Origin of the sequence: Lunatimonas lonarensis (genome assembly GCF_000390185.1) — a bacterium.
Taxonomy (GTDB): Bacteria; Bacteroidota; Bacteroidia; order Cytophagales; family Cyclobacteriaceae; genus Lunatimonas; species Lunatimonas lonarensis.
On the sequence record NZ_AQHR01000073.1, the window covers coordinates 1 to 115,343 of the forward strand.

The window sequence follows — 115,343 nt, forward strand, 5'->3', positions numbered from 1 at the left end:
TTAGTACCTGTAACTTTTGGTCCAACAAATGGGGAGTATTATAGATGGATTATACCAATTCTTTAACTCCAAAAGTCAATCAAAGAATAATTTGTAAAATAAACAGTTAAAATATCTGTTCCAAATTAAATCATTCCTATTGCAGGGTTCCATTGTAAAAATAGTAAAAGTAGGCGTCATACGGACGAAACAAATCGGTTACGCCTTATCTTCAAGGTGTACCACGTTCCACCCTCGCTATTTACCGCGAGATCGGCTTTGATACTCCTTGCCAATTTGCCGATCAAATCTATCCCAATGCCTTTTGCCATCACATTCCTATCCATGCCCACTCCATTGTCACCAATTTGAAGAAGTAAAAAGGGCCCTTCATAAGCTAGGGAAACGCTGATTCTAGGTTCGGGCACGTTTGTAAACGCGTATTTAATGGCATTGGTCACAATTTCTGCTACAATCATTCCGCAGTTAAGAAGCGTGTTTACGGGAAAAAAAGCGTCTTCTTTGATCCTGACCTCGTAGTTGACATGGGCGAAACCAGAAGTGTCGAAGGCCTCTTTCAGACGATTGATCAATTCCTCCAAATACTCTCCAAGGGATACTTCGTCCTCTTTCTCGACACCATAGGTAAATTGCTGCAGCGAGGCTGCCGATAAAACGGCGGATTCGATCTGTTGCAGTTTTTCCTTGGATGCCGGGTCGGGTATGCTCTTTGCTGTCATCCGAAGGAGCGACTGTATACGCATCAAGAGGTTGTAGGTCGTGTGCTTGAGTTCAAGCTTTTGCATTTGTATATGCTGATTACTCTCTGCCAAGCGGCGGTTCAAACGGGAAAAAAAGAGGGTAATAAGGATAGCCGCCAGCAGGCTCACACCGAGAAATACCAGGAGTTGGACATGTTTTCTGGACTGCGCCCGCACGAGGGCCGCATCCTGCGCAAGCCGTTGGGCCACAAGTTCCTTTTCCCTCAAGGCATAGGCAGACTCTACCCGCTGTACCTCTAGCTGCTCGGATTGGAATACCTCTTCGCGAAGGCTAGTGAGCTCCTTAAAGGCCGTCAAGGCCGCTGGAAAATCGCCTTTACGCTCAAGCAGATCAACCTTTTGGGTCAGGTACTCGATTTGTAGGTTTTTGACGGTAACTGACTGGAGCAATGCTTCTGCCTGAAGTAGGTATTTCTCTGCTTCTGACGGCAAGGATCTTGCGAGGTACAATCGCGCGAGACTACTGTAACAGCCGACCAGTCCTTTTTTGTCTTCCAAAGCCGAATACAACTCCTCTGCCTTGGCTAGGTAGTCACTGGCAAGCTGTAAACTGTCTAGATCCAAGTAACTATCGCCTATGTTTTGGTAGTTTTTTACATAAGCTGTAGAATCCAACATTAGGGTTTGCTTTATCCGCAAGGACTGCAGGTTATAGATTAAACTACTGTCGATCTTGCCTTTGCCTGCTTGGCTAATCGCGATATTGCTCATGAGATAGGAGGCCATAAGGGTATCGCCATGCTGGTAGGAACGGTTGAGTCCTTCCCGGTGAAAGTCGATCGCCTTGTCCCAGTCGGCCAAGTTCTGGTAGGTGATTCCCATGGCATTTAGAATATTCGCCTCACTTTCCCAGTCGCCTGTCTGCCGTGCCAACTGAAGTGCCTCCTGATTTGCCTCCAGGCACCTTCCATACAACCCCAATTGCCTATATGCCATAGCAAGGGAAATCTGGGAGGTTATCCACTTCGTTGTATCACGAAGTTCCTGCGCGAGGAAAACAGCCCTTTCGTAATTTTGCGCGCTTTCAGGGTAATTCTGGCTTAGGTAGTACGAGTAGCCAAGGTTATTGTAGGTTTTTCGGGCGTTAGCGGAATGCTCCATCCAGCTGATTCGTCCGGTGAGATCGGAAAGAACAGCTATCGCTTCGGGAAAATTTTCCCTGTCCATTAGGTCTCCCGCCTGTTTGAACAGCGTGTCTGCCGGGATCGCCCTGCCCGGTTGCTGCGCCGGAGCGTCCGGCAAGGCCAAAAGGACGACGCCTAAAAACTGAAGTATCCGTTTCATTTATCTGTAACTAAACGATTCCCTGTAAAAAGCCTGAACAATATAGGCACGCACCTCGATAATTGAAAAAAAAGTAGCAAAGCAGGTGTTTTTTATGCTGACTGGTGAAAAAGAAACCCTAGTTGGCCAAAAACAACAAAGGGCTCCAAGGCACTCAACATGCCTTAGAACCCTTTGAAGTTTATTTCGTGAATACTGACTAAATCTTGATCTATCATCTATTTATGATTGAATGGAGCGATGCCCAGGTAGGCGGTGCCTATCCTTCGGAAATTCCTGACCCTGTCGGTTGACAAGCGGATACTTGGCCATCGTCTCGCTATGTTCCGCTTCGTATGTTTGCGATTCCATAGTTTTCAATCCCTTCCAGGAGGCAGTTTATCCTCCGGATCCTTGCGCATCTCCTTAGGCTGAACGCTATCCATTTCGTCTTTTGCTTTCAAAAGATCGCAGGACGCCAGCAATAAGGCACCAAGCAACACCGTGATTAATCCCTTCGTTTTCATCTCGATATGGGTTAATGGGTCGCGTAATCTGCCAAAAGGCCAAAAGGGGGAAACCGGAGATGCGTTCGTGTGATACCCCAGACTTTTCACCTAGGCACCTCCGTATGGATCGATCTACTTGGACTATATTCTGTTCATTTATTACATAAATCATTCACCTGCTTCTCGTGTGACTGCTATTAGTTCCCACTATCTACATATTGAAATAACTTATATATATCATTTTATTTAAGTGCGTATCATCATGTACTAATAGAAAGATACGGCTTTGTTTATTGGGGGTTAGTTATTATAATTGCCTTCATATTCTTGTCATTCTTATCCATTCTTAGAATAATTAATACCCCATGGAAATCGATAACTTTGTATTCGTGAACTTTTCAAATGCCGTCCTAAACGAGCTGAGAAATGAAATCCAGGAGAAAAACCAGTCGCAGCAAGCCGATTTTACCTACGATTTCCATGTCTGGATGTACCCCAATGAAAGCGGCGATTTCTTTCGGGAAAGGTTCACCACCACACAAAACGGAAAATATTTTTATGAAAAAAAACTTAGAGCAGAAAAGAACAAGACTGTTTCCACCTTTATTAAAGAAGAAATTTTTATTGAATTCTCGGAGTTTATCAAGCTCAGCATTCCTGAAAGCATCAATGCCCGTCACCTTAAGGGGAACCCCCAGCTGAAGGCAAAAATATATCTACAAAACTTCATCAAAACCTTTATGCCCGACTATGACAGGGACATTGTGAATAAATACCAGGTGATAGATGAAGAAACCGGACAACTCATCAGCGAAATGACAAACGAAAAACAACCTGCATACAAGCCCATCGATGAATCCTTGGAAAAAGTGGAGGGAGCCATACAGCGGTTTTTTAACCTGATATCCAGTAGTCAGGTGGAGGAAGCATGGAATTACATCAGCAAATCCTACCAAGACCGGGGATGGAACGGTGACCTACACCGTTTCGTGAAAGGATATGTCCACACCATCAGCATCGACAACATACACGTGTTTGACTTCAAAAAGAGAGGTGGGCAGGTGTGTACCTGCAAGGTTTTCTATGAGGATACGGTCATTCTCTTTTCTTCACTGGAGCTTGGAAATCTGCCAAGAATCACCATCGAGCAACTCGATCTTTTTGTTGACCAGGTGAAGAAAATCGGCGACGACAGTGTCAAATTTGATTTCGAGGGATTTCTGAGACTTCCCATCCAAAAATTATTCGACCCCACTGTTTCTGAATACACCTGGTATCTATGTAAAAAAGAACCGGACGAGATCCGTAGCCTGTTCCCACTAAAGGAAAAAACGGTGATTCCAAAGCTACTGGAATTTACCTGTGAATTGGCCAACGACCGGGTTACTTTCAAATCCATTGACCCAGTGCGGGTTGGGATAATCCGGTAAAGGACCTGCGAGGCCAGTCCTTTTTCTGATCGATCCATACAGGGGTGGCGTCCCGGTCAATTGGAGCTAGGTGATTTTAAGGTGCGCTGTTTGAGATCGGTCAATACTATGAAACCGCATCCTCATCCCTTAAGCGGCCCAATTCGTGAAGTAAATTTATCGAAATTAGTTTCTTGGCGTTTCTTGCTGTCCAAACCTACCGAACACCTCAACTAGAAACGCGACATGGAACCTTCAGACCACCACCCAGAACAACCTATCGCAGCGGTAATCCAGGCCCTTCGCCTACTGGGAAACGCGATACCCGGCATCAAAATCATCCAAAGAAGTGTGCCCTTCCAGAATCTCTACCTTTGCCCCAGAGGGGTAAAACACCTCAACCTATCAGAATCCTTCTTTTACCACCTCCCGCAGGAAGAAAGCAAAAAGATGGTGTTTGACCCAGCAGACCCATATACCTGCCTATTGGGGGTTCAGGATCCAGGTGATCCGTCCAAAACTGCCAAAAGTTTTTACATCCGACACGAACGCTTGCAGCAAGATCATCAGGTGGAACTGATCATCGTTCAGAACCTTTTCCCCTCCGGCCCTGAAAAACGAAGCTACCTGCTGCTGCAGATTATCCCGCTGAGCTTTCAGCCTTGGGCTATTCCCAAAATCAAACGCATGGCAACAGAAATGCACTTCCGAAAGACGCATCAGGGAAAGTTTAACCTGCTTTCCGATCGGAACAAAGAAGTGCTGTCCTTGATGGTTCGGTGCTTGAAAGCGGAGGAGATCGCTGACCACCTGTGCATTGGGGTGGACACCGTTAACTCCCATAAGAAACGCATCAAGGAAATGCTGGAAACCAACCGGAACGAAGACCTCTTCCAGTACGGGATGGCGTTTGACTTGCTGGCCGATGAAAATGGAAAGCGTGAGATTGAGTCCCACGACCTCTCGTCATAAAATAGATTCTTCTACCCCCTGCAATCCATTCGTTTAGTCCTGATCTCTACAAAAAGTTGAGACTATGTGGTATTGTTTCCTGCAAATCAGCCCTAACACCGGCCAGTTGACCCCTTGGCATTGCTAATATCGATGCCGCGAAAGCCTACACAATGGGCAACGCGATGGCAACCCAAAGGCACAAAAAAGGGTCAGCCAATCCCATCCTCCAAAAACCGTTTTATTCCGATGGCCTTTTTCGCGCCCAGTCCCGGTACATCCTGCAAGGCGGCCTGATCGGCCAGCAAAACCCGGGATAGGCAACCAAAATGTTCCAGTAAACGCTCAGCAAGAACCGGTCCCACGTCCGGCAGGCCCTGTAAAAACTGCGCTTTCTGCCGTATAGGTCTGCGGGGCTTCCGACCCAGTCTGGCACTATAGGGTCTGGACGCCAACTGCTGTTTACCAATGATATAAAGCATAGCAACCGTGTGTGCAGGCCCATCGGTGCGGATCACGGGGATATGCCAGGCAGTGCAAACTGAAATAATTGCGCCCTGAATGGCCTCGGTGGAAAGCTTGCCCGGCAGTTGAAAGGGGTTCCCCTCCAAGATCATTACCGGCCGAAAGCGGGATTTGGCAAGAAGGGCACATTGGTTGAAAAGGCGGTGGGAAACCAAGGATTGGGTGAAATCCACTGCAGTTTTCCGCTCCACCAGCAGCAGCTGATTCACCAGATAATCGCCCGCAAACAAGCGTACCGTATCTACGACACACCCTTTTTCGCGAAGCAACTCCGGTATTCCCGAAGGCCGCTCACGGTAGTCACAGGTAATTTGGACAGCATTCTCCATACCGGAAAATAATGGTTTTGAACCAAAAACAGTAACTTTAAAGGAAAAAGGTTATCAAATCCTACTAGCAGTGAGAAATTTCGCCGCTACGATCCAGTAGATTTCACAGTAGGATCGGTAGGCATGGATACCACGAAAAAGGGAGAGCCCCAAACTGATCCTGAAAAAAACAAAGCCCCCATCTACTGCCAGTAGGTGGGGGCTTTGTAGCCTCGACAGGAATCGAACCTGTATCTAAAGTTTAGGAAACTTCCATTCTATCCATTGAACTACGAGGCCATCTGTAGATTATGAGAGATTAGATCCTAGATGCGAGACATTTGGTATCTACAAATCACCTATTATCTACAAAGGGCTGGTTTCCGAATCCACTTTAAACCAGCAGGTTCCGAAAAGTCCCTCAAATCAGGCCGCAAGTTAACGCTTTCTATCCAAATCACGCAAATAATTTCACACTCATTTGCGCATTCCGACTATAATACGCTATCTTTGCAGTCCAAAAAAACAGATGGACGGGATCCATCAATTCACTAAATACCAATAAAATATGGCAGTTAAAATCAGATTAGCGCGTAGAGGTCGTAAAAAGATGGCCATCTATGACGTAGTAGTAGCTGATGCAAGAGCTCCACGGGATGGACGCTTTATCGAAAAGATCGGATCTTACAACCCGAACACTGACCCTGCAACAATCCACATCAACAATGACCGTGCATTGAAATGGTTATTGAACGGCGCACAGCCTACCGACACGGTAAAAGCCATGCTGTCCTACCGCGGTGTGATGTTGAAAAAGCACCTTCAGATTGGTGTACAGAAAGGTGCTATCACCCAAGAACAAGCAGACGAGAAATTCCAGGCTTGGCTAGGTGCCAAGGAGCAAACCATCGCCAACAAGGTGGATCGTCTGACTCAGGTGAAAGATGCTGCGAAGCGCGAGGCATTGGCCGCTGAAGCTGCCAAAAACCAAGCAAGGCTCGACGCTATCAAGAAAAGAGAAGAGGAAGCCGCCGCTGCTGCTGCAGCCGCAGAAGTAGAGGCAAGCGCCCCAGCTGAAGCCCCCGCTGAGGACGGCGAAGCACAGGCATAAAGTACCGTTCTGCCATGAACAAAAACAATTGCTTTCTACTAGGCCATATTGCAAAAGTTCATGGACTCCACGGGGAGTTGGTGCTTGCCTTGGACGTGGACTACCCGGAAGACTATGAAGAGCTTGAACACCTTTTTGTAGAGAAAAACAACCGCCTGATACCCTTCTTTCTGGAGCACATGGTGCCCCAACCTAATAACCGGTATCTGGCAAAGTTTGAAGAGTACGACCACGTAGACAAGGTCAAGGATCTGATTGGATCTGCACTTTACCTCCCGCTAAAAGATTTGCCCGAATTGGCAGCTGATCAGTACTATTTTCACGAATTGGTCGGCTGTCGTATAGTAGACGAAAAAGAGGGTGAGTTGGGGATTGTAAAGGTCATATATGACCTGGAAACACAGGATTTGATCGGGATGGAGTACCAAGAAAAAGAAGTGTTGATACCCATCCAGGACGGAATCATCCAACGAGTAGACAAGGCAGAGAAAAAAGTTTTCTGCCGCTTGCCGGAAGGCCTGATTGACATATACCTGAACGAGTAAGATGCGCATAGACATCATCACCGTGGTACCCAACCTGCTGCGAGGACCCTTTGACCATTCGATCCTGAAAAGGGCAGAACAGAAAGGACTTGCGAAAGTAGAGGTACACGACCTGAGGCCCTACGGCATCGGCAACCAAAAAAGCATAGATGACTATGCCTTTGGAGGGGGTGCCGGTATGGTTATGATGATTGAACCCATCGCAAACTGCATCGAAACGCTTCGAAGTCAGCGAACCTACGATGAAGTGATCTACATGACGCCGGACGGAGAAACCTTTTGCCAACCCGTGGCAAATGCCCTGTCCCTGAAGGAAAACCTGATCATTCTCTGTGGTCACTACAAAGGGGTAGACGAGCGGGTTCGTCAGCACTTTATCACCAAAGAGATCAGCATAGGAGACTATGTGCTTTCCGGTGGGGAGTTGGCGGCGGCCGTGGTAGCAGATGCGGTGATCCGACTGATACCGGGGGTGCTAAACGATGAGACCTCTGCACTTACCGATTCCTTTCAGGACGGGCTTTTGGCCCCTCCGGTGTATACCCGCCCGGCAGAGTACCACGGGATGAAGGTTCCGGAAGTGTTGCTTTCAGGTCATGCAGCCAAGATTGAAAATTGGAGGTTTGAAGAGTCGGTACGCCGCACGCGCCAACGCAGGCCCGATCTGATGGGGTCAAGCGCAGGCAACGAGGGCGGCAAGATTGATTAAGCAAAGAAAAACAGGGTAAGCCAAGCGCACCCTTTGAGTAATTTAAACGCGATACGCAAAAATATCAAAGCAATGAGCGAACTATTAAAAATCGTTGAGCAGGAATACAAGGATGTCCGGTCCAAGTTTCCCTCTTTCAAAGCAGGCGATACGATCAATGTACACGTGAAAATCACGGAAGGCAATAAAGAACGTATTCAGCAGTTTCAGGGAACCGTCATCCAACGGAAAAACCCTAACACCAATGGCGAAACCTTCACGGTACGTAAAGTATCCAACGGTGTGGGTGTAGAACGTATTTTCCCTATCATTTCTCCTGCCATCGAACAAATCGAGCTGTTGAGAGAAGGTAAAGTTAGAAGGGCAAGGTTGTTCTATCTGAGAGGTAGACAAGGTAAATCTGCGAAGATTAAAGAAAAAATCAGAGTCAAAAAGGACTAGGATAGGAAAGAGGCCATTCGGCCTCTTTTTTTTCGCCCCAAAATTGGGTAGTTTAAGAGAGCGTTTTCCAACACCCTATTTCCCAGCTCCTCATGAATATCCCATTGCTGTTCTTTATTGCCGTATTTCTTACCGTAATCTTTGTTTACAACCAACTGATTCGGCTTCGTAACCTGGTGAAAGAAGGCTGGAGCGGCATTGACGTGCAATTGAAGCGGAGGGCGGATTTGGTACCAAACCTGGTATCGGTCGTCAAGGCCTATGCAGTGCATGAGAGGACCCTGTTCGAAGAAATCACCCGGATAAGGAGCGAAGCCTTGCAACCACATACCGTAGAGGAACAGGGGCAGTCCGAATCCGCACTGACACGATCTTTGCAAAAGCTACTGCTGTTAGCGGAGGCCTATCCGGGCTTGAAAGCAGACAGCCATTTTTTGGAGCTACAGCGGGAGCTCGCCGCCGTAGAAACCACCCTGCAAAAAGCAAGAAGATACTACAATGGAACCGTGCGGGAACTGAATACTAAAATCGAAACCTTTCCACAGAATTTGATAGCAGGACTGTTTTCTTTTAAACCAGCGCCATTTTTCAGCCTTTCCAGCGATGCAGAGCGCTCAACCCCGGAAATAGAGCTATGATTGGTATAAAACACGTGTTAGCAGGGATCTTATCGCTGGTATGCCATGCGCTCCCTGCACAGGATCGGGAAGAAATCCTGAACTACCAAAGTGCCATCGAGGTCCGCATCGACGGTACCCTTCAGGTAACCGAGACCATCACGGTTAAAAGTCTACAACAGGCTATTCAGAGAGGGATTTTTCGAACCTTCCCGACGATTTATAGAGATGCCTACGGCAATCGCGTCAAAGTGGGGTTTACCGTGCAGGAAATCCTAAAAGACGGGCAACCTGAACCCTACGAGGTAAGTGCCGAGGGGGATTACAAAATCGTACGAATCGGTGATCCGGAGGTATTTCTACCACGCGGCAACCACACCTACACTATCTACTATACCACCAATCGCCAGATTGGCTTTTTCGAGGACTTTGATGAGCTCTACTGGAACATCATCGGGCCCGACTGGTCCTTTCCCATCCTACAGGCAGAAGCACGTATTACCTTGCCTCCGCAGGCCAGCATCATTCAGTTTGCAGGGTACGCCGGTGCCGTAGGGAACGATTCCTGCGACTGCGAACTGGAAAAAATCGCCGATCATATAGTAAGCGTGAAACTTAATAAAGTGCTAAACCCCAATGAAGCACTGACAGTTGCAGTTGCGTGGCCCAAAGGGATTATTCAGGAACCTACTGCCAACGAACAACGGCTGCGCTTTTTGGGAGACAATTCCGGCATCCTACTTGCCCTTTTGGGTCTCATCCTCGTTGTTGCCTATTACTTCTTTGCTTGGAGGCGGGTCGGCGTGGATCCAAGAAGAGGCGGTATATATCCCATCTTTGAGGTTCCGCAGAATTTGGAAGCATCCGCTGTCCGCTATATCTACAAAATGGGCTTTGACCAAACTTCGTTTACCGTTGCATTGGTTCAGCTTGCAACCAAAGGAATAATCCGGATTGAAGAAGCGAAAAGGAAGTTTTATCTCCACCTGCTAACGAGCGGGCAGGAAGCAAATCTGAATGCCTTCGAAGAATCCATCATCAACGCCTTGTTTCCCGAGGGATCCACCGTCATTCACCTGAACCAAAAAGAACATAAGAAGATCGACGGAGCACTCAAAGTACTTCAAGCCCATCTAAAAGCCCATTACCGAGAGGGTTATTTTCGGCTAAACCAAATTTGGCTGGCTCCCGGTATTCTCCTTTCGGTGGCTACCGTGATTTTGGTTTTTGTCGTGACCTTCCCGCTGCGTTTCGAAGAAGAGAGGATCTTTTTGATATTGGGAACCCTTGTTGCCACATTCCTCGCTGGCATTATCACTACCTTAGCCACGCAGATCTACCACGTAGTTCAGGGAGCTTCATTCAAGATGACCACACTGCTGGGAAATGTACTATCCCTTCTTTTTGTTCTTGCCCTGCCGGGATTTCTGATCTATCAATTTGGCGTCACGTTCGAGTATGGTATTCTGCTACTGTTTTTGGTGTTGGCAGCTATCAATCACCTCTTTTTTTACCTGATCAAAGCTCCTACGCCAGAAGGAAGGCAAGTGATGGATGAAATCGAAGGGTTCCGTATGTACCTGAATGCCGCTGAGAAGCCGGTGATCCAGGCTATGAACCCTCCGGGACTCACTCCGGAGGTCTTCGAAAAATACCTTCCCTATGCGCTCGCACTCGGAGTGGGTGAAGCTTGGGGCAAGAGCTTTGAAAAAAGCCTGAAAACCTATGAGCAATCCCCAAACAGCAGAACCAGCTATAGACCAAGCTGGTATGCAGGGTCGGCATTGGCCACCGGCAGCTTTACAGGTCTTTCCAAAGGGTTGGGTTCCGCCTTTGGCAACGCCTTGTACAATTCATCTTCACCCCCTGGATCCAAATCGGGCAGCGGAGGAGGGGGACGATCCGGTGGCGGAGGAGGTGGCGGCGGAGGAGGTGGCTGGTAAATCCCGAACATTCCGGCGATTAATCACATCTGCCGAATGATTGAACCATCGTCCTGCACGTTACCTCACCCAAAGACTCTTGGTGTACTCCTTAGTTCTTCCCCGTATAACTACCTGCAGCAATCCTTTCGGGAGATCCTTCAACGCCAACTCCTTCGATAGGCTGTCCAGTGTAAGGCTCAAAACTTCCTGACCTAAACTATTGTAAATCCGAATCTCGCGAACATCGGTGATTCCTGTCAACCGCACCGTTACATCTCCTTGGGATGGATTAGGAAAAATCTCAACCTCTGACGTAAAGTACTTATCTTCCATCGAAGTGATGAAATTGACGTTGACATCGATGCGTTGGTTGGGACCATCTTCGCAGGCATTAAAGGGGGTCACCGTCAGCGAATGGTCTCCATCTTGATTCCACCGAACCCGTACGCGGTTGGTACCCTGACCACTCAGCAGGATCCCTCCACCACTGAGTTCCCATTGGTAGTTGATGTCCTGAACAGAGGGAACTTCATAGTCGACATCCTGAAAACCAACCTGAGTGGAACCGGAAATAGCTCCTGGCCGGTTAGGTACTGTCATAACGCGGATCGGTTTTTGGGATGTCGGGCCCTGCCCGCAGGGATTGGTGGTCGAAACACGCAAGGTGTGATTGCCGAGGGTAGTCCATTCCACCTCTATGTTTGACGTGCCCTGTCCCCCTCGAATGATACCGCCGGTCACCTGCCACACATATTGGGTTCCAGGTATGGAATCGACATAGAATTCGGTGATGCCTCCACGGCATACCACGCCCTCCCCTTCGATAGGAGGTGCTACGTTGGGTTGGCGGGAAACCACTACTTCGAGGGCTGAGGTAGCTCCGTTCCCGCAGGAATTTTGTCCCCTAACCATTACTGCATTCCTTCCCGCTACCTCCCAATTGACCACGATACGATTGGAACCTTGGCCCTCCACAATAGTGCCACCGTCTACTCGCCATTCATAGGTAGTACCTGGTTCCTCTCCTTGCTGAATGGTATAAATCTGCCTACTAAGGCAGATATTGTTCTCACCGAAAATCGCAGTTGGTTGTGCAGGAACCTGACAAGTATATTGAAACATGAGCCCGTTATGCCCCACCGCATACCCCACATTCAAATCTCCAAAACTTAAACCGGTAAGATCCTGGAAAGTACCGGTCTCCAAACGCTCCCAGGTCTCTCCTCCATCAAATGTCCGAATCATCAACCCATTTCTGCCTGTTATAAAACCGACCGATTCATCCAAAAACTCCACATCAGTGAGATCCGATGTATAGGCTGTGGTGATCCTTCGCCAGTTAAGCCCCCTATTCGCTGTTTTAAGAATCACACCCTGATCGCCCACTAGAATGGCCGACTGTTCATCCAATAGCGTGATGGCCCTAAGATTTGCGGTTGTGGAGGTGGATATGCTGGACCAATTCGTCCCGTTCTCCGTACGCAGTAAATGGCCCCTATCACCAATTGCAATTCCAATGGCCTCCTCAAAAAAAGTGACGGCATGCAGGTCCAGTGTACCCTCTCCCGCATTGAGTACCGTCCAATTAATCCCGCGATTTACCGTTGAGGCCATAAAACCCCGTGCGCCAACTACAAAACCACGGTCAATGTTGAAAAAATGTATTCCGTTTATACTTCGATTTGTTCCTAGATTTAATGTCGTCCAGTTGGCACCGGAATTGGTTGTACTGATCAAATTGCCGTTTTCGCCGGATACATAACCCGCCGCTGCGGTTACAAAGTGTAATGCCTTAAAACTAAGCGACAGGTTTCGGGATCTATCGGTAAATGTGTTGCCACCATTTCCAGTGAGCAGTACCATTCCCCGCTCCCCTGTAATAAAACCACGGACGTCGGACGTAAACTGCACCGCTGTGAAATTACTGGACCTGCCCGATAGGCGGATGACCCAGCTGTTGCCTGAATTTGTGGAAGAGACCAAAAATCCACTATTGGCCACAGCAAAGACGTTGTTGCTTTCTTGCCGGAAATCTATGGCGTTAATGTCCTGAACCGTGCGGCTTGCAACTTGGATAAAGGAAAGCCCCGCATTGATAGTACGTAGCATCGTACCCCCTTTGCCTATAATCACGCCGATGAGCGGATTCGTGCGGTTAAAAGTAATGGCTGTGAAGTCCGTATCTATCCCACTATTGATAAATTGCCACGAGGACGCCCCATCCGAGGTTTTTATAATTGTCCCAAGATTCCCGACCGCATAGCCTTCATCTTTTGATACAAAGTAGATACCATTAAGCGAAACCTCATAATCCGTGGGGAGGCTGCTCCAGGTATTTCCGCCATCGAGCGTTTTTAACACGGTAGCCCCTCCCGTCGCAATGTACGCCGTCTGAGCATCGGCAAACGAAATCGAATTGAAATCATGATTGGATCCGGTGGGTACCATTTCCCAATTTTGTCCACCATTGGTGGATTTTATCAGCGTACCGCTTGCCCCGATCACCCATATCTGCGAAGAAGTTAGGAAAACCACATTTTTCAATGCCTTTTGGGAGGGCAACGTACGTCGCTGCCAGGTTCGGCCACCATTGGATGTGAGGAAGATCTCGCCCGCGGGACCCAGCACAATGCCCCTGTTTTCATCGTAAAAATCCATAGCAACGGCCCGTTCAGGTGTAGGGGCAGCCAATTCAGTCCAACTCAACCCCCCATCGACAGATCTAAGAAAAATATTCTCCCCACAGATATACCCAACCTCATTGTTGATCCACTTGATATCCGAATAGTCATTGCCCCACGACCCCACTCGCCTCCAACTCTGGGAAAAAGTCTGGAACGCCAACATCAGCAATACTCCCAAAAATAAAAACCGCACCATACAAAACCCTTAAAACAAGTCCATTACCCTACAAAAATAGAACTATTATTCACAAATAATAGCAAAAAACGACCACCAAGGCCTACTTTTGGGAGCATAAATAAAAAAACCGTACCGGAGGGATCCGATACGGTTTGTAATAAGGGTATTCAATACCTCCTAATTATCTATCTCTGCCACCCACGGCAATCATGGCGCACCTAAATCCAATATGGTTGGTAGCCGAATCCTGGTGAAGGAATCTTCTTGCCCCGGGGGATAACCAATAAGCTACATCTCTCCATGATCCACCCTTATAGACTCTGAATTCATCACTGATCATCGTCGTATTGTAATTGCTTGCATCATCGAAGACGCCATCTTTACGAAGCGGATTTAGGTCATCGAAGTCCTGAAACGATAGGGGTCGGTATACATCCTGCACCCATTCGTTCATGTTACCAGCCATGTTATATAGACCAAAATCATTCGCAGGATAGTTGTACACGTTGGTTGGAATGATATCCCCGTCATTGGAAATGGATCCCGCTATACCTGCATAGTCACCCCTACCTCGCTTGAAGTTCGCAAGAAAATCTCCTTGTCTTGACTTCCGTTTGATATTGTATGGGTTCCTTGGGCCTCTGCCGTCCCATGGATAGATTCGTCCATTTTCTTGGTTTTCATCCATGTATTGGGTACCGATCATCGCCTTCGCCGCATATTCCCATTCCGCTTCGTTGGGAAGCCTATAGTCAGGAAATACCGCGCCCCGCTCTATCAACTGACTTTGCGACAAAGCGGAGTCAAGCTTGTTTTGTTCTCTACTCAACTCGTTTACGTAGATAGTCCTCCAACGGGCATATACATTGGCTTGAGTCCAACTCACGCCCGCCACCGGATAAAAGTTAAAGCCGGGATAATTGAAGTAGTAGGTGGCATATACGTCGTTGTAGGACAACAAGCCATCCCATACCCTGTCATTTGGCTGGAGCTTGAGGACAGAATCAGCACTCACACGGGATTTCATATTGAACAAAAATTCCTTGTAATCCACGTTGGTGACCTCTGTCTCATCCATGTAGAAGGAAGCAACGGTTACTGTTCTTTCTATGTTGTCTCGAAAGCCCATGATATCCTGTTCCTGAGATCCCAAAACCGCCCGGCCGCCCTGAATGAACTTTAGCCTGGGACCCACCACCTCTTTGGGCAGTTTAAACACCTGAAATTTAGTCGTGTCGTCATTATTGAAACTGTAGACCGCACCGGTTGACGCGCTCACCTTTCCTGGACTACTCGCTGTCCTCCTATTGGACTGACTGCTACAACCATAAAAAAATAGCACCGACAACGAAAGCCCAAGAGCCGCTGCCAATGAATAAAATCCTTCACCTAATTTCATACGAAAATAGTTTGTTTGCACCTACAATAAAACGCTAATATATGATCTATAATATATTTAAGCAATAAACTTTTACAATGGATAGGCCCACAAATTGGACTTGCTTCACTTTTGGAACGAGAACATTCAACAAAACCGTCATGAAACGCATTAAACTGCTGGGATAAATTTATGAGTCCTGCAACAAAATCAATGCCTCCTTGGCCTTTTCAACGGTCTTTATGTGGGCAATGATGAGAATCAAACGGTTTTTGTGCTCTTTTATTTTACCATTTTTCCCAAATGCCTGCACTTTTTTCAGAATATTCCCGAACAAAGGCGACCGATAGTAATCCTCTCGTTCTGAGGAAACAAAGTGGCACTTCATTTGTTCGTTTTTAAGCACAAGTTTCTCAAAACCTAGCCGTTCGGCTACCCACCTGAGCCGTACCGTTTCCATTAACGTTACCACGGTGGCAGGCAATGGCCCAAAACGATCATTCAGCTCGAACTCCAATTTGCCCAGCTCCTCTTCATTTTTCACATTGTCCAATTTCGAGTAAAGGCTCAATCTTTCGGAAATATTGCTCACGTAGCTGTCCGGAATCAGTAGCTCCAAATCCGTCTCGATCACACAATCCCGCACCAGTACCTGCACTTTTTCCTTTAAGTCCACCTCAAACAGTGCCGCAAATTCATTCTCCTTCAGCTCCTGTACAGCTTCTTCAAGGATTTTATGGTACATCTCAAAACCCAGATCACTGATAAATCCACTTTGCTCTGCACCCAACAAGTTCCCCGCTCCCCGAATGTCCAAATCCCGCATAGCTACTTTGAACCCATCTCCCAAGTCGGAAAATTCCTCCAACGCCGCCAGCCGCTTGCGGGATTCCGGCGTGAGAACTGCCGTGGGAGGCGTAAGCAGGTAGCAATAGGCCTTTTTATTGCTACGCCCCACCCGCCCGCGCATCTGATGCAAGTCGCTGACACCAAACATGTGGGCTCTATTGATGATGATGGTATTGGCATTGGGGATGTCCAGCCCGGATTCAATAATATTGGTTGAAATCAACACGTCGTACTCCCCCTCGATAAAAGCTACCATGATCTTTTCCAGCTGTTTGCCGTCCATCTGTCCATGGGCACCTACCACCCTAGCATCCGGGACCAATTTGAGGATTAGATTGGCGATGGAATCAATCTCGCCCACACGGTTGTGGACAAAGAAAACCTGGCCATTTCGCCGGAGCTCATTTACAATGGCATCCCGGATGATTTCCTCCTGAAAGGTATATATTTCCGTAGTTACCGGCTGTCTGTTGGGTGGCGGCGTGGCGATAACGGATAGATCCCTTGCACCCATCAACGAAAAATGAAGTGTTCTCGGAATAGGGGTCGCCGTGAGAGTGAGTACATCTACGTTGACCCTGAGTTGCTTAAGCTGGTCCTTGACCTTAACCCCAAACTTTTGCTCTTCGTCGATTACCAACAAGCCAAGATTCTTGAAATTGATGTCTTTGTTCACTATCCTGTGGGTTCCGATCAAAATGTCTATCTCCCCACTGTTCACTCTTTTTATAATCTCTTTGATTTCCTTTGCTGTCCTAAATCGATTGATATAGTCAACTTCTACCGGAAACTGCGCCAACCGTTCCTTAAACGTATGGTAATGCTGCATTGCCAATATGGTTGTTGGTACCAAGACCGCCACTTGTTTTCGGTCGTTGACGGCCTTAAATGCGGCCCGGATCGCTACCTCCGTTTTTCCAAACCCCACGTCGCCGCAGACCAGTCGATCCATTGGATAGCTCTTTTCCATATCGCGTTTCACGTCTGCGGTAGCTGTGGCCTGATCGGGGGTATCCTCATATATGAAAGAACTTTCCAGTTCAACTTGTAGCACACTATCCCCGCTAAACGAATGCCCCTTGGCATGCGTACGTTTGGCATACAAGGCTATCAAGTCCTTTGCAATATCTTTAACCTTGCTTTTTACACGCTTTTTCTTGTTTTCCCATTCCGGTGACCCCAATTTGGACATGGCAGGCTGCGTGCCCTCTTGACCTGAGTATTTTGAAATCTTGTGAAGGGAGTGGATATTTATGTAAAGCAGATCATCATCCCGAAACACCAAGCGAATGGCCTCTTGAAATTTCCCGTTCACGTCTACTCGTTCCAGTCCGGCAAACCTTCCGACGCCGTAGTCGACGTGGACAACAAAATCGCCTGGATGTAGGCTTTTGAGCTCTTTTAATGTCAGGGATTTCAATTTGCTGGACCGCTTCTTGCTTTTGTATCGGTGAAAGCGTTCAAATATCTCGTGATCTGTGTAGCAGGCAAGCTTAAGTGACTCATCTACAAACCCTCCACGCAAACTCAGCAACAGGGACTCCACCCGAAGTGTGGGATCCAACTCCCCAAAAATATTCTTTAGCCGCTCTATCTGCTTTTCACTATCCGAACAGATGATATTGACCAGACCCCGCCGTTCGTTCTCCTGAAGGTTGGCAACCAGCAGATCAAAATTTTTGTTGAACGCCGGTTGGGGCTTAGTATCAAACTGAAACCATTCCCCGGTGGCCTTCGTGCCAAGGCTGCCAAATTCCACCGTTTTGAGTGAAGCGATCCTACCCAAGAATGTCTGTCCATTCTCGAACAGCCTTTCGGGCGGCATCAAAAGGGATTTTCCGGAATCACCCTTGCCTGTGTCACCAAGGTACCTGTCTTCTGCTGCCTGGTACAGCCGGTCCATTTGGTCAAGGGTATGTGTGCTATCCTTACACCAAATTATCGTGTTGGAGGGAAAAAAGTCGACGACCGACTGACGGGTTTCCTCTGTGAAAACGGTCTGTATGTTTGGAACAATCGATATCTCGGTCAGCGAATCCTGGGAGAGTTGGCTGTCCGGGTCAAATGTACGGATGCTCTCTATTTCCCTTCCGAAAAATTCTAGGCGGTAAGGGAGGTCAAATGCAAAGGAAAAAACGTCGATAATCCCTCCACGAATGGCAAACTGGCCTGCCTCGTAGACAAAATCAGTCTTTTCAAATCCATAGGTATGGAGAAGCTCCTCCAAAAAGGGCACATCTACCGCTTCTCCAACCTGCACTGAAAAGGTACTTTCCTTGAGGCTTTTCTTGTTTACTACCTTTTCATAAAGCGCCTCCGGATAGGTCACCATCACGGCACTGGTTAGGTTGGCCGATAGCAGCGCGCTAAGCACCTCTGCTCTCATCAGTACATTGGCGTTATCTACCTCTTCGTGCTGATAGGGCTTTTTTGCCGTAGCCGGGAAATAAAGCAAACCCTGAACGGTATTGAGCACCTCCAGATCCCCGTGCAGATACGCCGCCTCCTCCTGATCGTGGGCGACAATAATATGGAATCCACCCAACAGCTCAGACAGGGAATAAATAGTCAACATATCCGCACTCCCAGACAGCCCTTTTAATCGGAAGGGGCCGTCGGTATGACGTGCTACCTTATCCGCCACACTTCGTAGGATAGGATCCTGACTATATAGCCTCAAAAACTCACTTCTCTCCAAGTTCAATCCGTTTTGATACGGTATTAAAATCGCCCGCAAGTTAGAAAATTACTGGCGAATACGGGAACCCATCTTTTGCGATCTCCTACTATGCCAAGTCACCGTGCAGAATTCCGGTAATTCCTAACTTCTGCCAAGCCTGTTGAACCATCGTCTTTCCAATTTGTTTATTCAAAAAAAAAGAATGAGCACCAAGGAAAAAGAACATTGGTTTACCCGCGTGGAAAACATGCACCCCTACCAGACACTGGTGTATTTGGGCATGTTTGGCTCGGGCATTATCTTTTTATTCTTACTGATAGCTTTTTTGGGTTCTCAGGCAACTTTCTCGTTTAACGGTCTCCTCAGCCTTCCCAAAACGTTTGTAGCGAGTTCTTTTCTTCTCATTTGGAGCGGCTATTCCGCCAACAAAATATTGCCCCATTTCAACGCCTCTGATCTGGAAAAACTGAAATCGGCTGTATCGGAAACGGTACTGCTCGGACTGGCATTTTCCGGGCTGCAATTAGTCGGCTGGCGGGAACTGACTGCCATGGGGCTTCCCTTTGTCGGTCTGCCCTCGGGAAGCTTTGTGTACGTACTCAGCGGTATTCACCTGGTTCATCTGGTGGGTGCGATGATTTATGCCCTGATTCTCCTAATGCAACTGAAGGCATGCGAAAAGGATGCAATCAAACATTTATTGCTATTCTCAAACCCCTACAACCGAATGAAATTTACCCTTTTTTCGGTTTACTGGAAATTCATGGATTTCGTTTGGATCATTCTTTTTATCACCTTAATCCTCGTAGTTTAGCCGCCTTTCATTCGAGTTTGCCTGCATCCCGTTCTATGTGCAGCGTGTAAATCAGGCTTTCAGGTTGAAATAGGCACTAGTCTTTGTAACTTTACCCACTAATCAAACGTCTCAGGAAAAAAAATATCCCATGTCACAAGAACAATACGAAATAAATATCAATCCCGATTGGATAAAAAAGTACCTCGTGAAAATCATAGGAGGTATTATCCTTTTGGTGATCCTCGCCACTTCTGTTAAAACAGTGGGGCCGGAGGAGGAGGGCGTTGTCATCCAACTTGGGCAGTATAATCGCACCGTTCAGCCGGGGCTAGCATTTATCATTCCGTTTATGGAACGCATGTACAAAATCCCTGTACAGCGCCAGTTGAAGCAGGAGTTTGGCTTTCGAACCTCTTCGGCAGCCCAGCGTTCAGAGTACTCCAAAACCGCCTATTCGGAAGAAAGCATGATGCTGACCGGGGATCTGAACCTCACCGATGTGGAATGGGTAATCCAGTACCGGATCGTTGACTCGTACAAGTTTTTGTTCCGAGTCAGAAATGCAGAGAAAACCCTGCGAGACATGTCCGAAGCGGCCATGCGCAAGATCGTCGGAGACCGTACTGTCAACGAAGTGCTCACTGTTGGGCGTCAAGAAATCGCATCGAGCGTAGAAGTCCTGCTGCAAAGCATGTGCGACGAATATGAAAACGGCATCCGAATAGACCAAGTGGTGCTCCAGGATGTAAATCCTCCGGAGACGGTGAAGCCATCGTTCAATGCAGTGAACGAAGCCCAGCAGGAGCGGGAAACTCTGATAAACCAAGCAGAAGCGGAATACAACCGCGTGATACCCCGGGCCAGAGGGGAGGCTACTGAAACCGTTCAGCTCGCCGAAGCCTATGCCTTGAACCGGGTCAACCGCGCCAGGGGGGAAGCCAACCGATTCAATTCAGTATACGAAGCCTACATCAAAGCTCCAGAGGTCACCAAACAACGTATTTACTTGGAGACAATAGAGCGTGTGCTGCCAAAATTACAAAACAAAATCATTACCGACGAGAAAGGCAGCAATGTCCTGCCCCTATTAAACCTCAATGGAGAACCTAAAAAACTGAACCCATGAACAATCGATTGATAACTTACTTGGTGGTCGGTGCCCTATTGCTGTTTTCCATTAATGACACCGTATTCATATTGGATGAAACCCAGCAGGCCATCGTAACGCAGTTTGGCAAGCCTGTTGGCGAACAGCGTACCAATCCTGGAATGAACTTCAAGGTTCCTTTCATTCAAAAAGTCCAGTTTTTTGACAAACGCTACCTTGAATGGGACGGAGACAAAAACCAAGTGCCCACAAAAGACAAAAAATTCATCTTTGTAGATACCTATGCGAGGTGGCAAATAACCAATCCATTGCAGTTTTTTATCCGATTACGCGATGAACGCTCTGCCCAATCCAGACTGGACGACATCTTGGATGGCGAAACCAGAAACGCAATAGCCAGCCACGATCTGTTGGATTTGGTACGATCTTCCAATCGGGATCCAGAGGTAACGGAAGACTTCATGGAAGACATCGAGATATTGGAGGATATTGAAGTTGGGAGAGCGGCCATTGAAAAAATCGTGTTGGAAAAAGCCAATCAACGGTGCCTTGATCTGGGCGTTCGCATCCTGGATTTTCGGTTCAAACGTATGAACTACGTAGATGAAGTTCGCGATCGTGTTTATGACCGAATGATTTCCGAACGTAACCGAATTGCAGATCAGTTCCGCTCTGAGGGACAAGGTGAGGCTCGCGTAATCGAAGGCAACAAAGAAAGAGACCTTGCGCAAATTCAATCGGAAGCCTTCCAAAAAGCCGAGGAGATCCGAGGTAGGGCCGATGCCGAGGCATCTGAAATCTATGCCGAGGTGTACAACCGCAACCGTCAATCCATCGATTTGTATCGATTCCTACGGAGCATGGAGGCTTTTGAAAAATCCCTGGATGAAAATACAAGCCTGATCATTTCATCAGACTCCGAATTGTTTCGCTACTTTAAGCGACTAAACTAAGTACCGCTTTTACTGGTTAATCACTTATGATGAAGTTTCGTATCTCCACCTTGGTTGACCAGTATTACTTAGATGTAAAAAAAGGGTTCAACGCCGACCTATTGTCTACGTTGAGCCCTCCATTTCCTCCTGTGAAACTACTCCGGTTTGATGGTTCAGAGGTCGGCGATCTGGTGACCCTTGAATTGAACTTGATTTTGTTCAGACAGATTTGGACGAGCAAAATTACAGAGGCAGGAACGACCGAAGATGAATACTTCTTCGTGGATGAAGGCATTAAGCTACCCTTTTTCCTTGGAAAGTGGAGACACCGCCACCGTATTGTCCGAATCGGCGAGGGACGGTCTGAAATTCTGGACGAAATCGCTTATTCCGGACGCTTTCGTGTACTGACCCCTCTTCTCTATCCGATCCTTTACCTTCAATTCCTTTTCCGTCGACCCATTTACCGGCGGGTGTTTTCGGCAACAAATGCCGCTGACAAATCAAATAGTAAGGTGTAGGTTCTCACAATCGGTGACCTTACAGTCACCATAAAGAACCAGGGAATGACTCGTAATGGCAGACTCGAACTCTATGCCAATCGCATCTTTTATCAGATTGATCCGCTCGTCGGAAAACTCCTTTATTTTACGGCATTGATTGCATACATAGTGGTCGTGGTGCTTGTAGGTAAGGGCTTGTTCGTACAGCGCCACCTTGTCCTTAAACTGGTGTTTTACCGCAAGACCACACTCCACCAGAAGGTCCAATGTGTTGTAAATGGTCGCCCGGCTGATGGTATATCCCTTGTTTCGCATCAGTAAGAAGAGCCCTTCCACATCGATGTGTTCGTCTTGGGGAAGCGCATACAACTCGTCAATGACGGAAAAACGCTCCGGGGTCTTCCTGCTTCCTTGTCGGAGCAAATAATTTTCGAATATTTTTTTTGCTTTTTCTATAAGTGACTTATCTGCCATGGTGTTTGATTCTGAAAAATAAATATGCGTCTTTTTTTAGATTTTATCAAATCCAAACCGAATCCTATGCATGCAGGCAGTTCAACCGGTCTATTCCATTATCGTCGTTTTTATGGCTGAGGCGAATGCTGTGGCAGGCCATTTATTTTGGTAATGGCTTCATAAAATCAACAATTTCACCAAATAACAGTTTATAAGCCAACATTTGATTAAAGATTATACCACAGGCTGCTGCAATCCAGAATTATTTTTTATCTTAACCAGTCATTTAAGAACATGCAATATTCTATGCTCTTTCGGAGAAATGTTTTACTCACCCTAATTTTTTGTGTTGCATCTTCCATCGTTTCGGGTCAGGTACCAGGGTTTTATATGAAAAAGGAGTCCAGGAGGATAAAAATTCCTTTCATAGATTCCAACAGCCTAGTCATCATGCCTGTTTCGGTAAACGGTGGAGAGGCAATCAATTTCCTGTTTGATACGGGGGTGAAGTCCAATATCTTTTTCAGTAAGACGATCGCCGACGAGCTTGGCATGGAGTACACGCGAAAACTAAACCTCGTAGGTGCCGATGGGCAGACTGTACTCAGTGCTTCCGTCTCTCCCAACAACCATTTCGATTTAGGGCAAATAGAAGGAATTTATCAGGCAGCGTTGGTATTGGACGAAGATTTTCTTGAGCTGGAAAAGGTGATAGGTATTCCCATTTATGGGGTAATCGGCCACGAATTCTTCAAAAACAACCCGGTGAAAATAGATTATGACAACGCCGAAGTCAGTTTCTACCGAACCAGCGCACTCAGGTGGAAACCATTGGGGTTTCGGTCTATGCCAATGGAACTCATTGGCAATAAGCCCTACATCAATACGACCATAAGGCAAATTGCAGGCCCTGAAATGACTGCCAAATTGCTGATAGATACGGGTGCGAACCATGGGCTTTTGCTGAATAGGGAAACAACCGAACAAATCGTACTCCCTCCCATGACCCTTGAAACAGACCTGGGCCGTTCCTTAGGAGGTGATCTCTTTGGTCTTGTAGGGCGAGTGAGAAGGATAGATATACAGGGACTCAAATTCCGGGGGGTGATAACTTCCTACCCGGACCAAACGGAATTTTCGGATGTCATCGTGGAAACAGGAAGGCAGGGCAGTTTGGGTGCTGAGCTGCTAAACCGGATCAAGATTATCTTCGACTATCCCAGGGAGCGGCTATTGTTGAAAAAGGGTGCCAAGTTCAGCGATGAATTTGACTACGACATGAGTGGACTCATGGTACGGGTTTCCTCTGCCGAAGACAAACGCTTTTATGTGAGCCAGGTCCGTGAGAATTCCCCTGCCGATCGGCAGGGGATCCAGCTGTTTGATGAAATCATTGCCATCAATAAAGTCCCTGCCTATTTTTGGGAACTGGCAGATATTACCAAGTTGTTTCGGTCAGAAGAAGGCCGGGTAATCACCTTGGATTTGCTCCGGGGTAGCGGAAATGAAGAAGAGCCACCGGAAAATCTCCGAATCACGTTTGTCCTGAAAAAACAACTGTAAGCTGTTGAGGGAGTGGGCGAAAAAATTCCTAAACCCATTTTTTGTAAAAAAATTCAAACAACGAATAATAGGATGTAAACGGCACTTGGATAAAATATTTTTCAGTTATCTTTGTAAAATTCGATGCTGTTCATCGAAAGTTTTTTCTTGCGGGCTATATTTTCGGCAAAAAATCCATGGAAGGATCAGTTTCGGTTGATTTTATAAGTGCATTGTTAACCATCAAAAAAGAGGCTGGGAAGTCCGCCCAATGCGTCTATATTTCAGAAAAGCTAAAGGGTATCTTCCAAGACGAAACCTCCTCACCGTTGGAGGAGTGTCTGGAGAAGCTATTTCCGTTGGCACCAAAACCCCTAATGGATACGCTGGTTGAAGCGATCGAAAAAGGTGAGAAGCGGGTTATCCCCTATCAAAGCAAGGAGAAACTATTGTCTGTGCAGGTAGAGGGAAGCGTAATCCGAACGGATGCCGGGCCAAGCTATTACAATTTACTGTTTTCTTTGGTCGAAAGCAGGCCTGTTTTACACCATGCCCTCCATCAGCAGGCTTTGTTCGAAAGCAGGCAACTTTATCGACGTATTGCCGAGAATTTTCCAAGGGGTACGATCGATGTGTTAGACAGTAAGTTTGACTATATCTATACCGAAGGCACCGAGTACTTAGAACTGTTAATTGAGCCTTCTTCCCTTATTGGCAGTTCTCATCTGGATCTTATTCCTGCGGAAAGTCGTGAAATAGCCCGCGAAAACCTGGAAAGGGTATTGAAAGGTGAAATGGTCACGTACGAAACCGTTCTTTGGAACAATCATTACCTAAGCAACGCGGTGCCCTTGCGAAACGAGCAGGAGGAAATAGATCATATTTTACTGGTGCATCAGAACATCTCCAATGCTAAAAAACTTGAAGCAGAAAGGGAGATCCTGATAAAAGACCTGGAGTCCCACAACGAAGAACTGTTAAGGTTTGCCTACATTGTCTCCCATAACCTAAGAGCACCCATTGTCAATATCTCGCTACTATTGGATCTCTACAACGAAAAAGATCCTTCTGATCCTGAAAACCCCGAAGTGATCGAAAACCTCAAGGTCTCCACCAGTCTGTTAAACGCCACGCTTCAGGACTTGATTGAAGTAGTGTCTATCAAAAAACAAAAAATCCCCAAGGTAGAACCCATTAACTTCCACTTACTACTGAACAACATCGAGAAAAGTCTATTTAACCAGCTCAAAGAATCGGGCATCAAGATCCACAAAGATTTTTCGAGGCTGGGCGAGATGAATTACGTGTATGCCCATCTGGAAAACTTTTTTATGAATTTTTTGACCAATTCGGTCAAGTACAAACACCCTACCAGAATCCCGGAAGTCTGGATAAGTACCTATAAAGAAGGCGACTACTGTGTCATCCACTACAAAGACAATGGAATAGGCCTAGATTTAGATCGGTATGGAGACAGACTTTTTGGCTTGTACCAACGCTTTCACAACCATGTAGAAGGCAAAGGGATGGGGCTTTATCTCGTCCGGGAACAGATAAGAGCCAACGATGGGAAGATCGAAATTGCCAGCAAAGTAGGGGAAGGATTGGCCTTTACCATCTATCTGAGAAACCTAATCGGATAGTATCGCCAATCCTTTCCCTTGGCCGCCTCAGGATGAAAGTAGGGATGCTGCCTCTCGATCCAAAAACACATACACAGACGGATGCCGCTGTAAAACTGAGGCCGGCAGCGCAGTAGTAACAGGCCCTTCGATCATTTCCTTTATCGCTTTTGCTTTGCTTTTTCCAAAAGCCACCATATATACGGTATGGGCATTCATAATGGATTGGATACCCATAGAAACTGCCCGCAGCGGTATATCATCTGGAGATGGAAAGTACTTAGCGTTGGAGTCGATCGTTGCCTGGCTCAACTCAGCCACGTGCGTAAGGCTATCAAAGGGGGTACCCGGTTCATTAAAGGCGATATGGCCATTGGTACCAATGCCTATCAACTGAATGGAGATACCTCCTGCTGCTTGGATCTTTTGCTCATACTCCCTGCAATTCTCCTCTAAGTCCCCTATTCCGGAAGGCACATGGGTTTTTGCCTTGTCGATATCCAGGTGATCAAACAACTGTTCATTCATAAAATACCGGTAGCTCTGTGGGCTTTCTCCATCCAAACCTGCATACTCATCGAGATTAAAGGTCGTGACCTGCCCGTAAGGAGTCCCATTTTGTTGATGGTCGGCAATCAGGTTTTTATACACTCCTACAGGTGAGTTGCCAGTAGATAGGCCCAATACCACACTGGGGTTTTCTTTAACTGCCCCGATGATTAACCTCGCAACTTCTTTGTCTAGTTCTTCTATTGAATCAAAAATCCTTACGTCCATATCAAATTGTTTTGTTGTGTATATGTGATTAAGCTAGATACTCCGCAACGTTTATTTAGACCACTTTCTTCTTTACGAAAGGCAAATGTCTTGGCAAGCCATTACCTACTGCCCCAAACGGGCAGACTTAGCTTATATTTGACAGCAACTAGCCGAATGACAATGATGGCGGTGATGGATAAAAGCAAGTTGATATCCCTCGATAGTCCATAATGGGAACACACCAAATACAACACCGCACCTGCCAAACAAGCGGATGCATAGACTTCCTTACGAAACAGAATGGGAATCTCGTTGGTCAAGGTGTCACGGATCACGCCTCCCATTACCGCAGAAAACATCCCCATAATCGCTGCGACTTCTAAGCTAAATCCCAAACTTAGGGTTTTCTCCACTCCCAAAATGGTAAAGAATCCTATTCCTAATGTATCAAACAAAAACAGGGTCTTCCTAAGCTTTGCCAAAAAACGGTAAAAAAGGAAAGTAAACAAAATGCCGGCAAAGATGGCATATAAAAATGCAACGTTGCCAATCCAAACCAACGGATAAGCTCCCAAGAGCATATCCCGAAGGCTACCCCCGCCGATCGCTGTTACAAACGCCGTAAATCCGGCACCAAACCAGTCATGCCCCTTGTCCTGAATAGCCAACGCACCGGAAATCGCAAAGAAGAACACCCCTATCAACTCCAGGGCATATTGTAGATCCATCGCTCAATCGTTAACAGCGCACAAAGATAGTCTATTCGCGACCATTTCCCTTGGCTTACCAAGTAATTGACGCCTTTTACGTTGATCTCAACCCTTCCCTAAAAGGAAAACCCCCATCGAACGCTGACGATGGACCAACACAGATTTAGGGGACTCTAGGTACCTCAGGCCCCATCGCGTCATTAGCCGCTGCAGATGCATCTCGCTTAACACAAAACGTTCACTACCATCGGGTAGTCTAAACCTTCCATTTCCGAGCTCCTCGGCCAGACCAAGGATACCACCGGCATCTGTACAGGTACGCAGCCACAGAAATCCACCTGGCTTCAACACCCTCATCATCTCCGACCACATTGCATCAAAATGGGCTTCGTCTCGAGCAAAATGTAAAACAGCACTCGAAATTATGGCATCAAATGCCCCTTTGTGAAAAAAAAGCTCCTCCACTTTCCCCACCTGAAAGCGCAATACATCGTGGGCCGGATCCAAAGACCTTGCATGCATCCTCAACATCTGAATAGCTAGCGCATCCTGGTCGATGCCAAAAACCTGAAAACCCGAACGAATAAAAAAAGTAGCATTCCTTCCCTCTCCACAACCGGCATCCAGGATCTTCATCTGCCTTTCGAAGCGCCCCTTTAGGATTTGATCCAACAGGTAAATATCCAGATTACCAAAAAGATTGTTAAGCGCTTTAACCTCCATAGCTAGTAACCGGGATCACATCACCTCGTTGAGTCCAAAATAATAGGCCGTCTGATCACCAAATCCAAGATCAAAACGAATATTTAGTCCCTCATTATTCAATTTGTAGCGTATGCCCATCCCTCCACCTGCCTTAAACGTGCGTACTCCAAAGCCCTCCAAGTCAGGACTCACTTGACCAACACTTCCAAAAAGCACCACTCCAAGATTTCTATATACGTTTATCCGATATTCGGACTGAAAAACAAGTGCATGGCGATCCCTGTATTTACCCTCAAAGAATCCCCTCATGCGATCGCTTCCCCCGATCATGGATACGTGCTGAAATGGCACCGAACCTGCCGTTAAACTTGCCCAAGCCTGTCCAACAAGCACCTGCTTGGGTGTTATTGAAAGGTATTTTCGAAAATCCAGCACCAAGTGGGCAAAGGAAAAATCACTGGTAAAAGCCGGCGAAAAAAGCATCAGTTGGGCCTGGTGAAAAACCCCTCTGGTAGGTTGAAAGATATTGTCGCGTGTATCGAAATTGACCACACCCCCCATACCGGAAACAAACTGCCCATTACTTCCTGCAATTGTCCCACTTTCCAATAAGCCCAGTGCCTCCGTCCGATAGATGTCCTCCCGGCGGATTTCAAAACGAGGCCCCATATAAAGTCCTTTGAGGATTTCGCGTTCATACATCAGGTGGAAGTGCACGTATCTGCTTGCATAGTACTCCCCTGATGTTGGCGAACTACCAATTCCGTAAAACTTGAAAGGAAAATCGGCCATTTCTATCCGCGCATTCAAAAACCCCGTATTTCCGGGTTGCCACAAACTCAATTCCGTTGAGAACAGAAGTTGCTGGTTTAGGGTATACAAAAACGTGATGGGCAAGGTAGATGGCCGGGTGTCTACACCCTGTTTAGGACGATAGCGGAAAACTTTGATGGCCCGCGCACCGACGCCTAAACTGGTCTCAGGAGAGTAGGTTAAGGCAGGAATGACTGCCCACGAATCTCCACTTACCGATTCGACGATCTTGTCTGCGGTATCAAACAATTGGCTGATCAGATTTCCCTGACCGATCTCTTCGTCAGGACTTTGGGCAAAGCCAACCGTCACAGCCATCCCCACCAACACAGACAACGCCCACAATCTTTTCATGTGTCTATAATTGTTCTTTAGCGGTCACAACTTGTCCCGGTTTATCGGGATGGAATCTCGCATGGTGGATTGTCCTCCCAGTGTGTGACGGCTGTGTCATGCTCGATTTCATCTGGCTGCAAAGATAAGATTTTGCCGGGATTAAAATTCAATAATCAGGCCAACAGTTGGTAAAATTGATCCCGCCGTATCCCTGATACTCCTTAGAAGATAACGGTTTGGATCATTTGGATCGACTAAGGGCCGATCTTGTTCATCGCGTATCGCAATAAGACGGTTCGGTTGTTCAGCTTGAAAATTATAGGCGTTTTGAATATCAAAATACCAGTTCAAATTCCATTTATCAAAGAAATACTTCTTATCGACCCGTAGATCCAATTGGTGAAAACTCTTCAGGCGTTCCGCATTAATTCGGTTAAAATCAAATAAACCCCGATTGAACAGATCCCAGTTTGACCGGAGGGAAGACGCGCTGATATCAAACGGGATGAATGGGGTACCCCCCAAAAACCTCCACCTGGCGCCTACTTCCCAGTCCCTCTTCAGCCGTTTGCCGGCGGTAAGGCTCACGATAAACCTATTGTCCCAGGAAGAGGGAACAAATCCGTCGGTATTTGGATTGGTGAATTCACTACGTACCAACGTCACGGCGGCTATTCCATAAAAATCATTAAACAGACGCTGCTGCGCCAAAAATTCCAACCCATAGGCGCGACCACGCGCATCGGACGTTACTTCCTCATTTCCAATAACGCCAAAATCTGCCCCCAAATTAGCCAACGCCACGCCGTTTGCCACGGACGTGGGGTAGTTGCCGTATAACTTATAAAACCCTTCGATGGTAAACCTTCTGTTTTTTTCTGGACGCTGAATTTCGATCCCGGAGATAAAATGCGTTGAGCGGATAAACTTCACGTTATTTTCCTGGTTTACCAGTGCGCCGGAGTTGTCCCTAAAACCTAACACCGTGTATGGAGGACGCTGATAGTACACCCCTGCATTTGCCGTCCAAAACAACCGTTCCGTAAGCTGATAACTGACAGAAGCACGTGGGCTCATTTGGTTTAAGGGATTACTCGCGCTTCGCCCAAAATCACTTCCGTCCATTCTTACTCCGCCGGACAACAACAATCTTTCGCCAGCAAATTTCTTGCTTCCCTGCACAAAGGCTCCGTAAGAATGAAATAGGGCGATATCGTTGATGTCCAAGGGTGCGCCCAATATGCGTTCGACCGTACGATCAAAATTGTCGATCAGGTAACGGCTATATTCATAATTAACGCCATACTTCAACGTGTATCCCTTGCCAAAAATGTTGTTTTCCGCTCTAAATTTATTCTCGCTTTCCTGTGACCTATAGTCAAAGATCAAATTCTGGGGGTTGGATTCATCGTTGTTTTGGTACTTAAAGGCCCGGTTGTCGAGCATATTTCTACTCAAAACGTAAGTCCAGAAGCCGTTGGACCGAAAACGCTTCAGCTTCACACCGGTAGCATAGTTCCATTGCGACTGTATGGGAAGCGTATTCAGCAAAAACAAGCGGTTGTCCCTTTCCTCTTCGTTTTCCTCTCCCGGGAGGTCAAAGTTTAATGCAAACTGATCTATGGCACCGACGCCTAGGAAAGTGAGTTCGGTTCTGTCGTTGATACGTGTTTTGGTCTTAAGCGTAAAATCGTGAAAAGTAGGCAAAAACGGAAGTCCCAAAAGACGGAAAAGCCCCTGCAAATAGGATCGACGGGCTGATAGGATATAGCTAGTTTTCTCACCAAGCGGGCCCTCATTGGAAAGCGTAAGCTCCGAAGCTCCCACGGTAAGCTGGGTAAACATCTTGTCGCGCCTGCCATCCTTCAACTCAAACTCAAAAAAGGAGCTAAGCGAATTCATCCGATTTGCCGGAAAAGCGCCACTGATCACATCCACATTTTTGATGAGATTCACATTCAATATCCCCAATGGGCCTCCTGAAGATCCTTGGGTAGCAAAGTGGTTGATAACAGGTACCTCGATCTCATCAATAAAAAACTTGTTTTCGTTCGGCGCACCTCCGCGGATAATAATATCGTTTCTGAAACTTGCGGTACTCGCTACCCCGGGAAGCGCTTGGATAACGCGACTTATGTCCCTGTTACCTCCGGGATATCGCTCTATCTCATTGGTATTTAACTTCCTGGACGAGATGGGAGTATCCTCAGACCTGGAAAATTCCGAAGTGATAACTACCTCATCCAAGTCAGATGCGTCTTCCTCCAGTGCCAAGTCCAGCTGAACCGCCCTGGCCCGGGTTATCTGAACTTCGAAAACCGTGGTCGGTCTAAACCCGATAAAAGAAGCCCTGATATTGTAAAGGCCTGGAGGGATATCGGCTATTTTATAATTTCCATTTTCGTCCGAAATCGTACCCATATCAGCGCCTTGCACCACGATATTGGCAAACGGTATGGGCTGATTGTTCACCGGATTAAAAACCCGCCCTTGCAGACTCACTTGCTGCCCCAAAACGGATAAAAAGCTTACCAAAAGAAACGAAATAGTCAGAAAGTATCTCATATCGATTTTTAAAATGACAATTACTTAAATCGTTAATCACGGAAAAGGTTTGTAAGCAAACGGAAAAAATTTAAGTATTTTCGGTACACTCTTGTCAACTGGCTTCTTTTACTCTCCATAACCGCCACCACGGGGTGCCCGGAGAATCGTGGTGCTCGAAGTGGTACCCAAAAAAGTAACAACTCAGGAAAGCCCATACATGATTGAGGCGCTGAGACCCGGCATGGTGTTTATTGGAGTGCTCTCCTTTATGCGGCAGGTAGGTGCCAAAATAAAAAAGCTGGAAGGTGGACAGCACAGCCGGTAACATCCAAAAGAATATCAGATTCTCAGTGGGAAAGACAAGTTTTAGCAAATTAAAGGTTACCGCCATCAAGAAGATTTGCCAGCCGTTTACATACGCGGTGATAAAACTAAGGTACCAAGGGAAAAACCGATGGGAAGCATGATAGTCCGGATCTTGGTCTGTCGCCACAAACCTGTGATGCATGTGGTGTTTGGGGTACAGCCTACTGTAAAAGTTATAGGAAAACAATATCGCACAAAACCAACCCAAGGCATTATTTATAGCCTTGTTGCGCGAAACAACGCCATGCATGGCATCGTGCGCAGTGATGAACAAGCCGGTATACAAATGGGTCTGGATGAGCATTCCCAACAAAAAAAGAGGATGCCGGTAATCCAAATCCCACGTAAGCAGGAGAGCTAAGGCTAGGAACCAAAGAATTATGATTGAGATGGCAATGAGGGACCCCTTGGGGTCTATGCTTTTACTTCCCATGGGCAATGAAACGGATTCACTTGGAAGGAACGAATCCCGCTGCAAATTCATTCAAAATTTCACTATCTTTTCTTTCACCTGCTCCATTAGCCACATTGGCGTGGAGGTAGCTCCGCAGACCCCTACGGTTTGGTTCGGTGAAAACCAATCAGCGCTTACTTCCTCTGGGTTGGAAACAAAATAGGTGTTGGGGTTACGCTCCTTGCAGACATTGTACAATACCTTTCCATTTGAAGACTTTGTACCACTGACAAATACGATGTGATCAAATTTGGAGGCAAAATCACGTAGCTCCTTGTCTCTATTGGAAACCTGTCTACAAATGGTATCGTTCGTGTTTATCGAAATGCCGTTGTCCTTCAATATTTGGTTGATTTCGTAAAATTTATCTGTACTCTTGGTAGTTTGGCTGTACAGGGTTATGTTTTTGGGGAGATTTGGGATATCCAACTCGCTGATATCCTGAAAAACAACCGCTTTATTTCCGGTCTGACCCAAAAGGCCGATCACCTCTGCATGGCCGTGTTTGCCATAAATATAGATGGTCTCGTCCTTGTCGTAGGAGTTTTTGATTCGGTTTTGTAGTTTCAATACGACAGGGCAACTGGCATCTATCAATGTCAGGTTGTTCTCTATTGCCAATTGATAGGTGGACGGAGGCTCTCCGTGTGCCCGTATCAGCACCTTTTCATTTTGGAGCCCTTTCAGAGCTTCGTGGTCTATTATCACCAACCCCTTTTCGGTCAACCGCCTAACCTCCTCGTCATTGTGCACGATATCCCCCAGGCAATACAAGTACCCTTCCGAGTCGAGGATTTCTTCCGCCATTTCTATGGCATATACGACACCAAAGCAAAAGCCAGAATGCTGATCGATATGTACTTGAAGGTTCAACATAGCCTAATAACCGTTGCCTTTTTGAAATGTTTTCCGTTCTTTGATCTTTTCGTAAATCGTCACTACCATAAGAAGCATCCCCAGATTATATACGGCATCTTCTATTGGAATGGTTCCCAATCGTATGCCCAAATTTTCCTCATCATTGTACCACACAATCGGCTCCTCTATCCATGAGCCGGTTAACACGCCATTGACAAAGAAGAATGGGATAAACGAAACAAGGTAGGCCAGAAAAAACCTTCCGAAATGTTTATCTTTAAAGATAAACAAATGTACCGCAAGCACCAGGGACGTGAATAAGAAATTAATGCCTGTATACAACTTATCGAAATGATAAATCCCAAGGGTAAGGAGTACGCCAATCAACAAATACATTATCTTGACCGATAGCGGTTTAAATAGATCCTTTTTTACAAAATAGATCAGTACCTCGTAAATGAACACGCAGGCATAGGGCACAATCAGGAAGAAAAGCCATTCCTCCAACGGCAGCTCCAAAAAAAACACCCCGATAAGGTACTTCTCATTAAATCCCCATACCCCTTGGACGGTAAACCAGTGGTCCCAAACGATAAAAACGAAGGCCATCGATAAAATGGCTGGAAAAAGGGCGTAGGCCTTCTTTGCATAACTGATTCGGTGTTCGAAGGACTGAGCCAACGGATAGGATAGGGTAAATACCATCAACCCCAAGTAATAATAATTCTCCATTCCTTCCATTAACTAAATCCCAACTTAGAACCAAAGTAGGTAGCCAGCAGCAAAGATGCTTTTCGCGCATTCGGGATCCTGATTCGCTGCTGCGTAATAATTTCGGGAGTGGTGTTTTTAATCTTACAGAATAGTTTGAGGTAATACAGGTAGGCGACTTTCACACCGAGCTTTGCGCCTTTTGGAAGCTGCTCTATGCCGATCAGAGCCTCGTCAAAATCACGCTGTATATCCTCCTCTATTTCTCTTTTTACCGATTGGTCAAAAGAGAGAAAATCAACACCTGGAAAATAAACCCTGCCCCGCTCTTCGAAATCACTTTTAATGTCCCGTAAGAAATTTACCTTCTGAAAGGCAGCTCCTAGCCTACAGGCGTATCCCTTTAATCGGTCGTAAGAATCTCCGTCTCCCTCACAAAAAACCTTAAGACACATCAGGCCCACTACCTCTGCGGACCCATAAATGTACTCTTGGTATTTTTCATCGTTATATTTTGTGAAATCCAAATCCATCTCCATGCTATGAAGAAACGCATCAATCAACTCCCGATCGATCCCATACCCATTTACTACCACCTGAAATGCGTGAAGTACCGGGTTTAAACTGATCTTGTCGTCAATCGCCTGGTACGTATCTGCCCTAAAACGATCCAAAAGTGATTTTTTATCAAAGCCATGGAAGGTATCCACTATTTCATCTGCATAGCGGACAAAACCATAAATCCCATAAATCGAACGATGGAATTTTTTATCGAGCGTTCTGATTCCAAGCGAAAATGAAGTGCTATACCTCTGAGTGATCAGTTTGCTGCACTCAAACGTCGTATCTTCAAACAGCTGCTGGGAAGTAGTCATAGGGTGAATTTACTGTTTTTTTCTGATTTTATGTTCCTTTTCTATCTCCTTTGCGACCACACCTCCCGAGATCAGCGAAGGCGGCACCCCCGGCCCGGGTACTGTTAGCTGCCCGGTATAATATAGGTTGGCCACTTTCTTGTTTTTGAGAGAGGGTTTCAAAATAGCGGTCTGGGTAAGCGTATTTGCCAATCCATAGGCGTTCCCTTTAAACGCATTGTAATCACTCATGAAATCGCTATGTGCATAAGATCGCTTAAAAATGACGTGGCTCCGGATTTCCTGTCCGCTTAGCGTTTCCAGTCTATCCATCACCATATGGTAGTATTTTTCACGAAGCTCCTCCGTGTCCGATAACCCAGGAGCCAACGGAACTAAGATGAACAGGTTTTCCTTCCCTTCGGGTGCTACACTAGGATCGGTCACCGAGGGTGCCGAAACATAGAACAGCGGTTTTTCGGGCCACCTAGGTCGGGTGTATATGGCATCGGCATGCGGCCCCAACGGCTCATCGAAATACAGGTTATGGTGCAGAAGGTTTTTCAGCTTTTTATCTATCCCCAAATAAAACAATAGAGACGAAGGAGCCATAACCCGGGTGTCCCAGTATTTTTCAGAGTAGTTTCGGTAGTCTACCTGCAACATCTGCGATTCCACATGGTGGTAATCAGCCCCGGCAACAACCACATCCGCATCCAATTGACGCCCATCTTCCAGGGTAACAGAAGTGGCTTTCCCGTTGCTTACGTTTATTCGACTCACCGGACTGTTGTACTGAAAGGTGACTCCCTTTTCTTCTGCGAGGGACACCATCCCTTCAATTATCTTGTGCATGCCCCCCTTGGGGTACCACGTACCAAGGGCAATATCCGCATAGTTCATCAGGCTGTAGAGTGCGGGGATTTTTTCGGCCGTTTCGCCCAAAAAAAGTACCGGAAACTCCATGAGCCGGATAATCTTATCTTCTTTAAAAAACTTTCTAACATGAGTGGACATGGACTGGAATATGTCCATCCGGAAAAGATCCCGCAGCAAGCTCAACCGGGCAAACTCCAACAGCGACCTGCTGGGCTTGTGCACCAAGTCGTGAATACCGACCTGATATTTGTAAGCAGCCTGTGAAAGGAACTCATCCAATTGCTTCCCAGATCCGGGTTCTATCGACTCCAGCATCTGCCGGAACGAACCAAGCTCGGCGGGGATATTCAACGTATCATCCTTCCCATAGATAACCGCGTACGATGGATCCAAGCGAACCAGCTCGTAATAATCAGCTACTTTTTTGCCGAATTTCTCAAAGTATCGATCAAAAACGTCAGGCATCCAATACCAACTTGGTCCCATATCAAAAACGAAACCCCCGGATTCGAACTTTCTAGCCCTTCCTCCTGGGGTACTGTTTTTCTCGACGACGGTCACTTGGTATCCGGCTGTCGCTAGGTGGGTAGCAGCGGAAATACCAGCAAATCCGCTTCCAATCACCACCACGTGCTTATCACTCATATATTAGTTTCTTGTTTGGTAGATGCTCAGTTGATCCTTGAGAAGCTTCCTTGCAATATGAATCCTATTTTTAACAGTTCCTATCGGAATCTGTAATTTGTCAGCAATCTCATGGTACTTGAAGCCACGGAAATGCATCATAAAGGGATCTTTGTAAACAGACTCTAGATTCGCGATGGCACGGGTGATGTCGTTCATCGCAAAATCACCGTAGGCGTCGTTTTCGATAATCACGGCACCTGAGTTCAAAAAGTGCAGGTTATCTGAGGTGTCCACAAAAGTACCTCTGCGTACCATCCGCTGGTAGTTTGTGATAAAGGTGTTTTTCATGATGGTGTATAACCACGCCTTGAGATTTGTGCCATCAGTAAATTTGTCCTTGTTTGTAAAGGCCTTTACCATGGTATCCTGCAACAAGTCATTTGCGTCATCCACGTCTCTGGTCAGCTTCAGCGCAAAGGGCTTCAATGATTTGGTAAGCTTGTTCAACGAGTAACTAAATTCAAGTGTTGTCATGGTTTCCGTTTTTGTTTAATCAAAAGTATGCATCATTAAACACATATGCAAGAAAAATGTCTAACTTTTTTTATTTTTTATTAAACGGAAATTTTAATCGAAGAACCCAGAACCACAATAATCAGTCGTATAGGTCATTAAAAACGATATTTCAGCCCGAAAAGTGGGTTCGGAACTCCTGGTTTGGGTATTTTTTGTTTAATAACAATAAAAAAAGACTAACATTTCTGCTAGTCTTGTTTAATCTATTTTGTTTCTTTTTTAAGCCCATGATCTTCTCAAAAAGCGAAGCCAATTACCATGCATGACTCCCTCGATGTCTTTTTCGGAGTACCCCCTTCTGACAAGCATCCCTGGGATCCGCTGCAAATCGGCAATAGACTCCAAATCATACGGGCTTTGCTCCCTACCATAGGCACCATCCAAATCGCTGCCTATTCCGATGTGGTCGGCATTGCCGGCCAGCTGACAGATATGATCCATATGGTCGATAATTTTTTCCAGATCACAATCCATCTCCTTGGGCAGCGACTTCCCTCTGATCCATCCCGGTACCATCATCCATGCATCAAGCGCTGCACCTATAACCGCTCCCCTTTCTATTAGGGCCCTTAGCTGTTCGTCACTGAATTGCCGGTTATGGTTCACCAACGCCCGGCAATTGTTATGACTAGCCCACACCGGACCATTGAAATGATCCAACGCTTCCCAAAAGCTATCATCACACAAATGGGTGGCATCCAAGATGATATTCAGCGACTCCATTAATCTTAGGAGTTCTCTACCTCTTTGTCCCATAAAGCCCGTGGCATCGGTACCCTGTGCATACCTGCCAGGACCGTAATGGGCAGGGCCTAAAGCACGTAGCCCGGATTCAAAAGACTTTTCCAAATAGGATAGGTCGATAATTGAATCGGCTCCCTCCAATGAAAGGATGTATCCAACAGGCTTTTGGCTAGCGGGCTCCCCATCACTCCACAATGCCAAGTGACTTTCCAAGCCGGTCAAATCGGTAATCTGAACCATTTCACCGGCATCTTCCATGGCTTTGTACCAAGCCAGCTGCCCTTGTGTCTGTGCCCAGGCCTGATGAGGGGAATGCCAGCCCGGTAGTGGGTTTCCAGGGGCGACATACCGCGCGATTTGCGTGGCCACTACCAAGCCAATATGGCCTTCCCGAAGTGTCGGAAGCGATACCGTTGCATTACCGCGGTCGGCTTTGTCGGTAAGCCCCTTTTCCCTTCCATTTATCTCGTGGAGCGGGCGGGTAAGATCCCGATTCCACTCCAGCGCATTCATACTGAGGTCTAGGTGTGCATCTATCGTAAACATACTATTCGAATCTTAAGGTAGGGGAATTGATCAATAGGTGATTTTCTTGCTCCGCGCCAGTATAGGCCAAACAGCAGATTTTTCTCCCTTTACAATGGTGACCGCCTCGTCATACAAAGCGACAGTCGGACAAATATGGTAGGGAATTCCCAGGAAAGCATCTCCAACCCGGTACGAATGACCTGCAGGAACGCGGAAAACCAAATGCTCCTCACTCTGTCCAACGGGTTCCCAGTTTTCCACCCCTAGTAGTGTTACACGGTTTTTCAACGGATTCTCGGCAGCGATGGATTTATGCCCTAAATCCAAACAGACCAGGTCCGGGCCGGGTAAGGAAATAATTCGGGTCAGTACCAGTGCAGCGGGAACGTAGGGCTGCTCCGGAAGGCCCAGCGAATACCCCCTGTCCCAATAAATAAAGGTACCCGGCGAACAAACGACCCCCGGACGCAGTGCATGAATCGTAAAGGTGGTGGAACCACCCGCAATGATCTCCACATTGGCTCCTTCGGAGCGAAGGATGTTTGCCAGCTCTTGGACAGGAGCAAAACCTTCATCACAGGCTCGTTTTCGCTCATTCCAGTTTTCCTGTCGTACGTGCCCATCGTAGACATGCATACCCAATACCTTTAATCCTTGCATTGCCAGGCAGCTCCGGTAGAGTTCCTCTGCCGGCTTACCTATTGACACACCGGTACGGTCAGTCCCTGCATTGATATCCAAGTAAACAGCAAACTCTAAATGCTTTGATACGCCTCTGGACGCCAACTGCCTCGCCACGTCAATATCGTCGACCAAGCAGGAAAATCTGATATCCGGAAAACTCAGCACCAGGGACTCCCATCTTTCCTGCTTAGGTCCTACGGGCTGATAGGCCAACAGAATGTCTTTGGCACCAGCGTTGACCAACAGCTCAGCCTCTGAAACAGTAGCACATTTAAAGGCCCCTATTCCTGCCTCCATCATCAATCGACAGGCATCCACCGACTTATTGGTCTTGATATGGGGACGAAGCCGATGCACATCTCCAATGGCCAGGATGGCCTTTTGAATATTCTCGGATACAACGTCTGTGTAGATAAGAAGTGCTGGAGAGTCGATCGAATTAGAATCCTTTAGGAGGTAAGCCCCGATTGCTTCCGACATATCCATGAATCTATTCGAGTTCGAACAATGCTTCAATTTCTACGGGAATATTTCCAGGCAATGATCCAAAACCTACCGCACTGCGGGTACCGATTCCGTTTTCCTCTCCCCAAACCTTGGCAAAAAGCTCGCTGCATCCGTTGATCACGAAGGGATGCTCGCCAAAATCAACCGTGCTGTTGACCATACCCAGCACCTTTATGACGCGTTTAACTTTATTAAGACTTCCCAGATGAGCTTGGATCGTTGATAGCATGGTCAATCCTACTTGTTGGGCTGCCAGCTTGGCTTCTTCTTTGTCCATCTCGCGACCTACCTTTCCGGCGATAAGACTACCATCGTCTTTTACAGGACCGTGTCCAGAGAGGTAAAGATGTTTCCCGTCGATCACAAAAGGTTTATAAACGCCCATAGGAGCTGGTGCCGGTGGCAGGTTCAAACCTAGCGCACTGAACCTTGATTCTGCTGATGCTATTTCCATGTCTTTATATAGGTTTATTTTTTTGACGAAGTTAAAGAATTAAATTCATAGCCAAAACTCCCAGCAAGCCCCCGACTGCGGCTACTGTCTCGACCAGAGACCATGTGGTGAGCGTTTGTTTTATGGTCAGGTTAAAGTATTCTTTTACCAGCCAAAAGCCGCCATCGTTAAAATGGGAGAAAATCAGACTACCCGAACCAATCGCCAAAACCATCAGGTTTGCATTGACGCCAGAACCCTCGACTAACGGACCAATAATACCAGCCGCGGTGAGCGCGGCAACTGTGGCAGATCCGACAGAAACACGGATGATCGCTGCAATCAGCCAGCCCAGTACCAAAGGTGGAACGGCCCAATCCTCCATGGCCGTAGCAATTTCGGCACTCACTCCACTGGATACCAGCACTTCCTTAAACGCCCCCGCGCCTGCAATGATCAGAATTACCAATGCGATGTCTTTTACCGCCTTTCCAAAGCTATCCATGATGGCAGCGACTGATTTCCCCTTACGGATTCCCAAGCTTACGGTTGCCCAAAGAAGAGAAAACAACATGACTATCCCGGGATCCCCCAAAAACACCAACCAAGTGTAACCCGGGACCTCAGGAGACGCATCCAGCAATGCCAGGGACGTCGCTATCAACAAAAAAACCGGCAACAAGGCTGAAACCAAGCTATTGGCCAACGAGGGCAGTGATTCGGAGGGCTGCATCTCGCTTCGAAACGCTTCCAAAGGCATCACGTGCATTGAACGGATCCACGGCAATCGAGCCATCAACGGCCCTGCCACCAGAATAAGAGGGATGGCTATAATCAATCCATATATCAAGGTAAGGCCCATGTTGGCATCAAACTGCGCAACCAGTGCAACCGGGGCGGGATGTGGAGGCAACAAACCATGTGTGACAGACAACGCCGCCAGCATGGGCACTCCAATGTACATAGCTGGGATTTTATACTGATAAGAAACCGTAAAAACCAAGGGTACCAAAAGAACGAACCCCACATTAAAAAAAAGGGGAATGCCCACTACCAGCGAAGTCAATGTTATCGCCCATTGTATTCGGTACTGCCCAAACAGCTTCATCAAAAATTCGGCAATCCGCTGGGCAGCACCACTGTCTGCCACAATCTTACCAAGCATGGCACCCAGGGTAATTATGATGATCAGGCCCCCGAGAAGATCCCCAATCCCTTTTTGAATCGCCGCCATTACCCTATCCAAGGGGATCCCCAACAGAATTCCAGCGGCTACTGAAACCAATAAAAAGGCGATAAATGGTTCGAGCTTGACCCATACAATCAGTAGGACCAATAGTAAAATGCTAATGCCTATACCAAGAAAGACCATGGAGATGAATATTCGTTGCGTTAAATTTTCTCAAAAATTACGGTATTTACGCTGGAAAATTTAACCCGGTCATCATAAAAACATCATCTCTTCACCCATTTTAGTATTTCGGATCTGCCAGAAATCACCACACCAACTACGTAGAGGCCGGCATCCACTTCCTCCAAGGATGTCAGAAAAACGGGCTTAATATCGCCCAAAATTCCCTCATGATAAACCAGTATGTGCCCGGAACCAGATTTCAGGGAAAGGGTGCCGTATTGCTTTTCATATAACATTGGCATGGCAATTTCCAATCTACCACCAACATACGGGTTGGGAAAGACGCGTGCCGTAGGTTGAACTGGAAAATCCCGAGTCAACCTAGCCAATTCACTTGAGCTTGTCTTGCCATCGAAGTCTACCTGTTGAACCTTATAATAGATCGTACCCCGGTCTGGTAGCAGTGGGTCAAAAAATTGGTAGTGAGATACACTACTGGTATTCATGCCTCCCGGCACCTCTCCGATCAGCTCGAAGGATTTTGCTCCATCTGTGGAGCGGGCTATTTGAAACATTTCGTTGTTTTTCTCCTGTGAAACCGACCAACTGATCGTTGCTCCCGATAGAGAAGCGTGCGCATCAACGCTAAGCCAATTGACCGGCAGCGATGTAATTACCTCTACGGTGACGGTTCCGTAGGCAGAATTGGTCCAGTTGCCAATCTCAGTTATTTGGTACGTTATGACATATATTCCTGGTTCTGCGTCCGCAGAGACATCGACACTGCCATCTGCATTTAGCCTCACCCATCCGTTTGGATCCGGCTCGATGACGGACAGCGTCACTGTTTCCAACGAAACCGGCTGTTCCATCAGCTCATCGTTCAGCAGCACGTTGGTGATATTTTTCACACCGACGGTTGTTACCGGGGCCACATCGTCTACCACTTGGATGGAATTTCTAAAAAAGACTATCTTTCCATCTGCACCATCTATATTGATGACACGAATGCCGAATATCGGCTCGGATGACCCGAACATAAGGGGAGAAAAAACCACCAAATGTTGGGGTTGAGTGGGGTAGTTCCCCTGATTTACAACGCCCATATTCCAAGAATATCCCCTTAATTCAATTGTCTGTGCTGACAGTATTGGCTGACCGGAAATATCCAGGGCTTGAAAGTTCATACGGCTGTTACCGTCTCGTTCGGAGACGACTAGATAGCCGGATTGGGGAATCTCCACCGGATAGATAACGTCCAAAAATACCTCATTGGCCGGAATGTTACTTCCTCCGATATCCCAGTAGGACCGGAAATCGGGCGTAGAGACCACGTCCTCTATCGCATGTGCAAAGTTGGCATTCATGTGGCTGATGTAGGTTCCGTCATACTTGGCCACCCCCACCCCGTTTGCGGGAATTTGGTTGGTTCCCAGTCTTGGATGCAGATTCTGTACGATGGGCGTTCTGGTAGTGGCAAAAATCTCTACACCATTCTCCAAGAGGATGGTTTCAACAACTACCGGGCTACGATCCGGTAGAGGATTGGTACGCGTTGCCGGATTAGTAGTTTGGATAATCTGGTATCCGTCTACCGAAAGCCTAATTTCTTGGATGGAAATGCTATTCGTTGTCTGATTGATGACCACCTGCCCGGACACACCAAAAAAGACACCTATGTGGAGGTAAATGAATACGATCGACCGTATTTTCATCCATCCCGCTTTCATGACTTTGTTCGTTAAAAATCGAATGACCCATGCAAAACCTTTGCTTAGAGCCGCTCATTGACTAATTAAAAATACGAATATTTATAGAATAAAAATAAGTTTTTGTAATTAAAAATAGAATTTTATTTTACAAAGTATATTTCTATATTTCAAATGCAAAATATTGTCAATATTTCTTTATCCATTTCATGGAGTAATTCAGATCTTCTGCAACCAAGCGAATAAAATAGATTCCCGGCAAATAACCGGTTAAGGCAGTTCCAAAAATGGCTGCATCTTCCCTACTAAATATTTCCACATCCATCCATAGTTTGCCTCTGCTATCGTGAACCACTGCCCGTACGTCTCCACGAAAAGCCCGGTCTGGAATGCGGACTTGAACATCGCCGGACAGATACGGGTTTGGAAAAATAATCGGAAGGTCATCCACGTTTCTTTTTGTCCGAACCGAAGTAACCGGACTGGCACTAATCAGCGCATCCTGATCCCATGCAAGTACCTGATAGTACACATGCCCGTTGAAAGGCAACGGTTGGTTGTCCAAAAAGAAAAACGATTCATCGGACGCACTTGCATCAAACTCATAAATCACTCGAAAATCCAGACTGGCGTCCTCTGCCCGTAGGATTGTGAATCGGGTAGACTCGCCCACCTTGGTCTGCCAAGCCAGCTGTACGTTCCCATCATGAACCACCGCAGAAAAACTGCGCCATTCGATGGGCAAGAGACTTAAAGGCTCTGTACTTGCTAGAGCAAAGGCAGCTGCCTGTAGTGCTTCAAAACTTACCGATCGCTTTGCCCAAATTCGACTTCCTTCGAGTGCAGCCTCCACATGAAAGCCAGTAGCAGCGGTTCCATTTCCAGCCACTCGGAGATCCGAAACATCGTTTAGGAGCATGTCATCTCCCTGTATCCAGATTTCCAGCTCTCCGGTATGGCTACCGGCATGGGCCACTGAAAAATGTGAATTCATCAGGTAATAGATTTCCGTGCCATCCTCATCTATCAGTCCATTGGCCAGCGTAGTGCCCGGCGTTTGAATATGGGCGATGGTGATGGTTTGGTTCGAGGGAACCGATTCCGCATGTAGGCGGATAGTTCTCGGTGCTGCCAAGTAATCATCAAAGAACGGGTACACATTGCCGCTGCCCCCTCCATCAAAATGAATATTATTGATGGTTAGCGAATTGAGCCGAAGCCAAAAGCCACCTGTATACTCGTAGCTACCAATCATGGACGTATTCAGAACCAGCGAATTTCCGCCAAAGTCCATGTTGCCTCCCAACATCCGAAAATCACGGGCCACGGTTACATCCTGCTCCAGCATAATGGTTCCGCCATCCTTGACAACGGATAAATCACTGACAAAAAAACCAGGCCAATCTACCCGCTGATCCTGTGCCCCTATCAAGGTAAGGTGGGTAGTACCTCCAATGACAGGTCCACCCGATGCTACAAGATCACCCGTTAAAAACAGATCCATCGGCAGCAATTTTGCTCCGTTTCCTTCAAAGTATATGTTATTGTAGGAATCTATCGTCTGACTCGTCAATAAAGCAGGAGCCAGCATTCGCTGCTGCCCATCTCCATCGTAATTATAAATGACGGTGCCCTGAAGCTGAACCAATTCGGCCTCCAACTGAGGACGATCACCCAACAATATCAACCCACCTCCCTCCTCCAGGATAAAAGAAGCCGCCGGCCGTGTACCGGTCCTCCGAAGAATCTGCCCCGAAGGTGCCGAGGCTTCCGATATCAGTGTGGCCCCCGATCGAACCGTAAGGGATCCAAATGCCTCGGCCCCAAAGCTATTGTGGATATTAAAGGAAAACGTGGAGGTGGCAGGTGTACCGTTTGTATTTAAGGTTTGAAGCACCGTCCCGCTTTCGATGATAAATTCAGTGGCCTTCATTGCCGCATTTACGACAAGGGTTGCATCTGGGTCGGGACTGAATCGGACGGTAAAGCGACTATAATTTGACACGCCACTCCAAGAGTTCCGATCAACTACTGTTCTTGATGCCCCTCGAAAGACCAACGATCCCGTCTCTGGATAAATCCAGTCAGTAGACGGGTGGGCGTTGGGATGTAGAATCCATTCCCCCCCTGAATTCTCACCCAAACTCCTTAGCGCACCGAAAATTGACAAATCATAGGACTGCAGATTTAGCTTGCGGCCAGGAGACTCTCCTTGACCGAACAAATACAGATTGCCAACTTCCTCGTGACCGGTTAGCACCACCTCATGACCTCTTAAGATAAAGACATCGTTGTACCTACCGGGAGGACTGGCAGTGGACACCCAGCCAATGCCGTCATACTCGAGCCAAATAAGTGGGTCACTCCATACGCCGGACCCCCCCGGTGATAGGTTGGTTCTGTAGGAACCCTCAACAGGGTATATTTCTTGAGCGGCCAAAGGGGAAACGACCAATACGCAACATAACAGTCCCCCACAAAAAATATTGGGAGCAGAAAAACACCTTAATAACAATATGTAATTGGATACATCCATATTATGCTATAAAAGTCACTAAATTTATAACTTAAAAGCCTACTGATCAACTGTATAATCTGTTTTTTTACATAAAATTAGTTTATAATATAAATAACTAAAATAAACATTTTGTTAAAATAATTTGGATATGATACCCCAAAAGAGTAGCAAAAAGAATTCTCCCTACAAACCATTTATTTCCTGTAAATTTGTGTGAAACTACCGTGTTGCGTTTGATAGGGAAAGTCCGAGGCTGGTCTACCAACTAATTGCCATACAATCATGAAATCTATAAACCTAGCTTGCCTGCTTGTATCCTTGCTTTTTTGGACCCTTGGATCACCGAAAAGTATGGCCCAGAATTACCAGATCAGTCTGATTACCTGTGATCCTGGCGACGAGTTGTACTCTACGTTTGGCCATAGCGCTGTACGCGTCCGTGACCAGATGTCCGGGACGGATCTTGTCTTCAATTATGGAACCTTTGATTTCAATACGCCCTTTTTTTACGTAAAGTTCAGCCGGAGAACGCTGGACTACCAACTTGCGGTAACGACTTTTGATCAGTTCCTTTACGAGTACAACTATTTCAAACGAAGCGTACGAGAGCAGGTATTGGATCTTTCCCCCAACCAAACGGAGGAAATCATCCGGTTTTTGAGAACCAATTACCTTCCTGAAAACAGGAAATACCGCTACGATTTTTTTTATGACAACTGTGCCACTCGAATCCGGGATATGATGGAGTCGGTGCTTGGAGGCCAACTTGACTGGATGGAAGTGGAAAACGCGCCCCAAATCACCTTTCGACAGCTGATTGACGAATATGTCTATCCCCTTCCGTGGTCGGATTTGGGGATCGATCTGGCACTCGGCGCGGTAATCGATCAACATGCGCAAGAACGCGAAAAGCTTTTCCTACCCGATTACCTTGAGGCGGCATTTGGCCGGGCAGAGATTATCGGGGACGGGCCCCGTAGACCATTGGTAAAAAGCACCCAAATCATCTACGATTTTCCAGAACGCTCTGCTACGTTTAGCGTCCTTAATCCCTTCTTGGTATTCTGGGCAATCGCCATCGTCATTGGTATGGTGACCTACTTGGGATACCGTAGAAAAAAAATATACCCCATCACAGACATCCTGCTCTTTGGTTCGCTGGGTCTGTTGGGAGTCTTAATCGTATATCTTTGGTTTTTTACCGAGCATTCCCAAACCAAGATGAATTGGAATCTATTGTGGGCGTTTCCAGGCCACCTGCTGATAGTGTTAATGATCATCCTGCGGAAAATTCCGGATTGGTTAAGACACTATCTGCTTGTCAGCTTAATACTGGCAGATTTGGGATTGATTTTCTGGTTAGTAGGTGTCCAATCTTTCCATGCAAGCGTACTGCCCCTTTTATTGGCAACGATCCTACGGAGTAATTTTCTATATTACAATCTTGGAAAATGGATGCGTAAAGAGAACCCAGCAAGTTTGTAAACCATTCAATGGGGTTTAAGCGTTATCTAAAAAAGACATCCTACCATGGGCTTTAAGATTACCTCAGATTACCAGCCTACCGGCGACCAACCTACTGCGATAAAAAGCCTCGTGGAGGGCCTCCAAAACAACGAGCCTTCGCAGGTGTTACTGGGTGTCACGGGATCTGGAAAGACCTTTACGGTGGCCAACGTGATCATGGAGGTGCAGAAACCCACCTTGGTGCTCAGCCATAACAAAACCCTGGCCGCACAGCTATATGGGGAATTCAAGCAGTTCTTCCCGGAAAATGCCGTGGAGTACTTTATTTCCTACTACGACTATTACCAGCCGGAAGCCTATATACCTACCAGTGGTACCTATATAGAAAAAGACCTCTCTATCAACGACGAGATTGAAAAACTTCGGCTTTCAGCCACCTCCGCTTTACTTTCGGGAAGACGCGACGTCATCGTTGTTGCGTCGGTGTCCTGTATCTATGGTATTGGCAACCCCGAAGAGTTTGGAAAAAACGTCATTCATCTGCAGGAAGGAGATCGAATCCCACGAAATCAACTACTCTATAAACTGGTGGAAGTCTTGTACAGCCGGTCAAACGCCGAGTTTACGAGGGGTACATTCCGGGTCAAGGGTGATACAGTAGACATCTTTGTGGCCTACGCTGATTTTGCCTACCGCATCTTTTTTTGGGGCGATGAGATCGAAGCCATACAACGCATAGACCCAGCTACCGGGCGGAAACTGGAAGATGAAAAAATCATTACCATCTACCCTGCCAATCTATTCGTCACCGGCAGGGACGTACTCGACCAAGCCATTCATGAAATCCAGGATGATTTGGTGGCACAGGTGGCTTTTTTTGAGCGGGACATGAAACTGATGGAAGCCAAACGCCTTAAAGAAAGGACGGAATTTGACTTGGAAATGATCCGTGAGTTGGGCTATTGCTCCGGCGTGGAAAATTACTCCCGGTATTTTGACCGCAGGCTGCCAGGCACCCGGCCCTTCTGCCTGTTGGACTATTTTCCGGAAGATTATCTCCTCGTCATAGATGAGAGCCACGTAACCGTGCCACAGGTACGGGCGATGTGGGGAGGTGACCGATCCCGAAAAGCCAACCTGGTGGAATATGGGTTTCGGCTTCCCTCTGCCATGGATAACCGTCCGCTGAAATTTGAGGAGTTTGAGGCATTGACAAATCAGGTGATCTACGTTAGTGCCACACCTGCCGATTACGAACTTACCCGATCCGGTGGGGTTGTGGTCGAACAGATTATACGCCCTACAGGCTTGCTCGATCCGGTTATTGAGGTACGGCCCAGCGCAAACCAGATCGATGACCTTCTGGAGGAAATAGACCAAACCGTTAACGACGGGTTCAGGGTACTGGTAACCACGCTGACAAAAAGAATGGCGGAGGAGCTACAGAAATTCCTGGAACGGGCAGGCGTAAAATCCCGATACATTCATTCAGAGGTGAAACCACTGGATAGGGTCGAAATCCTTCGCGAACTGCGATTGGGTGTTTTTGACGTGCTGGTTGGGGTTAACCTATTGCGCGAAGGGCTAGACTTGCCTGAGGTAGCGCTGGTAGCTATATTGGATGCGGATAAGGAAGGGTTTTTACGCAATGAACGAAGCCTTGTACAGACTATCGGAAGAGCTGCCCGTAACGAACGGGGCCGGGTGATCATGTATGCCGACAAAGTAACCGAGTCGATGCAGGTGGCCATCGATGAAACCAACCGAAGGCGATCCCTGCAGCAGGCCTACAATGAAGCCCATGGAATTACACCTAAGACCGTCCTGAAGTCCAGGGAGAAAATCATGGGCCAAACGAAGGTAGCCGACAGCAAGCGAAACCCAAAAGTCTATGCGGAGGATATGCAGGAATCAAATTCTGTAGCCGCAGATCCAATTGTACAATACCTGAGCAAGGAAAAACTGGAAAAACTCGTCGCTCAAACACAGAAGCGAATGGAGGCAGCCGCAAAGGAGATGAACTTCATGGAAGCGGCAAGGCTTCGTGATGAATGGCAAATGCTCAAAAACCGATTAGCTGAACTTAACCAAGGTGTTTCATGATAAATAAATGGTTTGTAGCTCTTTTTTTGGTTCTGTTTATTGGCGGTTTCGAATCTGCCCGGGCACAACAGGCCGAAGGAAGCTTTCTGTTATCAGGAGCGGTTGACTTGGCCAGAACAGACGCACCAGGAGTAATAAGACGGTATCAAATCGGTGTGGAGGGAAATTACTTTTACCGTCACAACCTATCCTTTTCCGGCGGATATGAATTCAACTACCCGAATGCAAATCTGGTCACCATCGGATCCAGATTCTATCCTTTGGAGAAATTGTTCATCCGCGGCAGGGGGCTAATAGGGGCTGATTCCGATTTTGCGCTCGGGGCTGGCTACACCCATAACATTAGCTATAGGGTTAGGCTGGAAGGCATGGGTGATTATTACGTTGCCAACGGCGTGTTTGGAGCTAGGGTAGGAATAGGGATATTAATCAACTAACCGCATGGGACTCCGAGAGATCATAAAACTGGCATCGGAAGGAGAGGGCCTTCGTTTGGAATTTAAAAAAAAAGCGGCCCATCCCGAAAAAATCGTGAAAGAAATCATTGCCTTGGCCAATACGGAAGGAGGCTACCTGATGATAGGGGTGGATGACGACGGAACCGTCAGCGGGCAGCGATTTATCGACGAAGAAATATTTGTAATGGACCGGGCAATCTCGCAATTGATTCATCCTCCGTTGGACGTCGTAAAGGAAGTCATTCACCTAAACCACAAAAAGGGCGTAGCGGTCTACAAAATTGACAAAAGCCTCTACGCACCCCATTTCCTCTTCGAAAACAACCGCAAAAAAGCCTTTGTCAGGGTGAAGGACCGCAGTATTCAGGCGAGTAGGGAAGTCTGGGAAATCCTTAAGCGCCAACAAAGGAATGAAAACATTATCTTTCGCTACGGAAAAAACGAACGCATCCTGATGCAAGCACTGGCTGAAAACGATTCCATCACCGTCAAGGGATTTATGAAGGTAGCCAAAATACCCATATTCATTGCATCAAGGATACTTATCCGTCTGGTTTTGGCAAACGTGCTACAGGTAATCCCACAGGAAAACGAAGATTTGTTTGTCCTTAAAACTGCGTCGTGATCCTGTCCAACGACTCCCGAACGAGGTCATATTCAAACCCCCTAAAAAGAAGGAATCGCTGTACCTTCCCTTTCTTTAAAAAGGTATCGGATTCCTTGGTTGCCTGCCACTTACGATCAGCTAGGCTATTGAGCACCTCGATGTATTGATCGGGCTCGATCCATGAAATGCCCTCCCGAACAAGATCCTCTGATATGCCCCGGAGTTTCAATTCTTGTCGGATCCGAACCCTTCCCCACTTCTTTATCAAAAAACGACCTCTGACAAAAGCCTCAACAAAACGCTTCTCGTCCACGAAACCCTGCTCTACCAGCTTTTCAACCAAAGAGGTGATGGTGTCCCCCTCTACCCCAAGATCCTCCAGCTTTCCACGTACCTCCATGATACACCTATCTTGATAGGCACAGTAAGCCGTGATTTTCTCCCAAACAAGGGGAGCGTCCGGCTTAGCGCCATCCAATTGGCCTAGGTTTTCTTTTTCTGAAAGGGACATTTTGTGTACTTTTGACAAAGCTTATCACTGGATTAGAATTCAAATATATAAAACGTTACATTAATATAATATGCGAAAAAAAATAGTAGCCGGTAACTGGAAGATGAATTTAAACCAGGCAGACGGCCAAAAACTGACATCTGAAATTGTAAATATGATAAAAGATGAGTCGATTCAGGATGTCACCGTGGTTCTGAACCCACCATTTGTACATTTACAAGGGGTTAAAAAATTATTAGAGGGGGCAAGCAATATATTTTTGGGAGCTCAAAACTGTTCGGACAAAGCTTCCGGAGCATACACGGGAGAGATTTCCGCCGCTATGCTGGCCTCCTTTGGCGTGTCATATGTGATCATAGGACACAGTGAACGCAGGGAATACTTCGGGGAAACCAATGCGATGCTGACGGAAAAGGTGAAACTTGCATTGGAAAACGGGTTGGTTCCGATTTTCTGCTGTGGGGAGCCCTTGGAGATCCGAGAGGAAGGCACACATGAGGCCTACGTAACCAACCAACTTACCGAAAGTCTCTTTGGCTTGTCGGAAGAAGACATGAAAAAAATAGTCATCGCCTACGAACCCATCTGGGCCATCGGCACGGGGAAGACGGCTTCCTCGGACCAAGCACAGGAAATGCACGCAGCCATTCGCGCCCACCTCGCCTCCCACTATGGTGCGGAAATCGCAAATGGAATCTCTATACTCTACGGCGGAAGCTGCAAGCCGGACAACGCCCAGGATATTTTCTCAAAACCGGATGTAGATGGAGGGCTAATTGGTGGTGCCTCCCTAAAATCCCGTGATTTCACAGATATTGTCACCTCATTCTAACCGTCTACCCTACACCATAAAGGCAGGCCGCAATCAACGCCATTTCAGGTCCGCGCCTGCCTTTTTTTCCCTTCCTAATCCATGGATTACCTAAAGGCGCAAATCCAATGTACCCCATCCATGGGTGAAATGCTCATGGCAGAATTGGCCCAGATAGGGTTTGAATCGTTCATCGAAACCGATGAAGGGATAGAGGCCTACATACAGGCCCCGTTTTACGAGTCGGAAGCACTACGGGAAGTCATCAATCGATACGGAGCGGAAACTCCGCTCTCGTTTTCGATCGAAACAATGCCCAGGGTAAACTGGAACGAAGAGTGGGAAAAAAACTACGACCCCATTCTGGTGGATGACAAAATTTACGTACGAGCCTCTTTTCATCCAAAAAAAGAGGACGTGACGCACGAGATCACTATCAACCCAAAAATGTCCTTTGGCACGGGCCACCATGCCACCACCTACTTAATGTTGAAGCTGCTACTAGGACTGCCTATGACCGGCAAGCGGGTTCTGGATGCGGGTTCTGGAACAGGGATTTTGGCGATTATGGCGCATCGGTTAGGTGCGTCCAAGGTAGAGGCATTTGATATAGACGACTGGTGTGTGGAAAACGGCAATGAAAACTTCGACATCAACGGCCTGGACGATATTCGTATGGGACTGGGCAACATACGAGAAGTGGATCCAAAGGGTACCTTTGACGTGATTCTTGCGAACATCAACAAAAATGTGCTCTTGGATGAAATGGGAGAGTACGCCCAACGGCTGAAACCGGATGGTTACCTTTTTTTGAGTGGCTTCTATCAATCGGACATCCCGGATCTGCTCGCTCACGCAGCAGCATTTGGCTTGACCCAAAAAGAAACGCAGACCAAAAACGATTGGTCTGCGCTAATTCTGGGATTCTGATCCTCGGAATTTTTTGAAAATCCGCAGTGACAAAGCTACCGGATCCTTGTATAGTATACTTTCAAAACCAACTTATCTTTCCTGACTTTATATTGCCTAAGCGAACGTTTGGATTCGTCGGCCGTTACTGGGTTGTTCTGCGTCGAAGGAAAGCTAGGATAAAGCATCAAGTCTGTGCGGATAAGGCCATCGCGATAGATCGCATTGACATAAGAAGTAATTTGGTTTCTAAACACCCTGCTCTCCTCATCCAGATTCAGTGAACTTTGGTTACTGGAGGACGGCACCACATTACCCTGTTGGTCTCTGCTGATTTGGCTGGCACCCTCCGATTGTACGGCAATTACCGCCCCATCAAACCTCCGATATAAGCGATTGTTTTCCCCGACAAAATACATAATCATATTGCGCGTAGGCCACATGAACTCAGGATAAGCCTCAATGGGACCCACTTCGAGCAGAATTTGATTGAATGTAGTATTTTGCAGGGTATCCAGGAAGGCTTCGAGAGGTTGTGTGTCCAGCTTCAAAAAAAGCCCCAGGGTAGATTTACCTCCCACCAAATCCCCCGGCACATCGTAGGCGCGGCCACGCTCCATAATCATCTCTGTAGGAGTTCCACTTCGATCGCTGCTGACGCCAACAAAATGCCGGGACTGTAACGTCGTTATCAAAAAAGTCCTGGACACAGTATCTTCGTCGTAATGATAGTAAAGCATCATGCCGGTTCCATTTCCTACCGCTGCGGAAACACTCGTGTTTTCTTCTGGATTTCCCTTGATCGCTATTCCTGGGAAATAATTCCTAAATGCGAAAATATTCGAAAAGGCCGGATCATCGTTCACCAGCTTGCCAAACAGCTCGGCAGCCACTTCCTCTTTGAGCGGCATCCTTAGGGAATTGACGGTATCAGGCCGTATTAGGAACGATCCCTCTGCCAGTGTCTCATCCGAGTACCTCAGACTACTAAAGTTGTAATAGGAAGTGTCTAGGATAGGTTCTTCCAATCGATGCACCCGAAAGGTCTTTGGCTGATCAAAGTCGACACCATGCACCGATTGCACGTTGATCGTAAATACGGCCGAATCAAATATGGCTTCTGAATTTGGTTTTGCCGCGGCTGGATTATAAGAGAGGCGACTGTAACCGGTAGCCTCCGTTTTCCCGAACAAATCGTCCACATCTCCGCCAATGACCAACCTTCCCTGACTGGTAGTATTGAACGAATCGTACAACACCATAGAAGCAGAAAGGGGTATTTCCGCATAAAACACCCCTATCTGATTAGAAGATGGATCAAGTACCAGCCCTATATCTGAGGGGTCTGTACAAGATCCGGCAAGATGTAAGACAAAAAAAAGTGCCCCAGCAACCTTAGCCGGCAAGTTCTGTGTAAATATTGAAATAGCTTTCGAACAACTGTTCTTCTTTTTCACTATTGATTTCAAACTTCTTGTCATTATTGGCAGTATCTTCGATTAGGTGAGTAAAGGTACCTGATGTATCCTCCCCTCTTATGACTACATCCGCATAGGCCGTCCCAAGCTTGAGAAAACCCTCGTAATCTTTGGACTTGAGCGGAGCCAAAAGTTGGTCATCTATGTCAACCATTTTGATCTTCTCAAACAAATCGTCGCCAAATTTATGATTAAATCCGTTATTATACATAGCGAATACGGATTTTGTCTCTTTGAACAACGGCTCATTCCTGTAGGTGGTTTTTAGATACAGAGGGATCAAACTTGTCATCCAATCATTACAATGTACCACGTCAGGCGCCCAGCCCAATTTCTTTACGGTTTCTATTACACCCTTGCAGAAGAATATGGCTCTTTCGTCATTATCCTCATAAAACTTGTCATGCTTGTCGAAGAAAACGCTCTTCCGCTGAAAATAGTCTTCGTTATCGATAAAATAAACCTGCAACTTCGCGTTTGGAATGGATGCCACCTTGATGATGAGTGGCTTTTCCTCTTCTCCAACAGAAATGTTGATACCGGAAAGACGTACCACTTCATGCAAACGGTTTTTTCTTTCATTGATTAAGCCGAATCTTGGAACAAGGATCCGGATTTCCATTCCCTTTTCCTGCATGGCCTGCGGCAGTGCACGAACAAAGTTGGCGACTTCCGAAGTTTGAAGAAAAGGGTTGATTTCGCTGGCTACGTATAGGATACGAAGTTTAGACATAGCTTGTGTGTTTAATTTAGGGATATAACGGGACTACAAAATTACGAAAAATTTTACTCAAATCCATGGATTTTATCTTTTATCGTATACTTTTGCAGCTATTTTCCTAAACTGAACCCACGCACTCTTGGAAATAGTCAGGCAAATTGCAGCACTGAAAACCCTCCGGCAATCCCTTCAACGTAATGGAAAATCCCTTGCGCTGGTCCCAACCATGGGAGCATTGCATGAGGGGCATTTGCAGCTGATACGACAGGCCCGGAAAGAAAACGATGTGGTCATTGCCAGTATCTATGTAAACCCTACCCAGTTCAATAACCCCTCCGATCTTGAGAAATACCCCAGAAACCTTTTGGCGGATCTGGAGATGCTGCGCCGGGAAAAGGTAGACATCGTGTTTGCCCCGGAGGATGCGGAAATGTACCCAAAACCAGCGAAGTTATCCTTTGATTTCTTTGAACTGGAGCAGGTTTTGGAGGGCGCTTTTAGACCCGGCCATTTCAACGGTGTTGCCATAGTAGTAAGTAAACTGTTTCATGCCGTGCAGCCCGATAGGGCCTACTTTGGCCAAAAAGACCTTCAGCAAGTCAGCATCATCCATCAACTGGTGGAGGACCTTTCGTTTGATATTGAAATTCGCACGGTCCCTACCGTAAGGGAATCAGATGGGTTGGCAATGTCCTCCAGGAACCTGCGTCTCGACGAGGAACAACGTCTGGTGGCCCCTGCCCTGTATGAAAACCTGACGATCGCGAAAACTGAACTTTTAAATGGAAAAAGTTGGTTTGAAACCAAGCATACGCGGCTACAGGCCCTAAACCAACTTGCTGTCGTTCAACTTGAATACCTGGAATTGATAGATCTTGACGGCTTTCGTGTAGCCGAAGCATATAATCCGGCAAGCAAACAGGCCATCTGCATCGCCGCGTACATAGGAGAAATTCGGCTTATTGATAACATATTATTGGGTTAGACGAAAGGCTGATAACCGAAAAAGAAATGCATATCCAACTTCTAAAATCTAAAATACACCGAGTCAAGATTACTCAGGCGGAGCTTCACTACGTAGGAAGTATCACGATCGATGAAGACCTGATGGACGCCGCCGGTCTAATCGAAAACGAAAAGGTGCAGATAGTAAATATCAACAACGGAGAAAGATTGGAAACCTACGTGATCAAAGGCGAACGGGGCAGTGGACAGGTCTGCCTGAACGGTCCCGCCGCCCGAAAAGCACAGGTTGGGGATATTGTGATCATCATTTCCTATTGTTCTATGGAGGTGTCCGAGGCAAAAACCTACCAGCCCGTGGTAGTCTTCCCGGATGAATATAATCGGTTATAAAGACAGAGGTGCGTGTAACCCTTCGACAGCTTATCCAACTTTTCATTTCCCTGGCTATCGCGCTTGGGATCTTCTGGTATGTCTACCAAGATTTAGACGGCAGTCAGCTATCCAGCGCATTGTCCGAGGTGTCCCTTTTTTGGATAGGTGTCTCAGTCCTTCTATCCCTAGTGGGCTACTGGCTAAGGGCTTGGAGGTGGAAGCTCCTGATTGACGCGACGGAATCCAATAAACCGACCGTCTTGACTGCTTTCTGGGCATTGATGTTTGGGTACGTGGTAAACCTGCTTCTGCCACGAGCGGGAGAAATCGCGCGCTGTGCCGCCCTGAAAAACACCAACCGTCTATCGGTAGGATCGCTGTTGGGGACCGTGGTATTGGAGCGAACCATCGATTTTGCCTTTATGCTTTGTTTGGTGCTGTTGGCATTTATGCTGGAGGCACGGATTTTTCTGGAAATGATGGACAACCTTTTCTCTTGGCAACAGGTCCTTTCCTTGCTTAGCGAGTATGGCGTACTCCTTCTAACGGTAACCCTTATTCTAGGCGTAACGCTTGCCACTGTCCTTCGAAGGATTCAGGGAAGTGCTTTTATGTCAAAATTGCAGGGTTTTTTCCGCCAATTTGTCAAGGGGATCAAAAGTATAGCCAATCTGGAAAATGCTGTAAGCTTTTGGGTATCTTCCTTTTTCATTTGGATAATCTACTATGCGATGATGTACTTCATAACTTGGTCTATGGACAGTACATCCTCATTGTCAGCATCCTCTATCCTGATGGTACTGGTAATGGGCAGCATTGGAATGGTTGCTCCGGTACAGGGAGGAATCGGTACCTTCCACGCTTTGGTGGCATTTATCCTGGTGTTTTACGGCATACCCGAATCAGAAGGCAAGGTATTTGCACTCGTCGTACACGGTTCCCAAGTCGCTACGGTACTGATTCTTGGGTTGGTAAGTGTGGCGATGCTGGGAAAATTAACTTGGAAAAACAAACCCGGACAGGGCTCATTACGTAAGGATGTTTAGTAAAATTTAACAACAGTAGCATTATGATTCTGATATTGATTGTAGTTGTTTTCGGTATACTTGGCTATGCGGTAAGCAGCAGACTGAAAAATAAGTTTAAAGCCTACTCTCAGACCTCTTTGCGGGCAAATTTGTCGGGAAAGGAAATAGCCGAGTTGATGTTGGCAGACCATAACATACGCAATGTCGCTGTCAATTGCGTAGATGGGCAGCTAACCGACCATTATAACCCCATGGACAGAACGGTAAATTTAAGCCCTGACGTCTATTACGGAAGGAATGCAGCCGCCACCGCAGTGGCAGCCCACGAATGTGGCCACGCGATTCAGCATGCTACCAGCTACAGCTGGCTTCAGCTACGTTCGACCTTGGTGCCTATCCAGAACGTTAGTGGCAAGATTTTAAATATTGTCCTGATCGGTGCGCTGTTTGGAGGGATTGCCCTGTTTGGTTTGCCATACGAAGTAATTGGTGCGATCGTGGTCGGCTCGTATGGTGTGCTTACCATGTTTTCGCTCGTAACCCTACCCGTGGAATTTGATGCCAGCCGCAGGGCCTTGGCCTGGGTTCAGCACAGAAACATTGTAACGCCACAAGAATATGGAATGTCCAAAGACGCATTGAAGTGGGCAGCGATGACCTATGTTGTTGCCGCGATGGCTTCCCTTGCCACCCTAGCCTACTATGCATTCATCTTCTTTGGAAACAGAGACTAAGATTCGTCTTTCATTGAGACTAAACCAACTAGTATAGCGGAAAGGGACAGGAAATTGTCCCTTTCTTTTTTTTTCCGTAGATTCCGCCTAAAATTACCTGAACCAATGAACTTTGATCTTACCGAGGAGCAACTGGCCGTTCGTGCCGCAGCAAGAGAATTTGCCCAAACCCATCTTCTCCACGATGCCATTGAACGTGACACAGAAAGCCGCTTCCCGACTCAGCAAGTGAAAATGATGGGCGAGCTTGGGTTCATGGGGATGATGGTAAGTCCTGAATATGGAGGCGGAGGAATGGACACGGTCTCCTATACCGTGGCGATGGAAGAGATCTCCAAAGTGGATGCCTCTGCCGCCGTAATCATGTCGGTGAATAATTCCCTCGTCTGCTGGGGCCTCGAGCAATATGGAAACGAACAGCAAAAGAACCTCTACCTGAAGCCTCTCGCTACCGGAGAAAAGTTGGGGGCCTTTTGCCTCTCAGAACCTGAAGCCGGTTCGGATGCGACCTCACAAAAGACCACCGCTACCCGTGAGGGTGACCACTACCTGATCAACGGAACGAAAAACTGGATCACCAATGGCAGTACCGCAGACACCTACCTCGTTATAGCCCAAACAGATACCGCCAAAGGCCATAAAGGTATTTCCGCCTTTATCGTAGAGAAAGGGATGGATGGGTTTGTCATTGGCAAAAAAGAAGATAAGCTGGGAATCAGATCTTCCGATACACATTCCTTGATGTTTACCGATGTGAGGGTTCCCATTGAAAACCGCATCGGGGAAGAAGGCTTTGGGTTTAAGTTTGCCATGGAAACGCTCAATGGGGGGCGGATTGGAATTGCCGCTCAGGCGTTGGGGATAGCGAGTGGGGCCTACGAACTTTCACTGGCTTACTCGAAGGAACGAAAAGCATTTGGTCAACCGATCTGCAACCACCAAGCTATCCAATTTAAACTGGCAGAAATGGCGACCAAAATCGATGCTGCCCGACTCATGGTCTTTCGCGCGGCATGGCTTAAGGACAACGGGTTGGATTACGCCCAAGCAAGTGCAATGGCAAAACTATATGCTTCAGAGGTAGCGATGGAAACCACCGTGGAATCTGTACAAATCCATGGAGGATATGGATTTGTCAAAGAATATCACGTGGAAAGACTGATGAGGGACGCAAAAATCACGCAAATTTATGAGGGAACTTCCGAGATTCAAAAAATAGTTATATCTCGAAACTTATTAAGATAATTGTCTTTTTGTAGGTGGAGAAAAAATATATATAAATTTTTATATCATTGTTTAGTTTATTTTAACTTTTTATTTAATATTGTCTTCGTAACACAGAAAAAACCAATACTTTTAACAAGCTCAACCTAAAGACACCTGTCATGGAATATTACAATAAGGTAATAGAATCTGTTGGCGTGCGATATTTGAGGGGAAACAACCACAAAATCGAGCGTCCCGTCACTGTCGTGGACTACCTAGACAGTGAAAACACCATCATGTTACTGCACCGAGGTAACCTGCATTTTGGCGATGATCAAGAAACGGTAAACGAAGGGGAACTCCTATTTATCCCGGCTGGACGGTCGACAAGAGTGTCGTTTGGAACCGTTACGAAGAGAAATGAATCCTCCAACGAAAGCTTTTCGGACAATAAAAAGAAATACCTTCAGACGATCAGCTTTAAAGAAATCAAAAACCTAGAGGACGATTGCATCACGACCGTAAATTTTGAGGCAAAGGTATTCGACGTGGTCAATTTCTTTAACTCCCTGGGTATACCTCCCTTTGTAATCCGCTTCAACGACCGCATCGCGTCCATTGTAGAGGATATTGTAAAGGAGTCCGAGCAAACAACCCCCGGAAAGGAGCGGGTAACCAAGCTATACACCGAACTTTTGGTGGTAGAGATCGTTCGGCACATCCTCAAAAATCGACTTTTTGTCGAAGAACTTTCCACCAACAGTACCTACTTCAAAGATCCACGGTTGATAGACATGTTCAACTACATCAAGAAGAACATCGGCGGAGACCTTTCAAACAAGGTACTGGCGAAAGTTGCCAATGTTTCAGAAGATTATGTTGGGCAGTATTTCAAAATGCTGACCGGCATAAATCCCCAAGATTACATTGAGTACCAGCGAATGGAAGCTGCCGTGGATCTACTGCGCACAACCAAGAAGAGTATCCGGGATATCGGAAAAGAGGTCGGCTACAAAGATACGGCTTATTTCTGTAGGCGGTTTAAAATGATGTACGGCCTTCCTGCCGGAAAAATGAGGAGAAGGGAATCCCTAATTAACGTTCAGGGATAAATTATATGCCTCAGCACTATGCAAAACCTCGGCTAACAAGTCGGGGTTTTTTTTGATACTATTCCCAAGCACCACTACATCTGCACCAGCTTTCCATGCAGCCTTTACTTTCGCCAGGGAGTCGATACCTCCTCCTACCAATAGCGGGCATGGTAAATGGAAGCTGATAGCCTCAATCACAGACGTGGACACCGGGCGGGCGGCCCCGCTTCCTGCCTCCAAATATAAAAACTGAAGGCCAAGAAAATGACCTGCCATCGCCGTAGCCAAGGCCAACTCAGGTTTATCATTCGGCAGTGGAACACTTTGGCTCATGTAGTGTACACTGCTGATCTTACCCCCATCAAACAATAAATACCCAGTGGGCAGCACCTCGAGATCGGATTTGGCAAGCAAGGGAGCCGCCAGCACGTGCTGACCAATCAATAGGTCTGGGTTGCGACCGGAAATCAGGGAAATATACAAGACTCCGTCCGCGTTGTCCGTCAACTGCAATACGCTTCCCGGAAAAAGCAGCACCGGCAGGTGCACTGAAACGCACTTGATGCGGTCAACCACTCCGTTTAGGTTTTGCTGCTGCACCAAACTACCGCCGACCAAAATAAACAAGGGGGAAAAGGTTCCTGCCACCCTGAGTAAGCATTCCAGTTCCGATTCCAACCACCTATCGTCCGGATCAATCAAACAGGCAACCCCTTTTTTACCGGTTCTGCGCAACTCACGGAATTTGTCTCCAATCTTCCTACTCCTCATTGGCTTTCTCTGCTTCCAGCCGTTCCTGTACATTACGGATCAACGCTTGCTTGCCCACATCCAACGCCAACCAAAACAAGCGGCTGCGCAGGTTTCCCCAAAAAGAATAGCTAGGCTTTTTCGCCTTCTTTTTCTTCTTTCGTTTGGATTCAGACCCGGATCGGGTCAAGCGATAGGCTGCGGTGGTAGCCAATCCAGATACCAATGCAATTCCCGCAATCTTTAAAAAGATACCCGAGTCGTTCTTTACCAGCTGTAGCTGCTTGTGAAGGGTCTGCTCCAGCTCCTCCGATTGCCGTTCCAAGTCAAACAAATTCATCTATAAGGACCTTTTTCGCTTAAACAAGAATATGAACCTAGTAAGCCCTGACTTTAGCGTTTGCTGCAATGAAAGCGTATTCCGTATCATGTACAGAAGGAGCAGAACCACCAAATACCCTGCCGCCACGGTCAAAAACCCCAGGTAGATGCTTTCCATTTGGGCTCCCAAATAGAACGCCAAGGAAAAACTTGCAAACAATAAGGCCAACAAACCGACGAGAAGCATCAGGATCAAAACAGCCACGCGCGTGATGATCGTACTGAGATCGTCAGTCAACTTGCTTATGGCAATTTTGATCCGTACCTCCACCAATTTTTTGATGGTTTCGATTATTTCAGAAAGATTCATTGGCTTTTTGTTTTGACGCTTCTACTAGTATACTAAATAAATACAAATATCCCAAAAACTTTGCGTGACCCACGACAAATATCCGTAATTACAGAAATTTTGTGTCTCTACATCCCGAGCATTCCACAGGCGATAAATAAACCATCCCTTTCTTCGGTGTTTCAAAATTCGTACTTTGAGCCCTTGATGAACCGGTATACTGCTCTTCTCTTTTTTGCCATCTTACTTCTGGGCTTTTCATTGGATTCAAAGGCCCAAACCCGTCCACTACGGGTATTCCTCAATAATGACAGTAGTTCCTACGCGGGCGTCAGAATCAATGGACAGCTATGGATGAGGTACAACTACAACAACCCTGGCACATTGATTAACGGAGAGGAGGCATCCCGTTTCTTCGATATTTCCGTTAGGCGACTGCGGTTTCAAACCTATGCCAGACTGAATGACCGAACCAATGTAACGCTAACTTTAGGCCAAAACAACATCAACTACCTGACCGCCAGATCTGGTGAAATACGGTTGCTTGATTTCTACATAGACCACCGGCTCCATAAATACCTGACCGTAGGGGGAGGTCAGTCCGGTTGGAACGGCGTTTCCCGGTTTGCTTCTCCACATACCGGCCGAATGCTCACGCTCGATGTCCCGGCAGTCGTAATGCCCACTATCAACCAAACCGACAACATTCTACGGAAACTCAGTGCCTATGTGAACGGGCAGTGGGAAAAATGGGACTACCGATTGGTATTCAGTCGACCCTATGCACCGGTTGCCAATACGAAGATCGGACCGGTATCCAGCTTTTCCTATGTGAAAAGCGGTGTGCAGACCGCAGCCTACATCAAACACCAGTTTTTCGAACACGAAACACTGATTTCCCCTTTTCATGTAGGCACCTACGATGGCAGCAGAAAGGTACTGGCACTGGGTGCGGGCTTCGAAACCCAGCAGCGAGCGATGTGGCACCTGAATTCGGCTGCGGACACCGTACTTACTCCCATGAACATGTTTGCCGTGGACCTTTTTGGCGATATTCCACTGATAAACAAACAAGCAGTTACCTTTTACGCAGGCTATTTTTACTATGACTTCGGTCCTAATTACATACGCGTCATCGGACTCAACAACGTAGGAGCGGGAACCAGCGGAAGGGGCACGTTTAGCGAGACAGGCAATGCATGGCCAGCCATTGGAACAGGCCACATTGGCTACTTCCAACTGGGCTATCTATTCGGCAACTCCTCTGGCAAGGAAAAATGGCAGCCTTTTATCTCCGGTCAGTACGCCAATTACGACCGCTTGAACCACGCCGTCACGTTCTTCGAAGGTGGCATTAACCTGCTACTGGATGGGCAAAGATCAAAATTAAGCTTGGCGATACAAAACAGGCCTATTTTTGACGAGACAGCACCTGAGGTGTTTCGACAGATCACCCGAAAGAATACCTTTATCCTACAATACCAAATAAGGCTGGAATAGGATATACAACTAGCAACCTTCTCCCACCAGTGGTACCAACCTAAATGCCCGGTACGAAAAACCGACGGAACTGCTGGTAATACTCCAAGTCGTATTTCGGCGCCTCTACCCCAGAAGGCAGGGGCTGTTGGGCGAATTGCTGAAAGTACAGGAGACAGGCATCCCTCCACCATTCCGCTTCGTCCACCTGAATCGCCAAGAAGGACCGTACATGCTCAAACCGATCCTCATCGATTCGGCCCTCTTGTGCTAACCAAGTCTGCTTCATCCATCGGGCTCCTTCCACCCCACGTTGATACCGCAATGCCATTTCTTCCCAAAGGGTATTTCCTGTAGCAAGCGGTTTATCCCAAGCTACCCGGTGAAACCACAGCAGGTAATCCAGGGAGATGGTGTCTGGATTCCGCCATTGATCTCTTACTTCCGGCGCATATTGCTCCAGCGCATTACTACCGGCCTCCGTCCGGTCAAAGCCTATCCCATCCTCGGATGCGCGGTGGTAGTAGGTGGCCGTCCAATCGTCCCTCCTTCCACCGGTAACCCAAGGCCCGGGACCCCAATGGTGACTTCGCGCCATGATGTGGTGAAGGCCTAGCGGAGTCATATAATCCACCAAAATCGCATGGGACTTTATCATCACATCCACTACCGGATCCACAAAGGACGGATCGTTCGTAAAGGTCATCTTCAACCAGTCCTCGGCAATCTCACGGATATCGGCCTCCGGATTCCAAGCCAGCCGGCCAAAGCTATACCAATCTGCTTGGGCCATGGGGTGTCCCGTCCAGTTTCTATCGGTACCAATATTGGCCACTCCTGCAATCGCTGTGTGCTTATACCCGTGCAAAGTTCCATCCAATACCCGGCTAACTGTACTGCCCTTGCCCTTGGCGAAGGTGTCAGCCTGAAGGGTCTCCTCCCACATGGAGGCTAGGTTGACCCAATGGGTATCCTGTCCGAGGTACTCTTTGGTAATCTGAAACTCCATCATCAAGGGGGTCTCAGGCATGGCTCCAAAAAGCGGATGAAAGGGTTCCCTCGGCTGAAAATCCAATGGCCCGTTTTTCACCTGTACGATCACATTATCGTTGAACTTTCCGTCCAACGGCTTAAACTCGTCGAAGGCCTGTTTGGTGCGGTCGGTAGGAGTGTCTTCACTGTATACAAAAGCCCGCCACATGACCAATCCGCCATGCGGAGCCAAGGCCTCGGCCAATGCATTGGCTCCATCTGCCTGCGTTCTACCGTAATTGTGGGGGCCGGGCTGCCCCTCTGAGTCTGCTTTTACCAAGAAGCCTCCAAAATCCGGAATAAAGGAGTAAATCTCGTTGGCCTTTTCTTTCCACCATTCCCGCACCGCCGGATCCAATGGGTCAGCGGTTTCCAACCCACCAACCTGCATCGGGGCGTTAAACCGCGCGGTCAAAAAGATCCGGATACCATAGGGTCTAAACGCATCCGCCAGCGCAGCAGCCTTTTCCAAGTATACCGGCGTTAACACCAAGGCATTCGCATTGACATTGGTTATAGACGTAGCGTTGATGCCGATTGAGGCGTTGGCTCGGGCATAATCTATGTATTGTTGGTCAATATGCTTGGGCAACCTATGCCAATTCCAAATGCTAAACCCTGCGTAGCCACGTTCTACCGTGCGATTGAGGTTGTCCCAGTGATTAAGCATGCGGGTGGCTATCCTTGGATTGTCAAGGATTTCCAATGTCGCCAGCGGCTCTCTTTTCTGCACGGCCTTTAGCAGGGCAAAGGTTCCATATAACAAGCCCACGTCGGTCTTGGAGGAAATAATCACACGACCCTCGTAGACCGAAAGCATGTATCCATCCCCTGCAAGGTGTGAGAGGCGAGAGCCCAGACTTTCTTTTACGGATGCCGGGAGAACATCGCTTCTTCCAATCCAAATATTTCCTGATTCCAAGTCTCCGATTTCGGGAACGGCGTTGTTTGGAAAAAACCCACTAAACGCAAGGCGGAGCTCCTTTCGAATTACCTCGTGGGTGGCAGAATTCCCAACTACACTGATCTGATTGAAAAATTCAAGGTACGCCTCCCGCTGTACCGCATCTGCTATTGGAGCGTATTGGAGCCAAAGCTTATATCCTTTGTCGGCGTTAGCTGGAAAATGGAACAGAAAAAACAAGCATAACGCCCATACATTAATTGGGTTACTATTAATCTTTTTCATCCGGTTTATATAGGTTTGAGCATCCAAAATACTATATTTTGAATTCGAAACCAATCAAAACCAGCACACCGGAGCTAGAGCCGGTCGATTTCACCATTTCGGCGAGGGGCTACCTGCCAACTTCAGGGCATAATGCTGCAATAGCAAGATCGTTTTGACGTCTTGTATCTCGCCAGCATATACCATTCCCATGGCCTCATCGATAGAAACCTCCAAGAGCTCAATATCCTCCTGTTCATCATCTTTGCCGCCGCCATCCTCCATCTTCATGTGCTCTTCATACGAAGCCACAAAAAAATGCATCTTTTCGGTAACCGCTCCGGGAGAGGAATACGCTTCAAATACCTTTCTGACGTTACTGACCTGGTACCCAGTCTCCTCCATAGCCTCCCGCTTGATCGTCTCCTCAGGATTGCCCTCGTCGATCATCCCTGCACACACCTCGATCAAAAACCCGCTTTCGTGTCCGTTTAGATAGGCCGGTACCCTAAACTGTTTCGTCAATATTACGGTGTTCTTTACCTCATGATATAAAAGTAAAGCGGCACCATTGCCCCGTTCGAAAACTTCCCGACTTACCATCTCCACTTTACCGTCTGACCGTCGATAGGAAAAACTTACCTTCTTCAAGGTGTAATAGGCATCCGACAGAATTTCTGTCTTTAGAATCTTTACTCTCTTATTCATGGCATCACCGTAACTAGCCGCAGGCCACCCGGGCTTCTATTTCCAAAATCTATTGAATTCCCCGCACCGTTAGGTTCAATTGCTGAACAAAGCCTTCCTTTTGGGGATTCAACGTGAAATAAACCTCCATATTCCCGTTGGTACATTCCAGAAGAAAACTGCCTCGCAGCTGATTGAGCGCTTGGATCTCAGAAACCCGTTGAACCGGCCCCACCCGCTCCAGCAACTCTGCCAGCTCGGACTTTCTGCTAGCAAGGGATCTATCCAAAAAGAAGTTATCAGCAAATATCCCCAACATGTCCTCCGGCCAGTCATTTTTTAGCACTGCTACCAACGCTGATTTTCGCTCCTCCAGCAAGGGCGATGCTTTCAATTTTCTGGGCCGAAGATCGGCGAGCGCGATAAGGGTATCCAGTGCCTGTGCATTCAAAGCTGCCGGTGAACCATAGGTTCGGTTGCTGAAGGAAACTATGCCAATTCCGTATTCGGGATAAATCCGCCATTCACTGCCAAATCCGGGCAAACCACCACTATGGGCAACCCTCACCCTTCCTCTACAATCCTTCAGCCAACTCAATCCATAGCCATAAGCCGTGGCAGACGCACAAGCTTCACCACCAGGGGTGGTGGCATTGGGAAGCAGGTTGTTGAAACGAACCGGTTGGTGCATCTCCCGCAGCGAACTGCGCCTCACCGGGCCAGTCTCCGGCTCGTTTCGGGCAGGCCAAGCATCCAGATGAAACGCCACGTACTTGGCAAAGTCATCAATCGAGCTGATCAATCCGCCCATGGCACCGTAGGCCCCATCGTGCAGGTAGGGTTCAGGTTCCCATGTACCGTCTGTCCATCGATAGCCCCAAGCCAATGCCTCGACGGGGATATCCGTGTATTCCCATTTGGTGTCATGCATACCCAATGGAATCAGGATTTCTTCCGTAATATACCGCTGATAGGTTCTTCCACTCACCACATGTATGACCTTTCCCAAAAGGGCATAGCCCAAATTACTGTACTCATAGGTTGTACCCGGCACATTGGAAAGCGAAAGGCCTTGCCTTAGTAGATCCAGCAGCTGTTCATCGGAAACATCCAACTGCCGATCCCCCCACGGGTTATCCTCCGGAAAACCCGCCGACATGGTCAACAAATGCTGAAGGTTGATCTCCGGCGCATCGGTGGTAAGCCTCCCTGCGAGCTTCATTTCCGGTAGGTACTTGGCTACGGGATCGAGTAGGTTCAATTTCCCTTCGTCCCGCAGCTTCAGTATCGCCATAGCGGTAAAACTCTTGCTCATGGATGCGATGCGGTACAGGGTTTTGTTTGTTGCCAACCTTCCTGTTTCGATGTCGGCAACCCCTTGGCTGCCGCTGTACTGAAGGGTTCCACCTGCTATAACCCCAAAACTTAGGGCAGGATAGTGATTTTGCTCCGCGAAATCAAAAAACATCCGCTCCACAACGGGATAAGCTTCTGTGAGCCGATAAAACGAAGCACTGTCTTCAAATGTCGGAACAACGTAGCCGGGAGTACTGGAAAGCATGCCGACCCCTTCGCCCCGTTCCACTTGGGGGCTGTTGCAGGCAATGGCCATCAAACATCCAAAGCCGAAGATTAGGGTGGATTTCATAAACTGCTTGTTTTATACCCAGCAAAGCTTACCGCTTTCGGGCAGGAGGCTAATTGGAAGATAAGATGTTTCGGGCCATGGACTTGTAGCCACTTAGATCCGGTACTGGTACCGACGTTTCCTTGGCCCTCTCATCCCACTCCCTCATCTTGAGAATTAGGTGATGATCCGGGTCGGATTCAAATTCAGCCGCTTCGGCAGCTGTCATCACACCACCTTGAAAGCGGAGGGTTTGCTTGCTGGCTTCAGACAACTTTTCGTAATACGCAGGATATTTGAACGTAAGGTAGCGCTTCGCTTGTACGTGGCTTTCCACCAACTTGGCCATCAATTCCGGAAACCCCAAATCCCGCAAAAAATCCGCACCGATTTTTTCATGGTCCAACACGCCAAACCCATCCATTTCCTCCAGTTTTTCCTGCTGGGCAAACAAATGGCCTATATCGTGAAAAAACGCCGCCAGGATGACCGACTCATCGTATCCTTCACTTTCTGCCAACTGCGCCGCTTGGCACATATGTTCCATCTGAGATACGGGCTCGCCTATGTAATCAGCGTCCCCGAAGGACTCATACAATTTGAAGGCTTCCTGAATCCGCTCTTCCTTACCGAGGCCGGCATAATCCTTTTTGATCATAACAGGTAACTTTTGATGTAGTGCCGGTGCCAATATAATTTGAGAAACAACCTGGATCAACGAAATCACTCGTTTCGGCAACGCAGGTAAAGACCCGGAATATCTGCTAAAAATAACAATAAATTTACTTTCACGAACCCTGCATTTCGGTTTGTTTATCTATTTTTAGCGTAATTAAACCCCTACATGCTCCGTATTCCCTACGTTTCCAAAAAACTTGCCTCCAGCGGGCCCTTCGCCATGAGTCTCTTTGCCGCATGCATGGCTTTCTTGACCTACAGCAGCATGTATGCCTTTCGGAAACCCTTTGCCGCAGCCACCTTTGAGGGTGAGGTTTTCTTGGGCATGGATATAAAGGTATGGTTGATTCTCGCCCAGACCTTGGGTTATATGGCCAGTAAATTTTACGGGATCAAAATGATCTCTGAACTCACCAAAGAACGTCGGGCGGTGCTTATTTTGGGATTGATCAGCGTGGCCTGGCTGGCTTTGCTTGGCTTTGCCGTGCTTCCCGCACCACTGAACATCGTGTGTTTTGTGGTCAATGGGTTCCCCTTGGGGCTTATTTGGGGCTTGGTGTTCCACTACTTGGAGGGAAGACGGTTTACGGAGATGATGGGCAGCATACTGGCGGTCAGTTTTGTGTTTTCGTCTGGCTTTGTAAAGACCGTCGGAAAATTCCTCCTGGACAACCTACAGGTAGATCCCTATTGGATGCCCTTTTGGACGGGCGCATTGTTTATGCCCCTGCTCGCATTTGCCGTCCTGATGCTAAATCAAACCCCCGATCCAAGCGGGGACGACATCGCCCTGAAAACTGCCCGCCTGCCCATGTCCAAACAGGAGCGACGGGCTTTTTTCCGGCACTTCCGTCCGGGCATCATCCTCTTGATACTGGTTTACATGATGCTTACGGCATTGAGGGATATTCGCGATAACTTTGCCGTTGAAATTTGGGAAGGACTTCATTTTCCGGTACACCCCGAACTCCTTACCCAAACCGAAATACCCATTACCTTGGTGCTCCTGCTGATGATGAGCCTACTGGTGCTGGTAAAAAACAACCGAAAGGCACTCTTTCTATATCATGGTATCATCATTGGCGGATTGGTGCTCTGTGTGGCCACTACCGTAATGGTACAGGCATCCCTGCTGGATCCGTTCTGGTGGGTGGTAGCCACAGGAACCGGGATATACATGGCCTACATCCCTTTCAATTGCCTCCTCTTTGATCGTCTCCTAGCGGCCTTTAAGTACGCCGGAACGGTGGGATACCTAATGTACCTGATCGACAGTTTCGGTTATTTGGGATCCGCGGGCGTGATGGTGTTCAAGCAGTTTGGAAATATCCAAGACCTCAGCTGGTTGAATTTTTACAGCAACAGCCTATTGATTATGCTCAGTTTAGGGGTGATGTGTATGTTCTTCAACGCCCTCTATATCTTCCGTAAACTGACAAAAAGTGAGTCGATGGCGACAGCATCGAAGGTTGCGGATCCGGTTGCCCGCTAGACGAAAAAAGGTGCCTTGTCCAGGAAATTCCTTGTCTGCAAACAACCGGTATAATTAGATCTTCTTACAAATAAAGGTATGGTTTCAAAAAAATCTGCTGTCGTCGTAGGTGCCGGTATAGTGGGCATCTCCCTAACCAGGGCACTACACCGTGCTGGTTTCCATGTTACGGTATTAGAAAAGTCAAGCCGTCCGCAGGGTGCATCCATCCGGAATTTTGGCATGTTTTGGCCGATTGGACAGCCTTCCGGCGAGGGCTTGGAACTGGCCCATCGATCCAGGCACATCTGGCGTTCACTTCGTGAAAAAGCCGGTTTTTGGCTACAGGAAACCGGTTCCCTGCACCTTGCCTACACCGATTTGGAAGCAGCCGTGATGCATGAGTACATTCAATGCGCGGCTTCCGAGCGATCGGCCTCCTATCTGTCGCCCGACGTAGTAGTAAATAGGATCCCCTCCATAAACCGCGTTGGATTGCGGGGCGCACTGTGGTCTGCCGAAGAAATGCTGATGGATCCCAGGGAGGCTATCCAAAAACTAACCCGGTACTTTGAAGAACAAAAGGATGTTGACTTTCATTGGAACACGCCGGTTACCGACATTCATCAAAACCGCGTATACGCCGGCAAAAGGTTTTGGCAGGCAGATGTATTGTTTCTCTGCACGGGCTCCGATTGGAATATGCTGCCAACACCGAATGGGAAGGAATTTCCGCTGGTCAACTGCAAGCTTCAAATGATGCGGACCCCTCCCCAGCCCACAAGTTGGCAACTGCCCACTCCCCTGGCTTTTGGCCTTAGTCTGGTTCATTATCCAACCTTTCAGGTAGCTCCATCCATTAGCGCGCTAGCCTCTGAACTCGCTCATCTCTACCCGAACTTTGTAAAGTGGGGCGTGCATGTCATGGCAGCACAAAATGCCGCCGGGGAAGTCACCATCGGAGATACCCATCAGTACGGCGATAACCTGTCTCCGTTTGACGATATGGCGATCAACCAGGAAGTGTTTGATTACCTATTAACTCGGCTGAACATCGCCAGCCCCAAGGTGCTACAGACTTGGCATGGCATCTATGCCAAGCCGAGGGACGGAAGCCGCTATTATTTCTCGGAACTGGAGCCCGGTGTTTGGATACTAAATGGGCTCGGTGGTGCCGGCATGACGCTATCCTTGGGATTGGCAGAAGTAGTAGTGGGCAAGCTTTGATGGTCGGTTGCCGTTAGCCTGAATTTGATTACCCCCCCGTTCTTCCGGATTTCTCTTGGTTAAGTCAACTAATCAAACTAACTTTTCCATCTATAATTTTTCACTGTTTCACAAAACATGACGCAATCAGATATTAAAAACCTGGAGAAAGAACTCTGGGATGCAGCAGATGAACTCCGTGGCAATTCCAAATTAACCGCAGCCGAATACAAAGACCCGCTACTGGGTTTGGTTCTCCTTCGCTTTGCACAAAACCGCTATGAGGATGCCAAAGTCCAAGTGGAGAAGAACTTAGCTATCAATCCCCGCACGGGAGAAAAACGACAAGCTACCAAAGATGATTTTGCCGCTGCGGGAGCAATCATGCTACCCGAGCAAGCTAAATACGATTACCTGGTTGATCTACCAGAAAGTGTAGATATCGCCGAAGCCATCAACAACGCCATGAAGCTGATCGAGGCAGAATATCCTGATCTCGCGGGTATTCTTCCAAAAAGCTATCAGGAGTTTGATGCGAAGCTATTGAGAGACCTGATACGGGTGTTTAACTCGGATGCGGTCAAAAATGCCAAAGGAGATGTATTTGGTCGCATCTATGAATTCTTCCTGATGAAGTTTTCCATGCAGGGTGCGGGTGCACAGGAAGGTGGAGAATTCTTTACGCCTCCTTCTTTGGTGAATCTGATCATCAACTTTATTCAGCCCAATCATGGGATTATCCATGACCCGGCTTGTGGTTCGGGTGGGATGTTTGTGCAGACGGCCCATTTTATCAAAGACCATGACCCCAACAGGAGCGTCAACGAGGCCATCACCGTCTATGGCACCGAATTGAAAAGCAACAATGCCAAGCTGGCAAAAATGAACTTGGCCATCCATGGCATCGAAGGAAAGATCATGGAAAGCAACAGCTTCTACACCAATCCCTTCAACCTGACCGGAAAGTGTGATTTTGTGATGGCGAATCCTCCCTTCAATGTGGATCGAGTGGATGCCAAAAATAAATTCCTGACCGAAGATGATCGCCTGCCCTTTGGGGCACCTTTGACCGGAAAGGGTACGATTGGCAATGGGAATTACCTCTGGGCGCAGTATTTCTATTCCTACTTGAATGAAACAGGAAGAGCGGGCTTTGTCATGGCTTCCTCTGCTACTGATGCAGGGAATGCAGAAAAACTGATCCGTCAAAAACTGATCGAAACAGGTCATGTGGAATGCATCGTGTCGGTAGGCAACAACTTCTTCTATACCCGAAGCTTGCCTTGCCACTTGTGGTTTTACAACAAGGGCAAGAAGCCCGAAAACAAGAACAAGATCCTGATGATCGATGCAAGAAATGTGTATCGTAAAGTAACCACCACGATCAATGACTTTTCTGAGGAACAACTTGAAGGATTGACCGCTCTGATCAATGCCTTCCGAGGGGACGAACTAGGTGTTAGTCGAGATAACGAATGGTTTAACGAACACTTCCCCGATGGCCAATACCGTGACGTAGAAGGTCTCTGCAAGGTAGTGGATTTGGAAGAAATCATCGAGCAGGATTACAGTTTGACGCCTGGGCGCTATGTGGGTGTGAGTATAGAACTTGATATGGACTTCGATTATCAAGGGAGGATAAAGGAGATTCATTCGGAGTTGGCGGATTTAAATCAAGAAGCCAATAGGTTGATGTCTCAAATTCAATCGCTTGAGTTATGAGTATGGCCTGGAAAGTTGTTGAAATAGAAGAAGTCTGTAATGAAATTGTGGATTGTCTTAATAGAACAGCCCCGAAGGTAGACTATGTAACACCTTTTAAGATGATTCGGACTTCGAATGTTCGTCATGGTCGTATTGATTTAGACAATGTATTTTATGTTGATGAACCTACTTACAAGAAATGGACAAGACGTTTGGTTCCAAAAAAAGGTGACATAATTCTAACAAGAGAAGCCCCACTCGGAGAAGTTGGATTATTAAAAACTAATGAGCTTGTATTTCTTGGGCAGAGAACTGTTTTGTATCGGTCAAATGAAATGGTATGTGATGGTCGTTTTTTATATTATTCTTTGATTTCCCCTTTTAGCCAAGCAAGCATAAAAGCTTTTGGGTCCGGTTCTACAGTTGAACATATGAAGGTGCCAGACTCAAAAAAAATAAAACTTAAACTTCCCCCTCTCCCAACCCAACGCAAAATAGCCGCTATCCTTTCGGCCTATGATGACCTGATCGAAAACAACCTTAGGCGGATCAAGCTACTGGAAGAAAAAGCCAAACTCACCTATGAGGAGTGGTTTGTCCGCATGAAATTCCCGGGGTACGAAAGTACGCCTATCAATGAAGAGACGGGATTGCCGGAGGGGTGGGAGAGAATTGAACTGATAAATATTTGCAGCTTTATTGGACGCGGGATTAGTCCAAAATATGTTGAAAATGACGGCATTTCAGTTATCAATCAAAAGTGTATTAGAAATAATCGAATTGATACCGAATTATGCCGTTTTACGTGTAACTCTAAAAAAATTAGCCCAGATAAACTTGTTAAGCCTTTTGATATTTTAGTGAATTCAACTGGAACTGGAACATTGGGCCGTGTAGCTCAAATGATATCTCCTAAAAATAAAATAACTGTTGACTCTCACGTGACTATTGTAAGAGCAAAAGAAAAAATTTCGAACATTTTCTTAGGACGACTGCTAGAATTAAATCAGCCTTTAATTGAAAAAATGGGTAAAGGATCAACAAATCAAATAGAATTGTCAAAAATAGATTTAGGAAATCTACAAATTACCTTGCCTTCTAAACACCTTCAAGAAAAGTTTGAAAAAGATTTTAAACCTAACTTTTTGATTATTGAAGATCTGTTAGCTCAAAATCAACTCCTCAAAGAAGCCCGAGATATCCTGCTTCCCCGTTTGATGACAGGGATGATAGATGTTGATGCTTTGGATCTTTCGGCTTTTGGATTAGAAGAAAGAGAGGAGATGATGGTGGCGGCGGAGCCGGAGGCTAGGTATTCCACCAAAATACCGAAGATGAATTAAAATACGCGACATCACCCGTTAATCAGCTGATTAATCGGGGTAAAAACCTGTCAGGTTTCGTCCACTTAACGCTTATTGTTAGTCGAATAGCAATATAAACCTGACAGGTTTGCGAGATTTAGGATTACACCAAAATTAACTTAAAAGTGAATCAAATTTGGAAATTAACTTATAAGTAAATAGGTTGGTTTAAAAAAATACACAGCTATGAGAAGTAAGACCGCACAAAAACTACTCGACAAGACCTCAATAGAAACAAAGGAGTTTGTTTCCCTATACTCAGACATTGTGCTCCGCATCAATGAGTTGATTGCTGAAAAAGGCTACACGCAAAAAGAACTTGCTGAAAGCATAGGGAAAAATCCCTCCGAAATAAGCAAGTGGCTGAATGGTGACCATAATTTTACCCTTCGCTCGATAGCCAAGTTACAGGCACAATTGGGCGAACCGATCATTTGCGTTCCAAGGAAAGCTTGATCTTGCTATTCAGACCAAGAATCAGAGTGAGGTTTTACTGAGAAACAAATTCAGGACTGACTCTTTTTCGTTTAAGCTTATTACCTGTACAGGACTTGTACATAAACATTTGAGATATAATTAATTTTTGGGCAGTTTAATTTTTGAAATATGAGCTATGAATATTCAGAAGATGGATTGATCGAAGAAGCCACACAGCAAGTGTTGGAGGAGTTGGGCTGGGAGGTAGTGACGGCTTGGAAAAAGGAGAAGTTTGGCGAAGATGGACTCTTGGGAAGAGACAACAAGTCAGAAGTGATCCTGACAAGATACTTGAAGGCAGCCTTGGTTAAACTTAATCCTGATTTGCCCTCCTTGGCCTATAAGCAAGCAATCGAACAGATTTCCCAAAAAGTAGCCGACCAATCACCCGGAAAGATCAATAAAGGGAAATACGAGTTGTTAAAAAATGGAGTGCCCGTTAGTTTTACCAATGATAAGGGAGAATTAATCCAAAAGAGACTCAAGGTATTCGATTTCAATGATTACCAGTACAATCATTTTTTGGCAGTTCGACAGTTTGAGGTGCTCGGCGAGCTGTATCTCAGAAGGCCGGATGTCATCTGTTTCGTCAATGGGATTCCCTTAGTGTTTTTGGAGCTCAAAGCCCATTTACATGATTTGCAGAATGCCTACAATGATAACTTAAAGGATTACAAGGACACTATTCCTCATGTGTTTGATTGCAATGCTTTTATCATCCTCAGTAATGGCACAGACGCCAAAGTTGGTACTATCACAAGTCCCTATAAGTATTTCCTGGATTGGAAAAGGATTGAAGAAGACGAGGAGGGATTGGTGAGCCTCGACAGTATGCTTCGGGGTACTTGCGCACCCCATCGCCTGATGGATCTATTTGAAAACTTTTTGCTTTTTGATGAATCTAGAGGCGATGTCATGAAACTTATGGCAAAAAACCATCAGTACATAGGCGTAAACAAGGTCATAGGCAATGTTCAGAACATCGAAAGCTTGAATGGTAAATTGGGGGTGTTTTGGCATACACAAGGCAGTGGCAAATCTTACTCCATGGTCTTTCTCTGTGAAAAGATCCATAGAAAACTTGGGGGCTCATATACCTTCTTGATTGCAGTAGACAGGCAAGAGTTAGAGAATCAATTGTATGATACTTTCTCAGGAGTTGGGGTGGTCAATGATAAAAGCATTGTAGCGGGCAATAAATCGGGGATGACAGGGAGAGAGCATCTGCGGGAATTGTTGGCCCAAAATCACAAATATGTATTCAGTCTGATCCATAAGTTTTCGATAGACCCGGAGAAAGAAAGCGAATACCCCTTAATCACCAATAGAAAAAATGTAATTGTAATCTCTGATGAAGCGCACCGTACCCAAGGGGGGACTTATGCCCGAAACATGCGTTTTCATGGGTTGCCGAATGCTTCCTTTTTAGGTTTCACCGGCACGCCAATCATCAAAGACGAGGAGGAATTGACCAAGAATATTTTTGGTGAGTATGTCTCCGTCTATGACTTCAAACGGGCCATTGATGATGAAGCTACGCTGCCTTTGAAATACATCAATCGTGGAGAAAAATTAAATATTGACAATCCTGAGCTAGATGAGCAGATGGCTGAAATCTTAGAAGATGAAAGCTTGGAGGATGATCAAAAGAGAAAGCTCACCTACTTATTTCAAAAAAACTACCCCATCCTGACCGCAGAGCCACGATTAGATGCCATAGCAAAGGATTTGGTTTGGCACTTCAATGAAAGAGGTTATCAGGGAAAAGCGATGTTTGTCGCATTAGATAAACCCACTGCGGTAAGAATGCATCAATTAGTGATGAAATACTGGCCAGAATATCTAGCTGAGCTGCAAGCGCAAATCGATTCATCCAATGATCATCAAGAAGTCCAGGAACTCCAACGAAAATATGATAAGGTCCAATCCACCGAGGTATGCGTGATAGTCAGCAGTGAGCAGAATGAAGTGGACAAGTTCCGAAAGATGGGTTTGGACATCGAAACCCATAGACTGAAAATGGTGGAACGCAATCTGGAAAAGGAATTCAAAGATCCCGAAAATCCATTCCGCTTAGCCATTGTCTGTGCCATGTGGATTACAGGATTTGATGCTCAGTGTGTTTCCACAGTCTATTTGGATAAACCTATCAAGGGCCATACCCTCATGCAAACCATCGCCAGAGCAAATCGGGTGTATGATGATATGAAAGAAAACGGCCTGATCGTTGATTATGGCAATGTCTATGAACAGCTGGAAAAGGCTTATTCCGTATACGGTGAAGGAGGAAAAGGGACCGGAGAAACTAAGGATGGTAAACCAAGTAAGCCCGTGGAGGAACTGGCAAGCCTGGAAGTGGAATTAAAAGAATCCATCAGGAAAGTGGAGGCGTATCTTCTGAGTTTGGACTTCAGGCTATCCGAATTGGTCAACGCTCAACCCATGCAAAAGCTTGGCAAGATCAAAGAAGCAGGAGATTGTGTCAACTTAAATGAAACTACGCGAACGAGCTTTGAGATGATGGCCAGAAATGTCTTCAGGAAGTTTAAGGCCCTCTACCCGGAAGAACAAGTAAAGCCTCATGTCAAGAAATACAATGCGATAGAAGCCATTTACGGACTGTTAAACCAAAAGACCAAAACAGCGGATGTAATTGAAGTCATGATGCAGCTGCAAGAAGTAGTCAGCGGAAGTGTTTTGATAAAAGATCAAGTTGCAGAACCAAGGGAAGATGTTTATGTAGACCTGAGTAAGTTAGATTTTGAAAAGCTTAAAGCAGCCTTCCAAAAAGCCCCACGTAAAAACACCCTTACCTATGACCTTCAACAAGCCATTGAAAAAAAGCTCGAGCAGATGTTGAAAGAAAATCCTTTGCGTCTTGAATTCTATGAGCGTTACAAGGAGATCATTGACGAATACAATAATGGCAAGTCACTGGAGAATACCATTAGAGCCTTTGATAAGCTCACGGACTTTTTGGCCTCCTTATCAGAAGAGGAGCAAAGAGCAGTAAGAGAAAACCTGGAGGATCAGGAAACATTGGCAATATTTGATCTGCTTCGGGAAGGCAAAGAACTAGGGTCAAAAGAAAAGAATGCCGTCAAAAAGATCGCTCAACAAACACTCGATAAGCTAAAAGCAGAAAAACTAAAAATTGAAAGATGGCGTGAAAGCAGGCAGATTACCGCTCAGGTCAAAGGCATGATATACGATACCTTACTTTGGCTTCCGCAGGAGGTCTATACTGATGAAGAAGTTAGCCTGAAAACTGTCAGTGTATATCAGCACATTTATACCAATTATTTTGGAGGAGGGAAGAGTGTGTATCAGCGGGGTGCTTGAAGAGCAAAAAGCATCCAGTACCTTTGTAGGTGAACCGACCCGTTGGAATTTCTCTCATTCGAACCTATTCACAGTTTGCGAGTCTTTTGGCAATATTGATATATAAAGCGTAAAAATGCCCCAAATAAAAAGATTGAATTAATAGATTTGTTAAAACTAATTTTCAACGTCAAGAAATAGAGAAATGGCAGTAGGGAACTTCAGCACAGCCAACCAAACCTATCGCATGCTGATGGGAAATGGATTGATTTACTCTGTGCCTAGATTTCAACGTGACTACAGCTGGTCTGATGAGGAATGGGATGATCTTTGGCGGGATATAGAGAATGTACTAAGCCCAGAGGGTGAATCTGCCCATTACATGGGCTATCTAGTACTTCAGAGCCGAGATAGCAAAAATTTCGACATCATTGATGGGCAGCAACGCTTAACAACGCTAAGCATAATTGTGCTCGCGGTATTATCCAACCTCCAAAAACTAATCGAAAATGGTCAGGAGCCGGAAAATAATAAACGCAGGCAAGAACAACTCCGAAATTCATTGATTGGATACCTAGATCCTGTGACATTGATTGCCAAATCGAAACTGAACCTGAACCGCAACAACGACAATTTATATCAAAACTATTTAGTTCCATTACAGCAAGCTCCTCGGAGAAACCTGAAAGCCACTGAGCATCAAATGCGCAAGGCTTTTGAGTGGTGGCAAAATCAAACGGGCAGTAGTTTTCGTACTGGAGAAGAACTTGCAGGGTTCATCGATAGGCTTACAGATAAACTATTCTTTACAGTCATAACTGTTTCCGATGAATTGAATGCTTACAAGGTATTTGAAACACTTAATGCACGTGGTGTTAAGCTTTCTTCTACAGATCTACTGAAGAATTATTTATTTTCCGTTGTTCACGCTCAGAATCAGGACGAACATGAACTAGCCAATTTGGAAAATCAATGGGAGCAGCTTGTCGGCAAACTTGGAAGCGAAAGTTTCCCTGATTTCTTGCGGACACACTGGAACAGCCGTAATCGATTTTTACGACATTCAGAACTTTTCAAAAGGATTCGAGATCAGATAAGGGAAAGAGGACAGGTGTTTGATTTGATCCGAAAGATGCAAACCGATGTGGATACTTATGTAGCACTCTCAAAGCCGGAAGATGAATTATGGACGACGGATCAGAGAAATTTTATTGGAGAGTTACGAATGTTCAATGTTCGTCAGGTGTATCCACTGCTCTTAGCCGGATTTAGAAAATTTACGCCTCAAGAATTTACCAGTCTTTTAAAAGCTGTCAGTATTATTTCATTTCGATACAACGTAATTTCAAATAATCCAACCAATGAACAAGAGAGAATTTACAACCAACTAGCGGAAAAGATCGAATCACAAAATTTGAGCGGTAGGGATTCCCTCGAGGAATTGCGGCCTCTATACGTTCATGATAGAGATTTCAAACATGCATTTTCCAATAAGATCCTTAAAACAACCCAATCACGCAATAAAAGGGTCGCTAGATATATCCTTGTTAAACTGGAGCAGCATTTAAGTGGTAATGAACTTGACATAGATAGTGATCGTTTCAATCTTGAGCATATCATGCCGGAGAATCTATCGGATAACTGGAGTCAGATCAGCGACCTGGATCATGAAATGTTTGTGTATCGCCTCGGTAACCTTTGTTTGTTACTTACGGGGCAAAATAGGGAGATTGGAAACCAGGGATTTGATCAAAAACGAATCATCTACCAAAACAGCGAATTTCACCATGTGAGAAGAGTTGCAGAAGAAAATTATTTTTGGGACACTTCTCGAATCGATCAAACACAACAATGGATGTCAGCTCAAGCCACCTCAATTTGGCGTATTTCTCAATTCGATCGTTAACCCCTGTATAAAAAACTTGGGGCACCTTACCGATTCGATTGGCACCAAGGGGTCACTTGCCTTTTCTTCCGTCCTTTTTCGTTTTACCGTCTTTTTTCTTGGAAAAAAACACCTGCTTGATCCATCTGGGCAGGAATATCGCCCCCAATATGAGGTAGGGATAATAGGAAAACATTCTCCACAGAATACTGGTCACAAAGGTATATCCCCCCAAAAATTCCTTGAAAAACTGGGAAAAGAAAAACTCCGCCGTACCGCTGCTTCCTGGGGTAGGCGATATCATCATCACGATCCACATGATGATCTGTCGGGCAAAAACTACCACGTGTTCAAAGGCCCCCAACACCTCGTACGCTGAAATCAGCGCGTTCAGCATAAGGTACCTTGCCGACCAAATAAATACGGTGGAGAAGATAATAACCAACCAGTATTTCAGTTTTTTGCCCTTCAGCTCCCGCGATGCCTCGATGATCTGATCACCGTATTGATGGGCGTTGTACTTCCATTTTCGAAGCCACTTAATGGAAAACAGGCGGAGCAAAATCCATTTGAACACACGGGGACGATAAAACAGTGCCAACGCCATCAAGAGGGAATAAACCGCATAGAGCCCATAACTTACCCAGAACAAGAATTGCAGGCTATTTCCCAAGCGCATCTCCAGTACCCGGCTTTCGGGAAATATATAGCCCTGAGCAAAGAAAAGAATCAACGGTGCTCCAAGGACGAAAAATAGATTATCCATGATAGCGGTAAGCATCGTGAATGCCAACGCTTTGCCCAAGGGAATTCCCTCCTTATGGAGGATAAATACGGCCACTGCCGTTCCGCCCACGATGGAGGGGGTGACCGCCGATGCAAATTCCCAAAGGATTATGACGTAGATCGATCGAGACCAGGTCAAATGCTTATCGGTAATCTCACGAATCCGATATACATACCCAGCATCCCGAAGAAAAATGAAAAATACCGCCAACAGTAAAAAGGAAGCCGACGCATCAAAAACACCCCTCAACGTCTGCGCATTCACATTCGGATCGAAATAGAACATCAGGAACACGATGAGCAACCCAATAAATACAGGTACCCATACTTTGTTGGGGTTGAGTGTCTTGAAAATTTCCTTATTGTCCATTTTCATAGGATATCACGCAGGAATGGCCTCTAGCTTTTCGACCCAAAAATTATTGAATCCCTCGCCGATCGTGATGGTCACCAGAGAAAGCTGCAACAACTCCAAAATCGCCAAAAATGTGTAGATCACGAATATCTTATCCGGCTTCATCTCGATAAACTCGCTGAACGGGATACGTGCCTGTTGCATCAGCTTATCGATGACCAGGTTTTTTTGCTGTTCGATGGTATAGGGATACTGGATGACGGTATGTTTGACATCGTCCGCCCTCGCAGCATACTTCAGCATGAGGCGTTGGTAAACCTTCAATAACCTGTATAGATCCAAATCCTGCATTTCTGCGTCTAAGTCATCCACCTTGGCAAGTTTTTTCAGCTCTGGAAGCACATTTCCCCTTCGCCATTTTGCCAGTCTGACCCCCTCTAGGTCCGCCAGTTCCCCAACCACCGATTTGTATTTTTTATACTCCAAAAGATGCCTGATCAAATCTTCCCGTGGGTCGATTTCTTCACCGTCTTCGTTGAGGTCGGGTCTGGGAAGCAGCATCTTTGACTTGATCTTCATCAGTGTGGCCGCAAACAGGATGAACTCGCTGGCCACTTCAATTTCCATTTTCTCCATTTCATGGATGTAGTCGAGGAAATCCTGGGTAATCTTAGAAATGGGAATGTCATAAATATCCAGCTCATCCCGCTCAATAAAGAACAGCATCAGATCAAAGGGTCCCTCAAAAAGCGGCAATTTGATTTCAAAACTCACTGGATACGATAATAAATTGCTAATTTTGTGCGTATATTTAAGCTCAAAGATATTACAATCTCGCTAAATCTGCTTAAGTCAAATTAAATAACCACATTTGCGAGAGATAAGAGGCCTTTTACAGGTATAGTAAAACATTAACAGGCGATTGAAGTTTACTATTTTTACAAAGACACGCTCAATATGCAGATTCAACCTGGACCGCTCCTAGCTCAAATACAAACTCCCGAAGACCTTAAGAAGTTCGGAAAGGATCAGTTGGTACAAATATGTGATGAACTTCGCCAGTTCATCATCGATCAGGTATCCGTTTACGGAGGGCATTTTGGAGCTGGGCTGGGCGTAGTGGAATTGACCGTAGCGTTGCACTATGTGTTGAATACCCCGGATGACCAATTGATCTGGGATGTAGGGCACCAAGCCTATGGACACAAGATATTGACCGGCCGACGAGACCGGTTTCACACCAACCGGGTATATAATGGCCTGTCGGGTTTTCCCAAGCGAAAAGAGAGCCCCTATGATTCGTTTGGGGTAGGACATTCCAGCACCTCCATCTCTGCGGCACTGGGAATGGCGATGGCTTCAAAATACAAAAATGAGCTAAACAGGCAACACGTTGCAGTTATTGGGGATGGTGCTCTCACCGGTGGAATGGCCTTCGAAGCCATGAACCATGCCGGTGTTTCGGACAGCAACCTGATCATCATCCTGAATGATAACTGCATGTCGATAGATCCCAATGTAGGTGCGCTAAAAGATTACCTCACCGACATCACCACCTCCCGCACCTATAACCGGGTAAAAGATGAAGTCTGGAACCTATTGGGAAAAGTCAGTAAGTTTGGCTTCAGTGCGCAAGACGTGGTATCCAAGGTGGAGGGTGCCGTAAAATCGGCACTCCTGAACCAAAGCAATCTATTCGAATCACTGAACCTGCGTTACTTTGGCCCAGTAGATGGCCACGATGTAAACCACCTGGTAGAGATCCTAAATGATCTCAAGCATATACAGGGTCCTAAAATACTGCACTGCGTAACGGTAAAGGGAAAAGGATATGGCCCTGCCGAAAAGGATCAAACGAAATGGCATGCCCCCGGAAAATTCGACAAGATCACCGGAGTAATCGCCAAGAAAGTCCATCAAACTCCCCAACCCCCCAAATATCAGGATGTCTTTGGCCATACGCTGGTAGAATTGGCCAAAATGGACGATAAGGTGGTAGGTGTAACTCCTGCCATGCCGTCGGGATCGTCCATGAACATCATGATGGATGCTTTTCCAGACCGTTCATTCGATGTAGGAATTGCCGAACAACATGCCGTCACCTTTTCAGCTGGCTTGGCAACGCAAGGTCTCAAGCCGTTTTGCAATATATACAGTACGTTTATGCAACGGGCCTATGATCAGGTAATCCACGATGTGTGCCTACAGGAACTGCCCGTTATATTTTGTTTGGACAGGGCGGGGTTTGCAGGGGCGGATGGGCCTACCCACCACGGTGCCTATGATTTGGCCTTTTTTAGGTGCGTACCGAATCTTGTGGTGAGTTCGCCTATGAATGAACAGGAACTCCGAAACCTGATGTATTCAGCTACCCAGTTCAATGGGCCATATTCCATTCGGTATCCCAGGGGTCAGGGTGTAATGACAGACTGGAAAACACCTTTGGAAGAGATCCCCGTCGGAAAGGGAAGATGCGTACAAGAGGGTGAAGACGTCGCCATTCTTACCATCGGTCACATTGGGAACTACGTAACCCAGGCTACTGAAATGCTGACGAAAGACGGAATTGTTCCCGCGCATTACGATATGCGTTTCGTAAAACCCTTGGATGAATCGCTCCTACACGAGGTTTTTGGAAAGTTCAAGAAAATAATAACCGTAGAGGATGGTTGCCTGATGGGGGGATTTGGTTCGGCCGTGCTGGAGTGGATGGCCGATCACGAATACCATAGCCAGGTAGTTCGTCTTGGGATACCAGATCGGGTAGTGGAACATGGGGAACAGGAGCAGTTGCATGCGGAATGTGGGTTTGACGCAAAGGGAATAGCTGCTACGGTCAGGAAGATGTTGGCTTCGGTCGCCATCCCCTACTGAAACATCCCTACTTCAAAGCAGTCATGTAAATGAATCGCGTGTAGTTTCCCATAGGGGATTTGGCAATAATTTTTTAACTTGGCTTCGCTTGTGTGTTTAACCAAACCTAATTCGCCATGGAACCCAATAACCGAAGAAGCTTTTTAAAAAAAGCTACCCTGGCCACGACCTCGTTGGGGTTGGGGCTAATGGATCATTCAGCTGCTTTTGCACCAAAAAAAACCAAGAATAAGCTTCCAAAATGGCGAGGATTTAACCTATTGGATTTTTTTTCGCCTGAAATGGAGCGCGGGCGAAAAAACAAAGAAGAATACCTCCGATGGATGGCAGACTGGGGGTTCGACTTTGTCCGTATTCCCATGTCCTATCCCAGTTATCTAAATTTTGATCGGACCAAGCCAATCCGGCCGGACGAAGTACTAAACTTCGATGAGGAGCGGCTGGAAGAGATTGACCGATTGGTTGACCTCAGCCACAAATACGGGCTGCACGTCAGTCTAAATCTACACCGGGCACCAGGTTTTTGTATCAATGCCGGTTTTATTGAGCCCTATAACCTCTGGGAGGATGACGAAGCCCTGGAAGCATTCTGCGCCCATTGGGAAATGTGGTCAAAACGCTACAAAAACATCTCCTCCAAAAAACTGAGCTTTGATTTGGTGAACGAGCCCTACAAGCGTCAGGATCCCAACGATCAGCATTCGCCGGGGGGGCCTGTCCCGGTGGAAGAATACCGGAAGGTTGCCAAAGCGGCATTGGCGACAATCAAAGGAATAAACAAAAAGCGCCTGGTGATCGCCGACGGAAACGGAGGCGGAGGCATTGCGGTGCCGGAACTTGCGGATCTTGACCTACATCAAAGCTGCCGCGGATACTTCCCGATGCATATTTCCCACCACAAAGCCTCCTGGGTGTACAAAGATCCCGATTCCCTCCCGGATCCAAGCTGGCCCGCAGCCCACAACAACACCTACTATGGTAGGGAGCAATTGGAAAAACACTATGCTCCCTGGATAGAATTGCTCAAAAAGGGCGTGGGAGTCCACTGCGGAGAATGTGGATGCTATAATAAAACCCCGCACAAGGTATTTTTGGCATGGTTTGGCGACGTACTGGACATATTGCACGAAAACGGAATTGGGTTTGGGATTTGGGAGTTTTCCGGAACCTTCGGTGTGCTCAATTCGGGAAGAACAGATATTGCCTATGAAGACTGGTACGGGGAAAAACTAGACCGTGAAATGTTAAATCTCCTGATGAAATATGCCTGATATCGCCTATCACACCAGTGGAAGCGGAAGAGACGTGGTATTGATCCACGGTTTTTGCGAAACCAAGGAAATGTGGGAGCGATTCCAGTACACACTATCCGCTAGGTACCGGGTTTCCAGCATAGACCTACCGGGTTTTGGTGAATCAATCCTTAAAGGCACTTCCCTATCGATCGACGAAGTTGCGAAGGCCGTCAAATCCTCGCTGAGCGAGAATAATATTGTCAATCCGGTGGTTATCGGCCATTCCTTGGGGGGCTATGTTGCTCTCGCGTTGGCTGAAAGGATGGAAACCGGGCTAAGTGGCCTCTGTCTTTTCCATTCTACCGCACTGGCAGATGACGAAGAGAAAATAAAAACCAGAAACAAAACCCTGACCTTTTTCGAAAAATATGGCACCAAGCCATTTGTGGAGTCCTTTGTGCCACAGCTTTTTGCCGAAGATAAACGGGAAACCCTAAAAGATTCCATCGAACAGCTGATCGACCGCGCCAACAAGATCCCGGTAGAGGTGTTGATGGCTTATACCAGGGCCATGCGTGATCGTCCGGAGCGGATCGAGGTGCTTACAACCCAAACCCTCTCCAAGGCAATGATTGCAGGAGCGTTGGATACGGCCATCTCTGTAGAGAACAGTCGAAAACACAAAAAATGGGTTGACTTCTACCTAGAGCTAGCAGATACCGGGCACATGGGCATGTTCGAAAGACCAAACGAAACCCTTGCCTTTTTGGAAGAGTACCTGGAGCATTGTTTTGATGGTTGACCCTTCTTTCGCCAAGCTGGAAAATAAAGGAAAGATGGGAAACCAAGGCTAAGGAACTCCATTGGCCAAGGGTTTGTATAGAAAGAAAATAAAATGTTTTTTTGCCTACTGCCGGCAATGGGCGGGGCACCGATGTTTCACATAAACAAACAAATCAATGGAAGAAATTTTAGATGTAACCACGATGGAAAAAATGATCGAATCAGGATGGGAATTTGCGCTTGTCGCTCTTCCAAAGATCCTTTTGGCGGTTATTTTCTATTTTATTGGTAAATACGTCATCAAATTTATCATAAAAACGATCAATAAGGTTTTTGTGAAATACGAGATTGAGCCTTCTTTGGCAACTTTTCTCGGAAGTTTCTTAAATGGGGTTTTGTATGTCTTATTGGTATTGGCGGTACTGTCTACCCTTGGGGTGGAGGTCACCGCATTTATTGCTGTACTGGGTGCCGCTGGTTTAGCGGTCGGATTGGCCCTCCAAGGGTCTCTCGCCAACTTTGCCGGGGGCGTATTGATTCTTGTGTTTAAGCCCTTTAAGGTCGGAGATACGATTGAAGCGCAGGGAACCTTGGGCTCGGTTGAGCGAATAGATATCCTGTATACCACGGTTCGGAATTTTGACAATAAGGTGGTCACCATCCCAAACGGTACGCTGGCAAACAATAACGTGACAAACTTTTCACAAAAACCGACCCGGCGGGTCGATATGTCCATAGGAGTTGCGTATGGTTCCGATATCAAAAAGATCCGAAAGATTATTCTTGACACGCTGTCACAGGACGAACGTATTCATGCCGATCCGGCACCGGTGGTATGGTTCACGAACTTTGGGGATAGCTCACTGGACTTGACGGTGCGCTGCTGGACAGATTCGTCCAATCTTTGGCCGGTATATTGGGATAATATGGAGCGCTTGAACGAGGTATTTATTTCCGAAGGGGTTGAAATACCATTCCCCCAGCGAGATGTTCACCATATTTTTCCAGATGGAAAACTCTTGGTGGAAACAAAAAGCCAAAAGAACGAGCAGTAAACAAATTCCCCAAATTGAGGAAAAAGTGCCGGAGCCTCCACACTACCACGTTAAAGAGGCTCCGGATAAACCCTACTAAAAAAATAACCAACTGTCTAACTACCTTTACCTTCTTCACATCCCCTCAATCTCACGCACGTTACCCTCAACACAAACTACACATCCTACCTCACGATAGTTATCACTAAAATTGACATTAAAAAGTAAGCTGTTTTCAAAAATTACCAACCAATCACTTACATACCCTATTAAAGTTCAGCATCACGCCTTCGGTTTCTCCTTGGGAAATCAGGAGACGTCCGCTCAAGGGATCCGCTTTGCCCCATAGTGACTTAGCGTGGGCTGTATTTGTCTCACGTTTACCACTTCCTGTTGGACCAGTGTCAATGCAATGAGGTCAATCTCTTCAAAAATCGACAACACTTCACTGCCCCGTTCCGCAGAAATTGGATCTGGTAAATGGTTGGTTACGCTATCTTCGGAATGACAGGAGACTCCCAATACCAGAATACCAAGCACCAGTAAAGACTGGAAATATGTTCGGAAAATTTTCATCACCTTACCGTTTGAAAGGCGGCTGTTATCATTATTTCACAATAAAAATATTCGAGAATTTCCGAATTTCATAACAAAAAACCGCTTTTTTACGATTGAATATTGATAAAACATATATGTAGTTTCGAATTACAAAAAATTATGTTTGGATTTTTGAAATAGGCACTTTTATGTTTTTCCCATAAAAAAAAATGCCTGTTATTTTGGATTTCCTACTAAAACAGAGAAATAGACAGCAGAATCCATTCAAAATAGCTAGTTTTTTCTTTCGAAAGTATCACTTAAATGAACCAGGGAACAACCTGCTTTGATTTTGGAGTCAATTCTACATATTGTATGCATGAGGTAAAAATCTTGGCTATTCACTTACAAAGGAGACAGATAAGTCCTAAAAACCCATTGAACACGGAGTTGACTACCCATCAGGTGAACTCAATCAAGTTTTACGATTCTTGCCTGCTTTAAGATAAAATTGAGTTCATTGACGTCTGAATCGTTCAGCTGCAAAACTCCTCTTACCGTTACGACCTGATCAGTCTTTAGCTTTCTTGTGTAACGTTCCTTCAAATACACTACCGCTATACTCTCCGGACCAGACTGCCCGCAAAAGAAACATTCGGCCATGGGAAATTTGGAGAGAATCAGTACAGAGGATGGGGAAAGATCCAGCGGGATATAGAATCCCGTGAGTTCCACCTCCCGACCTTCCCATTGCCTAATTTCGTCGTTGAAAACCGGATACAGATAATAGAGTGCGTACTCCCTGTTGAGTTTCTCTACAAAACGTGTTTTTCCAAAAACGGCCCATAGGTTGGATTCATTGGAAGACTGCGCTGAAAGTGAAGAGCAGGACACCGAAATTATACAGAATAGAATGAATTTTAGGCGCATACAATCCGTTAATTTGCAAATACTTTTCACAAAGATATAGCAAAAAACCATTTATGCAACTATGTTGCATAAATGAAATTGTGTTGAAATGGCTTGCATCAAAAACCACAGAATAGTTCGTCCGGTAAATTTTGGATAATTTAGCCAACGTAAATAGGCTGCCTCGGTCGACGAAGAATCGATGTTGTTTCCAAAATCGTAACCGCCAAACAAAGGCCGTTATTGAAAGATGCTCTCCTTGCAATTGTAAGAAAACCAACCCATGAAAATCAATTTTAGCCTCTCCAATAAAATACAGCTCCTAGCCACCTGCAAGAAACGATTGGTTCTGCTAAGCACGCTTCGGGTAGTGGTATTTTTAGGTCTGCTGGCAGTTGCATTGGTAGGCATCTCAGAGCTTCCCAGCCTCCTGTTCCTCCTTTTTCCCCTCAGTGCGGTTTTCATCATTCTAATCAAGCACCATAACCTGGAAAAAGACAAGGAACAGTTTCTAAAAACGATCATTCTGCTCGAAGAAGAAGAAGAACTTCGCGCCGATCGTACGCTTAGCTCCTTCGATCCGGGCACGGAATTTTTGGAAAAAGACCATCCTTTTACTGCGGATTTAGATATTTTCGGACCCCACTCCCTTTACCAGCTTATCAACCATACCGTTTCCAAAGAAGGGAAAAATCTCCTAGCCACTTGGCTGAAAAGCAAAACCGATCCGGAAACTGCCAAGCGAAGGCACGGGGCCATGACAGAACTCAGCCAATACCCGGAATTTCTGCTAAAATTTGAAGGGCTGGGGAGAACGTTTCTTTCACGGGAAAAGTCAAAATCCGCGCTGTTCAATTGGCTAAAGAGTCCTAATCATTGGAACCAACTCTTTTGGGTGCCTGCCATAATCGGACCGGTAGGAGGCAGTTTACTACTAGTTCTCATTATCATGAAAATCCTTCCAGCAGCGTATTTGGGGCTATTTATTTTAGTAGGGGCTGGACTGTTGGGATTGGTCTTCAAGCCCTTGATGCATGCGATGAAAAACATGCCCAATGAAGGAGATCTTAAGACCTTCAAGTCCTGGGCCTATTTATTGGAAGAAAATAGTTTTGAACACCCTTACCTACAATCCCTTCAGGAACCTATCTCCAGCACCAGTTTTCATGCCTCCCAAGCTCTTGACTCGTTGGAGCAGCAGACCTTTCTGGTCCAAAACAGAGCCAACTTGATGTATCTGGTATTCAACATGCTGTTTTGGGTAGATTTCTGGGTACTGTTTCGACTGGAGACCTGGAAACGTATCTACGGAAACCAGGTTCAGCAGTGGGAATTTATCTTTCAGGAATGGGAAGCATTGATTTCACTTGCTGCACACAACGTAGCGGAGCGCCCCTCCACGGAGATCGAATGGACCCAAGAGGCAGCATGGCGGGTCAAAAATATCCGCCACCCCCTTATCTCTCCCAAAACCTGCGTCGGAAACGATTTTTCGTTGGGAAAGGACCAAAAGATTGTCCTTCTTACCGGATCCAACATGTCCGGAAAAACTACGTTCATGCGAACCCTGGGGATTAACCTGGTTATGGCTAACCTAGGGCTTAACCCACTGGCAGATTCATTTAGCTGCGGGCCTTTTCAACTATACACCAGCATGCGCAATGCGGACAATCTCGGTGAAAGCGTAAGCTCCTTTTATGCCGAACTGAACCGTATCAAGGGACTTTTGAGCCGAATAAACAGCGATGCTCTGGTGTTTTTCCTATTGGACGAAATCCTTAAAGGTACCAATACCGCCGACAGAATAACCGGGAGCAAGGCACTCATCGCCCAACTTATAAACTCCACTTCAAAGGGGATCATATCTACCCACGACATGGAGCTAACCAAACTGGAAGGAGAACTTCCCGGCCTTGAAAACCGCAGTTTTCACCACGAAATAAAAGCCGATGAGATCCATTTCGACTACAAAATCAAACCAGGAAGCTGCCCCAATTTCAACGCCCAAAAACTGATGGAACTCATGGGTATCGTCGTCTCGCCCATCAAAACGATGCCAAAACAGGAGAGCTTATGAGCGGTTTCAGTGGTCTTTTGGGTTAATATCCGTAATTTCGGGCTTTCCTACGATGAACAACGCGATGGCACAACAAAACTACCAACAGAAAACCCTGGGAATACTGGGTGGTGGACAACTTGGGCGAATGGTCATTCAATCGGCCATCAACTATAACCTGAGCATCCATATACTGGATCCGGATGAAAATGCGCCCTGCAGGCGTATTTGCCAAAAGTTTACACAGGGAAATCTCAAGGATTTTGATACGGTATATAACTTTGGTAGAGAGGTTGACATAATCACCATTGAAATCGAGCACGTCAACACGCAAGCCCTAAAAAAGCTGGAAGCCGAAGGAAAAAAGGTCTTTCCACAGCCACATATCATAGAACTCATCCAGGACAAACGAAGCCAAAAACAATTTTATAGAGAAAACGGCCTTCCTACCTCGGAATTCGTCCTGGTGGAGGGAAAGGGAGACATCGCCCAGCACCTGGATTTTTTGCCGGCAGTAAATAAACTGGGCAAAGAAGGATACGATGGACGCGGCGTACAATTGATCCCCTCGGCAGAAGATATCGACAAGGCCTTCGATGCGCCGGGATTATTGGAAAAGTTCGTAGACTTTGAAAAAGAATTGGCCGTCATCGTGGCAAGAACCGAGAATGGTTCCCTATGCGCATTTCCTTCGGTTGAATGTGCGTTCCATCCCGAGCACAATCTGGTGGAGTTCTTGTTTTCACCTGCTGACGTTCCGGATGCAATCGCCCATAGGGCAGAAAAGCTGGCAATTGAGGTTATTGAAAAACTGGGGATGGTTGGCCTACTGGCGGTGGAGCTGTTTGTAACCAAAACAGGTGAGGTTTTGATCAATGAAATTGCCCCCAGACCGCATAACAGTGGGCATCATACCATCGAGGCAAACTTCACCTCCCAGTTTGAGCAACACCTTCGCTCTATCCTGGGCATGCCATTGGGAGATACGGGTATCCGCAGTGGCGCCGCGATGGTAAACCTTCTTGGAGAGGCTGGATATTCAGGGGATGCTTATGTAGAAGGGATGGACGATGCACTAGCCGAAAAGGGAGTATACATCCATCTTTACGGAAAGAAAATCACCAAGCCATTCAGAAAAATGGGCCATGTTACCATTTTGGAAAATGACCTGGGTCAATTGAAAGAAAAAGCACTTAGATTAAAGGATACCATCAAAATAAAAGCATGATATGAGCGCACAGGTAGGAATCATCATGGGAAGCCAATCGGATCTTCCGATCATGGCAGAAGCGGCCAAGGTTTTGGAAGAACTTGGTGTCAGCTACGAGCTGACCATCGTATCTGCACATAGAACACCCGCACGCATGGTCGAATATGCGGAAAGTGCAAAACAACGGGGCCTCCGGTGTATAATAGCAGGTGCTGGTGGGGCAGCGCACCTCCCGGGTATGGTCGCCTCTCTTACCACCCTTCCGGTAATCGGGGTTCCGGTAAAATCCTCCAATTCGATCGATGGGTGGGACAGTATCCTCTCCATTCTCCAAATGCCTGCGGGAATTCCGGTAGCCACGGTTGCCCTTAACGGCGGCAGAAATGCCGGAATTTTAGCTGCATCAATCGTAGGTGCTTTCGATGAGCAAGTAGCTGAAAACCTGGCTTCCTTCAAGCAAGACTTAAAATCCAAGGTGGAAGACAGTGCCGAAGAGCTCGAGAAAAAAGGCTGGAAAGCGGTACTATCCCTGTAGCAAGCTTGGGGCATGGAAAAACCCCTCCAACAAAAGACTCCCCCGAAACGCCAAAAGACCAACGGGGGAGCTGATTATTTTTTGAAAAATCAAACTCAGAACGGCAGTATATCGTCGCCACTCTCATCGTTGAACGTCGTGACGTCCGGTTCAGAAACGACCGAACCTTTAGTGGGACTTCCGCCTTTGTTCACCTTCCACACCTTCACGTCCGTGTACCATTTTCCATTGTATTCCCGGCTCTCCAGTTCGATCCCGACGCTTACCTCTTCGCCGACCTTTAGATCAAACTGGTCAATTTTATCACCCCAAACCGTCACACAAACCTTTTTGGGATAGTTTCCTCCGGTTTCAATGACATAATCTCTCTTTCTCCATGTCCCGTTCCGTCCGTTACCAGACTGTTCTACCAATGCCTGTATCACTTTTCCACTTATTTCCATGGTCGTATATTTTTGATGAAGGAACGAAGGTAACCAAATCAAACCAAAAATTAAATCCAAATGAAATGCGATAATAGTTAGCTTTACAAAATGGAAATTTCGAAGCGTGAAAAGAGAATTTTTTTAATCCGTCAACTACTGAAAGGTTTCTTGTTTTTGGCGGTATTGGTTTCTTTATTTCTGGTTTTCGAAAAAATGTTTCCCGCAGACGAGCGGGAAGCTTTATTCGGAACGATTTACGACAATATTGGCCTAGTGATTACCATATTCGTGCTGTCGGAAATATTCTTTGGGATTATTCCCCCTGAGGTATTCATGCTATGGGCTCTCCGAACGGGTCATTTAGGGGGCTTTCTCTCAGGAATCGGCATGCTTGCAGCTATTTCCTACCTGGCGGGTGCCTTTAATTACAATGTGGGCCGGAGCATACGAAATACCGCCTTTTTTACCAAGATCCGCCGAATGTGGCTGAAAAAATCATTGATTCTATTCGAGCGGTTCGGCGGATACCTGATCGTGGTAGCTTCGGTCACGCCCCTTCCGTTCGCAGGTATTGCCCTTCTAAGTGGGGCGGGCAACGTAAAAGCAAAGACCTACTACCTGAACAGCATTTGGCGGATAGTTCGGTACTTTGTTTATGCGTTTGTCCTTTATGAGACCAGTCTATGAACTGAACAGATCATTTTGCCAGGTTCTCCAATATAAGATAGGGAACCCCATTTTTGGCCCAACGGTCAAAATAGTCCGAAAAGTCAGTCCCAAAAACCATGGATCCCAAAATGATGTCCAAATCCCCATCACCGTCCACGTCGCCCACATCCATGGCTATCCACCTACCTTGGGCCGGGTCTGTAAATGTACTGGCACTATAATTACCCTGTCCTTTGTTTTCCAAGTATACAAAGCTCTCCTCCGGTTGGTTCTTGTAGTCAGGAAAAAACGACATTGCGGCTATATCCAAATCCCCATCACCGTCAAAGTCGGCAGCAACGGCTTTGTAAGCTCCGTTTAACGGATAAAAAAAGGCTTCTGAAAAGTGATTGGTACCATCGTTTTCAAAAATCCGTATTCCATGGTACCCCTTTAGGATCGGATCGTAGTCCGCATTGTCTCCAGCGGTATAAAGGATATCCAAATAGCCATCGGCGTTCATGTCAACCAACTCAAAATAGCTTGATCCATAACTTGGCGGAAAAGAGAGAATCCTTTCTTCCACAAAATTCCCGTTGCCTTGATTATGGTAAATAAATATCCCCTCATCACCTTGGCCAAACAAGGCAACAATATCCTTTCTGCCATTTCCTGTAAGATCCACCATATAAGCCTTCGTTGCACCAGGCTGAGCTCTGAGTACTTGCTTCCGATAAATGCCGCCCTGATCCTTTTTCCACAAGGAAAGGGATCCTGTGTGCTTCCCATATTCACAGATCACGAGTTCGAGCTGTCCATCACCATCCAAATCACCCACGTCAAAGTGCACAGGTCGCTGAAGATCCTGTACCAAGATCTTTGCATCCCCACCTCGAACCTGTGGCAGGGTCATCAGGTAGCCGATATTCATATCGGTAGGGTTAAAAGTGCCCATAACCAATGCCAAGCTCAGGGTTCCCTGCTCGTAAATCCATGAGACCCCCTCCCGGGCAGGAGCATTGCGGCTGATTGAAAAGTTCTTGTCCATCACCGATAAACTGGACCTCCCTACGTCACTTACATACACTTTGTTGGGAGCTGCAATCTTTACAAGGGAGGTCATTGGGCTGTTGGCTCGATAGGGGGGTTGTCTCACCTTAAACTGGCGCAATCCAACGGAAATTTCCCTCTTTGGTGGCCGGGGCAGTGCCTCAGGGGCCTCCCCGAGATAGTAGCTCCTTATCTTATTGTAAAGCAGTGTGTCCAGCGTAGGCCGTAAGGGAAAAAGATTGGCGCGCTCCACAAACTGACCAGCTCTTCCCCCTTCAATGATACCCGCTCGGGTGTCTGCTGTCTCGTAGATACCATAGTAATGCCCCATACGATTGAGGATATAGGCTTCCCAGGTTTTCCGATCGAGTAAGTCAGGCTGGGGTAAGGAATGGCATCCCCCGCAATAACGCTTCGCAAGATCCGCCCCCGAAAGTTCGGACTGCTCCGTGACTGCAGGAATTTCAGGAGTTGCAGCAGGTTGTTGGGGATCGGAGAGGGATTGGTTTTCTGTTTTTCCACATGAACCTAGTCCGGCAAAAAATAGAAATCCCAAACTCAGTTTAAGCAGTATCTTCCGTAGGTAACGGTTCATGGAGTGATATTAGATTTTTACACTTAGCTAGCTGAATCCCCAAAATACGGATTCCTCTTCTTGCCCTAGGTGGATGCCTGGATCGGATTGATCGATTCACAGGGTAACGCTACAATAATACGGCTGATTTGGCAATGGTACTACTAACGCAAGGCATAAATCACTTAAACGCCTATGTCCTCATTCCAAAGAAATGGTTTTTCCTTGATAAATGTTTCCATCAATGCAATACTGGGCCCATGCTGAAGCACCTCTACCTCCACCCCTTGTTCTTTCAAATAGTCTTCCGACCCTAAAAAGGTAATGTTCTCTCCAATGACAACTTTTGGAATCTTGTACAATAAAATCGCTCCCGTACACATGGGACAGGGAGAAAGGGTCGTGTACAGAACGCATTCACGATATACAGATGCGGGCAGCCGACCGGCATTCTCGAGCGCATCCATTTCCCCGTGCAACACGGAACTGCCCTGTTGGACACGCCTGTTATGCCCTCTTCCGATGACCTTTCCCCGATATACCAACACGGAACCTATGGGAATTCCGCCTTCTTGGTAGCCCTTTTGCGCTTCACTAAATGCCTCTAGATAAAATGGATCCATTTTTACTTACCTTGAATTTTGAAAGGTATAACCGGGCAATACCATGCATGCTGTATAACCTACCTCGACCGAAACTACTTGGGCAACTTGCACAACTGAAGCCAAAACTCCTCAATCTGTAGGATGGCCTTCATAAAGTCCTCCATAGAAATTGGCTTTGTCACGTAGCTGTTGGTATAGTTACTATAGGCGGTCTTGATGTCTTTAGGGTTGGAGGAGGTGGTGAGCATGATCACAGGGATGGCACGAAGCACATCATCCTGCTTTATCTCCTGGAGCACCTCGTGCCCGTTGAGGATAGGCAGGTTGATATCCAATAATATAAGATCCGGCCTCTCTACTTCGGTATAATCTCCTCGCTTATAAAGAAAGTCCAGTGCCTCCTTTCCGTTTTTTACCACGCTTACATCGGTCAGAATTTTGCTTTCCTCAAACGCCTCCAGTGTAAGAATGATATCACCCTCGTTGTCTTCTACCAATAAGATGTGCGCTTTCTTCATGTTACTTATATTGAATTTTGACGGTTATTGCCGTGTTTTACGTTTACCAACCGTAAAGAAAAAGGTACTTCCAACACCAGGTTCAGACTCTACCCAGATCTTCCCTCCCCAGGACTCTACCTGTTTTTTGACGATGGGCAGACCAATGCCGGTACCGTCTTCTACGCCCCTACTGTGTAATTGTTGAAAGATAACAAATATTTTTTCGAAATACTTTTCCTCTATGCCGATACCATTGTCTCTGACACTGATTTGCCAACAGTCCGATTTTTCTTCCACAAAAATCTCCACCTGGGGAGGAACATCCTTTTTCCCGTATTTGACGGCATTGTCAATCAGGCAATGGAGGGTTTGGGTCAAGGGAGCCTTAAATCCGAAAATCGTAGGAAGGTTTGCCCCGGTAACAACGGCTCGACGATCTTCCAAAAGCTTTCTCCGCAACGCCTTGTATTCTTCCAGTAACCCTTCCAAGGAGATGCGTTCCGGCTCCTCCTCAAACTTTCCTGCCCGGGAGTATTCGAGCACATCTAATATGATTTGCTTCATTCGTATAGCTCCATCGACGGCAAAATCAATGTATTGGTGCGCCTTGGCATCCAATTGATCCCGATATTTTCTCTGCAACTGATTTAGGAAACTCGTAATCATACGCAGCGGTTCCTGTAGATCGTGCGAGGTGATAAACGCAAACTGCTCCAGTTGCTCGTTGGAAATCTCAAGGTCTCGGGCGTACTTCAATAGGGTTTCATTTGCCTCCTTCAGCCGAATGTCTCCCTCCTTCCGAAGGGTTACATCTTTAAAGTAAACCGAAAGCCCCTTCTTACTGGGGTAAGCGGTCACTTCAAACCAGCGCCCCAGCGGTTCAAAATACTCCTCAAAGTACTGAACTTCCATGGTTTGCTTGGCAAGGTGATACTTCTGATAAAAGGTGCCATCGATTGCCTCCGGGTATTTTTCCCATAAATTACTGCCAAGCATTTCGCTTCGGTTCCTAAAAAGGAACTTCTCTGCCTGCGCGTTCCAATAGGTAACCTTCCATTGGTTGTCCACCGCAAAAAAAGCATCACCAATGGACTCGAGGATCTGGATCTTTTCCTCAAATGCCTCCATAAGGATTCGCTCATTCTCTATCCGGGAATCGATATTCCGGTAGTAGGACGAAAGCCCACCCCCCGAGGGATAGGCGGCAACCTCATACCATGACCTAGTCCCTGGATAAAAATATTCGAATCGCTCTGATTTACCCGAAGCAACCACCCGCTTGTAGATGGTCTCAATCTCCGTGCCTTTGGCAGGTGCAAATTCCTCCCAAATATTCTTACCTATTAGGTCTTCTGATTTACGGCCCAACAGGTTTTCAGACTCTTTGTTAAAGAAGGTAAAATTCCAATTTTCGTCTACCGCATAAAAAGCATCGGAAATACTCCCGAGGATCTCTTCCAGCTGGTTGCGGGTAGATTTCATGGTGTGGATGTCTTGGAAACTACCAAACACCTTGACTGGCCTTCCATCTACCTCCTCACAACGTCCTATACACCTGATCCATTTTTCCCGACCGGCGTTTGTCTTTATCAGTAGTTCCTCGTCAAATTCAATACCCTCGCTAACCAGTCTGTCAATAGCCTGGCGTATTCGATCCTTGCTCTCGCCCACGTAAAACTCAAAGCCACCGGTGAGCGACGCACTGTAGTCTTCGTCGACCTCCAATATTCTACGCACCATGGGCGACCAATACACGTTGCCGACCTCTCGCTGTCCGGTTAACTCCAGCTCCCAACTTCCAATTTGTGCGATATCCGCTATTTCCTCGCTCAACCTTGCCAACTTGATTTCGGCGGTAATATCCTTGGCTGACCCGTAAATTATTTCCTCTTGAGGATACCGATTGCAGTGCCAGGATAGCCAAACAACCTGTCCCTGACGGTTGATCACGCGCAACTGACATTTAAAAGATTCGCTTTCTTTGCTAGCTGTAGTTAGGGCTGCTGTCATCCTGGGGATGTCTCCCGCATAGACAAAACCTGCCAAGGGCTTTCCTACGATTTCCGATTCAGAATACCCTAGCATATTACATCCGGCGGAGTTGATCGTGATGAAGTTTCCCTGGTAATCCAATATCGCGACCAGATCAGGAAGCGACTCAAACATGTGAAGCCGATCGTTTTCCATTCGCTTTCGAAAAATCTCCGACCCCAAAAAAAGCTGCATTGCATTAAAAACAAACTCATACTCCCTCATATTGGGAGTTGCATCAGAATTCCCAACCAACAAAACCGCTGTACACTGCTCATGGTACATCAACGGAACACCAAAAACAGCTGGTTTGTGGGTAAGAGGTTTCTCAAAATGGCTAAAACAGGAAGCCGTTTCAGAAGCATCCTCTGTATAAATTATGGTTCGATCCAACCATATTTTTCCGGGTAGACCGCTTCCTACATCGAGCGTTGGATCCACTGGGCTAGCCTCACCGGTAATGGGCTTGCTGAACGCATCAACTCTGGCCACTCGCCTAAGTTTATCTCCACGTATAGAGGGCAACCAAATCTCGGTAAATCCAAATCCCCCTAAATCCAAAATCATCCGGCAGGTCTCCGACAATGCGGGGTTCAGATCATCGGTAGTACTAAAGACCTCGGAAATTTTTGTAAAAAGGTCCTTTTGGATCTGCTCGCTCATCTCAGCAGTAATGTCGCGTACAATCCCTTCGAATGAAATAGGGCGACCGGACGCATCCCGATTTAGCCGACCAACTTCGCTTACCCATCTTACCTGCCCGTCCGGCAAAAGGATTCGATGGGGAAAATTAAGCTCTTTCCTTCCTCCAAAGGTTTCCTCCTGCTCGCGATCAAAACGTGCCAAATCCTGTGGATGAATGGTAGCATAGAACGCGTTAAAATCCAGCAGAAAATCTTCCCGTTTTCTGCCCCAGATTTCATATACCTTATCCGACCAAGTGAGGGTATTGGCATCCATTTCCAATCGCCAGTAACCAATATCGGCTATTTCAGAGGCAGCTGCCAACTTTTGCTCGGACAGCTGAAGCCTCAAAAGTTCTTCCTCCCGCTGGGTAACATCCTGACAGATAACCATCACGCAGGACTTATCCCGGAAGGTCACCTTATGGCCATTAATATCTACCTTGATCAACGAGCCATCCTTTTTTTGATGCGTAAACACTCCAAAATGAATGTTCCCCTCAATAGACTCAATGTCTTTATGCGCCTGTATCAGTTTCGGAACCTCTTTTGTTGGCCGCAAAGCCACAATGCTCATGGATAAAAATTCCTCTCTGGCATACCCATAATGTGACACGGCAGCTTGATTTACCTCCAGAATTCCAAAGGTATCCAACTCATACACCCACATGGGTAATGGACTTAGAAAAAAAAGACCACTGTAATCGTCGAGCCTATGCATTGGATAAAGTTAAAGGGGATACTTCCGTTAGGCTGTTATTATCAATGAAAGATAGCGCAAAATTCGGGTACGTACAACGCACCTGCATCTAATTTCAAAAAGTCTGTTCCTGTGATGTCGGTCACAATGGAATCCAAAAACTTGTTACTACCTTTGGCCTAAATTACGAAAAGGATGCCTACCATTTTCTGTTGAAATAGTAATTGCGTGGAAGATAGTCACAGCACCGGTAAAGCCATTTTTGGGCAAAAAAGCCGCACGGGCAATGCATCCGATTTTTTCTCGGGAGGCTATGCTGTCCTATTTCGCATTTTGGGCATTGTTCTTATAGCTGTCCTGTGTTGCCTTGGAAGCCACCATCCCATTGATTGTTTCAGCATACAGGAACAGGAAACCTATCAGCTGCCTGGAGAGGTTCCCTTAAAAATGACCTTTGCCGAATGGGTTGGTTTGGAAAAGGAAGAGAAAAACCCAGAGAATGAATTACCCTCCGCCAAACCTTGGTTGTCCCATCTAAAGCGCACTTTTTTGCTTTGCCGCGCTTCAGAGCCTGAGTTAACGACTGTTTCCGCGGGGGGATTAAAAAACCGCCCTCTCTACCTGCTTTTTCACAACCTGAAAATTCACCTGGCCTAGCCATCTTCCCATCCGGGAACCATTTTTGAATTGCTCCCGATTCGAACGTCTTTTTATTCAACTAATCAAACTACGCTATGGCGCATAACGTGTCATTTGATTTGGATCATGTCATCCATGAACTGGGTCATTATCTCCCTGCACAAGCTCCGCTGAAGGACTTTGTGCATCACAATACCTTGCATGCTTTTCAACACCTGCCTTTTCATCAGGCACTGCAAATGGCTACAGAAAATTTCGGATATAAAGGTTACTGGGGCTTGGATAAATTCCGGGAGCTTTACCACCAAAAGAAAATCAATCGGTTGATTTTTGAAAGGGTCATCATTGAACATAAAGGGCCCGATCAATTGGCTTATTGGAGCAATCTTTTGCTGCATAATCCTGTGCAGGAATATCCTGAGCCTAAGGTTGGGCAGATCAGAAAACTTTGGAGAACTGCTTACAAACTTAATTTGGATAAGGAGGTACATCAGGTTCTCTTTCGATTGGTCAGTGCCTATCTTGATCAGGGAATTGCCATCTGGAAGTTTCCTTTGGAAGGAAAGGGATTACTTGCAGGTATCAGGACGTTGGAAAAAAACAGCTTCAGTACCTTTATCAAAAGTGAACGTGCGAGAAACCTGCTCTTTGAAAAAAGCACCAGGTTAGTAGATTTGCTTCATCTTCTAGTAGGTAAAGAAAAATGGTTTGCACACTATCTTTTTGACCAACAGTTCGCCCATCCTGGTTGGTCGGGAATGGTAGCGGTGCTGGAACACCAGGAAAAATCTCTGTTGGATAAAAGGAAAGTTACCCTTCATGACCTGATTTTCTTGGAATGTATCCTTGAAATCGATGCCCTTGATAGGAGAAGGGGAGAAAAATGGTCTTCTCTGGCACCTGTTATCCCTGAGAATCTAAGCCCCTTTTTAGAACCTCCCAAAACATCTGAGTGGTTTGAAATCCACAGACTTTGGCAGGAGGCAATGGAATGGTCTTATTACGATCAGGTCATCAAAGGTCTGCAGCTAAGTCATGCATCTGATTTCAAAAAAGAAGCATCCTTTCAGGCCATGTTCTGTATTGATGACCGATCATGCTCCATCAGACGGTATGTAGAACGGTTTGCTCCTGATGCCCAGACTTTCGGTACAGCAGGGTTCTTCAACCTTCCCTTCTATTTCCAGCCGGAACACGGCAAATTTATGACCAAGGTCTGTCCTGCCCCAGTCACTCCAGCACATGTCATTAAAGAATCCGAGTCCAAAATCAGACACGAAAAGGATCCCCATTTCAGCAAGCATTCCAAAGGTATTTTCGGCGGTTGGGCCATCTCCCAGACGATGGGCTTTTGGTCTGCTTTGAAATTGGCGAAAAGTATCTTTTTCCCTTCAGAGACCCCTGCCATGGTCTCTTCCTTCAAGCACATGGATCCCAAAGGTAAGCTCAGTGTGGCATGTACCAACCCCGAACATAAACATCATGGGCTCCAAGTGGGCTTCACGGTTGAAGAAATGGCCAACGCCATGGAGGGATTGCTCAAAAGTATAGGGTTGGTGAAGGATTTTGCTCCATTGGTTTATGTGATCAGCCATGGAGCAAGTTCGGTGAACAATACCCACTACGCCGGATATGACTGTGGTGCCTGTAGCGGTAGATCAGGTTCTGTGAATGCACGGGTGGCTGCGGCCATTGGCAACAACATGGCGGTAAGGGAATTGCTGGCAGGTAGAGGTCTTGTAATTCCTGAAAGCACCCAATTTATTGGAGGCTTGCATGATACCACACGTGATGAAATGGAGTTCTATGATGAGGAAGAATTATCAGAGACCAATAAGATCCTGCATGAAAGAAATGTACAGACCTTTGAAATCGCGCTGGATTATAACGCCAAAGAGAGGTCTAGGCGGTTTCACACGATTGACTCTAGACAGAAAGCGAAAAAAATCCACGAACAGGTGAAAAAGCGGGCTTTGTCGCTCTTTGTGACCAGGCCGGAATGGAACCATGCCACCAATGCCCTCTGTGTTGTCGGAAAGAGGGAAAATAACCGACATCTCTTCCTGGATAAACGCGCTTTCCTGAACTCTTACGACCATACCATTGACCCTGAAGGTCAATACCTTTTTGGTATTCTCAAAGCAGTAGCACCGGTCTGTGGGGGGATTAATTTGGAATATTACTTCTCCAAAGTGGATAATGACAGATTGGGTGCTGGAAGTAAATTACCCCATAATGTGATGGGGCTGATTGGTGTAGCCAATGGAATGGATGGAGATTTACGTACGGGATTACCGCTCCAAATGGTCAATATCCATGACCCTCTTCGAATTTTGATCACGGTAGAGCATTATCCTGATATCCTGTTGAAAACCATTCAGACCCATGACGCTACCTATGAATGGTTTGTCAATGATTGGGTAAAATTGGTCTGTATCCATCCGGATAGTAAACAGGCGTTTGTGTTCAACGAGGGCGAGTTTGTGGAATACCAACCCATCACTTCCCATATCGCCGCCATCGATAACCTCGATGCTGTGCTGGAATCCTCTGCCGAAAACCTTCCTGTTTACCTCATCGCATAAATCATGGAACATCAAGTCATGATCAGTTTATTTGTCATGGTGCCACTGCTGGCATTCCTGATTTCACTGCTGCTGCCGGATACTCAGGAAAATAGTTTTTCGAGACTGGCATTTGTCACAGTAAGTCTGCAACTACTGGGAATCACAGGATACATCATCTATTGGATTATTGGAGGCATGATTCCGGTCAACATCCGTGAACTGGAACTATACAACAATGGTAGCTATCAGTTTCTGTTGGATTTCTATTTCGATACCCTCTCGGCTGTTTTCCTCTGGGTAGGCGCACTTGTGACCTTCTTGATCACCCGCTACAGCAGGTTCTATATGCATTTGGAGGAGGGTTACAAGCGGTTTTTCAATACATTGCTTTTCTTCTATCTTGCCTATAACCTGACGGTGTTGGCGGGAAATTTCGAAACCCTGTTTTTGGGTTGGGAAATGTTGGGGATTTCCTCCTTCCTTTTGATTGCCTTTTACCGGGACCGTTATTTGCCGGTAAGAAATGCAGTGAAGGTGTTTTCCATTTACCGGATTGGGGATATAGGGATTATCCTCGCCATGTGGGCAAGCCATCACCTTTGGCATGAGAACATCAGCTTTATCAAGTTGTTGGACAAAGAGCTGGTTTCTGAACAATTGGCTTCTCATGGAGGAATTGGGCTGTTTATCGCCATCTCATTATGGATAGCAGCAGCGGCCAAATCTGCACAGTTTCCTTTCTCCTCATGGTTGCCACGGGCCATGGAAGGGCCTACCCCTTCCTCAGCCATCTTCTACGGTTCGCTCTCGGTACATTTTGGAGTATTCTTGCTGTTACGAACCTTTCCTTTTTGGGAGCATCAGCTGACGGCCAGGATATTGATTGGTCTTTTGGGGTTGGTGACGGTTATGATTGCCTATCCTATCGCAAGGGTTCAGTCCACCATCAAAACCCAGATTGCTTATGCCTCTATTGCACAGATTGGCATCATGTTCATCGAGGTAGCCTTGGGTTTGCAGACCTTGGCCTTGATCCATTTCGCCGGCAATGCGTTCCTTAGAACTTACCAACTATTGGTGTCTCCTTCTGTGGTAGCCTATATGACACGGGATCAGTTTTACCACTTCAAAGCCCGTGAGATTACCCTTGAAGATACCTTCCCCAAAAGATTGGAGTATAGTCTCTACATCCTTTCGCTCAAGGAATGGAATTTGGACAAAATGCTCAATAGGCTGATCTTTAATCCGATCAAACGACTGGGGCGGAAACTGGATTTCCTGACACCCAAAAACCTGTTGTTGTATTTCCTTCCGCTTTATGCGTTGGGCCTGTTACTGTACTTCAATCAGGAATGGATACCTACCCTCATTCGGGGCTACCTACCTGGTTTCTTCGGATTACTGGGATTGATGATGGTCTTTAAGGCCTTCTCGGAAAGAGTTTACCCAAGATTGGCCTTGATGTTGGTAATGGCCAATCACTTCTGGATTGCTTTAGCAGTATCTTTCAATGAAAGCTTTGATTATAGTCAAACACTGATTTATCTCAGTGGCGTGGTGGTAGCGGGTGTGATCGGTTATTTGGCTTTGGATAGGCTGAGGAAGAAAGAACCCAACTATTTCGACCTAAACCAATACTATGGCCATGTGTATGAATATCCCAAGTTGGCCGTGCTATTTCTTCTGTCCGCATTGGGCGTCATGGGATTTCCGATCAGTCCAACCTTTATAGGGGTAGACCTGATTTTTAGTCACATCCATGAAGGACAGTATGTGTTGGCGGCATTAGATGCCATCAGTTTCATTTTCGGGGGTATCGCCCTGATCAGGATCTATGCGAGGCTGTTCCTTGGTCCGCACATCAAAAATTATCATTCTACTGCTTTAAAATCTTCTTAATCATTTAAGAATTATGAAAAACAATAAAATAGAAGTTCCATTGTCTGGAATTGCTGGACTTCGTGAAAATTGGAAATCAGATCTGGTATCAGGATTTCTTGTCTTTCTTATCGCCCTACCCCTATGTTTGGGTATTTCGATGGCATCTGGATTCCCACCCGTTGCAGGGATTTTCACCGCCATCATCGGTGGTCTAGTGGTAACCTTTTTGGGCGGTTCAAAACTGACCATAAAGGGACCTGCAGCCGGATTGATTATCATCGCCTTGGGCGCGGTGACTGAACTTGGTCAGGGAGAACCGATGTTGGGATACCGGTTGACATTGGGAGTCATTGTTGTTGCTGGTATACTTCAGGTGATTTTTGGCTTAGTAAAGTCTGGGATTTTAGCGGATTTCTTTCCCTCGGCTACAGTTCACGGCATGTTGGCTGCCATCGGAATCATCATTATCGCCAAGCAGCTGTTTACTATGATTGGTGTAAAACCGGAAGCTACTGAGACCTTGGAACTCTTTGCCGAACTCCCCCATGCCTTGAAAGAAATCAATCCGGATATTGCCATCATCGGTAGTATCAGTTTGTTGATCATGTTTTTGTTTCCTTTGTTCAAAAACAAGTTTCTCAAAAAGCTTCCTGCGCCGCTTATTGTGATTTTGGTGGCCATCCCATTAGGGATTTATTTCGATCTGGAACACGAGCACAAGTACCTTTTCTTGGATGGGCATGAATATACCCTGGGGCCAAAATTCTTGGTGACCTTGCCGGAAAACTTACTGAGTGCCATTACTTTCCCGGATTTTTCACAGGTATTCTCCATGGTTTCCATCAAGTATATCGTCATGTTTTCCTTGGTAGGTAGCCTCGAATCCCTGCTAAGTGCGAAAGCCATTGACAGCCTGGACCCTTACAAAAGAAAATCCAATATGAACAAAGACCTTGTTGGGGTAGGTATTGGAAATACCTTGGCAGGATTTATCGGTGGGCTTCCCATGATTTCGGAAATCGTCCGTAGCTCTGCCAATATCAACAATGGCGGTAAAACGGCATGGTCCAATTTCTTTCACGGCGCCTTTCTATTGGTCTTTGTGGCATTTTTCCCCTTGTTGATCCATCAGATTCCTTTAGCGGCCCTTGCAGCCATGTTGGTATATACCGGGTTCAGATTGGCTTCACCCAGAGAATTTTACAATACCTATAAGATAGGGCCTGAGCAATTGGCTATCTTTTTGGTGACTATCCTGTTTACGCTGGCCACTGACTTATTGATAGGAATTGGTTTGGGCATTTTGACAAAAATTATCTTCCATTTGGCCAATGGACTTCCGTTGAAATATGTATTCAAGCCTCTTTTTACGGTTGTGGAAAATCAGGAGAAAGGAGAATATACGGTGGATGTGTTCCATTCCGCTGTTTTCAGTAACTATATCAAGCTGAAAAAATCCCTGGATGCACTCCCTAAAGGTAAAACCATACATATTGACTTCTCCCATGCCAATCTGGTGGACCATACCGTCATGGAGAACCTCCACTACTATCAGCACGACTATGAACATCAAGGAGGGAAATTTTACCTAGAAGGAATGAGTCACCTTCAAAAGAAATCCGATCACCACCTCTCCAGTAGGAAAGTGTCGAGAGCGAAATAATCAAAAAAGGCTGCCCTTTTCGGACAGCCTCTATTTGTTTACTCAATACTAAAAGTATACGATCCCGAGCTTAATTCCATCGTAATGTACCCATTTTCCCTAGAGATCAGGGTAATACCTAGAACTTCTGTGAGCATCTTCCCCCCTTCGGAGACCCTTTCCAAGTCCTTAACAGGTAATACGAGCACAGCACTGGTATTGGGCGGAACAGTGGCCTTATATTCCCAACTATCCACGCCTCTTTTCCATTCGCTATGGATACGTCCATACATGGAATCATAATGACCCTTTGCCCACGTCATTTTTCCGTCGGGATCCGGTTGAGGCTGTAGTCGGAATTTTTTGAAGCCTGGTATTTCCGGGTGTCGTTGTATACCTAGTGAATACATGTACATCCAAGCCCCAACCGCACCGAAGGAATAGTGGTTGAACGAATTCATGCTATTATTACCGCCAAACCCGTCTTCCACCGTGTAGGAGTTAAGTCGCTCCCAGATGGTTGTTGCCCCGTTTTTGACAGAATAGAGCCAAGATGGATAGCTTGTTTGCTGTAGTAATCGGTAGGCGTGAACCGGATCGCCGTATCGGGAAATGGCTTCATTGATGGCGGCAGTGGCGATAAAACCCGTCATCAACGAATAGGCCGGTCGGAGTATCCCCATGTCGTCGACATTTTCCCTGGCTAAGGTTGCGATCAGGTTGGCCAATACCTTTTCTTGAAGGTCCCCATCGATGACTTCCAAATATAGGGGAATGGCATAGGAAGCTTGCGTATCAATAGGATCTCCTTTTTGGGTGCCGGGAGCAGTGCTGCCACCTCTTCCCTGTGTTGAAACCCCCGAATGAATACTCTTTCCCGTACGAGCATCAAAATACGTGTCCATTAGAAATTTTTTTCTACTGGCAAACTTGGCCTGAAATGTGGCTGCTTCTGTTGGCTTTCCCAAAATTTGCGCTACTTGGTGAAGAATCCCGTATCCATAAGCCTGGTAGGCCGTGAAAAACTGTGTGTTGTCGTTTTTGTTTACCTCAGGGCTGAGCCAATCTCCCAACGGACCCTCCATTTGAACCCCGGAATCCTTATCCTCCCGGGTTTCCAAAAAAGCCAAATAGGCTTTCATGGCCTCGTAATTTTCCTCCAAGATGGTGGTATCGCCATATTGAAGAAACAGTTCCCAGGGAAGTACGATACCGGCACTTCCCCAAAGGGTTCCTCCGAATCCATTGCCTACGGGAGTCACATCGGCAAATTTACCATTGGCTGCCTGTAGGTCCCGCATGGCCATCATGTGGCGCTTTAAGAAAGGCAGCACCTCACCCAAGTACGTAGAGGTCCGGGCAAAAACGTTGATGTCACCACTCCAACCCATGCGCTCATTTCGGGCTGGCGTATCCGTTGGAATGGACAGAAAGTTTCCCAACATGGACCAGGTAATGTTTTCCCAGAGTTTGTTGACGTCTTGGTTGGAGGTGGTGTAGGACGAACGGATACTATCCACTGAACTGATGACCAGGCCTTCCACCGCATTTAAGGGGGGTGCATTTTTTATGCCGGTGATTTCCACATACCGATATCCATGGAAGGTAAAACGTGGCTGGATCACTTCATCTCCCCCTTTCCGTATATAGATGTCGTGGGTCAAGGCTGCCCGTATATTCTCCATCATGATCATGCCGGAATGGGGGTGGTAGGCGGGAAGGTCGGGATATTTAACTTCCGCAAACCGCAAAATAACCGTATCCCCTTGGTGCCCGTGGGACAGGGTAATTTTCGGAACCCCTACCATGTTTTGCCCCATGTCGTAAACAAATACACCAGGCCGGACTTCCTCCATGGACACCGCTTTTAACCGTCTGATGATCGTTGGAGTGGGATCATTTTGGGCACTGAGGGTAAGCTGTTTATAATCCAAGGTGCCATTGGTCATGGGACCGGTATAGGTGGTGCCTTCCAAGGGTACATTTTGAGCTGACTTCCAACTGGAATCATCGAACTGTGCCAAACTCCATCCGGTTAGCACGCTTTCCTTATTGGCATCATACACCTCCCCTTGGAAAAAGCTGCCATTTAGGATAGGGCCATCGGTGAATAATTTCCAGGATTGGGGTTGGGTATTGATTTCCTGGACGGTGCCGTCTTCGTATTCGATAAGCAATGTTCCCAAAAAGGACTGCCGGTCACCGAAAAAATTCCAGTTGCCCCCACTGAACGTGATGTGCCCACTCCACCAGCCTTCGCTAAGCCACGCACCCCATGCGTTGGCCGCATTTGATTCCAACGCATCGGTGACCTCATAGATTTGGTATTGATGGTTTTTGTTGTATTGGGTGAGGCCCGGGTTAAAGTAGTCCTGTCCAACTCGCTTTCCGTTAAGGTACATTTCGTAAATTCCCCGGGCGGTGGCATAGATTCTCGCTTTTTTGATTTTTTTAGCTTGCGTCGTAAAGGTCGTGCGCAGCATGGGGGGAGCGTTTCGGCTAGGGTCTTCCAGTGCCAATACCGCCTTATTATCCGTGCCAACCTGATACCTGCCGGCGATGGCCCGTATGTTTGGGTGCTTGTCAAAAATACTAATGGTGCTTTCAGCCTCCGAAAACAGTACGTTTCCCGGACGTCGGTAGTTGGAAATAGTCAAATTGGAAAAAGTCGCCAACTGCCCGGAATCCGTCTTAAAACCTATGTCCCCCAATAGTGGAAAATTGATATAGTTTCCCCCTTCTCCCATGGGATTGAGGTTCAATCCTTGCGCCACATAAGAAGGCTTAGACGGGTCATTGGGGGAGATTTTGTTTTCGTTTTCGGTACCGTTCAGATATACTTGAAATATCCCCAAGTTACACTCCAAGAATAGGTCGTGAGGCTCGTATTTATTTCCCTCATGGATCAGTCGTTGCGGAATGGGCATGGAGTGAAAGGGGGTGCCTACTTGGTCATCGGCATGGTACCCTACCCGATAGGCATGCAATAGGGCTAGCCCTTCTTCCGTGCCATTTACTTGACTGATATCCAATTCAAAGCCTACATAACTTCCATCCCGCCCGCTTTCCATTTGAAGGATATTCAGGTTTTTTTTCATAAGCCGTACATCATTTCCACCCAGGAGAAAGGCTGCCCGTGTACTTTTGCTTTCCTGATCCAGTTGTATGGTTACTCCGGCTTTGAAAACGGCTAGGGCGTGGGCATAGAGCACCAAATCCTCTGAATCTCCACCAATCCATTCGGCGTTTTTCCAAGCGTTTGGCGAATCCATCCATCCGGTTTCAAATTTCCCGATTTCGGTTTGGGAGTGATCTGATTGATTCCAAACGGTCAAAGACCATGTATAGGCCGTAATTGGACGAAGCTTTTCTCCTTGATACCGGATTCCTACGGATCTATCAGAGGATACTTGTTGGGAATCCCATATCAGGGCACCATGGGAATCGGATACCTGAATACGGTAAGCTTTTTGGTATACCCCCCTCTCCGAACCAGCAACCTGCATCTGCCAACTAAATACAGGGGAAGCTGTTTCAATGCCCAATGGATTCTCTTGGTGATCGACTTTTAGTTTTTGTAGAGAAAAAGTGGACTGTGCTACCAACGAAAACGAAAGCATCCAAAGAAACAGAAGGGATAGTATCCGTATCATACTCATTTTATAGGGTTTATTCGGGAATAAAGGTATCTAGATTTCCACCAACCTAAAAAAACTTAATTGACTAATCGACAGTAGTTGGGATTTCTGGGACATATGCCACTATTTGATCGATGAAAGCCTATCTTGGTTTTAAAATGACAAAAGGCTAAATAGAAAAGGCTATTTTTGTTAGGAAACCTCTAAACTCCCTAGCTAGTGAGTCTCCTTGTCCTTTCTGATTGGAGGGATTATTTTGTTGGGCTAGGATCCTTTCGGGCTGATGTCTCATTTTATTGAATATCAGTTATTTATGATTTTTATTGGGTTGGTATGGGCATAACTGGGTAGAGCATTTCGTCGGCTACATCAGTGAAAAAAATGACCAAGGAAAGAACGAAGACATTGAGGGAGAGGAGCTTTGACCTCATTTTTCTTTATTTCTTCTACGCCAAGCTTTCCATATTTCTATCCAGAAAACAGACACGAAAGCCGTCACCAGGGCCAATCCAACGCTAGACATTGTAACAGGTTCGAAGCTGAATAGCGATTGAATTCCTGGAACTGTCAGCATCAGCACCAATAAAAGAAGGGAAATTCCCAAAATAACAGGCATTAGTCTATTGGGATATTGAATGGTTTTGAAAACAGCGTAATAAAAAGACCTGTTGGCCAATGTCAAAAACACATTACTGAGAACCAACGTGGTGAAAATTATGGTCCGGACGGTTTCAATGCTTTCACCTGACAGCATCAGGTAATACCCCAGGCCCAAAGTGCCGGCGGTTATCGTCAAACCTTGCAGTACACTGATCGAAAGCTCAGGCATGGAGAAGAAGGTTTCTGACATCTTTCTGGGAGGATTGTTCATCGAATTAGGCTCAATGGGTTCATTCTCAAAAACGATGGAACAGGTAGGCCCCATAATCAACTCCAAGAAAATCACATGCACGGGCGTGAAAATCAAGGTATATTCCCAACCTAACACCAAGGGCATAAGCACTACCAAGATAATCGGAATATGGATGGATAGGATGTATTGGATTGCTTTTTTGAGGTTTTCATAGATTTTTCTTCCCAAAGCCACGGCTTCTACCATATGCCCCAAATCATCGTCCATCAAAACCAACGCTGCTGCGCTCTTGGCAACCTCACTGCCCCGCTTTCCCATGGCAATTCCGATATGGGCGGCCTTGAGTGCCGGGCCATCGTTTACCCCATCTCCCGTCATGGCCACTACTTCACCGTTTTGCTTAAGAGCCTCCACGATTCTTAACTTCGCCTCGGGAAACATCCGCGCAAAAACCTGTGTCTCCTTTACCTTCTGCTGAAGTTCAGCTTGATCAAAAGCCAATACTTCCTCTCCGGTCAAAACCTTTCCCTTGGACTGCAAGCCAATTTGGTTGGCAATAGCAGACGCGGTTTGCGGATAATCGCCGGTGATCATTTTCACGTTAATACCAGCTTTGTAAAAGCTTTCCAAGACACCGTCAATACCCTTTTTTGGGGGATCATAAAATGCCAAGAGACCCAAAAATTCAAAATCGAATTCCTGCTGTGTTTTGGGATACTCCTCCCTGCCGGAATCTGCTTTTCCAACGGCCAAAACCCGATAACCTATGGAGGTAAAGCTATCCACGATGTCCATAATCTTTTTGAGATCCGGATCAGCCAAGCTGCATTGCCTGAGCACCCCTTCCACACTTCCTTTTACCGCAATGATTTTCTGACCATTCCCCAGCTGAAAAATATGCGTCATGATGGGAGGTTTTCCACCTAAAGGATATTCATGCAGCAGTTTTGCATCACTCCTTTCATCGACCGGTACCAAGCTGTTATAAAAACCGTGAATGGATTTTTCCATGGGGTCGAAGGGTAAAATTTCCGATGCCCAAAGTGCATAGTTCAGAGTCTGGCTGAAACCAGGTGTCTCTTTGGTGAAATCCTGCGTTAGGTCCGTGGTAAAATCATAGACAGCCCTAAGTTCCATATGGTTTTCAGTCAGGGTGCCTGTCTTATCGGTACAGATGACAGATGCAGAACCCAAGGTTTCCACGGTATAGGGGCTACGGGCGATCACTTGGCTTTTATATAACCGATAGGCCCCTAAGGCCATAAACGTACTGAATGCTACGGGGATCTCTTCCGGAAGAATCGACATGGCCAATGTCAAACCGGCGAGCAATGAATTGAGGACGTCATGGGAATGGAGGTAATTGATTCCCCAAACCAGCAAAAATGCTACCGCCCCAAAGCTGACCATATTCCGCACAAAATTTTTGATCTGCGTTTGAAGGGGTGTTTTGGTCTGTTCGATCTCCTCCAGGCTAGTTCCGATTTTGCCCAGGGCTGTATTTCTTCCAATGGCCACTACCTCAGCCACACAATTACCGGAATCCACCATTGCCCCATGAAAAATTAAAGGGAATTCAGAAAATTGATCCTTGGATACTGACAAAGACTCTCCGGTCAGCATGCTTTCATTCACCGAAAAATCATGGGCTTCGATGATTTTGGCATCTGCCGGAATAAGATCCCCATCTTCTACCAGTATCAAGTCTTTGATCACTATTTCTTCTGTAGGAATAGTAGTCAAACGGCCGTTGCGGTACACCTGTGCTTTGGGACTGGATAGCTTCTTGAGTGCATTTACAGCATTTCTGCTCTTGTTTTCCTGGAAAATGGATATTCCCGAAATCAAGCCTATGGCCACCAACATGATAATCCCCTCGGTGGTCTCACCAAGAACAAAATAGACGGTTGAGGCAACCAACAGAATGATAAACAACGGCTCTTTGACGATTTCCAGCAAAATCCCCCAAATAGGTAGCTGAAAGCGCTCCTCCGGTTGATTTTCACCAAAAGCCGCCCGATTGGCTGCCACTTGCTGATCATTGAGCCCTTGGTATTCCATTATTCATCGACAAACTCCAAAATATCCCCTGGTTGGCATTCCAAGGCCTCGCAAATCGCCTCCAGGGTAGAAAAGCGGATCGCTTTTGCCTTGCCCGTCTTCAGGATCGAAAGATTTGAAAGGGTGATGCCCACCCGTTCCGAAAGCTCGTTGAGGGAGACTTTTCTTTTTGCCATCATGACATCTAAGTTAACAATAATCGGCATAGTCTATACGGTTAGGTCGTTGTCGGCCTGGATTTCCACTCCCCGACGGAAAACCACTGCAATGGCATAGATCACCGCCCCCATGATCAAATATTCGAAGGCACCCCCCAAAAATCCCCCAAGATCCGGGCTATGGATGGTCCGAACTGACAGCCACTTAAAATAACGCGACGCAATGATAATTAGGATACCGACCTGAAGGGTAACTTCCCCGATTTTGGAAATAAGATCAGAAACCTCTTTACTGAACGGGTGAATTAGATCGATTTTCAGAAAAATGCGGATCACCAAATAGAAGATATAGGCCTTAGCTGCCAAAACCCCCAACAGCAAAGACATGCCCGCCAGGTAATACCCCGTATGCCATTCCCGAACCACCGACAAATCCAATCCCTCGTAAAGGTCTTTTGCCACCGAGGGATCAAAAAGGCTATATACTGTGGTGAACAGCAGCGCCCCTGCCTTGATACATAATCCGATAAAAATGCCCCAAATCACAAGGGTGAGCAACATCAGTAGGGGTTGCTCTTCCCATTTACTTTTCCAAGTTTCTTTCCAGTTCATATGAATTTACTTTTTGATTAGACAATTATCAGCAATTATTTATTGAAATACAATAAATATTTATTTTTATTAGAAAAATTACTCCTGTCAACACCTTACGAGTTAATCGCTAATTGGGGATAAGAAATCCTACCGATAGCTTCTTTCGGGAGGTTTAGCCTACGCGATAGAAATAAGTTTCTAGTTGGAAATTTGTTCTATTTGGGCTAGTTTAGGGATATGGATTGGATTTGGAAATTTTTAGGCTTCGTATTTTGTCTTGGGTTTTTGGGGTTTGCCAGTAAAGCAGAAGCTCAGGAAAGAAAAATCATCCCCTTAGATGCACATTTTTTGCCCATAGAGGAGGGCGAGGATGGTCATTCCTACAGTAAGATAGTAACCGTCTCCTCCGAGGGGGAATTGGTAGAAAAAACTTATGACCTGAACTACTCGCTGGTTTCGGTGAAGAAATCACTCTTTGAAGAGTCTGAGCGGCAGGAGCCGCTATGGGAGGAAGAAACCCACTATTCTTCAGATGGCGCTCCTATATCTACGCAGTACAAGTATAGGAAGGACAATGCCAAGCATACCAAAGTATTGGTGGGAGAGAAACTGGTGCTGGAACTGGTCTGTGATGGTTCAATGCCATGCAAGGGCACTTTTGTCGCACCTAGCGGAGAGCGGGAAACCGTGGACAGGGATATTTTTAAGCCCAGTTTGCCGAGTATGAAAGTCTGGCAGGATTTTTTGGTCAAAAACGTTTCCTATCCTCCATCCGCTAGAAATAAACGCACCGAAGGAGAAATCTGGATTGGGCTGAGAATCGATGAGCATGGGGAATTAGTGGAACGTTTCATCTTAAATCGAGCATCCTCAGACCCCAGTTTGGTCAAAGAAGTGGAGCGGTTATTTGATATATACACTGGGGGCTTTGTTCCCGCTCGCACCATTTATGGGAACCCAACCACTGCATGGATGTACCTTCCTATTCGCTTCCGCTTGGGTTGATGCCCCAACATTAGGGACGGTGGTACTACCAGACTTTCAGAGATTTGCCGGCTAGTAACATGTGATTCCCTATCGGGATGATCACTGACCGTGCAGCAATCGTAAATCAGGGATAAGCTGAGGTAAAAATTATAAAAGCAATACGAAAAAAGCATGGCTAGAAGTTTGGGGAGATTACTGCTTGTACTCCTGATAGGTTACTCTTCTTGCTCAACGAAGAAAGTAATACCCTCGCCTACTGCATTTCAGTCGGAATGCCTTGAAGGATTGGAATTCGGAATAGAGGAGGAAGTCTTTCTCGCGGACTCGCTTCTGATTCGAGAAAAACTGTTGGCCTATGTCGATGAAAAAACCGTTGAAATGGCCATTGCACTCAATTTAACCTCGGAATTGGCGGAGATAGTGACAAAGGGCATCGAACCTGGGCAAGAACAGGCTTTAAAATCGAAAGTAATGGGCAGTGTGCTGAAGATGAACCTAGAGTTACATTCACTGATGTCAGCTATCGATTGTGAGGAAGAAAAATCGGAACAGGTTGCGTCGTTTGTTGAAAGGGAACTGCGAAAAAAAGAACGAAACCTAACCGTTGCTGCCATTGTAACCGGTGCGTTGGTAGGGGTGGGTACGGGCATTATGCTTGCTGCTAACAACTCCGGGAACGATCTACCCGAATACCTGGGCATTGCAGGGGGATTGACCGAAGTTTTCCTTGGTCTTTCTATCCTACGATTGGACCGAAAAGTAATGATACAGCATACCAAGAATATCCTTCGGGACGTGTACCTATCGGACAGCAGGCCGAGCTACTTCCCGCCCGCTGTCTGGTATTACTTCAACAGCCAAAATCGGAACGAAGCCGGAATCTCCCTAAAAGAACAGCTGGTAGACAGGTGGAATACGTTTAATTCAACCGACGAATCCCTTTCATTATTGATCAGCAATGGCGGTGCCTACTCTCCAGATATGCTCAAAAGCAGATCGGAAATGTTAGACCAATTGGAGTCGCAAATTGCACTGATCAGTAAGGACCTACTTTATTTTCTAAGCAGGGTGGAAGCACTTATTTATCCCTTAAAATCTTGACCTTCCGGTTCGACGCACCAAGAATGTCCTGTACATATCAACCGTTCTATAATCCAGCGTAACAGAAGATGCCACCATGCTTACTGAAAGGAAAACACGCTCTTCTCCGACTTTGTGCCTATAAAGCGGATAAAGGTAACCGAAAACCGGTTGCGGGCTTCAATCGTGACATGGGAGTCACTGTTAAAGGCCTGCTGAATAGGCTTCTGAAAATTACTGTGAACCATCCAA

Annotated in this window: 97 protein-coding genes and 1 tRNA gene (1 of these 98 running past the window's edge); 48 read left to right on the forward strand and 50 right to left on the reverse strand. The window is 46.5% G+C overall.

Annotated features, from left to right (window positions below):
• Window positions 1-176: 176 nt before the first annotated feature.
• The 3 genes from ADIS_RS11930 to ADIS_RS22995 form a co-directional block, all read right to left on the reverse strand.
• The gene (locus ADIS_RS11930) at window positions 177-2,045 is read right to left on the reverse strand and encodes a tetratricopeptide repeat protein (RefSeq protein ID WP_010854777.1); all 1,869 of its coding nucleotides are present in this window, start codon (window positions 2,043-2,045) and stop codon (window positions 177-179) included.
• Window positions 2,046-2,267: 222 nt separating this feature from the next.
• Window positions 2,268-2,396: a hypothetical protein gene (locus ADIS_RS23570; RefSeq protein ID WP_262493041.1), complete on the reverse strand. Its 129-nt coding sequence runs from the start codon at window positions 2,394-2,396 to the stop codon at window positions 2,268-2,270.
• Between the two features lie 5 nt (window positions 2,397-2,401).
• On the reverse strand, window positions 2,402-2,551 hold the full coding sequence (locus ADIS_RS22995; RefSeq protein WP_010854778.1) for a hypothetical protein: 150 nt from the start codon (window positions 2,549-2,551) through the stop codon (window positions 2,402-2,404).
• A 347-nt stretch (window positions 2,552-2,898) separates the two neighbouring features.
• Here ADIS_RS22995 and ADIS_RS11935 point away from each other — a divergent pair, with 347 nt between their 5' ends.
• Window positions 2,899-3,963, forward strand: a complete 1,065-nt coding sequence (locus ADIS_RS11935) for a hypothetical protein (protein WP_010854779.1) — start codon at window positions 2,899-2,901, stop codon at window positions 3,961-3,963.
• Window positions 3,964-4,188: 225 nt separating this feature from the next.
• On the forward strand, window positions 4,189-4,914 hold the full coding sequence (locus tag ADIS_RS11940) for a helix-turn-helix transcriptional regulator (protein ID WP_010854780.1): 726 nt from the start codon (window positions 4,189-4,191) through the stop codon (window positions 4,912-4,914).
• A 191-nt stretch (window positions 4,915-5,105) separates the two neighbouring features.
• On the opposite strand, the gene ADIS_RS11945 is transcribed toward ADIS_RS11940, so the two are convergent.
• Together ADIS_RS11945 and ADIS_RS11950 are read right to left on the reverse strand one after the other, a co-directional pair.
• A complete protein-coding gene (locus ADIS_RS11945) occupies window positions 5,106-5,747 on the reverse strand; it encodes an ERCC4 domain-containing protein (RefSeq protein ID WP_010854781.1) in 642 nt (213 codons plus the stop codon).
• Between the two features lie 207 nt (window positions 5,748-5,954).
• A tRNA-Arg gene (locus ADIS_RS11950) sits at window positions 5,955-6,026 on the reverse strand.
• Between the two features lie 268 nt (window positions 6,027-6,294).
• Between ADIS_RS11950 and ADIS_RS11955 the strand changes: the two genes are divergently transcribed.
• The 6 genes from ADIS_RS11955 to ADIS_RS11980 all read left to right on the forward strand — a co-directional run bounded on the left by ADIS_RS11955 (window position 6,295) and on the right by ADIS_RS11980 (window position 11,092).
• A complete protein-coding gene (locus ADIS_RS11955; RefSeq protein ID WP_035805780.1) occupies window positions 6,295-6,837 on the forward strand; it encodes a 30S ribosomal protein S16 in 543 nt (180 codons plus the stop codon).
• 14 nt (window positions 6,838-6,851) lie between these two features.
• Complete coding sequence (gene rimM / locus ADIS_RS11960; protein ID WP_010854783.1) at window positions 6,852-7,382, forward strand: ribosome maturation factor RimM; 531 nt, start codon at window positions 6,852-6,854, stop codon at window positions 7,380-7,382.
• A gap of 1 nt (window position 7,383) precedes the next feature.
• Window positions 7,384-8,091, forward strand: coding sequence for a tRNA (guanosine(37)-N1)-methyltransferase TrmD (gene trmD / locus ADIS_RS11965; RefSeq protein ID WP_010854784.1), 708 nt, complete (start codon window positions 7,384-7,386; stop codon window positions 8,089-8,091).
• A gap of 72 nt (window positions 8,092-8,163) precedes the next feature.
• A complete protein-coding gene (rplS, locus tag ADIS_RS11970) occupies window positions 8,164-8,532 on the forward strand; it encodes a 50S ribosomal protein L19 (protein WP_010854785.1) in 369 nt (122 codons plus the stop codon).
• A 92-nt stretch (window positions 8,533-8,624) separates the two neighbouring features.
• A complete protein-coding gene (locus tag ADIS_RS11975; RefSeq protein ID WP_010854786.1) occupies window positions 8,625-9,170 on the forward strand; it encodes a LemA family protein in 546 nt (181 codons plus the stop codon).
• Window positions 9,167-11,092, forward strand: a complete 1,926-nt coding sequence (locus tag ADIS_RS11980; RefSeq protein WP_010854787.1) for a DUF2207 domain-containing protein — start codon at window positions 9,167-9,169, stop codon at window positions 11,090-11,092. The genes ADIS_RS11975 and ADIS_RS11980 overlap by 4 nt, the downstream gene beginning before the upstream one ends.
• 60 nt (window positions 11,093-11,152) lie before the next feature.
• On the opposite strand, the gene ADIS_RS11985 is transcribed toward ADIS_RS11980, so the two are convergent.
• From ADIS_RS11985 to mfd, 3 genes are all read right to left on the reverse strand, one after another.
• The gene (locus tag ADIS_RS11985; RefSeq protein WP_010854788.1) at window positions 11,153-13,954 is read right to left on the reverse strand and encodes a YCF48-related protein; all 2,802 of its coding nucleotides are present in this window, start codon (window positions 13,952-13,954) and stop codon (window positions 11,153-11,155) included.
• A 163-nt stretch (window positions 13,955-14,117) separates the two neighbouring features.
• On the reverse strand, window positions 14,118-15,335 hold the full coding sequence (gldJ, locus tag ADIS_RS11990) for a gliding motility lipoprotein GldJ (RefSeq protein ID WP_010854789.1): 1,218 nt from the start codon (window positions 15,333-15,335) through the stop codon (window positions 14,118-14,120).
• Between the two features lie 169 nt (window positions 15,336-15,504).
• Window positions 15,505-18,861, reverse strand: a complete 3,357-nt coding sequence (gene mfd, locus ADIS_RS11995) for a transcription-repair coupling factor (RefSeq protein ID WP_035805813.1) — start codon at window positions 18,859-18,861, stop codon at window positions 15,505-15,507.
• A 184-nt stretch (window positions 18,862-19,045) separates the two neighbouring features.
• On the opposite strand from mfd, the gene ADIS_RS12000 reads away from it, so the two are divergent.
• The 4 genes from ADIS_RS12000 (at window position 19,046) to ADIS_RS12015 (ending at window position 22,203) form a co-directional block, all read left to right on the forward strand.
• Window positions 19,046-19,657, forward strand: a complete 612-nt coding sequence (locus ADIS_RS12000; RefSeq protein ID WP_010854791.1) for a cytochrome c oxidase subunit 3 — start codon at window positions 19,046-19,048, stop codon at window positions 19,655-19,657.
• A gap of 130 nt (window positions 19,658-19,787) precedes the next feature.
• Window positions 19,788-20,765, forward strand: a complete 978-nt coding sequence (gene hflK, locus ADIS_RS12005; RefSeq protein ID WP_010854792.1) for an FtsH protease activity modulator HflK — start codon at window positions 19,788-19,790, stop codon at window positions 20,763-20,765.
• Window positions 20,762-21,700 (forward strand): protease modulator HflC, encoded by a 939-nt coding sequence (gene hflC / locus ADIS_RS12010; protein WP_010854793.1) that lies wholly within the window; start codon window positions 20,762-20,764, stop codon window positions 21,698-21,700. Before hflK ends, hflC begins: the two co-directional genes overlap by 4 nt.
• Before the next feature lie 29 nt (window positions 21,701-21,729).
• Entirely contained in the window at window positions 21,730-22,203 is a 474-nt protein-coding gene (locus tag ADIS_RS12015) for an SRPBCC family protein (protein WP_010854794.1), read from the forward strand.
• On the opposite strand, the gene ADIS_RS12020 is transcribed toward ADIS_RS12015, so the two are convergent.
• A complete protein-coding gene (locus tag ADIS_RS12020) occupies window positions 22,186-22,659 on the reverse strand; it encodes a Fur family transcriptional regulator (protein ID WP_010854795.1) in 474 nt (157 codons plus the stop codon). The genes ADIS_RS12015 and ADIS_RS12020 overlap by 18 nt on opposite strands.
• Window positions 22,660-23,031: 372 nt before the next feature.
• Between ADIS_RS12020 and ADIS_RS12025 the strand changes: the two genes are divergently transcribed.
• On the forward strand, window positions 23,032-24,204 hold the full coding sequence (locus ADIS_RS12025; RefSeq protein WP_238325427.1) for an aspartyl protease family protein: 1,173 nt from the start codon (window positions 23,032-23,034) through the stop codon (window positions 24,202-24,204).
• Window positions 24,205-24,380: 176 nt separating this feature from the next.
• The gene (locus tag ADIS_RS12030; RefSeq protein WP_010854797.1) at window positions 24,381-25,826 is read left to right on the forward strand and encodes a sensor histidine kinase; all 1,446 of its coding nucleotides are present in this window, start codon (window positions 24,381-24,383) and stop codon (window positions 25,824-25,826) included.
• A gap of 27 nt (window positions 25,827-25,853) precedes the next feature.
• On the opposite strand, the gene nagB is transcribed toward ADIS_RS12030, so the two are convergent.
• From nagB to ADIS_RS12115, 17 genes are all read right to left on the reverse strand, one after another.
• Window positions 25,854-26,582 (reverse strand): glucosamine-6-phosphate deaminase, encoded by a 729-nt coding sequence (nagB, locus tag ADIS_RS12035; RefSeq protein ID WP_010854798.1) that lies wholly within the window; start codon window positions 26,580-26,582, stop codon window positions 25,854-25,856.
• A 101-nt stretch (window positions 26,583-26,683) separates the two neighbouring features.
• Window positions 26,684-27,292 carry a trimeric intracellular cation channel family protein gene (locus tag ADIS_RS12040; protein ID WP_010854799.1) on the reverse strand — a complete coding sequence of 203 codons (609 nt, stop codon included), beginning with the start codon at window positions 27,290-27,292 and terminating at the stop codon, window positions 26,684-26,686.
• Window positions 27,293-27,379: 87 nt separating this feature from the next.
• Entirely contained in the window at window positions 27,380-27,997 is a 618-nt protein-coding gene (locus tag ADIS_RS12045; protein WP_010854800.1) for a class I SAM-dependent methyltransferase, read from the reverse strand.
• A gap of 15 nt (window positions 27,998-28,012) precedes the next feature.
• Window positions 28,013-29,146 carry a BamA/TamA family outer membrane protein gene (locus tag ADIS_RS12050; RefSeq protein ID WP_035805784.1) on the reverse strand — a complete coding sequence of 378 codons (1,134 nt, stop codon included), beginning with the start codon at window positions 29,144-29,146 and terminating at the stop codon, window positions 28,013-28,015.
• A gap of 141 nt (window positions 29,147-29,287) precedes the next feature.
• The gene (locus ADIS_RS12055; RefSeq protein WP_010854802.1) at window positions 29,288-31,693 is read right to left on the reverse strand and encodes a TonB-dependent receptor; all 2,406 of its coding nucleotides are present in this window, start codon (window positions 31,691-31,693) and stop codon (window positions 29,288-29,290) included.
• Between the two features lie 94 nt (window positions 31,694-31,787).
• A complete protein-coding gene (locus ADIS_RS12060; RefSeq protein ID WP_035805817.1) occupies window positions 31,788-32,474 on the reverse strand; it encodes a fatty acid desaturase in 687 nt (228 codons plus the stop codon).
• Window positions 32,475-32,525: 51 nt separating this feature from the next.
• Complete coding sequence (locus ADIS_RS12065) at window positions 32,526-33,371, reverse strand: 4-hydroxy-3-methylbut-2-enyl diphosphate reductase (protein ID WP_010854804.1); 846 nt, start codon at window positions 33,369-33,371, stop codon at window positions 32,526-32,528.
• Between the two features lie 3 nt (window positions 33,372-33,374).
• A complete protein-coding gene (locus ADIS_RS12070; RefSeq protein ID WP_010854805.1) occupies window positions 33,375-34,085 on the reverse strand; it encodes a lycopene cyclase domain-containing protein in 711 nt (236 codons plus the stop codon).
• A gap of 8 nt (window positions 34,086-34,093) precedes the next feature.
• Window positions 34,094-34,939: a phytoene/squalene synthase family protein gene (locus tag ADIS_RS12075; RefSeq protein ID WP_010854806.1), complete on the reverse strand. Its 846-nt coding sequence runs from the start codon at window positions 34,937-34,939 to the stop codon at window positions 34,094-34,096.
• Window positions 34,940-34,948: 9 nt separating this feature from the next.
• Entirely contained in the window at window positions 34,949-36,442 is a 1,494-nt protein-coding gene (locus tag ADIS_RS12080) for a phytoene desaturase family protein (protein WP_010854807.1), read from the reverse strand.
• 3 nt (window positions 36,443-36,445) lie between these two features.
• Entirely contained in the window at window positions 36,446-36,958 is a 513-nt protein-coding gene (locus tag ADIS_RS12085; protein WP_010854808.1) for an RNA polymerase sigma factor, read from the reverse strand.
• Window positions 36,959-37,219: 261 nt separating this feature from the next.
• Window positions 37,220-38,290 carry a dipeptidase gene (locus tag ADIS_RS12090; RefSeq protein ID WP_010854810.1) on the reverse strand — a complete coding sequence of 357 codons (1,071 nt, stop codon included), beginning with the start codon at window positions 38,288-38,290 and terminating at the stop codon, window positions 37,220-37,222.
• Between the two features lie 30 nt (window positions 38,291-38,320).
• Window positions 38,321-39,436, reverse strand: coding sequence for a D-TA family PLP-dependent enzyme (locus ADIS_RS12095; RefSeq protein WP_010854811.1), 1,116 nt, complete (start codon window positions 39,434-39,436; stop codon window positions 38,321-38,323).
• 10 nt (window positions 39,437-39,446) lie between these two features.
• The gene (locus ADIS_RS12100; RefSeq protein ID WP_035805785.1) at window positions 39,447-39,917 is read right to left on the reverse strand and encodes a RidA family protein; all 471 of its coding nucleotides are present in this window, start codon (window positions 39,915-39,917) and stop codon (window positions 39,447-39,449) included.
• A 31-nt stretch (window positions 39,918-39,948) separates the two neighbouring features.
• Window positions 39,949-41,268: a gluconate:H+ symporter gene (locus tag ADIS_RS12105; protein WP_010854813.1), complete on the reverse strand. Its 1,320-nt coding sequence runs from the start codon at window positions 41,266-41,268 to the stop codon at window positions 39,949-39,951.
• 83 nt (window positions 41,269-41,351) lie between these two features.
• Window positions 41,352-42,980 carry a fibronectin type III domain-containing protein gene (locus ADIS_RS12110; RefSeq protein WP_010854814.1) on the reverse strand — a complete coding sequence of 543 codons (1,629 nt, stop codon included), beginning with the start codon at window positions 42,978-42,980 and terminating at the stop codon, window positions 41,352-41,354.
• A gap of 166 nt (window positions 42,981-43,146) precedes the next feature.
• Entirely contained in the window at window positions 43,147-45,399 is a 2,253-nt protein-coding gene (locus ADIS_RS12115) for a T9SS type A sorting domain-containing protein (protein ID WP_155907420.1), read from the reverse strand.
• 429 nt (window positions 45,400-45,828) lie between these two features.
• Between ADIS_RS12115 and ADIS_RS12120 the strand changes: the two genes are divergently transcribed.
• Genes ADIS_RS12120 through ADIS_RS12135 form a run of 4 tightly spaced genes read left to right on the forward strand, consistent with a single transcriptional unit; the run spans window position 45,829 to window position 50,130 of the window.
• Window positions 45,829-46,962, forward strand: a complete 1,134-nt coding sequence (locus tag ADIS_RS12120) for an Lnb N-terminal periplasmic domain-containing protein (RefSeq protein ID WP_155907422.1) — start codon at window positions 45,829-45,831, stop codon at window positions 46,960-46,962.
• 45 nt (window positions 46,963-47,007) lie between these two features.
• Complete coding sequence (uvrB, locus tag ADIS_RS12125; RefSeq protein ID WP_010854817.1) at window positions 47,008-49,047, forward strand: excinuclease ABC subunit UvrB; 2,040 nt, start codon at window positions 47,008-47,010, stop codon at window positions 49,045-49,047.
• On the forward strand, window positions 49,044-49,484 hold the full coding sequence (locus ADIS_RS12130) for a hypothetical protein (RefSeq protein ID WP_010854818.1): 441 nt from the start codon (window positions 49,044-49,046) through the stop codon (window positions 49,482-49,484). The genes uvrB and ADIS_RS12130 overlap by 4 nt, the downstream gene beginning before the upstream one ends.
• Window positions 49,485-49,488: 4 nt before the next feature.
• Window positions 49,489-50,130 carry an AlbA family DNA-binding domain-containing protein gene (locus tag ADIS_RS12135; RefSeq protein ID WP_010854819.1) on the forward strand — a complete coding sequence of 214 codons (642 nt, stop codon included), beginning with the start codon at window positions 49,489-49,491 and terminating at the stop codon, window positions 50,128-50,130.
• Here the strand turns inward: ADIS_RS12135 and ADIS_RS12140 are convergent.
• A complete protein-coding gene (locus tag ADIS_RS12140; RefSeq protein ID WP_010854820.1) occupies window positions 50,114-50,623 on the reverse strand; it encodes a regulatory protein RecX in 510 nt (169 codons plus the stop codon). The genes ADIS_RS12135 and ADIS_RS12140 overlap by 17 nt on opposite strands.
• Before the next feature lie 70 nt (window positions 50,624-50,693).
• Here ADIS_RS12140 and tpiA point away from each other — a divergent pair, with 70 nt between their 5' ends.
• Both tpiA and prmA read left to right on the forward strand, forming a co-directional pair.
• Entirely contained in the window at window positions 50,694-51,455 is a 762-nt protein-coding gene (tpiA, locus tag ADIS_RS12145) for a triose-phosphate isomerase (protein ID WP_010854821.1), read from the forward strand.
• A gap of 81 nt (window positions 51,456-51,536) precedes the next feature.
• Window positions 51,537-52,364: a 50S ribosomal protein L11 methyltransferase gene (gene prmA, locus ADIS_RS12150; protein WP_035805789.1), complete on the forward strand. Its 828-nt coding sequence runs from the start codon at window positions 51,537-51,539 to the stop codon at window positions 52,362-52,364.
• Window positions 52,365-52,399: 35 nt separating this feature from the next.
• Here the strand turns inward: prmA and ADIS_RS12155 are convergent, their stop codons facing one another.
• Together ADIS_RS12155 and ADIS_RS12160 are read right to left on the reverse strand one after the other, a co-directional pair.
• Complete coding sequence (locus ADIS_RS12155; protein WP_010854824.1) at window positions 52,400-53,749, reverse strand: DUF4270 family protein; 1,350 nt, start codon at window positions 53,747-53,749, stop codon at window positions 52,400-52,402.
• Window positions 53,739-54,554 carry a glycogen/starch synthase gene (locus ADIS_RS12160; RefSeq protein WP_010854825.1) on the reverse strand — a complete coding sequence of 272 codons (816 nt, stop codon included), beginning with the start codon at window positions 54,552-54,554 and terminating at the stop codon, window positions 53,739-53,741. The genes ADIS_RS12155 and ADIS_RS12160 overlap by 11 nt, the downstream gene beginning before the upstream one ends.
• 127 nt (window positions 54,555-54,681) lie before the next feature.
• Here ADIS_RS12160 and panC point away from each other — a divergent pair, with 127 nt between their 5' ends.
• The 6 genes from panC to ADIS_RS12190 all read left to right on the forward strand — a co-directional run bounded on the left by panC (window position 54,682) and on the right by ADIS_RS12190 (window position 59,960).
• Window positions 54,682-55,527 (forward strand): pantoate--beta-alanine ligase, encoded by an 846-nt coding sequence (gene panC / locus ADIS_RS12165; protein WP_010854826.1) that lies wholly within the window; start codon window positions 54,682-54,684, stop codon window positions 55,525-55,527.
• A 26-nt stretch (window positions 55,528-55,553) separates the two neighbouring features.
• Entirely contained in the window at window positions 55,554-55,898 is a 345-nt protein-coding gene (panD, locus tag ADIS_RS12170) for an aspartate 1-decarboxylase (RefSeq protein WP_010854827.1), read from the forward strand.
• A gap of 8 nt (window positions 55,899-55,906) precedes the next feature.
• Window positions 55,907-56,926: a lysylphosphatidylglycerol synthase transmembrane domain-containing protein gene (locus tag ADIS_RS12175; protein WP_010854828.1), complete on the forward strand. Its 1,020-nt coding sequence runs from the start codon at window positions 55,907-55,909 to the stop codon at window positions 56,924-56,926.
• A gap of 23 nt (window positions 56,927-56,949) precedes the next feature.
• Window positions 56,950-57,642, forward strand: coding sequence for a zinc metallopeptidase (locus ADIS_RS12180; protein WP_010854829.1), 693 nt, complete (start codon window positions 56,950-56,952; stop codon window positions 57,640-57,642).
• 105 nt (window positions 57,643-57,747) lie between these two features.
• Window positions 57,748-58,887: an acyl-CoA dehydrogenase gene (locus ADIS_RS12185; RefSeq protein WP_010854830.1), complete on the forward strand. Its 1,140-nt coding sequence runs from the start codon at window positions 57,748-57,750 to the stop codon at window positions 58,885-58,887.
• Between the two features lie 140 nt (window positions 58,888-59,027).
• Window positions 59,028-59,960, forward strand: coding sequence for a helix-turn-helix domain-containing protein (locus ADIS_RS12190; protein ID WP_010854831.1), 933 nt, complete (start codon window positions 59,028-59,030; stop codon window positions 59,958-59,960).
• On the opposite strand, the gene ADIS_RS12195 is transcribed toward ADIS_RS12190, so the two are convergent.
• From ADIS_RS12195 to ADIS_RS12205, 3 genes are read right to left on the reverse strand one after another with little or no spacing between them, the layout of a single operon-like run.
• Window positions 59,940-60,713 carry a geranylgeranylglyceryl/heptaprenylglyceryl phosphate synthase gene (locus tag ADIS_RS12195; protein WP_035805792.1) on the reverse strand — a complete coding sequence of 258 codons (774 nt, stop codon included), beginning with the start codon at window positions 60,711-60,713 and terminating at the stop codon, window positions 59,940-59,942. The genes ADIS_RS12190 and ADIS_RS12195 overlap by 21 nt on opposite strands.
• Window positions 60,703-61,032 carry a hypothetical protein gene (locus tag ADIS_RS12200; protein WP_010854833.1) on the reverse strand — a complete coding sequence of 110 codons (330 nt, stop codon included), beginning with the start codon at window positions 61,030-61,032 and terminating at the stop codon, window positions 60,703-60,705. The genes ADIS_RS12195 and ADIS_RS12200 overlap by 11 nt, the downstream gene beginning before the upstream one ends.
• Window positions 61,033-61,383, reverse strand: a complete 351-nt coding sequence (locus ADIS_RS12205; protein ID WP_010854834.1) for a phage holin family protein — start codon at window positions 61,381-61,383, stop codon at window positions 61,033-61,035.
• A gap of 156 nt (window positions 61,384-61,539) precedes the next feature.
• Here ADIS_RS12205 and ADIS_RS12210 point away from each other — a divergent pair, with 156 nt between their 5' ends.
• Entirely contained in the window at window positions 61,540-62,862 is a 1,323-nt protein-coding gene (locus ADIS_RS12210) for a hypothetical protein (protein ID WP_155907426.1), read from the forward strand.
• Between the two features lie 40 nt (window positions 62,863-62,902).
• Here ADIS_RS12210 and ADIS_RS12215 read toward each other — a convergent pair whose 3' ends face one another.
• From ADIS_RS12215 to ADIS_RS12230, 4 genes are all read right to left on the reverse strand, one after another.
• Window positions 62,903-65,062 carry an alpha-glucuronidase family glycosyl hydrolase gene (locus ADIS_RS12215; protein WP_010854837.1) on the reverse strand — a complete coding sequence of 720 codons (2,160 nt, stop codon included), beginning with the start codon at window positions 65,060-65,062 and terminating at the stop codon, window positions 62,903-62,905.
• A gap of 90 nt (window positions 65,063-65,152) precedes the next feature.
• Window positions 65,153-65,749, reverse strand: coding sequence for an NUDIX domain-containing protein (locus tag ADIS_RS12220; RefSeq protein WP_010854838.1), 597 nt, complete (start codon window positions 65,747-65,749; stop codon window positions 65,153-65,155).
• 49 nt (window positions 65,750-65,798) lie between these two features.
• A complete protein-coding gene (locus ADIS_RS12225; RefSeq protein ID WP_010854839.1) occupies window positions 65,799-67,376 on the reverse strand; it encodes a serine hydrolase domain-containing protein in 1,578 nt (525 codons plus the stop codon).
• A gap of 49 nt (window positions 67,377-67,425) precedes the next feature.
• Window positions 67,426-68,013: a phosphonate degradation HD-domain oxygenase gene (locus ADIS_RS12230; RefSeq protein ID WP_010854840.1), complete on the reverse strand. Its 588-nt coding sequence runs from the start codon at window positions 68,011-68,013 to the stop codon at window positions 67,426-67,428.
• A gap of 186 nt (window positions 68,014-68,199) precedes the next feature.
• On the opposite strand from ADIS_RS12230, the gene ADIS_RS12235 reads away from it, so the two are divergent.
• From ADIS_RS12235 to ADIS_RS12265, 7 genes are all read left to right on the forward strand, one after another.
• On the forward strand, window positions 68,200-69,525 hold the full coding sequence (locus ADIS_RS12235; protein ID WP_010854841.1) for a DUF5690 family protein: 1,326 nt from the start codon (window positions 68,200-68,202) through the stop codon (window positions 69,523-69,525).
• Between the two features lie 78 nt (window positions 69,526-69,603).
• Window positions 69,604-70,731, forward strand: coding sequence for a TIGR03364 family FAD-dependent oxidoreductase (locus ADIS_RS12240; RefSeq protein ID WP_010854842.1), 1,128 nt, complete (start codon window positions 69,604-69,606; stop codon window positions 70,729-70,731).
• Between the two features lie 117 nt (window positions 70,732-70,848).
• Window positions 70,849-72,432, forward strand: a complete 1,584-nt coding sequence (locus ADIS_RS12245) for a type I restriction-modification system subunit M (protein ID WP_010854843.1) — start codon at window positions 70,849-70,851, stop codon at window positions 72,430-72,432.
• Entirely contained in the window at window positions 72,429-73,757 is a 1,329-nt protein-coding gene (locus ADIS_RS23155) for a restriction endonuclease subunit S (RefSeq protein WP_010854844.1), read from the forward strand. Before ADIS_RS12245 ends, ADIS_RS23155 begins: the two co-directional genes overlap by 4 nt.
• A gap of 207 nt (window positions 73,758-73,964) precedes the next feature.
• Window positions 73,965-74,234: a helix-turn-helix domain-containing protein gene (locus ADIS_RS12255; protein WP_010854845.1), complete on the forward strand. Its 270-nt coding sequence runs from the start codon at window positions 73,965-73,967 to the stop codon at window positions 74,232-74,234.
• A 150-nt stretch (window positions 74,235-74,384) separates the two neighbouring features.
• Window positions 74,385-77,597, forward strand: a complete 3,213-nt coding sequence (locus ADIS_RS12260) for a type I restriction endonuclease subunit R (protein ID WP_010854846.1) — start codon at window positions 74,385-74,387, stop codon at window positions 77,595-77,597.
• 184 nt (window positions 77,598-77,781) lie between these two features.
• Window positions 77,782-79,482: a DUF262 domain-containing protein gene (locus ADIS_RS12265; RefSeq protein WP_010854847.1), complete on the forward strand. Its 1,701-nt coding sequence runs from the start codon at window positions 77,782-77,784 to the stop codon at window positions 79,480-79,482.
• Between the two features lie 52 nt (window positions 79,483-79,534).
• Here ADIS_RS12265 and ADIS_RS12270 read toward each other — a convergent pair whose 3' ends face one another.
• Both ADIS_RS12270 and ADIS_RS12275 read right to left on the reverse strand, forming a co-directional pair.
• Window positions 79,535-80,623, reverse strand: a complete 1,089-nt coding sequence (locus ADIS_RS12270; protein WP_010854848.1) for a lysylphosphatidylglycerol synthase transmembrane domain-containing protein — start codon at window positions 80,621-80,623, stop codon at window positions 79,535-79,537.
• 6 nt (window positions 80,624-80,629) lie between these two features.
• Window positions 80,630-81,376 carry a segregation and condensation protein A gene (locus ADIS_RS12275; RefSeq protein WP_010854849.1) on the reverse strand — a complete coding sequence of 249 codons (747 nt, stop codon included), beginning with the start codon at window positions 81,374-81,376 and terminating at the stop codon, window positions 80,630-80,632.
• A gap of 183 nt (window positions 81,377-81,559) precedes the next feature.
• On the opposite strand from ADIS_RS12275, the gene dxs reads away from it, so the two are divergent.
• The 4 genes from dxs to ADIS_RS12295 all read left to right on the forward strand — a co-directional run bounded on the left by dxs (window position 81,560) and on the right by ADIS_RS12295 (window position 86,549).
• Window positions 81,560-83,476: a 1-deoxy-D-xylulose-5-phosphate synthase gene (gene dxs, locus ADIS_RS12280; RefSeq protein ID WP_010854850.1), complete on the forward strand. Its 1,917-nt coding sequence runs from the start codon at window positions 81,560-81,562 to the stop codon at window positions 83,474-83,476.
• 116 nt (window positions 83,477-83,592) lie between these two features.
• Window positions 83,593-84,747 (forward strand): glycoside hydrolase family 5 protein, encoded by a 1,155-nt coding sequence (locus ADIS_RS12285; protein WP_010854851.1) that lies wholly within the window; start codon window positions 83,593-83,595, stop codon window positions 84,745-84,747.
• Window positions 84,740-85,513 carry an alpha/beta fold hydrolase gene (locus ADIS_RS12290; protein WP_010854852.1) on the forward strand — a complete coding sequence of 258 codons (774 nt, stop codon included), beginning with the start codon at window positions 84,740-84,742 and terminating at the stop codon, window positions 85,511-85,513. Before ADIS_RS12285 ends, ADIS_RS12290 begins: the two co-directional genes overlap by 8 nt.
• 157 nt (window positions 85,514-85,670) lie before the next feature.
• Window positions 85,671-86,549 (forward strand): mechanosensitive ion channel family protein, encoded by an 879-nt coding sequence (locus ADIS_RS12295; RefSeq protein ID WP_010854853.1) that lies wholly within the window; start codon window positions 85,671-85,673, stop codon window positions 86,547-86,549.
• Between the two features lie 303 nt (window positions 86,550-86,852).
• Here the strand turns inward: ADIS_RS12295 and ADIS_RS12300 are convergent, their stop codons facing one another.
• Entirely contained in the window at window positions 86,853-87,104 is a 252-nt protein-coding gene (locus ADIS_RS12300; RefSeq protein WP_010854854.1) for a hypothetical protein, read from the reverse strand.
• Window positions 87,105-87,536: 432 nt separating this feature from the next.
• Window positions 87,537-87,995 carry a hypothetical protein gene (locus tag ADIS_RS12305; protein WP_010854855.1) on the reverse strand — a complete coding sequence of 153 codons (459 nt, stop codon included), beginning with the start codon at window positions 87,993-87,995 and terminating at the stop codon, window positions 87,537-87,539.
• A gap of 262 nt (window positions 87,996-88,257) precedes the next feature.
• Between ADIS_RS12305 and ADIS_RS12310 the strand changes: the two genes are divergently transcribed.
• The 3 genes from ADIS_RS12310 to purE all read left to right on the forward strand — a co-directional run bounded on the left by ADIS_RS12310 (window position 88,258) and on the right by purE (window position 91,775).
• On the forward strand, window positions 88,258-90,051 hold the full coding sequence (locus tag ADIS_RS12310) for a MutS-related protein (RefSeq protein WP_010854857.1): 1,794 nt from the start codon (window positions 88,258-88,260) through the stop codon (window positions 90,049-90,051).
• Between the two features lie 64 nt (window positions 90,052-90,115).
• Window positions 90,116-91,258, forward strand: coding sequence for a 5-(carboxyamino)imidazole ribonucleotide synthase (locus ADIS_RS12315; protein WP_010854858.1), 1,143 nt, complete (start codon window positions 90,116-90,118; stop codon window positions 91,256-91,258).
• Window position 91,259: 1 nt separating this feature from the next.
• Window positions 91,260-91,775 (forward strand): 5-(carboxyamino)imidazole ribonucleotide mutase, encoded by a 516-nt coding sequence (purE, locus tag ADIS_RS12320; protein WP_010854859.1) that lies wholly within the window; start codon window positions 91,260-91,262, stop codon window positions 91,773-91,775.
• A 95-nt stretch (window positions 91,776-91,870) separates the two neighbouring features.
• Here the strand turns inward: purE and ADIS_RS12325 are convergent, their stop codons facing one another.
• A complete protein-coding gene (locus tag ADIS_RS12325) occupies window positions 91,871-92,218 on the reverse strand; it encodes a DUF3127 domain-containing protein (protein WP_010854860.1) in 348 nt (115 codons plus the stop codon).
• Window positions 92,219-92,308: 90 nt separating this feature from the next.
• Here ADIS_RS12325 and ADIS_RS12330 point away from each other — a divergent pair, with 90 nt between their 5' ends.
• Window positions 92,309-92,887 carry a hypothetical protein gene (locus ADIS_RS12330; protein WP_035805800.1) on the forward strand — a complete coding sequence of 193 codons (579 nt, stop codon included), beginning with the start codon at window positions 92,309-92,311 and terminating at the stop codon, window positions 92,885-92,887.
• A gap of 10 nt (window positions 92,888-92,897) precedes the next feature.
• Here ADIS_RS12330 and ADIS_RS12335 read toward each other — a convergent pair whose 3' ends face one another.
• The 4 genes from ADIS_RS12335 to ADIS_RS22350 form a co-directional block, all read right to left on the reverse strand.
• Window positions 92,898-94,493: an FG-GAP repeat domain-containing protein gene (locus ADIS_RS12335; RefSeq protein ID WP_010854862.1), complete on the reverse strand. Its 1,596-nt coding sequence runs from the start codon at window positions 94,491-94,493 to the stop codon at window positions 92,898-92,900.
• Between the two features lie 164 nt (window positions 94,494-94,657).
• On the reverse strand, window positions 94,658-95,095 hold the full coding sequence (locus tag ADIS_RS12340; protein ID WP_010854863.1) for a nucleoside deaminase: 438 nt from the start codon (window positions 95,093-95,095) through the stop codon (window positions 94,658-94,660).
• Between the two features lie 74 nt (window positions 95,096-95,169).
• Window positions 95,170-95,595 carry a response regulator gene (locus ADIS_RS12345; RefSeq protein WP_010854864.1) on the reverse strand — a complete coding sequence of 142 codons (426 nt, stop codon included), beginning with the start codon at window positions 95,593-95,595 and terminating at the stop codon, window positions 95,170-95,172.
• A gap of 24 nt (window positions 95,596-95,619) precedes the next feature.
• A complete protein-coding gene (locus tag ADIS_RS22350) occupies window positions 95,620-99,012 on the reverse strand; it encodes a PAS domain S-box protein (protein ID WP_081634930.1) in 3,393 nt (1,130 codons plus the stop codon).
• Between the two features lie 207 nt (window positions 99,013-99,219).
• On the opposite strand from ADIS_RS22350, the gene ADIS_RS12355 reads away from it, so the two are divergent.
• The 4 genes from ADIS_RS12355 to ADIS_RS12370 all read left to right on the forward strand — a co-directional run bounded on the left by ADIS_RS12355 (window position 99,220) and on the right by ADIS_RS12370 (window position 105,741).
• On the forward strand, window positions 99,220-99,648 hold the full coding sequence (locus ADIS_RS12355; RefSeq protein ID WP_010854866.1) for a hypothetical protein: 429 nt from the start codon (window positions 99,220-99,222) through the stop codon (window positions 99,646-99,648).
• A gap of 77 nt (window positions 99,649-99,725) precedes the next feature.
• Window positions 99,726-102,215, forward strand: a complete 2,490-nt coding sequence (locus ADIS_RS12360; protein ID WP_010854867.1) for a YbcC family protein — start codon at window positions 99,726-99,728, stop codon at window positions 102,213-102,215.
• Between the two features lie 3 nt (window positions 102,216-102,218).
• On the forward strand, window positions 102,219-104,096 hold the full coding sequence (locus ADIS_RS12365; RefSeq protein WP_035805803.1) for a proton-conducting transporter transmembrane domain-containing protein: 1,878 nt from the start codon (window positions 102,219-102,221) through the stop codon (window positions 104,094-104,096).
• A 13-nt stretch (window positions 104,097-104,109) separates the two neighbouring features.
• On the forward strand, window positions 104,110-105,741 hold the full coding sequence (locus tag ADIS_RS12370; protein WP_010854869.1) for a SulP family inorganic anion transporter: 1,632 nt from the start codon (window positions 104,110-104,112) through the stop codon (window positions 105,739-105,741).
• Window positions 105,742-105,779: 38 nt separating this feature from the next.
• Here the strand turns inward: ADIS_RS12370 and ADIS_RS12375 are convergent, their stop codons facing one another.
• The 4 genes from ADIS_RS12375 to ADIS_RS12390 all read right to left on the reverse strand — a co-directional run bounded on the left by ADIS_RS12375 (window position 105,780) and on the right by ADIS_RS12390 (window position 113,042).
• The gene (locus ADIS_RS12375; protein ID WP_155907428.1) at window positions 105,780-109,373 is read right to left on the reverse strand and encodes a family 78 glycoside hydrolase catalytic domain; all 3,594 of its coding nucleotides are present in this window, start codon (window positions 109,371-109,373) and stop codon (window positions 105,780-105,782) included.
• A gap of 412 nt (window positions 109,374-109,785) precedes the next feature.
• On the reverse strand, window positions 109,786-112,272 hold the full coding sequence (locus ADIS_RS12380) for a cation-translocating P-type ATPase (protein WP_010854871.1): 2,487 nt from the start codon (window positions 112,270-112,272) through the stop codon (window positions 109,786-109,788).
• A complete protein-coding gene (locus ADIS_RS12385; RefSeq protein WP_010854872.1) occupies window positions 112,272-112,478 on the reverse strand; it encodes a helix-turn-helix domain-containing protein in 207 nt (68 codons plus the stop codon). The genes ADIS_RS12380 and ADIS_RS12385 overlap by 1 nt, the downstream gene beginning before the upstream one ends.
• 3 nt (window positions 112,479-112,481) lie before the next feature.
• On the reverse strand, window positions 112,482-113,042 hold the full coding sequence (locus ADIS_RS12390; protein ID WP_010854873.1) for a DUF2975 domain-containing protein: 561 nt from the start codon (window positions 113,040-113,042) through the stop codon (window positions 112,482-112,484).
• A gap of 219 nt (window positions 113,043-113,261) precedes the next feature.
• Here ADIS_RS12390 and ADIS_RS12395 point away from each other — a divergent pair, with 219 nt between their 5' ends.
• Complete coding sequence (locus tag ADIS_RS12395) at window positions 113,262-114,029, forward strand: energy transducer TonB (RefSeq protein WP_010854874.1); 768 nt, start codon at window positions 113,262-113,264, stop codon at window positions 114,027-114,029.
• A gap of 153 nt (window positions 114,030-114,182) precedes the next feature.
• On the forward strand, window positions 114,183-115,112 hold the full coding sequence (locus ADIS_RS23435; RefSeq protein WP_238325428.1) for a hypothetical protein: 930 nt from the start codon (window positions 114,183-114,185) through the stop codon (window positions 115,110-115,112).
• 80 nt (window positions 115,113-115,192) lie between these two features.
• Here ADIS_RS23435 and ADIS_RS12405 read toward each other — a convergent pair whose 3' ends face one another.
• Window positions 115,193-115,343, reverse strand: the final stretch of a protein-coding gene (locus tag ADIS_RS12405) for a hypothetical protein (RefSeq protein ID WP_035805806.1). It continues 809 nt past the right edge of the window; 151 of the gene's 960 nt are visible here — the last part of the coding sequence; its start codon lies off the right edge, out of view; the stop codon is at window positions 115,193-115,195.

Coding starts and splice junctions, on each gene's coding strand:
- ADIS_RS11930 (WP_010854777.1), bottom strand. CDS start 2,045: ATGAAACGGATACTTCAGTTTTTAGGCGTCGTCCTTTTGGCCTTGCCG.
- ADIS_RS23570 (WP_262493041.1), bottom strand. CDS start 2,396: ATGGAATCGCAAACATACGAAGCGGAACATAGCGAGACGATGGCCAAG.
- ADIS_RS22995 (WP_010854778.1), bottom strand. CDS start 2,551: ATGAAAACGAAGGGATTAATCACGGTGTTGCTTGGTGCCTTATTGCTG.
- ADIS_RS11935 (WP_010854779.1), top strand. CDS start 2,899: ATGGAAATCGATAACTTTGTATTCGTGAACTTTTCAAATGCCGTCCTA.
- ADIS_RS11940 (WP_010854780.1), top strand. CDS start 4,189: ATGGAACCTTCAGACCACCACCCAGAACAACCTATCGCAGCGGTAATC.
- ADIS_RS11945 (WP_010854781.1), bottom strand. CDS start 5,747: ATGGAGAATGCTGTCCAAATTACCTGTGACTACCGTGAGCGGCCTTCG.
- ADIS_RS11955 (WP_035805780.1), top strand. CDS start 6,295: ATGGCAGTTAAAATCAGATTAGCGCGTAGAGGTCGTAAAAAGATGGCC.
- rimM (WP_010854783.1), top strand. CDS start 6,852: ATGAACAAAAACAATTGCTTTCTACTAGGCCATATTGCAAAAGTTCAT.
- trmD (WP_010854784.1), top strand. CDS start 7,384: ATGCGCATAGACATCATCACCGTGGTACCCAACCTGCTGCGAGGACCC.
- rplS (WP_010854785.1), top strand. CDS start 8,164: ATGAGCGAACTATTAAAAATCGTTGAGCAGGAATACAAGGATGTCCGG.
- ADIS_RS11975 (WP_010854786.1), top strand. CDS start 8,625: ATGAATATCCCATTGCTGTTCTTTATTGCCGTATTTCTTACCGTAATC.
- ADIS_RS11980 (WP_010854787.1), top strand. CDS start 9,167: ATGATTGGTATAAAACACGTGTTAGCAGGGATCTTATCGCTGGTATGC.
- ADIS_RS11985 (WP_010854788.1), bottom strand. CDS start 13,954: ATGGTGCGGTTTTTATTTTTGGGAGTATTGCTGATGTTGGCGTTCCAG.
- gldJ (WP_010854789.1), bottom strand. CDS start 15,335: ATGAAATTAGGTGAAGGATTTTATTCATTGGCAGCGGCTCTTGGGCTT.
- ADIS_RS12000 (WP_010854791.1), top strand. CDS start 19,046: ATGAGCACCAAGGAAAAAGAACATTGGTTTACCCGCGTGGAAAACATG.
- hflK (WP_010854792.1), top strand. CDS start 19,788: ATGTCACAAGAACAATACGAAATAAATATCAATCCCGATTGGATAAAA.
- hflC (WP_010854793.1), top strand. CDS start 20,762: ATGAACAATCGATTGATAACTTACTTGGTGGTCGGTGCCCTATTGCTG.
- ADIS_RS12015 (WP_010854794.1), top strand. CDS start 21,730: ATGAAGTTTCGTATCTCCACCTTGGTTGACCAGTATTACTTAGATGTA.
- ADIS_RS12020 (WP_010854795.1), bottom strand. CDS start 22,659: ATGGCAGATAAGTCACTTATAGAAAAAGCAAAAAAAATATTCGAAAAT.
- ADIS_RS12025 (WP_238325427.1), top strand. CDS start 23,032: ATGAAAAAGGAGTCCAGGAGGATAAAAATTCCTTTCATAGATTCCAAC.
- ADIS_RS12030 (WP_010854797.1), top strand. CDS start 24,381: ATGGAAGGATCAGTTTCGGTTGATTTTATAAGTGCATTGTTAACCATC.
- nagB (WP_010854798.1), bottom strand. CDS start 26,582: ATGGACGTAAGGATTTTTGATTCAATAGAAGAACTAGACAAAGAAGTT.
- ADIS_RS12040 (WP_010854799.1), bottom strand. CDS start 27,292: ATGGATCTACAATATGCCCTGGAGTTGATAGGGGTGTTCTTCTTTGCG.
- ADIS_RS12045 (WP_010854800.1), bottom strand. CDS start 27,997: ATGGAGGTTAAAGCGCTTAACAATCTTTTTGGTAATCTGGATATTTAC.
- ADIS_RS12050 (WP_035805784.1), bottom strand. CDS start 29,146: ATGAAAAGATTGTGGGCGTTGTCTGTGTTGGTGGGGATGGCTGTGACG.
- ADIS_RS12055 (WP_010854802.1), bottom strand. CDS start 31,693: ATGAGATACTTTCTGACTATTTCGTTTCTTTTGGTAAGCTTTTTATCC.
- ADIS_RS12060 (WP_035805817.1), bottom strand. CDS start 32,474: ATGGGAAGTAAAAGCATAGACCCCAAGGGGTCCCTCATTGCCATCTCA.
- ADIS_RS12065 (WP_010854804.1), bottom strand. CDS start 33,371: ATGTTGAACCTTCAAGTACATATCGATCAGCATTCTGGCTTTTGCTTT.
- ADIS_RS12070 (WP_010854805.1), bottom strand. CDS start 34,085: ATGGAGAATTATTATTACTTGGGGTTGATGGTATTTACCCTATCCTAT.
- ADIS_RS12075 (WP_010854806.1), bottom strand. CDS start 34,939: ATGACTACTTCCCAGCAGCTGTTTGAAGATACGACGTTTGAGTGCAGC.
- ADIS_RS12080 (WP_010854807.1), bottom strand. CDS start 36,442: ATGAGTGATAAGCACGTGGTGGTGATTGGAAGCGGATTTGCTGGTATT.
- ADIS_RS12085 (WP_010854808.1), bottom strand. CDS start 36,958: ATGACAACACTTGAATTTAGTTACTCGTTGAACAAGCTTACCAAATCA.
- ADIS_RS12090 (WP_010854810.1), bottom strand. CDS start 38,290: ATGTTTACGATAGATGCACACCTAGACCTCAGTATGAATGCGCTGGAG.
- ADIS_RS12095 (WP_010854811.1), bottom strand. CDS start 39,436: ATGTCGGAAGCAATCGGGGCTTACCTCCTAAAGGATTCTAATTCGATC.
- ADIS_RS12100 (WP_035805785.1), bottom strand. CDS start 39,917: ATGGAAATAGCATCAGCAGAATCAAGGTTCAGTGCGCTAGGTTTGAAC.
- ADIS_RS12105 (WP_010854813.1), bottom strand. CDS start 41,268: ATGGTCTTTCTTGGTATAGGCATTAGCATTTTACTATTGGTCCTACTG.
- ADIS_RS12110 (WP_010854814.1), bottom strand. CDS start 42,980: ATGAAAGCGGGATGGATGAAAATACGGTCGATCGTATTCATTTACCTC.
- ADIS_RS12120 (WP_155907422.1), top strand. CDS start 45,829: ATGGCCCAGAATTACCAGATCAGTCTGATTACCTGTGATCCTGGCGAC.
- uvrB (WP_010854817.1), top strand. CDS start 47,008: ATGGGCTTTAAGATTACCTCAGATTACCAGCCTACCGGCGACCAACCT.
- ADIS_RS12130 (WP_010854818.1), top strand. CDS start 49,044: ATGATAAATAAATGGTTTGTAGCTCTTTTTTTGGTTCTGTTTATTGGC.
- ADIS_RS12135 (WP_010854819.1), top strand. CDS start 49,489: ATGGGACTCCGAGAGATCATAAAACTGGCATCGGAAGGAGAGGGCCTT.
- ADIS_RS12140 (WP_010854820.1), bottom strand. CDS start 50,623: ATGTCCCTTTCAGAAAAAGAAAACCTAGGCCAATTGGATGGCGCTAAG.
- tpiA (WP_010854821.1), top strand. CDS start 50,694: ATGCGAAAAAAAATAGTAGCCGGTAACTGGAAGATGAATTTAAACCAG.
- prmA (WP_035805789.1), top strand. CDS start 51,537: ATGGATTACCTAAAGGCGCAAATCCAATGTACCCCATCCATGGGTGAA.
- ADIS_RS12160 (WP_010854825.1), bottom strand. CDS start 54,554: ATGTCTAAACTTCGTATCCTATACGTAGCCAGCGAAATCAACCCTTTT.
- panD (WP_010854827.1), top strand. CDS start 55,554: ATGCATATCCAACTTCTAAAATCTAAAATACACCGAGTCAAGATTACT.
- ADIS_RS12180 (WP_010854829.1), top strand. CDS start 56,950: ATGATTCTGATATTGATTGTAGTTGTTTTCGGTATACTTGGCTATGCG.
- ADIS_RS12185 (WP_010854830.1), top strand. CDS start 57,748: ATGAACTTTGATCTTACCGAGGAGCAACTGGCCGTTCGTGCCGCAGCA.
- ADIS_RS12190 (WP_010854831.1), top strand. CDS start 59,028: ATGGAATATTACAATAAGGTAATAGAATCTGTTGGCGTGCGATATTTG.
- ADIS_RS12195 (WP_035805792.1), bottom strand. CDS start 60,713: ATGAGGAGTAGGAAGATTGGAGACAAATTCCGTGAGTTGCGCAGAACC.
- ADIS_RS12200 (WP_010854833.1), bottom strand. CDS start 61,032: ATGAATTTGTTTGACTTGGAACGGCAATCGGAGGAGCTGGAGCAGACC.
- ADIS_RS12205 (WP_010854834.1), bottom strand. CDS start 61,383: ATGAATCTTTCTGAAATAATCGAAACCATCAAAAAATTGGTGGAGGTA.
- ADIS_RS12215 (WP_010854837.1), bottom strand. CDS start 65,062: ATGAAAAAGATTAATAGTAACCCAATTAATGTATGGGCGTTATGCTTG.
- ADIS_RS12220 (WP_010854838.1), bottom strand. CDS start 65,749: ATGAATAAGAGAGTAAAGATTCTAAAGACAGAAATTCTGTCGGATGCC.
- ADIS_RS12225 (WP_010854839.1), bottom strand. CDS start 67,376: ATGAAATCCACCCTAATCTTCGGCTTTGGATGTTTGATGGCCATTGCC.
- ADIS_RS12230 (WP_010854840.1), bottom strand. CDS start 68,013: ATGATCAAAAAGGATTATGCCGGCCTCGGTAAGGAAGAGCGGATTCAG.
- ADIS_RS12235 (WP_010854841.1), top strand. CDS start 68,200: ATGCTCCGTATTCCCTACGTTTCCAAAAAACTTGCCTCCAGCGGGCCC.
- ADIS_RS12240 (WP_010854842.1), top strand. CDS start 69,604: ATGGTTTCAAAAAAATCTGCTGTCGTCGTAGGTGCCGGTATAGTGGGC.
- ADIS_RS12245 (WP_010854843.1), top strand. CDS start 70,849: ATGACGCAATCAGATATTAAAAACCTGGAGAAAGAACTCTGGGATGCA.
- ADIS_RS23155 (WP_010854844.1), top strand. CDS start 72,429: ATGAGTATGGCCTGGAAAGTTGTTGAAATAGAAGAAGTCTGTAATGAA.
- ADIS_RS12255 (WP_010854845.1), top strand. CDS start 73,965: ATGAGAAGTAAGACCGCACAAAAACTACTCGACAAGACCTCAATAGAA.
- ADIS_RS12260 (WP_010854846.1), top strand. CDS start 74,385: ATGAGCTATGAATATTCAGAAGATGGATTGATCGAAGAAGCCACACAG.
- ADIS_RS12265 (WP_010854847.1), top strand. CDS start 77,782: ATGGCAGTAGGGAACTTCAGCACAGCCAACCAAACCTATCGCATGCTG.
- ADIS_RS12270 (WP_010854848.1), bottom strand. CDS start 80,623: ATGAAAATGGACAATAAGGAAATTTTCAAGACACTCAACCCCAACAAA.
- dxs (WP_010854850.1), top strand. CDS start 81,560: ATGCAGATTCAACCTGGACCGCTCCTAGCTCAAATACAAACTCCCGAA.
- ADIS_RS12285 (WP_010854851.1), top strand. CDS start 83,593: ATGGAACCCAATAACCGAAGAAGCTTTTTAAAAAAAGCTACCCTGGCC.
- ADIS_RS12290 (WP_010854852.1), top strand. CDS start 84,740: ATGCCTGATATCGCCTATCACACCAGTGGAAGCGGAAGAGACGTGGTA.
- ADIS_RS12295 (WP_010854853.1), top strand. CDS start 85,671: ATGGAAGAAATTTTAGATGTAACCACGATGGAAAAAATGATCGAATCA.
- ADIS_RS12300 (WP_010854854.1), bottom strand. CDS start 87,104: ATGAAAATTTTCCGAACATATTTCCAGTCTTTACTGGTGCTTGGTATT.
- ADIS_RS12305 (WP_010854855.1), bottom strand. CDS start 87,995: ATGCGCCTAAAATTCATTCTATTCTGTATAATTTCGGTGTCCTGCTCT.
- ADIS_RS12310 (WP_010854857.1), top strand. CDS start 88,258: ATGAAAATCAATTTTAGCCTCTCCAATAAAATACAGCTCCTAGCCACC.
- ADIS_RS12315 (WP_010854858.1), top strand. CDS start 90,116: ATGGCACAACAAAACTACCAACAGAAAACCCTGGGAATACTGGGTGGT.
- purE (WP_010854859.1), top strand. CDS start 91,260: ATGAGCGCACAGGTAGGAATCATCATGGGAAGCCAATCGGATCTTCCG.
- ADIS_RS12325 (WP_010854860.1), bottom strand. CDS start 92,218: ATGGAAATAAGTGGAAAAGTGATACAGGCATTGGTAGAACAGTCTGGT.
- ADIS_RS12330 (WP_035805800.1), top strand. CDS start 92,309: ATGGAAATTTCGAAGCGTGAAAAGAGAATTTTTTTAATCCGTCAACTA.
- ADIS_RS12335 (WP_010854862.1), bottom strand. CDS start 94,493: ATGAACCGTTACCTACGGAAGATACTGCTTAAACTGAGTTTGGGATTT.
- ADIS_RS12340 (WP_010854863.1), bottom strand. CDS start 95,095: ATGGATCCATTTTATCTAGAGGCATTTAGTGAAGCGCAAAAGGGCTAC.
- ADIS_RS12345 (WP_010854864.1), bottom strand. CDS start 95,595: ATGAAGAAAGCGCACATCTTATTGGTAGAAGACAACGAGGGTGATATC.
- ADIS_RS22350 (WP_081634930.1), bottom strand. CDS start 99,012: ATGCATAGGCTCGACGATTACAGTGGTCTTTTTTTTCTAAGTCCATTA.
- ADIS_RS12360 (WP_010854867.1), top strand. CDS start 99,726: ATGGCGCATAACGTGTCATTTGATTTGGATCATGTCATCCATGAACTG.
- ADIS_RS12365 (WP_035805803.1), top strand. CDS start 102,219: ATGGAACATCAAGTCATGATCAGTTTATTTGTCATGGTGCCACTGCTG.
- ADIS_RS12370 (WP_010854869.1), top strand. CDS start 104,110: ATGAAAAACAATAAAATAGAAGTTCCATTGTCTGGAATTGCTGGACTT.
- ADIS_RS12375 (WP_155907428.1), bottom strand. CDS start 109,373: ATGATACGGATACTATCCCTTCTGTTTCTTTGGATGCTTTCGTTTTCG.
- ADIS_RS12380 (WP_010854871.1), bottom strand. CDS start 112,272: ATGGAATACCAAGGGCTCAATGATCAGCAAGTGGCAGCCAATCGGGCG.
- ADIS_RS12385 (WP_010854872.1), bottom strand. CDS start 112,478: ATGCCGATTATTGTTAACTTAGATGTCATGATGGCAAAAAGAAAAGTC.
- ADIS_RS12390 (WP_010854873.1), bottom strand. CDS start 113,042: ATGAACTGGAAAGAAACTTGGAAAAGTAAATGGGAAGAGCAACCCCTA.
- ADIS_RS12395 (WP_010854874.1), top strand. CDS start 113,262: ATGGATTGGATTTGGAAATTTTTAGGCTTCGTATTTTGTCTTGGGTTT.
- ADIS_RS23435 (WP_238325428.1), top strand. CDS start 114,183: ATGGCTAGAAGTTTGGGGAGATTACTGCTTGTACTCCTGATAGGTTAC.